This window comes from Amycolatopsis sp. CA-161197, assembly GCF_050942255.1.
Classification (GTDB): domain Bacteria; phylum Actinomycetota; class Actinomycetes; order Mycobacteriales; family Pseudonocardiaceae; genus Amycolatopsis.
Genome location: NZ_CP192059.1, coordinates 1,520,378 through 1,632,635, shown reverse-complemented (window position 1 = coordinate 1,632,635; position 112,258 = coordinate 1,520,378). Strand labels below are relative to the sequence as shown.

Annotated in this window: 108 protein-coding genes and 2 pseudogenes (2 of these 110 cut by a window edge); 47 read left to right on the top strand and 63 right to left on the bottom strand. The window is 70.6% G+C overall.

Annotated features, from left to right (window positions below; translation table 11 throughout):
- The 8 genes from ACQPXB_RS08030 to ACQPXB_RS07995 form a co-directional block, all read right to left on the bottom strand.
- Positions 1–456: the beginning of an alpha/beta hydrolase gene (locus ACQPXB_RS08030; protein ID WP_432850483.1), read on the bottom strand. It extends 459 nt beyond the left edge of the window; 456 of the gene's 915 nt are visible here — the first part of the coding sequence; the start codon lies at positions 454–456; its stop codon lies beyond the left edge, outside the window.
- Between the two features lie 37 nt (positions 457–493).
- Positions 494–904 carry a cupin domain-containing protein gene (locus ACQPXB_RS08025; RefSeq protein ID WP_386948901.1) on the bottom strand — a complete coding sequence of 137 codons (411 nt, stop codon included), beginning with the start codon at positions 902–904 and terminating at the stop codon, positions 494–496.
- Positions 905–954: 50 nt separating this feature from the next.
- Positions 955–1,674 (bottom strand): MoaF C-terminal domain-containing protein, encoded by a 720-nt coding sequence (locus ACQPXB_RS08020; RefSeq protein WP_432850481.1) that lies wholly within the window; start codon positions 1,672–1,674, stop codon positions 955–957.
- Between the two features lie 45 nt (positions 1,675–1,719).
- Positions 1,720–3,006, bottom strand: coding sequence for a cytochrome P450 (locus ACQPXB_RS08015; RefSeq protein ID WP_432850479.1), 1,287 nt, complete (start codon positions 3,004–3,006; stop codon positions 1,720–1,722).
- A 28-nt stretch (positions 3,007–3,034) separates the two neighbouring features.
- Positions 3,035–4,051 carry a PDR/VanB family oxidoreductase gene (locus ACQPXB_RS08010; protein ID WP_432850477.1) on the bottom strand — a complete coding sequence of 339 codons (1,017 nt, stop codon included), beginning with the start codon at positions 4,049–4,051 and terminating at the stop codon, positions 3,035–3,037.
- A 253-nt stretch (positions 4,052–4,304) separates the two neighbouring features.
- Positions 4,305–6,605, bottom strand: a complete 2,301-nt coding sequence (locus ACQPXB_RS08005; RefSeq protein ID WP_432850475.1) for an ATP-binding protein — start codon at positions 6,603–6,605, stop codon at positions 4,305–4,307.
- A 114-nt stretch (positions 6,606–6,719) separates the two neighbouring features.
- Positions 6,720–7,352, bottom strand: a complete 633-nt coding sequence (locus ACQPXB_RS08000) for an MBL fold metallo-hydrolase (protein ID WP_366578972.1) — start codon at positions 7,350–7,352, stop codon at positions 6,720–6,722.
- Positions 7,349–8,434, bottom strand: a complete 1,086-nt coding sequence (locus ACQPXB_RS07995) for an S-(hydroxymethyl)mycothiol dehydrogenase (protein ID WP_366578971.1) — start codon at positions 8,432–8,434, stop codon at positions 7,349–7,351. Before ACQPXB_RS07995 ends, ACQPXB_RS08000 begins: the two co-directional genes overlap by 4 nt.
- Positions 8,435–8,588: 154 nt before the next feature.
- On the opposite strand from ACQPXB_RS07995, the gene ACQPXB_RS07990 reads away from it, so the two are divergent.
- Positions 8,589–9,842, top strand: coding sequence for a helix-turn-helix transcriptional regulator (locus ACQPXB_RS07990; protein WP_366578969.1), 1,254 nt, complete (start codon positions 8,589–8,591; stop codon positions 9,840–9,842).
- Between the two features lie 27 nt (positions 9,843–9,869).
- Here ACQPXB_RS07990 and ACQPXB_RS07985 read toward each other — a convergent pair whose 3' ends face one another.
- Positions 9,870–10,814 (bottom strand): methylenetetrahydrofolate reductase, encoded by a 945-nt coding sequence (locus tag ACQPXB_RS07985; RefSeq protein WP_432850472.1) that lies wholly within the window; start codon positions 10,812–10,814, stop codon positions 9,870–9,872.
- 179 nt (positions 10,815–10,993) lie between these two features.
- Here ACQPXB_RS07985 and ACQPXB_RS07980 point away from each other — a divergent pair, with 179 nt between their 5' ends.
- Entirely contained in the window at positions 10,994–11,998 is a 1,005-nt protein-coding gene (locus tag ACQPXB_RS07980; protein ID WP_432850470.1) for a hypothetical protein, read from the top strand.
- Here the strand turns inward: ACQPXB_RS07980 and ligA are convergent.
- From ligA to ACQPXB_RS07965, 3 genes are all read right to left on the bottom strand, one after another.
- Positions 11,995–13,986, bottom strand: coding sequence for an NAD-dependent DNA ligase LigA (gene ligA, locus ACQPXB_RS07975; protein ID WP_366578964.1), 1,992 nt, complete (start codon positions 13,984–13,986; stop codon positions 11,995–11,997). The genes ACQPXB_RS07980 and ligA overlap by 4 nt on opposite strands.
- A gap of 262 nt (positions 13,987–14,248) precedes the next feature.
- Complete coding sequence (locus ACQPXB_RS07970) at positions 14,249–14,815, bottom strand: hypothetical protein (RefSeq protein WP_432850468.1); 567 nt, start codon at positions 14,813–14,815, stop codon at positions 14,249–14,251.
- Positions 14,812–15,018 (bottom strand): hypothetical protein, encoded by a 207-nt coding sequence (locus tag ACQPXB_RS07965; RefSeq protein WP_386948923.1) that lies wholly within the window; start codon positions 15,016–15,018, stop codon positions 14,812–14,814. The genes ACQPXB_RS07970 and ACQPXB_RS07965 overlap by 4 nt, the downstream gene beginning before the upstream one ends.
- A 227-nt stretch (positions 15,019–15,245) precedes the next feature.
- Between ACQPXB_RS07965 and ACQPXB_RS07960 the strand changes: the two genes are divergently transcribed.
- The gene (locus tag ACQPXB_RS07960; protein WP_432850466.1) at positions 15,246–15,581 is read left to right on the top strand and encodes a hypothetical protein; all 336 of its coding nucleotides are present in this window, start codon (positions 15,246–15,248) and stop codon (positions 15,579–15,581) included.
- A gap of 81 nt (positions 15,582–15,662) precedes the next feature.
- Entirely contained in the window at positions 15,663–16,070 is a 408-nt protein-coding gene (locus ACQPXB_RS07955) for a VOC family protein (RefSeq protein ID WP_432850464.1), read from the top strand.
- Positions 16,071–16,276: 206 nt separating this feature from the next.
- Here the strand turns inward: ACQPXB_RS07955 and ACQPXB_RS07950 are convergent, their stop codons facing one another.
- Positions 16,277–16,720 (bottom strand): nitroreductase family deazaflavin-dependent oxidoreductase, encoded by a 444-nt coding sequence (locus tag ACQPXB_RS07950; RefSeq protein WP_366578954.1) that lies wholly within the window; start codon positions 16,718–16,720, stop codon positions 16,277–16,279.
- 126 nt (positions 16,721–16,846) lie between these two features.
- On the opposite strand from ACQPXB_RS07950, the gene ACQPXB_RS07945 reads away from it, so the two are divergent.
- Complete coding sequence (locus ACQPXB_RS07945; RefSeq protein ID WP_366578952.1) at positions 16,847–17,329, top strand: MarR family transcriptional regulator; 483 nt, start codon at positions 16,847–16,849, stop codon at positions 17,327–17,329.
- A 178-nt stretch (positions 17,330–17,507) separates the two neighbouring features.
- Here ACQPXB_RS07945 and ACQPXB_RS07940 read toward each other — a convergent pair whose 3' ends face one another.
- Entirely contained in the window at positions 17,508–18,641 is a 1,134-nt protein-coding gene (locus tag ACQPXB_RS07940; RefSeq protein WP_432850461.1) for a permease, read from the bottom strand.
- Positions 18,642–18,827: 186 nt separating this feature from the next.
- Between ACQPXB_RS07940 and ACQPXB_RS07935 the strand changes: the two are divergent.
- Positions 18,828–19,199, top strand: a pseudogene (locus ACQPXB_RS07935) (response regulator); the annotation flags it as partial.
- 238 nt (positions 19,200–19,437) lie between these two features.
- The gene (rox, locus tag ACQPXB_RS07930) at positions 19,438–20,853 is read left to right on the top strand and encodes a rifampin monooxygenase (RefSeq protein ID WP_432850459.1); all 1,416 of its coding nucleotides are present in this window, start codon (positions 19,438–19,440) and stop codon (positions 20,851–20,853) included.
- Positions 20,854–20,907: 54 nt separating this feature from the next.
- Here rox and ACQPXB_RS07925 read toward each other — a convergent pair whose 3' ends face one another.
- A complete protein-coding gene (locus ACQPXB_RS07925; RefSeq protein WP_386948937.1) occupies positions 20,908–21,627 on the bottom strand; it encodes a hypothetical protein in 720 nt (239 codons plus the stop codon).
- Between the two features lie 285 nt (positions 21,628–21,912).
- On the opposite strand from ACQPXB_RS07925, the gene ACQPXB_RS07920 reads away from it, so the two are divergent.
- Positions 21,913–22,296 carry a YybH family protein gene (locus ACQPXB_RS07920; protein WP_432850457.1) on the top strand — a complete coding sequence of 128 codons (384 nt, stop codon included), beginning with the start codon at positions 21,913–21,915 and terminating at the stop codon, positions 22,294–22,296.
- Between the two features lie 51 nt (positions 22,297–22,347).
- On the opposite strand, the gene ACQPXB_RS07915 is transcribed toward ACQPXB_RS07920, so the two are convergent.
- Entirely contained in the window at positions 22,348–23,091 is a 744-nt protein-coding gene (locus ACQPXB_RS07915) for an SDR family oxidoreductase (RefSeq protein WP_432850456.1), read from the bottom strand.
- Between the two features lie 54 nt (positions 23,092–23,145).
- Positions 23,146–24,264: a polysaccharide deacetylase gene (locus ACQPXB_RS07910; RefSeq protein ID WP_432850455.1), complete on the bottom strand. Its 1,119-nt coding sequence runs from the start codon at positions 24,262–24,264 to the stop codon at positions 23,146–23,148.
- 148 nt (positions 24,265–24,412) lie between these two features.
- Between ACQPXB_RS07910 and ACQPXB_RS07905 the strand changes: the two genes are divergently transcribed.
- Complete coding sequence (locus ACQPXB_RS07905; protein ID WP_432850453.1) at positions 24,413–25,276, top strand: LysR family transcriptional regulator; 864 nt, start codon at positions 24,413–24,415, stop codon at positions 25,274–25,276.
- Between the two features lie 217 nt (positions 25,277–25,493).
- Here ACQPXB_RS07905 and ACQPXB_RS07900 read toward each other — a convergent pair whose 3' ends face one another.
- A complete protein-coding gene (locus ACQPXB_RS07900) occupies positions 25,494–25,901 on the bottom strand; it encodes a hypothetical protein (RefSeq protein WP_366578936.1) in 408 nt (135 codons plus the stop codon).
- A 113-nt stretch (positions 25,902–26,014) separates the two neighbouring features.
- On the opposite strand from ACQPXB_RS07900, the gene ACQPXB_RS07895 reads away from it, so the two are divergent.
- Positions 26,015–26,596, top strand: coding sequence for a dihydrofolate reductase family protein (locus tag ACQPXB_RS07895; protein WP_366578934.1), 582 nt, complete (start codon positions 26,015–26,017; stop codon positions 26,594–26,596).
- Positions 26,597–26,623: 27 nt separating this feature from the next.
- Here the strand turns inward: ACQPXB_RS07895 and ACQPXB_RS07890 are convergent, their stop codons facing one another.
- Complete coding sequence (locus tag ACQPXB_RS07890) at positions 26,624–27,772, bottom strand: hypothetical protein (protein WP_366578932.1); 1,149 nt, start codon at positions 27,770–27,772, stop codon at positions 26,624–26,626.
- A gap of 237 nt (positions 27,773–28,009) precedes the next feature.
- A complete protein-coding gene (locus tag ACQPXB_RS07885) occupies positions 28,010–28,804 on the bottom strand; it encodes an IclR family transcriptional regulator domain-containing protein (RefSeq protein WP_366578930.1) in 795 nt (264 codons plus the stop codon).
- A 98-nt stretch (positions 28,805–28,902) separates the two neighbouring features.
- Between ACQPXB_RS07885 and ACQPXB_RS07880 the strand changes: the two genes are divergently transcribed.
- The 3 genes from ACQPXB_RS07880 to ACQPXB_RS07870 are packed head-to-tail and all read left to right on the top strand — an operon-like array spanning position 28,903 to position 32,545.
- Positions 28,903–30,225 (top strand): MFS transporter, encoded by a 1,323-nt coding sequence (locus ACQPXB_RS07880; protein WP_432850449.1) that lies wholly within the window; start codon positions 28,903–28,905, stop codon positions 30,223–30,225.
- 13 nt (positions 30,226–30,238) lie between these two features.
- Positions 30,239–31,759 carry a class I adenylate-forming enzyme family protein gene (locus ACQPXB_RS07875; RefSeq protein ID WP_432850447.1) on the top strand — a complete coding sequence of 507 codons (1,521 nt, stop codon included), beginning with the start codon at positions 30,239–30,241 and terminating at the stop codon, positions 31,757–31,759.
- Positions 31,760–31,780: 21 nt separating this feature from the next.
- Positions 31,781–32,545, top strand: a complete 765-nt coding sequence (locus ACQPXB_RS07870; RefSeq protein ID WP_366578924.1) for a citryl-CoA lyase — start codon at positions 31,781–31,783, stop codon at positions 32,543–32,545.
- Positions 32,546–32,584: 39 nt separating this feature from the next.
- Here ACQPXB_RS07870 and ACQPXB_RS07865 read toward each other — a convergent pair whose 3' ends face one another.
- Both ACQPXB_RS07865 and ACQPXB_RS07860 read right to left on the bottom strand, forming a co-directional pair.
- A complete protein-coding gene (locus ACQPXB_RS07865) occupies positions 32,585–33,535 on the bottom strand; it encodes a ring-cleaving dioxygenase (RefSeq protein ID WP_366578922.1) in 951 nt (316 codons plus the stop codon).
- A complete protein-coding gene (locus ACQPXB_RS07860) occupies positions 33,516–34,868 on the bottom strand; it encodes an amidase (RefSeq protein ID WP_432850445.1) in 1,353 nt (450 codons plus the stop codon). Before ACQPXB_RS07860 ends, ACQPXB_RS07865 begins: the two co-directional genes overlap by 20 nt.
- Positions 34,869–34,991: 123 nt before the next feature.
- Here ACQPXB_RS07860 and ACQPXB_RS07855 point away from each other — a divergent pair, with 123 nt between their 5' ends.
- A complete protein-coding gene (locus ACQPXB_RS07855; protein ID WP_432850443.1) occupies positions 34,992–35,933 on the top strand; it encodes a D-2-hydroxyacid dehydrogenase family protein in 942 nt (313 codons plus the stop codon).
- A 152-nt stretch (positions 35,934–36,085) separates the two neighbouring features.
- On the top strand, positions 36,086–37,240 hold the full coding sequence (locus tag ACQPXB_RS07850; RefSeq protein WP_432850441.1) for a TetR/AcrR family transcriptional regulator: 1,155 nt from the start codon (positions 36,086–36,088) through the stop codon (positions 37,238–37,240).
- On the opposite strand, the pseudogene ACQPXB_RS07845 reads toward ACQPXB_RS07850, so the two are convergent.
- Positions 37,201–37,745, bottom strand: a pseudogene (locus tag ACQPXB_RS07845) (DUF6518 family protein). The gene ACQPXB_RS07850 and the pseudogene ACQPXB_RS07845 overlap by 40 nt on opposite strands.
- A 37-nt stretch (positions 37,746–37,782) precedes the next feature.
- Entirely contained in the window at positions 37,783–38,148 is a 366-nt protein-coding gene (locus ACQPXB_RS07840) for a glyoxalase (protein ID WP_366578913.1), read from the bottom strand.
- A 106-nt stretch (positions 38,149–38,254) separates the two neighbouring features.
- Between ACQPXB_RS07840 and ACQPXB_RS07835 the strand changes: the two genes are divergently transcribed.
- Positions 38,255–39,259: a YdcF family protein gene (locus ACQPXB_RS07835; protein WP_432850439.1), complete on the top strand. Its 1,005-nt coding sequence runs from the start codon at positions 38,255–38,257 to the stop codon at positions 39,257–39,259.
- A gap of 21 nt (positions 39,260–39,280) precedes the next feature.
- Here ACQPXB_RS07835 and ACQPXB_RS07830 read toward each other — a convergent pair whose 3' ends face one another.
- Complete coding sequence (locus ACQPXB_RS07830; protein ID WP_432850437.1) at positions 39,281–39,907, bottom strand: CoA transferase subunit B; 627 nt, start codon at positions 39,905–39,907, stop codon at positions 39,281–39,283.
- A complete protein-coding gene (locus ACQPXB_RS07825; protein ID WP_432856488.1) occupies positions 39,904–40,614 on the bottom strand; it encodes a CoA transferase subunit A in 711 nt (236 codons plus the stop codon). Before ACQPXB_RS07825 ends, ACQPXB_RS07830 begins: the two co-directional genes overlap by 4 nt.
- A 142-nt stretch (positions 40,615–40,756) precedes the next feature.
- Between ACQPXB_RS07825 and ACQPXB_RS07820 the strand changes: the two genes are divergently transcribed.
- The gene (locus ACQPXB_RS07820; protein WP_432850435.1) at positions 40,757–41,515 is read left to right on the top strand and encodes an IclR family transcriptional regulator; all 759 of its coding nucleotides are present in this window, start codon (positions 40,757–40,759) and stop codon (positions 41,513–41,515) included.
- A gap of 11 nt (positions 41,516–41,526) precedes the next feature.
- Here the strand turns inward: ACQPXB_RS07820 and ACQPXB_RS07815 are convergent, their stop codons facing one another.
- From ACQPXB_RS07815 to ACQPXB_RS07805, 3 genes are all read right to left on the bottom strand, one after another.
- Complete coding sequence (locus ACQPXB_RS07815) at positions 41,527–42,510, bottom strand: hypothetical protein (RefSeq protein ID WP_366578907.1); 984 nt, start codon at positions 42,508–42,510, stop codon at positions 41,527–41,529.
- Positions 42,511–43,137: 627 nt separating this feature from the next.
- Positions 43,138–43,626: a hypothetical protein gene (locus ACQPXB_RS07810; protein WP_366578905.1), complete on the bottom strand. Its 489-nt coding sequence runs from the start codon at positions 43,624–43,626 to the stop codon at positions 43,138–43,140.
- On the bottom strand, positions 43,623–45,074 hold the full coding sequence (locus ACQPXB_RS07805; RefSeq protein WP_432850432.1) for an aromatic amino acid ammonia-lyase: 1,452 nt from the start codon (positions 45,072–45,074) through the stop codon (positions 43,623–43,625). Before ACQPXB_RS07805 ends, ACQPXB_RS07810 begins: the two co-directional genes overlap by 4 nt.
- Before the next feature lie 86 nt (positions 45,075–45,160).
- Between ACQPXB_RS07805 and ACQPXB_RS07800 the strand changes: the two genes are divergently transcribed.
- Both ACQPXB_RS07800 and ACQPXB_RS07795 read left to right on the top strand, forming a co-directional pair.
- Positions 45,161–45,985: a MurR/RpiR family transcriptional regulator gene (locus ACQPXB_RS07800; RefSeq protein WP_432850430.1), complete on the top strand. Its 825-nt coding sequence runs from the start codon at positions 45,161–45,163 to the stop codon at positions 45,983–45,985.
- A complete protein-coding gene (locus ACQPXB_RS07795; protein WP_432850428.1) occupies positions 45,951–47,288 on the top strand; it encodes an MFS transporter in 1,338 nt (445 codons plus the stop codon). Before ACQPXB_RS07800 ends, ACQPXB_RS07795 begins: the two co-directional genes overlap by 35 nt.
- Before the next feature lies 1 nt (position 47,289).
- Here the strand turns inward: ACQPXB_RS07795 and wrbA are convergent, their stop codons facing one another.
- Complete coding sequence (wrbA, locus tag ACQPXB_RS07790; RefSeq protein WP_432850426.1) at positions 47,290–47,940, bottom strand: NAD(P)H:quinone oxidoreductase; 651 nt, start codon at positions 47,938–47,940, stop codon at positions 47,290–47,292.
- A 173-nt stretch (positions 47,941–48,113) separates the two neighbouring features.
- On the opposite strand from wrbA, the gene ACQPXB_RS07785 reads away from it, so the two are divergent.
- Entirely contained in the window at positions 48,114–48,569 is a 456-nt protein-coding gene (locus ACQPXB_RS07785; RefSeq protein WP_366578896.1) for a DUF7144 family membrane protein, read from the top strand.
- On the opposite strand, the gene ACQPXB_RS07780 is transcribed toward ACQPXB_RS07785, so the two are convergent.
- Positions 48,561–49,034: a nuclear transport factor 2 family protein gene (locus ACQPXB_RS07780; RefSeq protein WP_366578895.1), complete on the bottom strand. Its 474-nt coding sequence runs from the start codon at positions 49,032–49,034 to the stop codon at positions 48,561–48,563. The genes ACQPXB_RS07785 and ACQPXB_RS07780 overlap by 9 nt on opposite strands.
- A gap of 64 nt (positions 49,035–49,098) precedes the next feature.
- On the opposite strand from ACQPXB_RS07780, the gene ACQPXB_RS07775 reads away from it, so the two are divergent.
- Positions 49,099–49,956: a sigma-70 family RNA polymerase sigma factor gene (locus ACQPXB_RS07775; protein ID WP_366579350.1), complete on the top strand. Its 858-nt coding sequence runs from the start codon at positions 49,099–49,101 to the stop codon at positions 49,954–49,956.
- Between the two features lie 26 nt (positions 49,957–49,982).
- Here the strand turns inward: ACQPXB_RS07775 and ACQPXB_RS07770 are convergent, their stop codons facing one another.
- Positions 49,983–51,290 (bottom strand): Bcr/CflA family multidrug efflux MFS transporter, encoded by a 1,308-nt coding sequence (locus tag ACQPXB_RS07770; RefSeq protein ID WP_366578893.1) that lies wholly within the window; start codon positions 51,288–51,290, stop codon positions 49,983–49,985.
- Positions 51,291–51,865: 575 nt separating this feature from the next.
- Between ACQPXB_RS07770 and ACQPXB_RS07765 the strand changes: the two genes are divergently transcribed.
- The 4 genes from ACQPXB_RS07765 (at position 51,866) to ACQPXB_RS07750 (ending at position 54,796) form a co-directional block, all read left to right on the top strand.
- Positions 51,866–52,303 carry a VOC family protein gene (locus ACQPXB_RS07765; RefSeq protein ID WP_432850423.1) on the top strand — a complete coding sequence of 146 codons (438 nt, stop codon included), beginning with the start codon at positions 51,866–51,868 and terminating at the stop codon, positions 52,301–52,303.
- A 114-nt stretch (positions 52,304–52,417) separates the two neighbouring features.
- The gene (locus tag ACQPXB_RS07760) at positions 52,418–53,470 is read left to right on the top strand and encodes a zinc-binding dehydrogenase (RefSeq protein ID WP_432850421.1); all 1,053 of its coding nucleotides are present in this window, start codon (positions 52,418–52,420) and stop codon (positions 53,468–53,470) included.
- A 34-nt stretch (positions 53,471–53,504) separates the two neighbouring features.
- A complete protein-coding gene (locus ACQPXB_RS07755) occupies positions 53,505–53,993 on the top strand; it encodes a VOC family protein (RefSeq protein WP_432850419.1) in 489 nt (162 codons plus the stop codon).
- A gap of 14 nt (positions 53,994–54,007) precedes the next feature.
- Positions 54,008–54,796, top strand: coding sequence for a MerR family transcriptional regulator (locus tag ACQPXB_RS07750; protein ID WP_432850417.1), 789 nt, complete (start codon positions 54,008–54,010; stop codon positions 54,794–54,796).
- A gap of 163 nt (positions 54,797–54,959) precedes the next feature.
- On the opposite strand, the gene ACQPXB_RS07745 is transcribed toward ACQPXB_RS07750, so the two are convergent.
- The 6 genes from ACQPXB_RS07745 to ACQPXB_RS07720 all read right to left on the bottom strand — a co-directional run bounded on the left by ACQPXB_RS07745 (position 54,960) and on the right by ACQPXB_RS07720 (position 61,725).
- Entirely contained in the window at positions 54,960–55,934 is a 975-nt protein-coding gene (locus tag ACQPXB_RS07745; protein ID WP_432850415.1) for an NmrA/HSCARG family protein, read from the bottom strand.
- A 115-nt stretch (positions 55,935–56,049) separates the two neighbouring features.
- The gene (locus ACQPXB_RS07740; RefSeq protein ID WP_354881654.1) at positions 56,050–56,658 is read right to left on the bottom strand and encodes a response regulator transcription factor; all 609 of its coding nucleotides are present in this window, start codon (positions 56,656–56,658) and stop codon (positions 56,050–56,052) included.
- Positions 56,655–57,761 carry a sensor histidine kinase gene (locus ACQPXB_RS07735; protein WP_432850412.1) on the bottom strand — a complete coding sequence of 369 codons (1,107 nt, stop codon included), beginning with the start codon at positions 57,759–57,761 and terminating at the stop codon, positions 56,655–56,657. Before ACQPXB_RS07735 ends, ACQPXB_RS07740 begins: the two co-directional genes overlap by 4 nt.
- Before the next feature lie 25 nt (positions 57,762–57,786).
- A complete protein-coding gene (locus ACQPXB_RS07730; RefSeq protein WP_366578880.1) occupies positions 57,787–58,221 on the bottom strand; it encodes a hypothetical protein in 435 nt (144 codons plus the stop codon).
- Between the two features lie 109 nt (positions 58,222–58,330).
- Positions 58,331–59,950 carry an ABC-F family ATP-binding cassette domain-containing protein gene (locus tag ACQPXB_RS07725; RefSeq protein ID WP_432850410.1) on the bottom strand — a complete coding sequence of 540 codons (1,620 nt, stop codon included), beginning with the start codon at positions 59,948–59,950 and terminating at the stop codon, positions 58,331–58,333.
- Between the two features lie 287 nt (positions 59,951–60,237).
- The gene (locus ACQPXB_RS07720) at positions 60,238–61,725 is read right to left on the bottom strand and encodes an alkaline phosphatase family protein (protein WP_432850408.1); all 1,488 of its coding nucleotides are present in this window, start codon (positions 61,723–61,725) and stop codon (positions 60,238–60,240) included.
- Between the two features lie 227 nt (positions 61,726–61,952).
- Here ACQPXB_RS07720 and ACQPXB_RS07715 point away from each other — a divergent pair, with 227 nt between their 5' ends.
- The gene (locus ACQPXB_RS07715; RefSeq protein WP_432850406.1) at positions 61,953–62,309 is read left to right on the top strand and encodes a hypothetical protein; all 357 of its coding nucleotides are present in this window, start codon (positions 61,953–61,955) and stop codon (positions 62,307–62,309) included.
- Positions 62,310–62,811: 502 nt separating this feature from the next.
- On the opposite strand, the gene ACQPXB_RS07710 is transcribed toward ACQPXB_RS07715, so the two are convergent.
- Genes ACQPXB_RS07710 through ACQPXB_RS07690 form a run of 5 tightly spaced genes read right to left on the bottom strand, consistent with a single transcriptional unit; the run spans position 62,812 to position 68,363 of the window.
- Positions 62,812–63,810: a hypothetical protein gene (locus ACQPXB_RS07710; protein ID WP_432850404.1), complete on the bottom strand. Its 999-nt coding sequence runs from the start codon at positions 63,808–63,810 to the stop codon at positions 62,812–62,814.
- 42 nt (positions 63,811–63,852) lie between these two features.
- Positions 63,853–65,151 carry an aldehyde dehydrogenase family protein gene (locus ACQPXB_RS07705; RefSeq protein ID WP_366578870.1) on the bottom strand — a complete coding sequence of 433 codons (1,299 nt, stop codon included), beginning with the start codon at positions 65,149–65,151 and terminating at the stop codon, positions 63,853–63,855.
- A gap of 21 nt (positions 65,152–65,172) precedes the next feature.
- Positions 65,173–66,702, bottom strand: a complete 1,530-nt coding sequence (locus ACQPXB_RS07700) for a CoA transferase (RefSeq protein WP_432850402.1) — start codon at positions 66,700–66,702, stop codon at positions 65,173–65,175.
- Positions 66,699–67,619, bottom strand: coding sequence for a 3-hydroxyacyl-CoA dehydrogenase NAD-binding domain-containing protein (locus ACQPXB_RS07695; RefSeq protein ID WP_432850400.1), 921 nt, complete (start codon positions 67,617–67,619; stop codon positions 66,699–66,701). Before ACQPXB_RS07695 ends, ACQPXB_RS07700 begins: the two co-directional genes overlap by 4 nt.
- A 9-nt stretch (positions 67,620–67,628) precedes the next feature.
- Positions 67,629–68,363 (bottom strand): acetoacetate decarboxylase, encoded by a 735-nt coding sequence (locus ACQPXB_RS07690; protein WP_432850398.1) that lies wholly within the window; start codon positions 68,361–68,363, stop codon positions 67,629–67,631.
- Positions 68,364–68,446: 83 nt separating this feature from the next.
- Here ACQPXB_RS07690 and ACQPXB_RS07685 point away from each other — a divergent pair, with 83 nt between their 5' ends.
- Positions 68,447–69,214, top strand: a complete 768-nt coding sequence (locus tag ACQPXB_RS07685) for a class I SAM-dependent methyltransferase (RefSeq protein ID WP_432850396.1) — start codon at positions 68,447–68,449, stop codon at positions 69,212–69,214.
- On the opposite strand, the gene ACQPXB_RS07680 is transcribed toward ACQPXB_RS07685, so the two are convergent.
- From ACQPXB_RS07680 to ACQPXB_RS07660, 5 genes are all read right to left on the bottom strand, one after another.
- Positions 69,211–70,377 carry a S53 family peptidase gene (locus tag ACQPXB_RS07680; protein ID WP_432850394.1) on the bottom strand — a complete coding sequence of 389 codons (1,167 nt, stop codon included), beginning with the start codon at positions 70,375–70,377 and terminating at the stop codon, positions 69,211–69,213. The two genes, ACQPXB_RS07685 and ACQPXB_RS07680, sit on opposite strands and share 4 nt — an antisense overlap.
- A gap of 14 nt (positions 70,378–70,391) precedes the next feature.
- Positions 70,392–72,425 (bottom strand): hypothetical protein, encoded by a 2,034-nt coding sequence (locus tag ACQPXB_RS07675; protein WP_432850392.1) that lies wholly within the window; start codon positions 72,423–72,425, stop codon positions 70,392–70,394.
- 216 nt (positions 72,426–72,641) lie between these two features.
- A complete protein-coding gene (locus tag ACQPXB_RS07670; RefSeq protein WP_432850391.1) occupies positions 72,642–74,096 on the bottom strand; it encodes a flavin-containing monooxygenase in 1,455 nt (484 codons plus the stop codon).
- Complete coding sequence (locus ACQPXB_RS07665) at positions 74,086–75,552, bottom strand: class I adenylate-forming enzyme family protein (protein WP_432850390.1); 1,467 nt, start codon at positions 75,550–75,552, stop codon at positions 74,086–74,088. The genes ACQPXB_RS07670 and ACQPXB_RS07665 overlap by 11 nt, the downstream gene beginning before the upstream one ends.
- A gap of 70 nt (positions 75,553–75,622) precedes the next feature.
- Complete coding sequence (locus tag ACQPXB_RS07660) at positions 75,623–76,375, bottom strand: SDR family NAD(P)-dependent oxidoreductase (protein WP_366578853.1); 753 nt, start codon at positions 76,373–76,375, stop codon at positions 75,623–75,625.
- A 127-nt stretch (positions 76,376–76,502) separates the two neighbouring features.
- Between ACQPXB_RS07660 and ACQPXB_RS07655 the strand changes: the two genes are divergently transcribed.
- Positions 76,503–77,099, top strand: coding sequence for a TetR/AcrR family transcriptional regulator (locus tag ACQPXB_RS07655; protein ID WP_366578852.1), 597 nt, complete (start codon positions 76,503–76,505; stop codon positions 77,097–77,099).
- Between the two features lie 45 nt (positions 77,100–77,144).
- On the opposite strand, the gene ACQPXB_RS07650 is transcribed toward ACQPXB_RS07655, so the two are convergent.
- Positions 77,145–77,975, bottom strand: a complete 831-nt coding sequence (locus tag ACQPXB_RS07650) for an alpha/beta fold hydrolase (RefSeq protein WP_366578850.1) — start codon at positions 77,973–77,975, stop codon at positions 77,145–77,147.
- A gap of 259 nt (positions 77,976–78,234) precedes the next feature.
- On the opposite strand from ACQPXB_RS07650, the gene ACQPXB_RS07645 reads away from it, so the two are divergent.
- Positions 78,235–79,809: a hypothetical protein gene (locus tag ACQPXB_RS07645; RefSeq protein WP_432850387.1), complete on the top strand. Its 1,575-nt coding sequence runs from the start codon at positions 78,235–78,237 to the stop codon at positions 79,807–79,809.
- Between the two features lie 13 nt (positions 79,810–79,822).
- Here the strand turns inward: ACQPXB_RS07645 and ACQPXB_RS07640 are convergent, their stop codons facing one another.
- The 4 genes from ACQPXB_RS07640 to ACQPXB_RS07625 all read right to left on the bottom strand — a co-directional run bounded on the left by ACQPXB_RS07640 (position 79,823) and on the right by ACQPXB_RS07625 (position 83,587).
- Entirely contained in the window at positions 79,823–80,491 is a 669-nt protein-coding gene (locus tag ACQPXB_RS07640; RefSeq protein WP_432850385.1) for a response regulator transcription factor, read from the bottom strand.
- Complete coding sequence (locus ACQPXB_RS07635) at positions 80,488–81,120, bottom strand: sensor histidine kinase (protein ID WP_432850383.1); 633 nt, start codon at positions 81,118–81,120, stop codon at positions 80,488–80,490. The genes ACQPXB_RS07640 and ACQPXB_RS07635 overlap by 4 nt, the downstream gene beginning before the upstream one ends.
- 102 nt (positions 81,121–81,222) lie before the next feature.
- On the bottom strand, positions 81,223–81,855 hold the full coding sequence (locus ACQPXB_RS07630) for a hypothetical protein (protein WP_432850381.1): 633 nt from the start codon (positions 81,853–81,855) through the stop codon (positions 81,223–81,225).
- A gap of 211 nt (positions 81,856–82,066) precedes the next feature.
- Positions 82,067–83,587, bottom strand: coding sequence for a polysaccharide deacetylase family protein (locus ACQPXB_RS07625; RefSeq protein WP_366578840.1), 1,521 nt, complete (start codon positions 83,585–83,587; stop codon positions 82,067–82,069).
- A gap of 180 nt (positions 83,588–83,767) precedes the next feature.
- Here ACQPXB_RS07625 and ACQPXB_RS07620 point away from each other — a divergent pair, with 180 nt between their 5' ends.
- From ACQPXB_RS07620 to ACQPXB_RS07600, 5 genes are read left to right on the top strand one after another with little or no spacing between them, the layout of a single operon-like run.
- On the top strand, positions 83,768–84,460 hold the full coding sequence (locus ACQPXB_RS07620; protein WP_366578838.1) for a response regulator transcription factor: 693 nt from the start codon (positions 83,768–83,770) through the stop codon (positions 84,458–84,460).
- A 5-nt stretch (positions 84,461–84,465) separates the two neighbouring features.
- A complete protein-coding gene (locus ACQPXB_RS07615) occupies positions 84,466–85,749 on the top strand; it encodes a nucleotide sugar dehydrogenase (protein ID WP_432850378.1) in 1,284 nt (427 codons plus the stop codon).
- A gap of 29 nt (positions 85,750–85,778) precedes the next feature.
- Entirely contained in the window at positions 85,779–86,762 is a 984-nt protein-coding gene (locus tag ACQPXB_RS07610) for an NAD-dependent epimerase/dehydratase family protein (protein WP_432850376.1), read from the top strand.
- A 44-nt stretch (positions 86,763–86,806) separates the two neighbouring features.
- Positions 86,807–87,835 (top strand): glycosyl hydrolase family 18 protein, encoded by a 1,029-nt coding sequence (locus ACQPXB_RS07605; protein WP_432850374.1) that lies wholly within the window; start codon positions 86,807–86,809, stop codon positions 87,833–87,835.
- Positions 87,832–89,577 carry a glycosyltransferase gene (locus ACQPXB_RS07600; RefSeq protein ID WP_432850372.1) on the top strand — a complete coding sequence of 582 codons (1,746 nt, stop codon included), beginning with the start codon at positions 87,832–87,834 and terminating at the stop codon, positions 89,575–89,577. Before ACQPXB_RS07605 ends, ACQPXB_RS07600 begins: the two co-directional genes overlap by 4 nt.
- Positions 89,578–90,064: 487 nt before the next feature.
- Here ACQPXB_RS07600 and ACQPXB_RS07595 read toward each other — a convergent pair whose 3' ends face one another.
- Positions 90,065–90,967: an aminoglycoside phosphotransferase family protein gene (locus ACQPXB_RS07595; protein ID WP_432850370.1), complete on the bottom strand. Its 903-nt coding sequence runs from the start codon at positions 90,965–90,967 to the stop codon at positions 90,065–90,067.
- Between the two features lie 95 nt (positions 90,968–91,062).
- Positions 91,063–92,205, bottom strand: a complete 1,143-nt coding sequence (locus ACQPXB_RS07590; protein ID WP_432850368.1) for an FAD-dependent monooxygenase — start codon at positions 92,203–92,205, stop codon at positions 91,063–91,065.
- A 98-nt stretch (positions 92,206–92,303) separates the two neighbouring features.
- On the opposite strand from ACQPXB_RS07590, the gene ACQPXB_RS07585 reads away from it, so the two are divergent.
- A complete protein-coding gene (locus ACQPXB_RS07585; RefSeq protein ID WP_432850366.1) occupies positions 92,304–93,005 on the top strand; it encodes a TetR family transcriptional regulator in 702 nt (233 codons plus the stop codon).
- 187 nt (positions 93,006–93,192) lie between these two features.
- Here ACQPXB_RS07585 and ACQPXB_RS07580 read toward each other — a convergent pair whose 3' ends face one another.
- Together ACQPXB_RS07580 and ACQPXB_RS07575 are read right to left on the bottom strand one after the other, a co-directional pair.
- Positions 93,193–93,549 carry an arsenate reductase family protein gene (locus ACQPXB_RS07580; RefSeq protein ID WP_432856484.1) on the bottom strand — a complete coding sequence of 119 codons (357 nt, stop codon included), beginning with the start codon at positions 93,547–93,549 and terminating at the stop codon, positions 93,193–93,195.
- Positions 93,550–93,568: 19 nt separating this feature from the next.
- A complete protein-coding gene (locus tag ACQPXB_RS07575; protein ID WP_432850364.1) occupies positions 93,569–94,168 on the bottom strand; it encodes a hypothetical protein in 600 nt (199 codons plus the stop codon).
- 151 nt (positions 94,169–94,319) lie between these two features.
- On the opposite strand from ACQPXB_RS07575, the gene ACQPXB_RS07570 reads away from it, so the two are divergent.
- Complete coding sequence (locus tag ACQPXB_RS07570; protein WP_366578823.1) at positions 94,320–94,850, top strand: GNAT family N-acetyltransferase; 531 nt, start codon at positions 94,320–94,322, stop codon at positions 94,848–94,850.
- Between the two features lie 884 nt (positions 94,851–95,734).
- Here the strand turns inward: ACQPXB_RS07570 and ACQPXB_RS07565 are convergent.
- The gene (locus ACQPXB_RS07565) at positions 95,735–96,193 is read right to left on the bottom strand and encodes an MEKHLA domain-containing protein (protein WP_366578821.1); all 459 of its coding nucleotides are present in this window, start codon (positions 96,191–96,193) and stop codon (positions 95,735–95,737) included.
- A gap of 148 nt (positions 96,194–96,341) precedes the next feature.
- Positions 96,342–96,983 carry an FMN-dependent NADH-azoreductase gene (locus tag ACQPXB_RS07560; RefSeq protein ID WP_366578819.1) on the bottom strand — a complete coding sequence of 214 codons (642 nt, stop codon included), beginning with the start codon at positions 96,981–96,983 and terminating at the stop codon, positions 96,342–96,344.
- Between the two features lie 84 nt (positions 96,984–97,067).
- On the opposite strand from ACQPXB_RS07560, the gene ACQPXB_RS07555 reads away from it, so the two are divergent.
- The 4 genes from ACQPXB_RS07555 to ACQPXB_RS07540 all read left to right on the top strand — a co-directional run bounded on the left by ACQPXB_RS07555 (position 97,068) and on the right by ACQPXB_RS07540 (position 102,086).
- Positions 97,068–97,583 carry a MarR family winged helix-turn-helix transcriptional regulator gene (locus ACQPXB_RS07555; RefSeq protein ID WP_386949048.1) on the top strand — a complete coding sequence of 172 codons (516 nt, stop codon included), beginning with the start codon at positions 97,068–97,070 and terminating at the stop codon, positions 97,581–97,583.
- 86 nt (positions 97,584–97,669) lie between these two features.
- Entirely contained in the window at positions 97,670–99,421 is a 1,752-nt protein-coding gene (gene ctaD / locus ACQPXB_RS07550; RefSeq protein WP_432850361.1) for an aa3-type cytochrome oxidase subunit I, read from the top strand.
- 37 nt (positions 99,422–99,458) lie between these two features.
- A complete protein-coding gene (gene ligD, locus ACQPXB_RS07545; protein WP_432850359.1) occupies positions 99,459–101,045 on the top strand; it encodes a non-homologous end-joining DNA ligase in 1,587 nt (528 codons plus the stop codon).
- 54 nt (positions 101,046–101,099) lie between these two features.
- On the top strand, positions 101,100–102,086 hold the full coding sequence (locus tag ACQPXB_RS07540; protein WP_432850357.1) for an LLM class F420-dependent oxidoreductase: 987 nt from the start codon (positions 101,100–101,102) through the stop codon (positions 102,084–102,086).
- Positions 102,087–102,793: 707 nt separating this feature from the next.
- Here the strand turns inward: ACQPXB_RS07540 and ACQPXB_RS07535 are convergent.
- Positions 102,794–103,348: a helix-turn-helix domain-containing protein gene (locus ACQPXB_RS07535; protein ID WP_366578810.1), complete on the bottom strand. Its 555-nt coding sequence runs from the start codon at positions 103,346–103,348 to the stop codon at positions 102,794–102,796.
- A gap of 43 nt (positions 103,349–103,391) precedes the next feature.
- Here ACQPXB_RS07535 and ACQPXB_RS07530 point away from each other — a divergent pair, with 43 nt between their 5' ends.
- The 3 genes from ACQPXB_RS07530 to ACQPXB_RS07520 are packed head-to-tail and all read left to right on the top strand — an operon-like array spanning position 103,392 to position 104,796.
- Entirely contained in the window at positions 103,392–103,913 is a 522-nt protein-coding gene (locus ACQPXB_RS07530) for a GNAT family N-acetyltransferase (RefSeq protein WP_366578808.1), read from the top strand.
- A gap of 19 nt (positions 103,914–103,932) precedes the next feature.
- Positions 103,933–104,382, top strand: coding sequence for a helix-turn-helix transcriptional regulator (locus ACQPXB_RS07525; protein ID WP_432850354.1), 450 nt, complete (start codon positions 103,933–103,935; stop codon positions 104,380–104,382).
- Between the two features lie 9 nt (positions 104,383–104,391).
- On the top strand, positions 104,392–104,796 hold the full coding sequence (locus ACQPXB_RS07520) for a VOC family protein (protein WP_364057973.1): 405 nt from the start codon (positions 104,392–104,394) through the stop codon (positions 104,794–104,796).
- A gap of 91 nt (positions 104,797–104,887) precedes the next feature.
- Here the strand turns inward: ACQPXB_RS07520 and ACQPXB_RS07515 are convergent, their stop codons facing one another.
- The 3 genes from ACQPXB_RS07515 to ACQPXB_RS07505 form a co-directional block, all read right to left on the bottom strand.
- A complete protein-coding gene (locus tag ACQPXB_RS07515; RefSeq protein ID WP_432850352.1) occupies positions 104,888–105,880 on the bottom strand; it encodes a hypothetical protein in 993 nt (330 codons plus the stop codon).
- Positions 105,877–106,434 carry a hypothetical protein gene (locus ACQPXB_RS07510; protein ID WP_366578802.1) on the bottom strand — a complete coding sequence of 186 codons (558 nt, stop codon included), beginning with the start codon at positions 106,432–106,434 and terminating at the stop codon, positions 105,877–105,879. The genes ACQPXB_RS07515 and ACQPXB_RS07510 overlap by 4 nt, the downstream gene beginning before the upstream one ends.
- 71 nt (positions 106,435–106,505) lie before the next feature.
- Positions 106,506–107,123: a hypothetical protein gene (locus ACQPXB_RS07505; RefSeq protein WP_432850350.1), complete on the bottom strand. Its 618-nt coding sequence runs from the start codon at positions 107,121–107,123 to the stop codon at positions 106,506–106,508.
- 313 nt (positions 107,124–107,436) lie between these two features.
- On the opposite strand from ACQPXB_RS07505, the gene ACQPXB_RS07500 reads away from it, so the two are divergent.
- From ACQPXB_RS07500 to ACQPXB_RS07485, 4 genes are all read left to right on the top strand, one after another.
- Entirely contained in the window at positions 107,437–110,499 is a 3,063-nt protein-coding gene (locus tag ACQPXB_RS07500; protein WP_432850348.1) for a BTAD domain-containing putative transcriptional regulator, read from the top strand.
- A gap of 156 nt (positions 110,500–110,655) precedes the next feature.
- A complete protein-coding gene (locus ACQPXB_RS07495; protein ID WP_432850346.1) occupies positions 110,656–111,105 on the top strand; it encodes an alpha/beta hydrolase in 450 nt (149 codons plus the stop codon).
- A gap of 34 nt (positions 111,106–111,139) precedes the next feature.
- A complete protein-coding gene (locus ACQPXB_RS07490) occupies positions 111,140–112,024 on the top strand; it encodes a LysR substrate-binding domain-containing protein (RefSeq protein ID WP_432850344.1) in 885 nt (294 codons plus the stop codon).
- 107 nt (positions 112,025–112,131) lie between these two features.
- On the top strand, positions 112,132–112,258 hold the beginning of the coding sequence (locus ACQPXB_RS07485; protein WP_366578793.1) for an SDR family NAD(P)-dependent oxidoreductase. Its footprint extends 620 nt past the window's final position; only the first 127 of its 747 coding nucleotides appear in the window; its start codon is at positions 112,132–112,134; the stop codon falls past the right edge of the window.

Sequence of the window (112,258 nt, the reverse complement as noted above, 5' to 3'; positions counted from 1 at the left end):
GGACAGGTTTCCGCCCGCGCTTTGGCCGCCGACGCACAGGCGGGTGCCGTCCCAGTCGCGCTCGGGTGCCGACGCCCAGCGGACCACGTCGTAGAACTGTTCGACAGGGGTGGGGAACCGCGTTTGAGGGGCCAGCGCGTAGTCGGTGTTCAGCACGACAACACCGGCGTGCGCGGCCAGAAAGCGGCACCAGGCGTCGTCCTGTTGCCGGTGCCCCACGACAAATCCGCCGCCATGGGCGTTGACGTAGACGCCGGGGACGCCGGCGTCCGACGACGGCGGGAAGTACAGCGTCGCGGCGACCGGACCGTGGCGAGTGTCGACGCTGATGTCGGTGGTGCGGACAGTGATTTCGGGGAACCGAGGTTCGCCGGCGGGGTGGATCGCCGAGTTGATCTTGGCGGCGAACCTGCGGGCGACGATGTCGGCCACCGGCCGTCGCGACAGTACTGACATGAATCCTCGTCTCGTTTAGATCCGGTCGCGGCGACGGTCAGCCCTGGTGCTGCCGGGCGCTCGGGTGGCGCAGGTGATCGCGAGCGACGATCTCCTCCGGCTCCAGCATCGTGATCATCTCCACGCCGGGAGCGCAGATGCACACGGCGACGAACCGCGCCCAGGACTCCGGGTCCGGGTTCGCGACCTGGTAGTGCACGACGTCACCACCGGGCTCCCAGAACGCCTCCCCCGCAACGATTTCCCGCGGCTCCTCGCCTTCCAGCTCGAAGAAGATCTTGCCTTCGGTCACGTAACCGAACACCGGTCCGGAGTGGCGGTGCGGCGCGAGGCCCGGGTCGGCCGGCGGGAGCTCGACGAGCTGCGTCATCGCGTGCGAACCCTCCGGGATCGCGGGCGGAGTGGCGTGGAGGAGATCGGTGACCTGAACGTTTCCCTTGGCCAGCATGGCTGTTTCCTTTCTTCGAGGACGAGCGCGAGGTGCGCCCGATCCGGTGTTCAGACAGTGGTTGCGGTGTGGCCCAGCAGTTCGCCGGCCGCGCCGAAGGTGTGCTGCGTCGGCTGTGCGCCGGTCCGGTCCAGCCCGAAGACCGCCCCGTACGCGCGCAGAGCCGCGAGGTCGCGGTGGTCGGCAATGGTGACGGAGGCGGAAGGGGCCGCCTTTTCCCGTGCGGCGAGGACGTAGATCTCGGGCCGGAGCTCATAAGTCGTGCACTCGTCAGTACCTGTGAGACCGGCCGAGGGGCCGGACACGCAGCGCCACGAGTTCGCGTTCGGTTCGACGTGGACGTGCTCGTAGCGGCTTCCGTCGCCGTAGGTCCACCGCACTCGCCGGCCCAGGAGCGCGGCCGTGGGTGCCGGTTCCGTCCCGCTCGTCGCCAGCCCTTCGATGAGGCCGGGCAGGAACGTGTGCCGCACCCTGGCCCGGTCCTCGATCGTGCTCACGACGGCCAGGCTGCGCCCGTGGTCGAAGTCGAGGACGAGGCTGACGGCCACGTCGGGCACGTCCACCTGGTGGTGGAACTGCGTGTACACCAGCCCATCCGCGATCTCGAAGGCCTCGTAATCGTCGCGCCCGGACAACGCCGGGTGCGGGTCGCCGGGTCCGGGTTCGTAGCTCCAGTCGAGAATCGTCGCGCCGAAGCGATGCACCACGCGGCTGCCGTACGAGTTCGTGAACACGATCTCGCGACCGGCCACAGTGGAGTGTCTGGTCATGGGTGCTTTCTCCGTTCTTCTTCGGACCGCGAACACCGGGTCAGGTCAGGACGGGTTCTTTTCGACGTCCCAGCTGACGTGCAGCGCTTCCGGGCCCCGGAACGAGGTGTTGGGCACGTAGTGGAACTCCTGGTGGTCCAGCGTCATGTGCGGCAGGCGCCGCGTGAGCTCCTCCAGGTAGATGACCATCTCGAGCCGCGCGAGGTGGTTGCCCAGGCACATGTGCGTGCCGGCGCCGAACGCGATGTGCGCCTTGGCGTCCCGGTCGATGTCGAACCGTTCGGGCTCCTCGAACACCGCGTCGTCCTGGTTCGCCGACGCGATCACCATGAGGATCTTCGCGCCGGCGGGAATCGTCACATCGCCGACCTGCACGTCTTCCTTCGCGAGCCGCCGCCACGCGGCCACGGAAGGGTTGAGCCGCAGGCATTCCTCGACCGCGCCGGGGATCAGCGAAGGCTGCGCGCACAGGCGATCCCACTGGTCGCGGTTGCGCAGCAGCGTCACGACAGCGTTCGCGGTGGCGTTCGTCGTGGTTTCGTGCGCCGCCATCGCGCCACCCATGACGTTCGTCTGCAGCCAGGTGTCGGAGATGACGTCCGGGTGTTCGCGCTGCATCTTGATCGCGTGACCCAGCCAGCCGGGCGGGTCGTCGAGCTCCTTCAGTTTCCCGATGACCCGCTCACCCATCGCCCAGAACTGGCCCAGGCCGTCGGCGGCGCGCACCTGCTCCTCGGGGCTCGGCCGTCCCCAGACGAACTCGGTCATCGACGTCGCCAGCCTGCGCACGGTGTCGACGTCCTCTTCGGGAATCCCCAGGAACTGCAACGCGACCAGGCACGGGATGTCCCAGAGCATGTCGGCGATGAGGTCGGCGTGGCCGCGCTCGATGAACCGGTCGATGTAGTCGTTCGTCGTCTGGCGGATGTAGGGGGCGAGGGGGTCGATCCGGTCGGGCATGAACGCCGGCGCGTTCAGCCGGCGGTACTGCCGGTGCATCGGCGGGTCGGAATCCGCGAGCACGGGGCAGGGCGCGAAGTCGTACTTCTCGAGTTGCGCGCCCGCCGCTCCGGACGGGGGCGTGACCGGCGTCAGCGTAATGGCCGCGGAGAATTTGTTGAACTGGCTGAAAACCGATTTGACGTCTTCGTGCCGCGTGACGACCCAGTAGTCCGAGTCGTCGTTGTAGAACACCGGCTGGCTCTCGCGGGCCCAGGCCAGCGACGCTCCCGGGTTCTCCTGGTATTCACGGTCGAAGAACGAAAAACCCGCGGCCGTGTGCGCGACCGGGCACCCGGTCACCGGTTCGTTGCTGCTGACAGCGCTGTCCATGGGCAGCCTTCCTCTCTTCGGTGTGCGGTCAGAGATCGAGCTGGATCTTCGGGCACGCAGCTCGGCTGATGCAGATCATCAACGTGCTGTTCTCTTCCTGCTCCTCAGGACTGAGAACCGAGTCGCGGTGGTCCGCCCGGCCCGACACGATGTTCGTTTCGCAGGTCCCGCACGTGCCTTCCGAGCAGGAGAACGGCGCGGGAATGCCGGCCGCCCGCGCGACGCCGAGAATCGACTCGTCCGGCCCGACGGAAACGGTGATCCCGCTTCGCACGAATTCGACTTCGAAATTGTCGAGGACGGCTTCGTCGAGCTGAGTCTTGGGAGTGAACCGCTCCAGGTGGATCTGGTCGGCGATTCCGAAGTCCGCGGCCATCTCCTCCACCGCGCACAGCAGACCCTCCGGGCCGCACACGTAGATCGCGGTGCCCGGGAAGACTCCGGCGAGGATGCCCGCGAGATCGATGCGGCCGTGCGTGTCCTCCGGAACCAGCGTCACGCCGTCGCGGTGAGCTTGTTTCAGGTCAGGGGCGAACGCCATGTTGCCCCGGCTGCGGCCGCCGTAGACCAGCGACCATTCGGCGCCCGCCCGATCGACCGACTCGATCATCGGCAGGATCGGGGTGATGCCGATTCCGCCGGCGATGAACAGGTACTCGGGCGCTTCGACGAGGCAGAAGTTGTTGCGTGGCCCCCGAACGGCGAGGTTGTCGCCTTCGCGCACGTCCTGGTGGACGCGCGCGGAGCCACCTCGGCCGTCGGGCTGGTGCAGCACGCTCACCTGCCACGAACGAAGGTCGCTCGGCTTGCCGCACAGGGAGTACTGCCGGACCAGGCCCGGTCCGAGGACGAGGTCGATGTGCGCCCCCGGCGTCCACGCGGGGAGGTCACGACCGTCGGCGCGGACGAGGGTCAGCTGCGTGATGGTGTCGGTGATCGGCGTCTTCGCCTTGACTTCCACCACGAGGTCGTCGTGCGCCTGTGTCTCGGGGTCCGCCCACCGGGGCTGTTGACCGGAGTGTCCGGCCTCGAACTGCGATGCCATGGGGACTCCTTCGGATTTCGCCGGGTGCCCCGACGTGTGCTTCGTTGCACCACCGCACGCCGGCGGCTCGGCCGGTTCGTGCGTCGCTGACTGGCAGCCCTTGTAATCTCCGTCACTGTGGGAGCACGCACATGGGGGAGATCACGGGAGGCGGTACGGAAGTTACGGACGTCCGTACCGAGCGCAGCCGTCGAAACGGCCCTGACCTGCGAGGTCTAGTACCGCAACGGAAGGTGGTGGATTCGCGGCCCGGTCAGAGCGACTGCGCGATGTACCAGGACGCGATCTGACTGCGCGAGCTGAACCCCAGGCGCGTCATGATGTTGTCGATGTGGCTCTCCACCGTGCGCGCGGAGATCACCAGTGCCGCCGCGATCTGCGGGCTGGTCAGCCCTTTCGAGATCAACGCGGCGATCTCCTGTTGCCGGCTGGTGAGCACGGGTAATTCACCCTCGGGAGCCCGCTCGGCGAGCTGCTCCGCCAAGGCGTAGGCGATGATCCCCGTCGGAGATCGCTTGGCCCCCGCCTGCATCGCCGTGGTCAGGGCCCGGGCCGGCATGGTCCGTTCGAGCTGAGCGAGACACGCGGAGTGGAAGCCGGTGAGCTTCGGCCCGAACGCCACCAGCTCCGTACCCGTGCGCTGCCACAGGCTTCGGGACGCGCCGAGCAGCTGTGCCGCGCGCTCGCACTGCCCGGTCGACGCCGCGATCCAGGCCAGCAGCTCGGTCATCAACGCGGTGCCCAAGGACGGATCGAAATCGCGGTGGTCGCGAAGCGCGTCAACCGCAGTGGTCTGCGCCGCCGCGCAGTCGCCGCGCAGCCACTGGTCGAGGCCTTGGCTCCACTTCAGGTAGGACCGCGCCCAGCGTTCGTCGCGCTGACGGCACACGGCCAGCGCCGACGTGCTGACGGCGATCGAGTCCGCACTGCGGCCGGCGAGGGAAAGCGTGACGGCGTACTCGAACGACGCCATCAGCCATTCCGGGGTCTCGCCGACGTCCGCCAGCTCGCGCAGCGCGACCTCGAAGTGCTTCTCGGCTTCGGCGAGGTCGCCACGAAGCTGCGCGGCGAGTCCCCGCAGACCGCGGCACTGAGCCGCCGCGACCGGCAGGTGCAGCCGCACCGCCAGCGCTTCACACTCGTCGAGACGCTGCACGGCCGCTTCCTGGTCGCCTTGCAGCAGGCCGACTCTGGCGGCGACCCACAACGCTTTCGCCCGAGCCGCACTGGGTGCGCGGTCGCCTTCGGACGCGTCGAGCGCTTCGTCGGCCCAGCTGCGGCCCTCGGCGATGTACCCGTCGGCGTACCAGCGGTAACGCAGTCCGGCGACCAGCTCGAGCTGATAATTTCCGCCCGGGGCGGCGGTTTCGAAGGCGGCGCGGAGGTTTTCCCGCTCGACGCGCATCCACCTGGCCGAGGCGGCTTGCTCGGGCCCACTCCACGACCGTTCCAGATCCTGCACCACGTCGAGGAAGTACTGCCGGTGACGGACGCGGAAGCGCGCCGAGTCGCCGGTGCGCTCGAGGACCTCCGCGCCGTACGCGCGGATGGTCTCCAGCATCCGGAAGCGCCTCGACGATTCCTGGTCCTCGACGTTCAGCACGGACTGGTTCACCAGCGAGCTCAGGAGATCGAGGGTGGCCTCGCCGTCGTCGCCGCACACGCCTTCGGCCGCCGTGAGGTCGAAACTGCCCGCGAAGACGGAGAGGCGCGCCCACAGCCGGCGTTCCGCTTCCGTGCAGAGGTCGAAACTCCAGTCCACGAGCGACCGGAGGGTCTGCTGGCGCGGCGCCGCCGATCGGCTGCCGACGGTGAGCAGCCCGAACCGGTCCGACAACCGGTCCAGGATCTGGTCGAGCGAAAGGATGCGCATCCGGGCGACCGCCAGCTCGATGGCCAGCGGAATTCCCTCCAGCTGAATGCACAACCGCGCCGCTGCGGCGGCGTTGTGCGCACCGAGGGCGAACCCGGGGGACGCGGCCACGGCCCGTTCCTGGAGCAGCCGGATCGACTCGAACTGCGCCAGGGCCTCGAGACTGACCGGCTCCGCGTCGTCGGGAACGGTGAGCGGGGGTACCGGGTAGAGCAGCTCCTCCGTCACGGTCAGCGACGTTCGAGTGGTGACCAGGATGCGGGCCGCGGGCGCGTGTCGCAGCACTTCGTGGACGACGTGGGCCGCCCCGGCGAGAACGTGTTCGCAGTTGTCGAGGATGAGCAGGATCTCGCGATCGCGAAGGTGGTCGACCAGCTTCGCGGTGGCGTCGCGGTTCGACTGGTCCGCGATCCCCAGCGCGTGGATGACCGCTGTCGGCACGTCGCCGCCGTCCGCGACGGACGCGAGCTCGACGAAGTACACCCCGTTTTCGAAGAGGTGGTTCATCTCGTCGGCGAACTGCAACGCCAACCGGGTCTTGCCCACTCCCCCCGGGCCGATCAAGCTCACGAGCCGGCCGGCCGCCAGCCGGTCGCGGATTTCCTTGCGCTGCTGACGCCGGCCGACGAAGCTCGTCGCGGTGAAGGGAACGTTGCCGCTGCGGGCTCTCGCCTTGGCCACGGCACCTCCACGGGTCGGCTGGACGATCAGGCAAGCGCTGCCCGGTCGACGGTTCTGCCCATGATGAGTTCGAACCCGATGGGGGTCAACCTGCGCCCGTGGTGCCCGGCCCGCTCAGTGGCCGCGGGCGATCCACTCGTCCAGGTGCGGTGATTCGTCGCCGACCGACGTGCCGTCGCCGTGTCCGGTGTGGACGCGGGTGTCCGCCGGCAGGACCAGCAACCGGTCGCGGATGGACGAGATGATCGTCGGGAAGTCCGAGAACGAGCGGCCGGTCGCGCCGGGGCCGCCGGCGAACAGCGTGTCGCCGGTGAACAGGGCGCCGGCCTCGGGCAGGTGCAGGCAGATCGAGCCGGGTGAGTGCCCGGGCGTGTGGATGAACTCCAGCGCCGTGCCGGCGACCGCGATCCGTTCGCCGTCTTCCGCGCGCCAGAACCGCTGCCCGCGATGGGTCAGCTCCCACAGCTCCTGGTCCGCCGGGTGCAGCAGCACCGGCGCGTGGAGGTGCTCGCCCAGCTGCGGGGCGACGGTCACGTGGTCGTTGTGGCCGTGGGTGCACACGATGCCGACGACGTTGCGGCCGCCGACGGCCTCGGTGATCGCCTTCTCGTCGTGCGCGGCGTCCACGACCACGACCTCGTCGTCGTCGCCGACGAGCCAGACGTTGTTGTCGACGTCCCACGTACCGCCGTCGAGCTCGAAGACGCCCGACGTGACGACGCGGTCGATCCGGAACGCGCCGCTCACAGGATCACCACCGACCGCAGCACCTCGCCCGCGTGCATGGTGTGGAAGGCCTTTTCGACGTCGTCGAGGGAGATCCGCTCGGTGACGAACTTGTCCAGCGGCAGCCGGCCCTGGCGGTGCAGGTCGATCAGCATCGGGAAGTCACGCTCCGGCAGGCAATCGCCGTACCAGGACGACTTCAGGGAGCCACCGCGGGCGAAGAAGTCCAGCAGCGGCATCTCCAGCCGCATGTCCGGCGTCGGCACGCCGACGAGCACCACGGTGCCGGCCAGGTCGCGGGCGTAGAACGCCTGCTGCCACGTCTCGGGGCGCCCGACCGCGTCGATCACGACGTCGGCGCCGAAGCCGCCGGTGAGCTCCTGGACGGCGGTGACCGCGTCGGTCTCGGCCGCGTTGACCGTGTGCGTCGCGCCGAGGTCGCGGGCCCAGGCGAGCTTCCGGTCGTCGCGGTCGACGGCGATGATCGTCGTCGCGCCGGCGAGGCGAGCGCCCGCGATCGCGGCGTCGCCCACTCCCCCGCAGCCGATGACCGCCACCGAGTCCCCGCGGCCCACGCCGCCGGTGTTGACCGCTGCGCCGAGCCCGGCCATCACGCCGCAGCCGAGCAGGCCGGCGACCGCCGGGTCCACGGTCGGGTCCACCTTCGTGCACTGCCCGGCGTGCACGAGGGTCTTGTCCGCGAACGCGCCGATGCCCAGCGCCGGGGTCAGCTCGGTGCCGTCGGTCAGCGTCATGCGCTGCGTCGCGTTGAACGTGTTGAAGCAGTACTGCGGACGGCCGCGCTTGCACGCCCGGCACTGCCCGCACACCGCGCGCCAGTTGAGGACGACGAAGTCGCCCGGCTTCACGGACTCCACGCCGGCACCGACGCTTTCGACCGTGCCGGCGGCTTCGTGGCCGAGCAGGAACGGGAACTCGTCGTTGATGCCACCTTCGCGGTAGGTCAGGTCGGTGTGGCAGACGCCGCACGCCGCGATGGCGACGACCACTTCACCGGGGCCGGGGTCCGGGACCACGATGTCCGTCAGCTCGACCGCCGCGCCCTTCGACCGGGCGATCACCCCGCGCACCTGCTGTGGCATTTCCCTGAAACCTCCGTTGGTCACCGGCCCGAGGCATGCGCGGCAACGCATGCCTCACGCGACCCTAAAACGGGTGATCGCGACTGCGACCTGGTCGTTGGTCGAGGGAAACCTGGTCTTCCGGCCAGGGCCGGTGGTCGTTATCGTGGTTCCGGTGTCCGATCCCACCGAGCTGACCGACCTGCGGGAGGTCGTCGAGGGCCCGCTGCGCGAGATCGCCGCGCGGTTCTCGAAGTTCCTCGCCGAGCGCTGGCCGCACCAGGCGCTCGTCATCTTCACCCTCGAGTGCACCGGGCGTCCGCGCAAGGTCGCCGGCGCCACGGCGATCACCGAGAAGATCACCATCGCCGAGCTCGAGCAGCTCAAAGCCACCGTGCCGCCCGACAGCCAGACGACCACCCACGCCGAGCTGGGCGGCGCCGACCGGACCGTCTGGGCCGCCCTCGACGCCGGCGGCACCCTGCTCGCCCTCGTCCCGCGTTCGCCGCGGGCGCGGTGCCCACAGCCGGCGCTGCTGGGTGCGCTGTTCGGGATCGTCGCGACCTCCATCCGCCAGCAGGTCGCCCAGGCCAGCCCCGACTACCTGGCCGAGTCCCGCGCGGCCTCGACCGAACGGGCCCGCACGATCGCCGAAATGGCCGCGGCCCACGAAACCGCGCTCGTCACGATCCTCACCGCGCTGCGCTCCACCCGCCTGGACGACCACCACGCCCGCCTCGCCGCGACCGACGCCGCGTCGGCCGCGCTGGTGGCCCTGCGCTCGGCGCAGACGTCCGACCTGGCCCTGTCCGAAGAGCCGGCTCACAGCGCGTTCACCAGGCTCCGCCGCGAAGTCCGCCAGATGCTCCGCCACCACGACGCCGAGCTGGAGTTCGTCACCCCGCCGAAGGACGCGCACCCGCTGCCCGGCGAAATCGCCCACGCCGCCCGCGCCATGACCTGCACGGCGGTGCTGGCCTTCACCACCCAGCCCGAGCTGACGCGCCTGCGGATCGCCTGGTCGACCGACTCCACCACGCTGTACCTCGACATCCGCGACCGCGAATCCGGCCACCTCGACGCCCCCGCCCTCCGCCGCCAGCTCGACGGCCGCGCGAAAACCCTCGGCGCGACCGTCGACGTCGACGCGGTCCCCGGCTGGGGCAGCCGCGTCGCCATCGCTGTGCCGTTCGAGCCCGCTTCGGATCAGCCGGATGACGCGCTGCTGTCTGCGCTCAACCGGCGTGAGCTGGAAGTGCTGCGCCTGGTGTCGAGGGGGCGGCGGAACAAGTCCATTGCCGAGGACCTCGGGATCACGGAGAGCACGGTGAAGTTCCACGTGGCGGGGGTGCTGAAGAAGCTGGAGGTCAGCTCGCGCGGCGAGGCCGCGGCGCTGGCGTTGGCAGCGGGGATCACTACGGCTGACTGACTGGGGTGCGAAGGAGCCCGCTCTGGCTCAGCCCCTGTTCCCGCCCCGCTGCAGCAATCCACTCAGCTCGCCGGCGAGCGCGACCGACGCCTCGATCTCGGCCTTGCGGATCGACACGCTTTCCACCAGGAAGCCGAAAGGCAGACCGAGTTTGCGGCAGAAGGCGATCAGGTCGCGGGCGGTCGCGAGGCAGTGTGCGTAGGACTCGGCCAGCGTGTCGTCGGCGTGGCGCAAAGAATTTTCCAGCCACCGTGGGACATGGACACCCAGCCACTCGAGGAAAGCCAGTGTCTTCACCGAGCCGCAGACCGACAGGGTGAACAGGACCGGCTTCGGTTCGAGGTGCCGCTCACGGCAGGCGTAGTAGTAGTCGGAGACCATGCTCTTCGCCGCGTCGGAGCTGTAGACCACCTGCGAGATGAAGTACGTGCAGCCCGCCTGCTGCTTGCTGATCAGCCGCAGGTGTTCGTCGGTGCGTTCGGTGATGGCGACGCCGCCGAGCGGCACGTCCGGGCGGGCGTCCCGGCGCAGCGCCTGAGCCTGGGACAGGCGCGTCCGCACCTCCTTGTCCTTCGAGGACGCGCCGACGAAAACGGTGAGCACGCGGTCGGTGTCGGCCGCCTGCAGCCAGGTTCGCAGCTGCGCCTCGGTGTACTTGCCGACACAGCGGTAAATGACCGCCGCGCGGTTCCACTCGCCGAGGTACTCCTCGTGGTACACGGCGGGATCGAGGGTCGGCAGGTACGGAAACGGCCGCTCCGCCGGGTTGCGGTCGCTCTCGTCGTCGATGTCGTACAGCGCGAGGCCGTCCACGTCGAGGGAGTCCAGCCGCGCCAACGTCGCCGCGGTGATCTCCCGGATGCGCTCGGGGGCGGCGCTCAGGCGGGGCGGCGTGATGCCGAACAGCAGGATCTCGCTTCGGGCGTCGGTCATCAGCGTCCGGAGAGAGGCGTTGTCGCCGTGGTCCACCATGTCGCGGAAGTTAGCAGCTCGGCCATCGGACGGTGGGCCATGGCCTCGACGGCTCTTCGGACGGGACCGCGAGCCGTCCGCCGCAGTGTCCACAGTGGCCGAGGCCACGCTTCGCGAGGTGTGTCCGAAACGTTGCCGTCTCGTGCCGCTCGGGCCGTAACGACCGGAGGTGGTCGCCGATGTTTTGCGGCGAGGCCGACGAGGTTGGGTGGTACACAGTGGACGAGTACGACATCGAGAACCATCCGGACCTGATGGACCCGGACTGGCAACGGCACGCCGAGAAGGAGGCGTGGGTCAATCTGCGGCGCAGACGCGGCCGCGCGAAGTGGCGCAAGCGGTTGACGACCTCGGCGCTCGTGGTGGTTGTCGTGGCAGGGGCGGGCGTCGGGCTGTACGTGTGGGGGCAGTCGACGTCCGAGAAGAGCACCGATGCGGATCTCGGCGCGCCGGAGTCGGTCGTGACGACCGAGGCGGCGCCGACCGACCTGCCGCAGGAGGGGCACGTCGATCTCACGCGGCCGTTCGACGGCACGCCGGCACAGAACTGGGCCGAGGGGATCGCGGGGCTGACCGTCCCGGCGGCGGTGAAGGTGGGCGCGTTCTCGGCCAAGCAGGTCGGGCAGGCCGAGGACCAGGTGAAACAGGCGATCGCCGTCGCGCAGTTCGACCCGGACACGCTGGATCGCCACAACCCGGCCAAGTACGCCGCGCTGGTCGCGCTGGACGCGAGGCCGGACGTCAAGGCCCACCCCGACGGTTACGTGATCTTCCTGGCGGACGGCTATCACCTGCTGCCCGTCTCGCCACGCATGACCGGGGCGATGACCGTGAAGCCGGGCAAGGCCGGTGAACTGCTGATCCACGCGTCCTACGTCGTGGCCTACGCGTTCGACCCCGGCGACCACCCGGTCGACGGCCCGGGCGACCTGGACCCCTTCGTCCGCGTCGGCGCCGACTACACGGTGCGCAGCGGGTCGCACTGGCTGGCGTCGAGCCGCGGGCTGTGGGTGGACAAGTTCAGCTCGTACTTCGACAGCGTCGCGTGCACGAATGACGACAAGCTCACGCCCGCGTTCAGCGACCACGACTACTTCGCCACGTCCGTGTCCCCCGAGCCCGGCCGGTTCGACCCGAGCAAGCCGATGCCCACTCAGGACAACTGCCACGGCACCCCCGGCTAGACCACGCCGGCCTCGATCAGCTGTTGCCAGATCACGCTTTGGTCCACGACTTCGACACCGAGTTTCTCGGCCTTCGTGAGCTTGCTCGCTCCGACGTCGGCCCCGGTGATGAGCAGGTCGGTGCTCGCCGAGACCGACGACGCGGTGGTCGCGCCGGCCTGTTCGCACAGGCGCTGGAAGGTCGGGCGGGGCACTTTCTCGCCCGACCGCGGGTCGCTGATGCCGCCGGTGATCACCACCGTCTTGCCGGCCAGCGGCGCGCCGGCGGCCACGACCGGCGGGAGGTCTTCTTCCAGGACGTCGAGCGAAACGCCGCGCTCGCGCAGCCGTTCGAGCTCGGGCCGCAGCCGCGTGAGGTGCTCGATCAGCGACGCGGCGACCTTCGGCCCGATGTCCTCGACCGCCACGAGACCGTCTTCCCCGGCCTCGGCGACGGCTTCCAGCGAGCCGAAGCCCGCGCGGCACAGCCGGGCCGCGGTGCCTTCCGACGCCATCGGGATCGCGAGCCCGATCAGGGCGCGGCGCAGACCGACGCGGCGGCTGGCGTCGATCGACTCGATCATGCGCGTGGCCGAGACCTCGCCGATGCGGTCGAACTCCAGGAGCCGTTCCTTGGTCAGCCGGTAGAAGTCGGACGGGTGCTCCAGGATGCCCATCTCGGCCAGCCGTTCGATCCACACCCCGCCGATGGCGTCGATGTCCGCGGCGGCGCGTGAGGCCCAGTGGATCAGCCGGCGCACGGTCTGGGCGGGGCAGGCGACGTTGGTGCAGAACAGTTCCCGGCTGTTGCCCTGCTCGGTCAGCGGCTGCTCGCACGACGGGCACTGCGTCGGCGGAACGATCTCCCGCTCCGCGCCCGTGCGCTTCGACGCGTCGAGCACGCCGGCGACGAACGGGATCACGTCGCCCGCGCGGCGTACCAGCACCGTGTCGCCGATCTTGATGCCGCGGGCGCGGATCACCTCCTGGTTGGCCAGGGTCGCGCGGGTGACGGTGGTGCCGCCCACGAACACCGGCTCCAGCCACGCGACCGGGGCGATCTTGCCCGTCTTGCCGACGTCCCAGACCACATCGGACAGCACCGTGGTCTTCTCCTCGGCGGCGAACTTGAACGCCAGCGCACCCCGCGGTGAGCTGGACCGTGTGCCGGCGGCGGCGTAGGCGTCGCGGTCGGCCAGGCGCAGGACGGCACCGTCGAGGTCGTAGTCGAGATCGTTGCGCTGCTGCTCGATCTTGGTGATGACCGCCTGCGCGGCCTCGGCGTCGGCGCAGCGGCGCATGTCGGCGGCGGTGAAGCCGAGTGTCTGGAGGGCGCGCGCGAGGTCGGTGTCGGCGCTGTCGGGGTCGGTGTCCAGGTCGAAGGCGAAGAACCGCAGGCGCCGCTCGGCGACCGTCGCCGGGTCTTTCGCGCGGAGGGTGCCGGCGGCGGCGTTGCGCGGGTTGATCAGCGGTTTGTCGGGGTGGGCGGTGTTGTAGGCCGCGAACGTGGAGCGCAGCATCACCGCCTCGCCGCGCACCTCGACGCGGCCGGGCGCCTCGACCTTGTCGGGCACGCCGTCGGTCAGGGCCCGGACGAGGACGGTCACGTCGTCGCCGGTCGTCCCGTCGCCACGGGTGACGGCACGCGCCAGGCGGCCCTGCTCGTAGACGAGGGCCAGCGACAGGCCGTCCAGCTTCGGCATCACCACGACGGGCTGCCCGGGGAAACGGTCGAAGAACGCCGCCACCTGCTCGGGCTTCGTCGCCTTCTCCAACGACAGCATCGGCCGCGAATGCCGGATCGGCGCGTGCAGCACCGCCGGCGCACCCACCTGTTCCAGCGGGTTCGGGTCGGGCGCCAACGCCGGGTTGGCCTCGATCAACCCCCGCAACTCGTCCTCGACCACGTCGTACTCCGCGTCCGCCACCACCGGCGAGCCCCGGTAGTACGCGTCGCGCAGCACCACGATCTGATCGGCGAGTTCCTGAATCCGCTTCCGAGCATCCACGGCTGAGGACGCTACCGGGGCGCACCGACAGAAGTGAGGCTGTGGTTCTTCACGAGCCGGGTGATTTTTCGCCGGTGAAGGGTTCGTGCGCGTCAGTACCCGGCCGGATCGTGTTCGGTCCACACAGTGTGGCCGGCAGGCGGCAGCGCGCGATCGCCGTCGAGCTTCTCGACGTGCGGGGCCTTTCGCCCGGCGGAGGGCATCGTGGTCGCCGCCCGGGTCGGGCGCGATCCGAGCCCGACCCCAAGTCCATTATGGACGGTCAGCCGATCTTGATTCGTTTCGCGGAGACACCGCGCCGGTACGGCAGAAGCCAGTGCAGCAGCAGTCCCGACAGCGCCGAGACCGTCACGGCGCCCGCCGAGCCGAAGATCGTGAACTGCTCGTCCACCTTGATGCCCGCCGAGGCGGTGATGACCCAGCCCAGGCACCACAGCACGGGCGTCACCACGGCCCACGCCCAGCGGTGGCGCGCGGCGCGGGGCAGGGCGGCCACCTGCGCGCCGCCCAGGACCACGCCGGTGAAGGCGCCCATGATCGCCAGGTCGGCCGTCGAAGTCCCGTAGTCGACGGCGGCCGCGCCGACGAACAGGCCCGCGCCCATGCCGAGGGTGGTGGCGGGGATCCAGCGCACCGGGTCGAGCCGCCGGTGGCTGACGAGGACCTGGCCGGTGCCGACGACCAACCCGGTGACCGCACCGCCGAACAGCGCGGCCAGCGGGCTGTCGACCCGGCCGACGACGGCGCCGCCCGCCACGCCGCCGAGCGGGAAGGCGAGGAACCCGACCGTCCAGAGCACCCAGGTGGCCAGGAACGAGTTGCGTGTCATGGTCGCCGCCTCCCCACCATCGTCACGCCGAACTGCCGCCGCGCCCTCCACACGGCGGTCAGGGCGGCCCGCGTGGTCGCATCACCGGTGACATAAGAGGCGGCGAGCGGCGGGACCACCGCGAAGGCGATCGCGCCCGCGAGGAAGAGGCCGCCGGTTGTCTGACTGACGCGGGTGGACGTGCCCGCGGTGGTGACTGCCATGCCGGCCCCCTCTGGGCGCGCTGTGGACGCCGTCGGATCACGGTACGTTGCCGGGTCCCGGGTCGTGGTCACCCAGGGAGACGGCCGGAGGGTGCGACAACGGCGGTGTGGATCCACGGGGCCGCAACGAATCCGCAGGACGGCGGTGGCATCCGGGCGCGGGCGCCGGGTACCGGTCACCGCCACAAAGCCGGAGTTTTCACGGCGGTCGCCGTAGGGTTCCGGGCGTGCGCGAAGACGATGGCCGGACCGAGCGAGTCGCGGGGATCGTGATCACGGCGCTGGGCGGATTCCTGATCGCGCTCGGAGTGGCCGCTGCGATGGGTCTTGCGTTCCTGATGAGCCTGGCGCACAGCAATCGTGACTTCGCCGGCTCCGGTGGAACGTTCACGGCGTTCGGTCTCGCGGCAGCCTGGACGATCCTCGCGGGTGCGGCGGCGATCCGCGTGTCCCGGCGGGCCCGCGCCCGGACGGTCTGGCTGGCCGGCCTCCCCTGCATCGCACTCGGCGCGGTGCCCGCCGCGGTCGTCGCGGTCGACGTGGTGTTCCTCATTCCCGGCTGAGGTTCACGAACGAGGACCGCTGCTGTCCGCGATCGGAGCTAGCGTCAGGCAGGTCGGAAAGCAGCAGCGGGAAGGAAACCAGTGAACTTCGCGTCCATTCGGATCATCACGGGCGACGTCGGGCGGCTCGTCGCGTTCTACGAGCGGGTCAGCGGGAAGGCGGCGAGGTGGAGCACGCCCGATTTCGCCGAGGTGGCGTTCGAGTCGGGGACGTTGGCGATCGGGAGCACGCGCACGGTGGGGCTGTTCGGGGCCGGCTCGGCGGAGGCCGGGGTGAACCGGTCGGTGATCGTCGAGTTCATCGTGGACGATGTGGACGCGCGGTACGCCGAGCTGAGCGAGTGGCTCGAGGAAGTGGTGACCCCGCCGACGACGATGCCGTGGGGGAACCGCGCCTTGCTGTTCCGGGATCCCGACGGGAATCTCGTCAACATTTTCACACCGGTCACCGAGGAGGCCGTGGCGAAGTTCGTTGCGGTGTCGCGGTAGGCGCCGGTCACCTACCCGGGCGAAGCCCGCCACGCGACCTGCATCGCCCTGGAGCCGGGGTTACCGTCGAAAGCGATGGACCACAGCGAGCAGGAAGCGGTTCAGCGCGCGGCTTCCGGCGCGGTAGTCGTCGACGCGTGAGCGAGCCGGCTGCTCGGTCCTTTTCGGACAGACCACCCGGCTCGCTCAACCCCCGGCACGAAAGATCACGCGGGCTCGACGCGGAACACCGCGATCCGGTCGGCCGATTCGGCGACGGCGTCCGGTGACGCCGCCCCGGCCAGCCCGGTGGTCACGAAGCGTTTGCCGACGCTCGCGGGACTCGTGGCGACCAGTTGGCGCAGCAGTGGACGCCGGTCCTCCACCGGGACCTCGACCAGCCGCGCGGTCCGGGATTTCCGGCCTCTCGTGAGCGTGACGGTGTCCGCGGCGCGCGCGTTGGCGACCCACGCCGCTTTCGGGAAGGCCTGGAAGATGTAGCGGCCGCCGCCGAGTTCGTTGACGGCGATGGGAAACGTGCGCGGCTGCCCGGTGCGCCGGCCCTTCACGGTGAGCAGCTGCATCGGCCCGAACGCGATCCCCCCGCGCTGCAGTCCGACGATGATCTTGTTGATGGTGTTGGTCATCCGGCGGTAGCTGTCTGTGCTCATGCCGTCGAGCGTACCTCAAGTTCTACGAGAACGATATAATATCTAACGCATATATCGTCGAGGCGCCGATGGCACGTCGGCCGCGATACCCTACGGATTCCATACGAACCACGAGGGGACAGCGGCATGAGCCCAGACCGGGCCACGGCGCGGCGGCGACGGCAGCTGACGACGTCGGTCAAGGACGCCGTCCGCGACCTGAACATCCAGCTGTCGCTGCTCAACCGCCGCTTCGGCAGCCGCGTGGAGCTGCGCGACGTCGACTGGACCTGCCTCGACTTCATCAACCGCCACGGCCCGCTGTCGCCGAGCGAGCTGGCGCGCCGCGCCGGGCTGCACCCCGCGACGCTCACCGGCATCCTGGACCGCCTGCAGAAGGGCGGCTGGATCGTCCGCGAGCGCGACCCCGAGTCGGCCGACCGCCGCGCCGTGACGCTGCGCGGCGTGCGCGAGCGCAACGCCGAGCTGTTCCAGGTCTTCTCCGGCATGAACACCCGCATGGACGACGTCTGCGACCGCTACTCCGACGCCGAGCTCGAGGTGATCGCCGACTTCCTCCGCCGGACGTCCACAGCCGGGCAGGACTCAGCCGACGAGCTGGCGCCCTAGCGCTTCGTCCTTGCGCGGCACCAGGTTCGCCTGACCCCGCAAACGAAAGTGCCGGCGGAATCGCGTTCCGCCGGCACTCCCTCCTTGCACGTGGTCTTCCGGTCCCCCCGGCACCGAGAGATCAGCTACCCGGGTGCCGGAAGATCGAAACGGCACCGTGTCCTGCGCCACACCCGGCTCAGGCCGGGGCGCCACCCATCATCCGCAGCATGGCGCGGCCGCCGGTCCGGACGAACCGGACGACGAGCAGGCCCGCGAGCAGCAGGAAGACGATGTTGAGCCACGTCGTGTAGTTCCACGAGATGCCGCTCTCCCCGACGGTGGCGGTGCGCTGCGTGGGGGTGAGGCCGGTGACGCCGAAGAGGAGCTCGACGGCGTAGCCGGCCGCGACCATGGCCGCGTAGAAGGTGCCGAGCAGGACCAGGGTCATGCGCAGGCCGTAGTACTTCCGGTAGATGTTGAGGATCGGGAGGATCAGCAGGTCGGCGAAGATGAACGACAGCACGCCGCCGAAGCTGATGCCGCCGTTCCAGAGCACGGCGGCCAAGGGGACGTTGCCGATCGAGCACACGAACGACAGGATCGCCACCAGCGGTCCGACCAACGGGCCCCAGAGCGCCGAGACGAGCGGGTCGTCGACGAAGAAGAACGCGCGCCAGAAGGAGTCGGGGACCCAGGCGCCGATGGCACCCGCGATGAGCAGGCCGACGACCAGGTCACGCAGGATCGCGGCCCACTCCATCACGAACACGTGCGCCACCGCGGTGAACCCGGCGCCGGAAGCCAGGCGGTGCCGGAACGATCCCTCGCCCGCCACGGACATGTCCATCGCGGCGTGGCCTTCCATGGACCCGGCCACGCCCTTGTCGGCTTGCGCCCGCGCCGCACGGATCAGCCGTTGCCGCACGAACAGCCGGAACAGCACCGCCACCAGCACGATCATGATCGGCCCGCCGACGAACTCCGTGACGGTGAACTGCCAGCCGAGCAGCAACGCCATGATGATGCCGAGCTCCACCACCAGGTTCGTCGACCCGATCTCGAACGCCATCGCCGCCGTGAAGCCCGCGCCCTTGCGGAACAGGGACCGCGCCAGCGCCACGGCCGCGTAGGAGCACGACGACGAAGCCGCGCCCAGCAGCGAAGACACCGCCAGCGTGCGCGGCCGGTCGTCGCCCATCAACCGCACGATCGTGGACTTGCGCACCACCGCCTGCACCACGGCGCTCAGCACGAACCCGAGGATCAGCGCCCAGAGGATCTCCCAGGCCATCGACCCCGCCAACGCCAACGCGTGCCCGATCGCTGCCACCTGACCTCCGGATACGGTGTGGGGGTATTCTACCGGCGACTCTAACCCTCGGGACAGATCCGGGCCAGGCGAACACCCTTGGGCGGACGACCGCGTCGCCGAAGACGGCGGCGAGCTGCGCGTGGAACAGGAAGCCGGCCGGTTCCTCACGGCCGCGCGGTTCCCGGTGAAGCTGCGGGAGGCCCGATGACCACCGTGGTCCTCGCCGACGACGAAGCCCTGCTGCGCAAGGCGCTCGCCGCGTTGCGGCCGCTGGAAGGCGAGATCGCCGTGCTCGCCGAGGCCGAGGACGGCGAGGGGGCGGTGCGGGCGACGCTGGAGCACCGGCCCGACGTGCTCGTGATCGACCTCGAAATGCCCACTGTGGACGGCCTGGTCGCCGTCGCCGAGATCCGCCGCACGCGGCCGGACCAGGTGATCCTGATGCTGACGCGCCACGCGCGGCCGGGCGTGCTGCGCAAGGCGCTGAAGCTTGGCGTGCAGGGATTCGTGAGCAAGTCGGCCGAGCCGGCGCACATCACGTCGGTGATCAGGACGTTGCACGAAGCGGCCCGATACGCCCGCGAACACGACTGGCTCTGGCGTCCGTCCACTGCGGACATCAAGGCGCGGACATCCAAGCGCGGACAACCAGGCCCGGACACAAAGAAAGGCAGGAAATACTCCTCCTGCCACTTCCAACGTATACCGCACCCCGGGGCTTGCGGCAAGACCCTGGTGGCGGCGCACAATCGTCCACCGTGGCCGGAACCGGGGTGTCCGGCCCGGAGCCGAAACCGAAGCGGGGGAAGTTTTCGTGATCGATGTGCTCATCGCCGGTGGCGGGCCGACCGGCGTGATGCTGGCAGCCGAGCTGCGGCTGCAGGGCGTGGACGTGGTCGTGCTGGAACGCGATGCCGAGCCGAGCAAGATCGTGCGCGGGCTGGGCCTGCACACGCGCAGCCTGGAGGTGCTGGACCAGCGCGGGCTGCTGGAGCGGTTCCTGGAGGTCGGCACGACCTACCCGATCGGGGGATTCGCGGGGATCGCCAAACCGATCCCGCCGGACCTGGACACCGCGTTCCCGCACACGCTCGGCGTGCCGCAGACCGTCGTCGAGGGGCTGCTGAGGGAGCACGCGATCGAGGTCGGCGCCGATCTGCGGTACGGCCACGAGGTCGTCGGACTGAGCCAGGACGACGAAGGCGTGACGGCGGAGCTGGCCGACGGCTCGCAGCTGCGTGCGCGCTACCTCGTCGGCTGCGACGGCGGCCGCAGCACCGTGCGCAAGCTGCTCGGGATCGAGTTCGCCGGCGACCCGTCGCGGCAGGAGTGGCTGCTGGGCGAGGTCGAGCTGCAAGCGCCCGCCGACGAGGTGCTCGCCGTGATGACGGAGGTCCGCAAGACCCAGCTCGGGTTCGGCGCCGGCCCGCTGGAGACCGGGGGCTACCGGCTCGTCACGCCGGCCCTGGAGGTGGCCGAGGACCGCACGCGCCCGCCGACGCTGGAGGAGCTTCGGGAAGCCACGCGCGCGACCGCCGGAACCGATTTCGGCATGCACTCGCCGCACTGGCTGTCGCGTTTCGGCGACGCCACCCGCCTGGCCGAGCGCTACCGGTCCGGCCGCGTGCTGCTGGCGGGCGACGCGGCGCACATCCACCCGCCGATGGGCGGGCAGGGGCTCAACCTCGGCATCCAGGACGCGTTCAACCTCGGCTGGAAGCTCGCGGCCGCGGTTCACGGCTGGGCGCCGGCAGACCTGCTGGACACCTACGAGACCGAGCGGCACCCGGTCGCCGCGTCCGTGCTGAACAACACGCGGGCGCAGGCCGAGCTGATGTCGCTGGACCCGGGTCCGCAGGCCGTGCGCCGGCTGGTGTCGGAGCTGATGGACTTCGAAGAGGTGAGGCGGTTCCTGATCGAGAAGGTCACCGCGATCGGCATCCGCTACGACTTCGGCGCCGGCCCCGACCTGCTCGGCCGGCGGCTGCGCAACGTGACCCTGAAGCGCGGTCCGCTCTACACGCAGATGCACGCCGGGCGCGGGCTGTTGCTCGACCAGACCGGCGCGCTTTCCGTGGCGGGCTGGGCGGATCGCGTGGACCACGTCGTGGACGTCAGCGAGGAGCTGGACGCGCCCGCCGTGCTGCTGCGCCCCGACGGGCACGTGGTGTGGCTCGGCGACGACCAGCAGGAGCTGGCGGACCGGCTGTCGCGGTGGTTCGGCGCCTGATCCCGGAGTTCGACGCGGCCGGCGTTCTTCGAGCTGCCGGCCGCGTCGCGACGGTCAGGCCTCGCTGCCCCAGCCGCGCTGGAACCCGTCCGGGGTGAGGCCCTCGCGCTCGCCCGCGGCGTGGAAGATCGGCAGGTAGCGCTGCGCCTCGAACTCGCCGAGCTCCTTGAGCGCGGCGACCCCGGGGGACGCGAGCCACGCGTCGAGCTCCGCGGGTGAGTCCCAGTGCGTGAGCAGGAGGTAGCGCACGGGCGCGAGCTCGGGGAACTCCTGCAGCGGCCCGACGAACTGGAACGGCTGCGCCTCGAACTCGCCGACCACGGTCTCGAACGGCCGCACCCCGAACCCGGGCAGGCTTTCCGTCAGGTCCGACAGCACCTGCGCGGCTTCGGTTTCCGACAGCGGGGTCTGGCGCGCGAGCGCGATCTCGGAGAACACGCGGCCCCGGATCTCCTCGCCTTCCGCGGGAAGGCGCCACTTGCGCAGGTACACCGACTTGAACCACGTCCGGTGCGCCTTGTTCTGCACGGCCGTGTGCGCGCGGTCGTGGTACCAGTCGTCCATCGCCGCGGGCGTCGACCACTTTCCGCAGAAGTACAGCCACGGCGAGTTGGCGATGGGCCCGCCGATCACCGCGCGGAACCCCGGCGACGCCGCCGCCACGGGACCGAACTTGTCCTGCGCCGCCCAGAACTGCTCGTCGACACCGGGATTGAGGGTGAAGCACGCCTCCATCACGGTGAGGGTTTGCGGGATCGTCGTCGAAGAGGTCATGCGTCGCCCCTGTCGGTGTGTGGTGGTCGCCGCTGACAACAGCACGGAAGTCCGTGCCACCGCGGGCTTTCAGTGCCGAACACCATATGCCTCGCTCGCGACGGTCGTCAACGACAAGCGATACAAGAGCGGCCGACCGGGTGAACCGTCCACAATGGCGGCAAGTTTGAGAACACAACCTTGTGCAGTGATATTGACCAGAGAGTACGCGGAGGGCTACCGTCTGATTCCATCGAACACTCGTGTGCCATCAAAATCGGCGTCGCCCCGAACGGAGCTCTCCCCGTGGCCTCCTCGTTTCCCCTGCCCACGTCAGCCGAAGGCATTCCCGATGCGCTGCTCGCCCGTTTCAACTCCGGCGACGTCGACGCGATGGAAGACCTCTACGCGCCCGAAGCCGTGTTCGTGACCAACCCGGGAACCACGGTGAGCGGTTGGCCGGCGATCCGCGAACAGCTCGCCGTGTTCCTCGAGCGGAAGCTGCCCATGAACTGCGAAGTGCGCCACGCGTTCGTAGCCGGCGAGGTCGCGATGTTCGCGCTCGACTGGCGCCTCGAAGGCTCGGACGTTTCCGGGGTGTCCACCGACATCGTGCGCCGAGGCGCCGACGGCCGCTGGCGGTTCGTGATCGACAATCCGTTCGGCACCGCGGCTCGCGAACCCGCGTAGAGAATTCGCCCGCCCGGTCGGTGCCGGACGGGCGAGTTTCCCGGGAAAAGCTCAGGCGCTCAGGCCACCGTCGACGCGGAGGGTGGCGCCGGAGACGTGGTTCGCTTCGGCGCTCGCGAGGAAGGCCACCGCGGCGGCGGCGTCCTCCGGCTTGCCGATGCGGCGCAAGGGGACCGTCTGGGCGAGGGCGGTGTGGTCGAGCGGCAGCATGTCGGTGCCGGTGGGGCCGAGCTGGACGACGTTGACCGTGATGCCGCGCGGGCCGAACTCGTGCGTCCAGGAGCGGGCGTAAGCCTCGATGGCCGCCTTCGTGGCGGTGTAGTCGCCGTAGCCCGGGTTGCCGCCGGTCTGGATCGCGCCGATCGAGCTGATCAGGATGATCCGCCCGCCCTCGCCGAGGTGGGCGGCGGCCGCACGGGTGGCTGCGGCCACGGCGTGCGTGTTGACCGCGAACTGGCGGTGGTGGGCCGAGTCGTCACGGTCGGGGTCGTCGAGGCGGCCGGTGACGAGGATCGCGGCGTTGTGCACCAGGACGTCCAGCCGGCCGAACTCGGCGACGGTGTCCTCCACCAGCCCGACCGCCTCGCTCGCGCTGGCCGCGTCGGCGCGGAACGCCTTGGCGCGCACGCCCAGCGCGGTCAGCTCATCCACCAGGGATTCGGCTTGGTCCTTAGAGTTGACGTAGCTGAACGCGATGTCGGCGCCGTCTCGCGCGAGCCGCAGCGCGATGCCCCGGCCGACACCGCGGGATCCCCCGGTGACCAGAGCGACCTTGTCCTGCAGTGAGATCGTCATGGCTCCACCGTGACGACGCGCCGGTGGGCCGGCCACACCCCGACGTGGGTACCTTCACGGTTGCGCGGGCGGCGCCTCCTGCAGCCGGCCGAGCACGGCCGGGTCCTGAAGTTCCAGCCACCGGATCACTTCGCTGTAGGTGGCGCAGACGGTTTCCGGCTTGGTGCAGACCTCCCCCATGAAGTCTTCGGTCGCCTTCGCGAACGCGCCGCCGGCCCAGTCGTTGAAGTGGTTGGCCACGACCAGCGGTGCGCGGTTCCCGGCGAACGCCGCCTGGTACGCGCCGCGGTAGGTGGCCAGCGTGTCCGCGCGGAACTCGGCGGTGCGCGTGGCGTCGTCGCGAGCGTGGTTGAACTGGAACCACAGGTTGTAGTCCATCATGATCACTTTTTTGTTCAGCGCGGGCACTTTCACGTACGGCATCCAGAACTCCCAGATGCCGTCGAGCTGCTCGGGCCAGCGCACGCCCTCGGACGACTGGCTGGAGTCGTAGCGCAGGCCCGCTTCACGCATCGCGGGCAAGGCCTGTTTCCAGTCGCCTTCGAGACACGGTGTGCGGCCGCCGCGGATCGTGGCCGGGTCGACGTTCAGGCCGCGCTGAGCGCGCGCCTGGTCGACGAACTGGAAGAACTGCGCCAGCTCGTCGCTCCACGCGGCGGTCGTCCAATGGCCGACGCTGGGTTCGGCGCCGGTGCAGAAGTGACCGTTGTAGTGCGTGCCGATTTCCTGCGCCTGGGCCACAGCGGTGTTGAGGTCGGCGACGAGCGTGCGCACGTCCGCGTCCGACCCGCCGAACCCGATGGACGCCTTGCCGGGGCGGTGGCCGGGACCTTGGTACTGGTCACGTTGGTCGTTGGTCAGCAGGTAGATGCCGGAGAGGAAACCGCTCAAATGGGCGTTCACGGACTTGGCCAGCGGGAGGACCCGCTGCCAGTGCTCGTGGGATCCGGCGCCGTCGAAGGAAAACAGGACGAACTGCGGGGGTTTCTCCCCCGGTCTCAGCTTGTGCAGCCATTGCGCCGGCAGCGCGGCCGCCGGCGCGCTCGCGCCGCCGCCTTCCTGGGCGGGGGCGTCGTCGAAGACCAGCAGCGCCACCAACGTCAAGGCCAGCGCCACGCTCAGCGCGAGCACCGTTCTTCGCCGTCTGATCACTGCCTTGCTGGGCCGAGCCATCCCGCCTCCCTGTCCCCGGCGAAGGACACTACCTGCGCCGATGCCCGAAACCCGGGATTGACGGCGCGGCGAACAGCGCGGAAGTTATTCCTCTGCCGCACGGACATATGGTGATCATTACTCGCTGATTCAGCACTAGGATCGCTGAATGGAGCTGAGGCAGGTCGAGCACTTCCTCGCGGTGGTGCGGTGCGGGAGTTTCACCGCGGCCGCGCAGGAGGTGCACGTGGTGCAGTCGGCGCTGAGCGCGTCGATCCGCAAGCTCGAGGGCGAGCTGGGCACGTCGCTGTTCGAGCGGACCACGCGGCGGGTCGAGCTGACCGAGGCCGGGCGCGCGCTGGTGCCGGCGGCGCACCGGATCGTCGCCGACGTGGTGGCCGCGCGCGGCGAGGTGGCGGCCGTCGCGGGGCTGGCGAGCGGGCGCGTGTCGATCGGGACCATCCAGACGCTCACGGTGATCGACCTGCCGGCCAAGCTCGGGGTGTTCCGCACGCGGTACCCGGGCGTGCGCATCCACGTGCGCGAGGGACTGGTGCCCGATCTGGTGGCCGCGGTCGCCAGCGGTGAGCTGGACCTGTCGTTCCTCGCGGGCGAGGAGCCGTTGACCGACGAGCTGAGCAGCTTCGCGCAGTGGAGCCAGCAGCTGGTGCTGCTCTGCCACCCCGGTCACCGCCTCGGCCGGCGCCGCCGCGTCCGCCTCGCCGAGCTCGACGACGAGCCGTTCCTGGACTTCAGCGGCAGCGGGATCCAGGCCATGGTCGCGCGCCGCTTCGCCGACGCGGGCCTGCGGCAGAACCGCGTCTGCGAAGCCACGCACATGCCGTTGCTGGTGGAACTCATCGCCGCCGGGCTCGGTGTCAGCATCGTGCCGGAGCCGGTGGCCGAGCGCTCCGGCCTGCCGTTCGCCCGGATCGAACAGCCCACCTTCAGCCGCGCGATCCACCTGGCGGGCCGGGGTCCGGCTCCGACGAACCCGGCCGCGCGGGCCCTTCTGGCGCACCTGCTCTCGTGACCCTGACCCTGGGCCTGGCGAACAGCAGCGCGCACCCGACGAGCCCGAGCGCCATGGCCACCGTCGGGTAACCCACGAGCCCCGCGACTGCCGCCAACGCCAGCGCGCGCACGCCGAACCGCCGCAGCAGACGGACGAGGTCCGTGGTCTCGGTGTCCATGCGCTTGAGTATTCGCCGGGCCGGGTCAGCGAGTCCAACGCAGAATTTTGCTGGGATTCAGCTGTGTGGGAGCTGAATCAGGACCCCGTCCCACTCGGCCAGGTACCGCACGGTCCTCACCTTGAGCCAGGTGTGAAACTCGTTTTCGCCGTTGCCCTGCATCACGAAGACCCAGTCGCCGGCTCGCCAGATCAGCACCTGCCAGCTCTGGTCGGCGTCGTGGAACGGCCTTCTCGGAGTGCCCATCGGCGCGCGCGTCCACGTGCTCAGGTCCTGCTCGATCGGGCTCCACCACGGGAAGTCGATCTGCGTCTCGAGACCCCGGTCCACGAACCGGATTCCCGACCCGCCCGCGCTCGGATCGTCGAACACCTCGATCACGAACTCGTGGGCGACCGGGAAGTCCACCTCGAGCTCGCCCACCGTGCGGTGGTCCTCGATCCGCAGAACGGGTTCGTCGCGCATGCGGCCTCTTTCGACGTCGGGGCTCACCTCATTCTCGCAGGGCGCGGGTGTCGATTCCGGGAAACGCCGTTCGACGTACTCGTGACCACACCGGCAACGCGAGGAGAAAGCACATGGCCCACGACGCGAACGGTCCCATCCGGCTGTACATGTCGATGTCGCTCGACGGGTTCATCACCGGGCCCGACGACCGGCCCGGGCAGGAGCTCGGGGAAGGCGGCGGGCGGCTGTTCAACTGGCTCGACGACCGCCACGGCGACGGTCCCAGCGGCCGGATCTTCCAGGAGGCCATGGCGACCGGCGCGGTGATCTCGGGGCGGCGGACGTTCGAGCTGGCCGGGCGGTGGCAAGGCGATCACCACGACGGCGTGGCGATCAACGTCCTGACCCACCACGTCGATCCGGACGACCGGCCGCCCGGCAGCGCGCGGTTCTTCACCGACGTCGGCGCGTGCGTGGCCGAGGCGCGGGCCGCTGCGGGTGGGCGCGCGGTGCTGGTGCACGGCGCGGGCGCGGCGCAGGCGTTGCTGCGCGCGGGTTTGCTGGACGAGCTGGAGATCCACCTCGTCCCGGTGGTGCTGGGCGGTGGGCGGCGGCTGTTCGACGACACGCGCGTCGAGCTGCGGCAGGTTCGGCAGCTGACCGATCGGGACGTCACGCACCTGCGCTACGCCGTGGCGGGCCACCCCCGGTGAACGGAGGCGGCCCGCTGCGTCAAGAGATCAGCTGTGCGCCGCGGCCAGCTGGGACTGGTCGGTGGCCGGCGGGACGAGCTTCGGGTATTCCTTCTGGAACTTGGTGATCATCGTCGCGGAGGGGACGATCTTGTTCGGGTTGGCCTGGCTCGTGGCCTGCTTCTCGCCCCACGCGCCGGCGGCCTTGCGCTGGTCCGGGGTGCCGTGGCTGTGCTGGCAGTCGCCGATGGAAGCGTTGAGGTAGGTCACTTCCTGCTGGGTGCGGGCGTCCCACGCCTCACCCTTGGCGTGCGCGACGAAGTAGCCGCCGTACGCGTCGGGGCCCATCTCGCCGGACTCGTTGCGCGGGAAGTTGTCGTGGGCGAAGTCGACCTGGTGGCCGTATTCGTGGCCGAGCACGGCTTCCACCGCGACGTCGTCGAAGCCGAGCAGGTTGGTGGTGTCGAGGATGCCGTCGCCGAGCATCACGCGCTTGCCGCCGAAACTGTCGGCGGGCGCGGAAAACGCGTTGAGCGTCAGCAGCGGGTTGCGGCCGCCCTGCAGCACCGGAAGCTCGAAAAGCACCTTGTTCGCGAGCGCGGCCGCGTCCTTCACGCGCGCCGGCGCGAGGCCGAGGCCGAAGGTCTGCGCCATCTTGGTGGGGCTGCCGAGGTCGGTGCCCTTCCAGGCGACGAGCTGCACGTTCCAGCTCTCGATGTCCCAGAACCCGCGCAGCTTCGAAATGGCCGAGGTGGCGCGCGACGTGTACTGCCCGTCGGTGCCGAACACCTGCGGCTGCTTGTCGGTGGCGACGCCCTGCGCGTAGAGCTGACCGAGCGCGGAAAGCGCGTCGAAGGCCTGCCCCTCGACCGGCGTGAGCTGCGAGGCGAGCTGGTTCGCATACGTGAGCAGCGCACCCTCGGTGCAGTCCGCGGCCGGCTTCTGCTTCGCGTTGGTCTGCTTCCGGCCGATGTGGTCGATCGGCGAGTCGATCAACGAGTCGACGCCGGCCCGCGCACTCGCGGGAATGCCGTTGTACAGGTCCACGACGTTCTGGTACAGCTGCGTCACGTCCTGCTCGACCGTCGACGGCGCCGGCTCGGCCGCGAACGCCGGCACGGCCGTGGCCACCGTGAGCGCGCACAGCGTGCCCGCCGCGGCCAGAGTTCTGCTGAGCGTGCGTGGAAGTTTGGGCACAGGTGTTCCCCTCCTGAGAAAAGACCCGGGATCAAGATCGAGAATCAAGATCACCTTAGGACGGACTCAGGCCCCGAAACGGGCATCACCCGAAGACCCCCGGGATGGCCTACACCATTCGGCGGGGTCCCCCTGGCCGAAAGTACTAGGCCCGGGCCGGCCGTGGACAAAGACCGACGAAAGTGCTGGGCCAGGCAGGGGAAATCGGCGTTCCGGCTCAACCTTTCAACGCGCCGCTCACTGCATTTCGAATGAGTGCAGCAACGCCGGAAAGCGCTCGAACGCCTCCCCCAGCCGCGCGGCGAGCTCTTTCAGCAACGGCAGCCGCGTGGCCACGAACTCCGGCACCGGAAGATAGCCGGAAACCGTGGAACAACTGACGCCCGCGACCACCGAGCCGCCGAAGACCGGGCAGCCCAGTGCGGTGATGCCGACGTCGAGCTCGTCGACGACGACCGCGTAACCGTCCTGGCGGGCCTGGGCCAGCGAATCGCGCAAAGCCTCGGCGGAGGTGATCGTGGAGGCCGTTCGCGGGGCGAGCGTGGCGGCGGCGAAAAAAGCGTCGACGACGGCCGGGCGTTCGTTCGCCAGGATCGCGCGGCCCGACGCGCTGACGTAAGCCGGCACCCGAGCTCCCGGAGTGATGGCGAAGCGCATCAAGCGATCGGTCTGCGCGTGGCAGACGTGGAGGATGTCCGTGCCTGCCAAGGCCGTCAGGGAAACGCTGTCGCCGGTCTCGTCGCGGACGCGTTGCAGCAGCGGCTGCGCGAGGCTGCTCAGGTTCATCGCGCGCGTGTAGCCCGCCGAGAGCTCCAGCACGCGGGGTGTGAGGACGAACCGCTTGTCCACCTGAGCGAGGTAGCCGAGCTCCACGAGGGTGAGCAGGAAGCGGCGCGCGGCGGCCGGACTGAGGCCCGTGGCCGCGGCGACCTGGCTCAGGGACATTTCGGGCTGATCGGGCCCGAACGCCCGCAGCACCGTCAATCCCCTGGCCAGCGAGGTGACGAACTGTTCCTTGTCCGCGCTTGACATCGTCGCGATGCCCTTCCTAATCTCCGTTTACCGCCTAGCGGAAAAATATTCGCTAGGCGAAATTCTAGCACTGCTCCGGCTCAACGAGGAGGCTCGGCGTGCGCACCAACGAACAGTCGGCACACCTGACCAGACGAGCGACCATCGCGGCGACGTTCGGCACCGTGGTCGAGTGGTACGACTTCTTCCTCTACGGCACGGCGTCCGCGTTGATCTTCCCGAGCCTGTTCTTCCCGTCGGCCAGCTCGCTCAACGGCTCGCTGCTGTCGTTCGCCACGTTCGCCACCGGGTTCGTCGCCCGGCCGCTCGGCGGAGCGATCTTCGGGCACGTCGGGGACCGCATCGGACGCAAGAACGCGCTGGTCATCACGCTGCTGGCCATGGGACTGGCGACGCTGGCCGTCGGCCTGCTGCCCACGTACGGGCAGATCGGCGCACTGGCCCCGATCCTGCTGGTGGTGCTGCGGATCGTGCAGGGCATCGGCACCGGCGGCGAGTGGGGCGGCGCCGCGCTGCTGACCAAGGAGAACGGCAGCAGCCGGCCCGGGTTCTGGGGCGGGTTCCTGTCCAGCGCGGTGTTCGCGGGCCTGATCCTCGCGTCGGTCGTCTACGTCGTGATCGGCGCGCTGGTGGACAACCACCAGCTGCTGTCCTGGGCCTGGCGCATCCCGTTCCTGCTCAGCGTCATCCTCGTCGGCGTGGGCCTGTGGGTCCGCAAGGGCCTGCCGGAGACGCGCGAGTTCGCCCGCATCAAGCAGGCCGGCGAGCAGGAACGCGCGCCGCTGATCAAGGCGTTCAAGCAGCCGCGCAACATGCTCGCGATCTTCCTGATGCGCGTCGGCCAGAACGCGACGTTCAACATCGTCTCCGTCTTCATCCTCACCTACGCGACCACGCAGCTCGGGCTCGGCAAGTCGCAGATCCTGTGGGCGACGGTCATCGGCGCCGCGGTCGCGTGCGTGCTCTGCCCGGTCTACGGCCACCTCGGCGACCGCTTCGGCTTCGGCCGCGTGATGATCGTGGCCCTGCTCTTCCAGGCGGTGTTCGCGTTCCCGTTCTTCCTGCTGGTGGACAGCAAGGGCGTCGCACCGGTGATCATCGCCGTGACGGTCGGGATCGCGGGGGCGGGCGCGGCGACCGACGCCATCCAGGCCGGGTACTTCGCCGGGCTGTTCAGCACGCGCAGCCGCTACAGCGCCATCTCCGTCGGCCGGGAAGGCGGCACCGTGGTGGGTGGTGGCCTCGCGCCGCTGATCGCCACGGCGCTGCTGGGCTGGCTGCACGGCAGCCCGTGGGCGATCGCCGGCTGGATGGCGCTGACGAGCTTGATCGGCATCGTCGGAGTGCTGCTGGTGCGCCCGCACCACGAAGCCGAAGACGTCGTCACCGAGTCCGGCCGCACCGGTTCGGCCCTGATCTGAACGGGAACCGCGCATGACAACGGGAAACCTCGTGCTCGACGCCGCAGCCAGCACGGTGGGCACGCTCTTCGAAGACCGCGCCCGGACGCACCCCGGCCGCGTCGCGCTGCAATCCGGCGAGCGGCAGGTGACCTACGGCGAGCTGGCCGAGCGCAGCCGCCGGATCGCCGCGCTGCTGGCGAGCCGGGGGGTGCGGCGCGGCGACCGGGTGGCGCTGGTTTCGGAGAACCGCACCGAGTACCTGGAGATCACGCTCGCCGTGGCGCTGCTGGGCGCGATCGTCGCGTGCCCCGGCCTGCGGGCGGGCGCCGACGAGCTCGTGGCCTGCCTCGACCTCGTCGAACCCACGGTGCTGGTGACCTCACCGCGAGCCGACGAGAAGTTCGCCGCGCCACTGGGTTCCCGCCGGCGGCTGCTGCTGGGCGAGGCTTTCGAAGCTGAAGTCGCGGCGACAACCCCGTGGGCCGAGCCGTCGGCGGCGCAGCCGGAAGACGTCCTGATCATCATCTACACCAGCGGCACCACGGGCGTGCCGAAAGGCGCGGCCATCAGCCACCGCGCCGAGATCGCGCGCAGCTCCGCCACGCGCGCGGAGTACGGCCTCGCGGGTGACGACGCGTTCGTCGCCTGGTCGCCGCTGAGCCACATGGGCGCGTTCGACAACTCGGTGAGCACGCTCATCAGCGGCGGCAAGGTCGTGGTCGTCGACGGGTTCGACGCGGCCGAGCTCGCCCACGTCGTGGCCACCGAACGGCTCGGCTGGCTGCTGCTCATGCCCGGCACCGTCCGGCGCTTCGCGGACGTCCTGCGGGACAAGCAGATCACGCCGGCCGGGGTGCGCCTGTGCGGGGTGATGCCGGACCTCATCGGGCCGGACGAGATCGCCGAGATCACCGCGCTGCTCGACGCGCCGTTCGCGAACACCTTCGGCACCACCGAAACCGGGTGCCCGCCGGCTTCGGGCGACGCGCTCGCGGTCGGCGTGGAACCGGCGTCACTGTCCAAAGTGCAGAGTGGCTACTGCGAAATCCGGCTGGTCGACCCCGACGACCACGACGTCGCCGACGGCGAACCGGGCGAGATCTGCATGCGCGGGCCCACAGTGTTCAGCGGCTACTGGAACGACCCGGCCACCACCGCGCACGACTTCCGCGGCGGCTGGTTCCACCTCGGCGACGTGTTCGTGCGCAACCCCGACGGCACGCTGGACTTCGTCGACCGCGCGAAGTACCTGATCAAGAGCGGTGGCGAGAACATCTACCCCGCCGAGATCGAGCGCGCCCTGCTGCGCCACCCCGAGGTGCTCGAAGCCGTGGTCGTCCGCCGCGCCGACCCGACGTGGGGTGAGGTGCCGGTCGCGTTCGTGGCCCGGTCCGGCGACACGGCCGTGTCGGCGGAAGAGCTGATCGAGCTCTGCGGCGAACGGCTGGCGAAGTACAAGCGGCCGCGTGAGATCCGGTTCGTGGCGCCGGAGACGTTGCCGCGCAACGCGTCCGGGAAGGTCGTCCGCGGCGAGCTCGAGAAGCGAGCCTGAGCGTCGAAGGGAGGAACACGCATGTTGGGTGATTCACCGGAGTTCCGCTCCGACATCAGCTGGAGCACGGCGAAGAGCATCACGGTGTTCGGCCACGACCTGGTCGACGACCTCGTCGGCAAGGTCAACCTGGGCGACATGGGCTTCCTGGAGCTCACGGGCCGTCTGCCGACCCCGGGTGAGTCCACTGTGTTCAACGCACTCACCGTCAGCCTGGTCGAACACGGCATGACCCCGAGCGCCATCGCCTCGCGGCTGACGCACTACGGCGCACCGGATTCCCTGCAGAGCGCGGTCGCGGCCGGCCTGCTGGGGCTCGGGACGACGTTCGTGGGCTCCATCGAAGGGGCCGCGCGGTACGTGCAGGAGGCCGACCTCGACGGCGATCTCGCGGCGGAGGCGGGCGCGATCGTGGACCGGTTCGTCGCCGCGAAGACGCTCATCCCCGGCATCGGCCACCCGATCCACAAGCCGCTCGACCCGCGGGCGGAACGCCTGTTCACGCTGCTCGACGAGGCCGGCCTCACCGGGCCGGAGGTCGCGTTGATCCGGGAAGTCGCGCGCCAGGCGGGAATCGCGCTGGGCAAGGAGCTCCCGGTCAACGTCACCGGCGCGATCGGCGCCATCGCATCGCGGCTGGGCATCGACTGGCGCGCCGCGCGGGGCATCGGCGTGATGGCGCGGGCCGTCGGCCTCGTCGGCCACGTGCTGGAGGAGATCCGCAGGCCGACGGCACCGGCCATCTGGCGTGAGGTCGACGAGGCCGCGACCCGCCACCACGAGTGAGCGGCCCGGGGCCGGGCGCGGGCCCGGCCCCGGCGTCCGTCAGATGTCGATCGGTTCGAGCCGGCCGAGGATCTCGTCGCGGCGGGACTCGAACTGCTCGGGCAGCTGGAAGCGCTTACCCAGCTCCTGCGGTGACTCATCGCAGTCCCAGCCGCCCTCGTTGTGCGTCACGGCGAGCTCGAACAGCGCGCCGCCCGGGGACCGGACGTAGATGGACTTGAAGTACTTGCGGTCCCGCAGCTCCGACAGGTCGGTGTAGCCGGCGCCCTCGATCTCGAACTTCAGCTCGTCCTGGTTCTTGAGGTTGTCGGCGTTCCACGCGAAGTGGTGGATGGTGCCGGCGCCGTAGATCCACGTGCCCGGGCCGTCGGTGCGGTTGACCACGAGCTCGACCGCGCCGCCGAGGCCGGATCGGCCCGCCTCCAGCGCGAACCGGTCGCCTTCGCTGAGGCCTTCGCGCGCGCCGAGGTGGTTGGCGGCGAACTCGACGGCGGTGTCCGGCCCGGTCACGTGCACGCCGACGCCGTAAATGCCGTGGATCGCGTACTCCTGCGGCACCCCGCCGCCGGTGAAGCCGCGCCGTGGGTCGTTTTCGACCTCCACGAGCTGATACTCGATGCCGCACGGGTGGCGGAACAACACGCGTCGACGGTCGAACACGGTGGCGTCGTGCACGTCGGCCGCGCGGTCCTTGAGCCGGTCGGCCCAGTAGTTCAGCGAGCCAGACGGGACGGCGAGCAGCACCTCACGCGCCTGGTTCGTGCCGCGGCGGCCGTTGATCCCGGCCTGGCCGAACGGGAACGTGGTGAGCACCGCGCTCGGGTCGCCGTCGGCGTTGCTGTAGTAGAGGTGGTAGATCGGAATCTTGCCGTCGAACAGCACGGTCCGCTTGATCAGGCGGAGGCCGAGGACGTTCACGTGGAAATCGACGTCCTCCTGCGCTCCGGCCACCGACATCGTGATGTGGTGGCTACCGTTGAGGTACGACATTCGGGCTCTCCTTTTCTGTGGTGTTCACGAGTTCCGGCCACCGGTCCTGCACGGGCCCGGTCAGCCGTTGCACGAGTTCGCCCGTGTCCAGCAGCAGTTCTTCCCGCCACGGCGCGGCGGTGAGCTGGACGCCGACGGGCAGTCCGGCGGGGTCGAAACCGCCGCGGACGACGAGGGAGGGCAGTCCGGCGAGGCTCTGCGCGGCGATGCCCGGGAGGATGATCGCGCGGAGGTCGGCCGGAATGGCGTCGATCGGCGGCGGCGCGATCGGGACGGCGGGCGAGAGGACGACGTCGACGCGGGAGAGCAGCTCGGCCCACGTCGAGCGGACGTACGCGCGGCCTTCCTGCGCATCGAGGTAGTCGGCGGGGTCGGCGGCGTCGGCCAGTTCGAGTCTCTCGCGGACGTCGGCGCCGTACTCGCTCGCCCGGTCCGGCCAGAGGCCGTCACACCGGTGGCCGCGGCGGCCTTCGGCGAGGATCGTCGTGCCCAGCAACGGGTTCGCGGCGGGGAGCGCACCGGCGTCGAGCTCGACGACGGGCAAGCCGGCGTTCGCCAGCAGATCCGCGATGGTCGTGCAGACGCGCGCGGATTGGGTAGTGGGGTCGTCCAGCAGCAGTCCGACGCGCACCGTCGTGGTGTTCGGCGGCGACGCCGGGCCCAGGACCGTCCACAGCAGACGGAGGTCCTCGACCGTCCGCGCCATCGGGCCCACCACGTCGGCCGAGGGCGCGAGCGGCCGGACGCCGGTGACGGGAACCGCGCCGAACGTCGGCCGCAGACCCGTCAGCCCGCAGAACGCCGAGGGCAGCCGGACGGACCCCGCGGTGTCGGTGCCGAGGGCGAGCGGCGCGTACCCGGCCGCGAGCGCCGCCGCCGAACCGCCGCTCGAACCACCCGGCGTGCGCGAGGGGTCCCACGGGTTCCGGGTCGGGCCGAAGTGCGGGTTGTCGGTCGTGACGCCCCACGCGAACTCGTGCGTGGCCGTCTTGCCGAGCACGATGGCACCGGCGCGGCGAAGGACGGCCACCGCCTCGGCGTCGGCCGCCGGCACGTGGTCGGCGAACATCGCTGATCCGTACGTGGTGCGCAGGCCTTCGGTGTCGATCAGGTCCTTGACGAGCACGGGGACGCCTTCGAGCGGCCGCGCGGTGCCGCTCGACCACCGCCGCTGCGCTTCCCCGGCTTGGTGTGCTGCGGCGTCGAAGTTCGCCGTGGTCAGGGCGTTCAGGGTCGGTTCCTGCTCGGCCGTGCGGCGGGCGAGGGTTTCGACCACCTCGACCGGCGACAGGTGACCGGCGCGGAAGGCGGCCAGCAGAGCGGTCGCGGACAAGGGCGGAGGAGGCGCTCCACCCGGTGTGAGGGGACTCATCCCGTCGGGCATGTACTGCACCGTACAGTCGATCTAGGCTCAGCGCTACGCCCCAGTGCACCGAACTCGATGAAGGAGAGCCCGATGAAGATCGCGATCCTCGACGACTACCAGCAGGTCGCGTTGACCTTCGCGGACTGGGACTCCCTCGGCGCCGAGGTGCGGGTCTTCACCCGGCCGTTCACCGGACCGGAGGACGTGGTGCAGAGCCTGGCCGGCTTCGACGTCGTGGTCGCGATGCGCGAGCGGACGCGGTTCCCCGCCGAGGTACTGGACGGCCTGCCGGACCTGAAACTGCTGGTCAGCACCGGTCAGCGCAACGCCGCCATCGACCTCGCGGCAGCCCGGCGGAGCGGCGTGGTCGTGTCCGGCACCGGCTACGACGGGCGCTCGACGGTGGAGCTGACCTGGGCGTTGATCCTCGCCGCCGCACGCAACCTCCCCGCCGAGTTCCGCTCGGCGCGCGAGGGCGGCTGGCAGGTCAGCGTCGGCACCACGCTGCAGGGAAAGACGCTCGGCGTGCTCGGGCTCGGCGACGTCGGGTCGGCCGTGGCGCGCATCGGCCAGGCGTTCGGCATGAAGATCCTCGCGTGGAGCCGCAGCCTCACGCCGGAGCGCGCCACGGCCCACGGCGCCACCGCCGTGAGCAGGGAAGAGCTGCTCGAACAGGCCGACGTGCTGTCGATCCACGTGGTGCTCTCGAAGCAGACGCGCGGCCTGATCGGCGCCGGAGAACTGGCCCGGATGAAGCCGTCCGCACTGCTGGTGAACACCTCGCGCGGCCCGATCGTCGACGAGGCGGCGCTGCTCGACGCGCTGCGCCGCAAGGTGATCGCGGCCGCCGCGCTCGACGTGTTCGACCTCGAGCCGCTGCCCGCCGACCACGCGCTGCGGGGCCTCGACAACGCGATCCTCACGCCGCACATCGGGTACGTCGCGAAGGAGCTGTACACGACGTTCTACCGCGACGCCGTGGAGGACATCGCCGCGTTCCAGGCGGGTTCGCCGATCCGCGTGATGGACTGATCCGACGGCCGTCCGGGCCCGGCTCGTCGAGCATCGCGGGTTCCGGTCGGACGACCTGCTCCTCGTGCCGGATTTCGCGGATCACCTGCGTATAGTGAATGCGGAACCCAGCCAGGACCGGCGGGTATAGTCAACGATTTGGACTAACAGCGATGTCTCAGGTAGTGCGGTCGCGCAACTACGACCTCGGCAAGCGCGCCGACGACGTGCTGGCGACCCGCACGCGCATCATCGAGGCCGCGATGCAGCTGCACGGCACCGTGGGCCCGGCCCGCACCACGATCTCCGCCGTGGCCGAGCTCGCCGGCGTCCGGCGCAACACGCTGTACCGCCACTTCCCCACCGAAGACGAGCTCTTCGCCGCGTTCTCGGAGCACTTCTGGTCGCTGCACCCGCTGCCCGACCCCGCGCGGTGGCGGCAGGTCGAAGAACCGCAGTGCCGGTTCGAAGAAGCCCTCAGCGCCGTGTACGCGTACTACGGCGAGAGCTCCGACCTCCTCGCGAACCTGACCCGCGACGCCGAGTTCATGCCGGTCGTCGAGCGTTCGCTGGAGGAGTACCGGGCGCTGCTCGAGAGCATCGCGCACATCGCGGGCGAAGATCAGCCGGCCCGCGCGACGGCGCGGCACGCGCTGGAGTTCGGCACCTGGCGCTCGCTCGTGGAACGCGGCGGGCTGAGTGACGACGTCGCGGTGGAGCTGATGTCCGCCCTCGCGTTCGGCACCGCCGGGCGCCGCGTCACCGTGGTCGAACCGGCGCCGCAGCAGGGCAAGCGCGACGCCGTGGTGCGCGCGGCCTTCGCCGCCTTCGCCGAGCACGGCTTCCGAGTGAGCCTCGACGAGATCGCCGAGCGCGCCGGCGTGTCGAAAGTGACCATCTACAGCCATTTCACGAGCAAGGAAGCCCTCTTCCGCACGGTCATCACCGAGCAGCTCGACGAGGCCGTCGCGGCGGCCCGCAAGCTCTCATCGGGCGACTTCGACCTGCGCGAGCTGTGCGAAGCGTGCGTCGACGTGCTCACCTCACCCGCGATGGCCAACCTGCACTCCGTGCTGGAAGCCGAGGCCAAGCGCTTCCCCGACGACACCGCCGCCTGGCTCGGCCGCGTGCCCGCCGAGCTGCGCCGCGTCCTCGACACCGCGGTGCGCGCGCTGCCGGGGATCCACATCCCCGATCCGGCCGCAGCGGTGAGTCAGCTGTACGCGCTGTGCGTCCAGCCCGGCTCGCCGGACGCGATCGAGTCGGGGGTGGCGATGTTCCTGAAGTTCTACGAAACGCCACCGAGCGCCGCACCCAGCAAGGCATAACCACCGGCGCCGATTGCCACGAGCGGCAGGGTCGCCGCCGCGGGCCGCCAGGACCGGCGGCTCAGGACGGCAAGCAGGACCGCCGCCACGACCAGCATCGTCACGCCGTCGCCGGGCGAGCCGAGAACCACAAGCCGGTAAAGCCCGTCGACCGCGAAGAGCGCGACCAGCAGCGCGAGGCCGACGGCGCCGGGCACGCTGTCCGGCCGGTGCCGCCACCACGCCGCGCCGAGGCCGAACACGATCCCGCGAGCACCGCGCCGACGGCCCACACACCGGCGGTGACCAGCGCGCCGGCGGAGTAGAGGCCGTTCACGGCTTGGGCCACGCCGTACCAGACCACCAGCGCCAGCAGCAGCGAGCCGACCGCCGCCGCGACGACACGCCACGACGGCCGCCCGCCGGCGCAGCCGACGAGAAACGCGAGCGCGGACCAGGTGGCGATCGAGTTGGTCGTCCAGCCGAACGGCGTCAGCTGCGTCAAGTACGTGCCGGCGCCCAGCACCACGCCGCCGCCCACGGCAACGGTTTTCTGCACCGCGTCAGCCTTCCAGGAACTCCAGGCGGTTGCCCACCGCGTCGAACGTGTAGAAGCGGCGCTGCCCGGGAATCTCCGTCGGGTCCGCCCAGGCCACTCGGTGGCCGGCGGCGGTCAGTGCCCGCGCGGTGGCGTCCACGTCGGTCACGAAGGCCGGGTGGGCCTTGACCGCGGGGCGGAAGTCCCGCTCGACGCCGACGTGGAGCTCGCCGGCCGGGCCGCCCACGCCGGGCACGCGGAACCAGCACCCGCCGCGCTGGGCGAGCAGCGGGGGTTTCGGCAGCTCGGGCCAGCCGAGCACCCCGGTGTAGAAGGCGCGCTGCGCGTCCTCCGCTCCGGCCGGGCAGGCCACTTGGACATGGTGGATCACGATTTGAGGTTACCCTCGCCGGAGGTGAGCCAGGGCCGGCGCGGTTCACTCGAACGGGAACCCGCACAGCCCGCCCACCCGGCCATGATCGCCTTATCTTCTGAGCGTGGCCTACCTGCTCACGTCGATCCCGTTCTTCGCCGGCTTCGCGATCAGCTTCCGCTTCGAGCGGCGGCGGTTGCTGAACGGCGTGCTGTTGCTGGCGGGACTGCTGTTCGTCGCGGTCGGCGTGGTCTTCGCGTTGCTGGACATCCCCGCGGTGCACGACGTGGTCGACGGTGACGTGCTGGCGATCGCGTTCTTCCTCGTGATCGCGGTGCTGCTACCCGCGTTCCTGGTGCTCAACGGCCTGCAGATGGTGCGCCGCGAGGGGCGGCGGCTGGGGAACCTGCTGTCGCTGCTCGCGGGGCTGGCGATGTTCGCCTTCGCGCCGGCGTTGCTGGTGCTGGGGAAGAACGCGGTGCCGCGCGCGGTGGAGGTGGTGATCATCAGTGTGTCCATTGTGCTCGGTTACCTCAGCCTGGCGTTCGCCGCGTTCGTGGTGTGTTCCGTGGGCTACGGCCTGCTGCGGCCGCCGAAGGGCGCGGACTTCATCGTGGTGCACGGGTCGCGGTTGATCCGGGGCAAGGTGCCGCCGCTGCTGGCCAGCCGGCTCGACCGCGGGCGGGCGTTGTACGACGCGGGTGTCGCGCAAGGGGCGGCGCCCACGCTCGTCACGTCCGGCGGTCAGGGTCCCGACGAGCCGCGGCCGGAAGCCGAGGCGATGGCCGATTACCTGGTGGCCCAAGGCATTCCGCGCGAGGAGATCGTGCTGGAGGACCGCTCCACGACCACGCGCGAGAACCTGCTCTACAGCCGCGAGCTGATGACCGAGCGCAACCCCGGCTACCGCTGCCTGCTCATCACCAACAACTTCCACGCCTTCCGCACCGCGATGCTGGCGCGCCGCCTCGACGTCAACGGCCAGGTCGTCGGCTCCCACACCGCCTGGTACTACGTGCCCAGCGCGACGATCCGCGAGTTCATCGGCATCCTGCGCGACTACCGGATCCTCAACGGCGTGGCGATCGTGCTCCTCGCGGCGGCGTACCCGGTGTCGCTGGCCTTCTGAGCCGCCGCCGGCCCCGGACCCTCACGTCACCGGGGCACCGGTCCGGGCCCGGACGCCGGCCGCGTCCTCCCCCGGCGCCACTTCCACCAGGCGCAGGCCGTCCGGGGTGACGTCGAGGACGGCGAGGTCGGTGATGATGCGGTCGACCACGCCGGCACCGGTCAGCGGGAGGGTGCAGCGCGACACCAGCTTCGGCTCGCCGTCCTTCGTGACGTGGTCGGTCAGCACCACCACGCGTTTCGTGCCGGCGACCAGGTCCATCGCGCCGCCCATGCCCTTCACCAGCGTGCCGGGCACGCTCCAGTTGGCGAGGTCCCCGTTGGCGGCGACCTGCAACGCGCCCAGCAGCGCCAGGTCGATGTGGCCGCCGCGGATCATGGCGAACGAGGTGGCCGAGTCGAAGAAGCTCGCGCCCCGGGCGACGGTGACGGTCTGTTTGCCGGCGTTGATGAGGTCGGCGTCCTCCTCGCCCTCGACGGGGAACGGGCCCAGGCCGAGGATGCCGTTTTCGCTCTGCAGCGTGACGTGGACGCCGTCGGGCACGTGGTTGGCGACCAGTGTCGGAATGCCGATGCCGAGGTTCACGTAGTCGCCGTCGCGCAGTTCGCGGGCGGCGATGGCGGCCATTTCGTCGCGGGTCCAGCTCATGCGTGCGCCACCTCCTGGGGGCGGACGGTGCGTTTCTCGATGGCTTTTTCCCGTTTCCTTGCGAGGACGAGCCGTTGGACGAACACACCCGGGGTCATCACGTGTTCCGGCTCGACGAAGCCGTCCAGCAGGATCTCGGCTTCGGTGAGGCAGACGCGTCCGCAGGCCGCGACGAGCGGGTTGAAGTTGCGCGCGGCCAGGCGGTAGGTGAGGTTGCCGGCGCGATCGGCCGTGTGGGCGTGGACCAGCGACACGTCGGCGACGATGCCGCGTTCGAGCACGTAGGTGCGGCCGTCGAACTCGGCGTGGGGCTTGCCTTCGGCCACCGGGGTGCCGACGCCGGTCGGCGTGTAGAACGCGGGGATGCCCGAACCGCCGGCACGCAGGCGTTCGGCGAGAGTGCCCTGCGGGACGAGCTCCACGTCGAGCTCGCCGTCGAGGAACTGGCGGGCGAAGAGCTTGTTCTCGCCGACGTAGGAAGCGACCACTTTGGACACCTGGTGGTTCTCGAGCAGGAGCCCGAGGCCCTGGCCGTCGACGCCCATGTTGTTCGACACCACGGTCAGGTCGCGCACGCCGGAGTCGCGCACGGCCTCGATGAGGTCCGTGGGGTTGCCGCTCAGGCCGAACCCGCCCACGGCGAGGGTGGCGCCGTCGGTGAGCAGGCCCGCGAGTGCTTCGGCGGCGCTGGGGTGGATCGTCGGCAAGGTGTTCCTCCCGTCCACTGAATGATCGGACGGGGTCACTCAAGGGCACGCCAACGGGCCTGGTCAACGGTGTCGCTGCGGTCGCTCGGTCGGCGGTCACCAGTCGATGGCGGCGTTCACTCAGTGAACGTAAGCTGCGGGCATGACCAGCGCCCCGGACCACCTCGTCGGCCGCGCGGCCGCCGTGCTGCGTGCGCTGTCCCACGGCCAGGGCGCCACGACCACCGAGGTCGCCCGCGCCGCCGGACTGGCTCGCCCGACCGCGCACCGCCTGCTCACCGCGTTGGGCGACGAAGGGTTCGTGGACCGTGACCAGCGCACCGGCCAGTGGCACCTGGGCCCGGAGCTGTACCTGCTCGGTGAGGTCGCCGCCCAGCGCTACGACGTGACCGAACACGCCCGCGCGAGCGTCCACCGGCTGGCCGAGGCCACCGGCGAGAGCGCGTTCTTCTCCGCTCGCCGCGGCGACGAAACCGTGTGCCTGCTGCGCGAGGACGGCAGCTTCCCGATCCGCTCCTTCGTCCTGTACGAGGGCGCGCGCTTCCCGCTCGGCGTGGTCTCGGCGGGGCTCGTCGTGCTGTCCTTCCTGCCCGACCGTGACATCGACGAGTACCTCGGCCGCGTCGACCTGACGCAGATGTGGGGCGCGGCGCACAGTGCCGGTGAGCTCCGCGCCCGCATCGCGCGCACCCGTGAGACGGGCTACTCGCTCAACCCGGGCCTGGTCGTCGAAGGCAGCTGGGGCCTGGCGGCCGCGGTGTTCGGCCGCTCGGGCGCCCCGGCGTGGGCGCTTTCGCTGACGGGTGTCGAGTTCCGCTTCCCGCCGGACCGGCTCACCGAGCTGGGCGCGCTGCTGCTGCGCGAAGCCCATGCGCTGACGCGGAAACTCGCTTCGACGTAGGCGGGCGGCACTCAGTTCTTGCGCGCGAGGGGCCAGCGGCGGCCGATCGCGACGTGCAGGATCACGGACACGCCGAGGGCGTTGAGGGTGACGTGGCCGACCCAGCCGATCGGCGTGCCGCGGTTCCAGTGCAGTCCTTCGGCCAGCGCCAGCAGGGCCACGTGCAGCACCGCAGCCAGGGCCAGCGTCAGCAGGAGGGACACGGTTCGTTCGAGCCACGCGGGCCAGCGCGCGGGCAGGGCGTCTTCGAAGAGCATGCCGACCACGAGCCCCGCGGCCACGAAGTCGCCGGCGAGCGCGGACAGCGTCGGAACGGGCAGCTCCCGCAGCACCACGTAGGTGAGGATGCCGGCGCCGATCGTCGCGACGTTCGCGCAGACGAACCGCACCCACTGCTTGCGCAGGTAGTGGAACGGCCAGCCGCGCCACATCACGAACAGCAGCACCTGCCACACGCCGATGAACGTGAGCACCGCGCCGAACACACCGGGATCGATCAGGCCGGGGCCGCCGCCGCGGAACGGGGTTCCGCCGAGCAGCAGCACGTACAGCAGGATCGCAACCGCCCACGACAGCACCACCGCGCAGATCCCGCCGGGGATCGGCTTGAGCCACAGCCGCAGCGGCCAGTGCTCGCTCACCAGCGTCAGCTCCAGCATCACCACGAACGCCGCGCCCGCCAGCGGCAACGTCACGGGGAACGTGCTCAGCTCGAGCCTTTCGGGCGTCGGATCGAAGATCGCCGCGAACGACAGGTGCCCCACCACGGCCTCACCGAAGAACGTGAGCACGATCCCGCCCACCGCGATGAGCGCCAGGTCCGCCCAGCCCGCCCAGTCCGGCCCGAGCCGCGTGCCCGGCCAGTCCTCCCACCAGAACGCGATCATCGACACCACCGGCAACGCGAACGTCACGATCGGCGCCAGCACCAGCAACGACGACTCCGCGCCCCCGGCCCCCACGGCGATCAGCACCGCCACCACGACCACCGGCACGAGGCCCGCCAGACCGAGCCCGGGCTGCCGCGCCCAGCGCGACGTGCCGGGCCCGGTCGGGTCGTCCCGGCGGTGACGTTCGCGCCGGCTGATCGCGGGGTGAGGTGTGGGTGCAGCGGCGCCCGTGGTCTGCTCGGCTTGCTCTGTCCGACGGGTGCTGTCGGTGCTGTCGGCTCGACCGGATCGGCCGGGTTGGCCGGGTTGGACTTGGCCCGGTTGGCCGGGTTGCCCTTGGTCGGGCTGACCGGGCTGACCGGATTGGCCTCGGGCGGCGCCTTCCGCTCTGCCACTCACCGCGAGCCGCACTCTCCGCCGGTCACGAGCGCGCCCGCCTGACGCCTGCGCCGCAGTCCCATGCTCGTCCTCCGCCGTACCGCTCTTGTCGCCGACGTTCCGGTCCCCCGGAACACCGCACCGCGCACCCGACGAGGCCGTCCACGTGACTCGGGTGCGGCCAGGCTAATCAGCGCCCGAGGTCATCTCAAGAACGCCACCACCCGTGATGACGTTCGGGCACCCCACCATCCCCACCCGACGGTCGGAAAATCCTTTTCGGACACTGGCCCTGCCGGATCCCCGAGAACGATCAGGTTTTTCACGTCACGCTTGGCCGGGCCGCCCGCGGACTCAGGAACCGGCTCGGCGGACAACGCGCAGTCGCCGCGCCGCCGCACTCCGGATGCGCCGGGTGGCGCCGCTCGTACTCAGGGCTTCGAGGGTCTGCTCGGCGTTGATCGTGGTGGCCGCCCGCAGTTGCAGCCAATTCGTCCAGCGTCGTACGTCGAACTCCGGGCCGTCGCCCGCGGCCATCGTCTCAAGGACAACGAGCTCGCGCGCCCGAGTGGCCGCGTACTCGCGGCTGCGCCCCTCGGGGAGAGCCGCCACGAAATCCGCACGTCGAGCGTCCGGCAGAACCTCCAGCGCCCGCACGACCACTGCGGCGGCGATCGGCAGGTCCGGCTCGTCTGCGATCAGGTCCAGGACCGCCGGCCACTCCTCGGCCCGCCCGATCGCCTCGGCGTACACGGCCCACCGGGCGTGCCCGTCGTCGAGGTCACGGGGGTCGGCGCCGAGCCTCCCTGCGAGCGCCGCCAGCCGTACGTCGAAAGTCGTCACAGCACCGCGAGCCGATCCAGCAACCGTTCCGCCAAGCTGATCTCCGCGCTCAGCGGGTGGTCCTCCGCGAGGTACGGCAGGGTGCCCTCCGCGAGGCGGAAGGCTTCGCGCAGCGGGGTGTCCGGCAGGGCGACCCCGGAGAGGCGCAGGGCGCGCACGGCGGCGAGGAGTTCGCAGGCCAGCACGGTGCGGTAGGCGGCGGTCGCGGCGACCGTGCTGCGGACGGCGTGCGTGGAGAAGCTCGCGTGGTCCTCCAGGCCGCGGGAGATGACCGCGGTGCCGAGCGTCACGGGGGACGAGGCGTGGCGCAGGGTGCCCAGGGCGTCGTGGGCGACGTATTCCAAGATCATGATTCCGGAGCTGCCGGCGGGGCCCTGGGCGAGAAAAGGGGGCAGGCCGCTCAGATCGGGCTCCACCAGGTCGCCGAGGCGGGCCGTGGAGAGTTCGGCGACGTGGTGCAGCGCGGCGCGCAGGTGGTCGAAGGCCAGGGCGACGTGGGCCGTCGAGAACTGGCCGTGGTGGTAGGCCTGCTGGGTCTCCACGTCGATCAGCGGGTTCTCGGCCGCGGCGTTGATGTCGATGTCCAGGACCCGCTCCACGGAGGCCGCCGCGTCGAGGGCGGGGCCCTGGACCTGGGGGAAGGCGCGCAGGCCGAACGGGTCCTGCAGGCGGCGGCCCTCCACGACCTCGTCGCCTTCGAGGAGCAGCCGGCGGAGTTCGGCGGCGCAGAACACGGCGCCGGGGTGGGGGCGGGCGGCGTGGACGCGCGCCGAGTAGGCCTCGGCGGAGCCGCCGAGCGCGCAGAAGGTCAACGCCGTCACCACGTGGGACGCGGACAGCAGCCGGCGCAGGTCGTGCCAGGCCAGGACGGCTTCGGCGAGGGTGGCGGCGTTGCTGGAGATGAACGCGAGCGCGTCGCCGGGGCTGATCGGCAGCGGGTCGAGGTCGCCGGCGGCCCAGGGCAGTTCGCCGGCCAGTGTCAACGCGACCTCGGCCAACGCGGTCAGGTCGCCGGTGCCGATGGCGCCGCGCGAGTGCACCAACGGCAGCGCCCCGACCCGTAGCGCGGTCTCCAGCGCCCGCAGCAGCCGCGGGTGCACGCCGCTGCCGCCGGCCGCCAGCTGGTTGAGCCGGATCGCCATCACGGCGCGCACGACCTCGTCCGCCAGCGGCTCGCCGGTGCCGCCGGCGTGGCTGCGCAGCAGGCGCAATCCGTGGTGGTCGGCGAACTCCGGGTCGACGACCGTGTGCCGGTTCGCGCCGACGCCGGTCGTGCGGCCGTACACCGCGCGTTTGGCCCCCAGCTCCACCGCCAGCTCGTAGCTCGCCGCGGCGCCGGTCACGGCGTCGGGTGCCAGCTCCGTCCACGCGCTGCGACGAGCCACACGGACCACGTCGGCACAGCGGAGGCCGGATCCGCTGATCTCGATGCGGCTGGAGTCGGTCATCGCCACCCCTCTTGACAAGTTTTCATTCATTCCTAGGGTGACATGAAACTATTCATTCTCGAACAACGCAAGGACGGGAGGCCCGGTTGTCCCGGTCGCTGCACGAGCTGCTCACCGCCCACCGGCTGACCCCGGCGCAGCGGCGCATCGCCAGCTACCTCACCGACCACGCGGCCGAGGCGGCGGCGCTGACCAGCGGCGAGCTCGCCGAGTACGCGCAGGTCAGCCAGCCGTCGGTCACGCGATTCGTCGCGCTGCTCGGCTTCGACGGCTACGCCGGGTTCCGCCGCTACCTGCGTGAAGCGGCGGCCGAACCCGAGCCGGAGTGCGGTGGCAACAAGTTCCAGGCCGCCATCGACGCCGACCTGCGCAACCTCACCGCCCTGCGCGCGCAGCTGGCCGACGACACCCGCCTCAGAACGATCGCCGCGGAGCTCATGGACTCCGTCCCGCTCGTCGTCGCCGGCTACCGCGTCTCGGCCGCGCAAGCCGCGTCGTTCGCCTACCTCGCCACCAAGATCCACCCGGACGTCCGCCTGCTCACGGACCCCGGCAGCGTCTTCGGCGACGCCCTGCGCCACGCCCACCGGTGCGGCGCCCGGACGCTCGTCCTCGTCGCGCTCCCCCGCTACCCCCGGGAGAGCGCCGCGGCCCTCGATCAGGCTCGTGCACTCGGCCTGCGCACCCTCCTGATCACGGACCGGCCCGTCTCGGCGCTCACCCCGCTCGCCGACGACGTGCTGCACGCCGGCGTCGCCTCCGAGTTCGTGTTCGACTCCCACGCCGCGGTCGCCTCCCTGACCGTGGCGCTGGTCGAGGCGATGGCCGACGCGGCCGGCGCCCTGGCCCGGCAACGACTGGAAGGTTTCGAAGACTATGCCGCAGAGCAAGACCTCTTCCTCCCCGAGTGAGGCAGGGGCAACGGCGTTCGACGACGTCCCGCTCAACCGCTTCCACCTCCGCATCACCGCGCTGACCTTCTGCGCCAACTACTCCGACGGCTACGAGCTCGGCATCATCAGCATCGCCCTGCCGTTGATCGCGTCGCAGCTCGGGTTCGGAACGGTGTGGGAGGGCCTGCTCGGCGCGTCGGCGCTGATCGGGATCTTCCTCGGCAGCATCGTCGTCGGCTGGGCGGCGGACAAGATCGGCCGCCAGCGTCTGTACACAGTGGACTTCCTGCTGATCGCCGTCGCGTCGGCCGCCGAGTTCTTCGTGACCAGCCCGACGCAGCTGTTCGTCCTGAGACTGCTGATCGGCATCGGGATCGGCGCCGACTACGCACTCGGGCCGACCCTCGTGGCGGAGTTCGTGCCCCGCAAGTACCGCGGTGGGCTGCTGGCTTCGCTCACCGTGTTGTGGACCGTCGGTTACGTCGCCGCGTTCTTCCTCGGCAACTACGTCGTGAGCCTCGGCGGCGAGTCGTGGCGCTGGCTGCTCGCGTCGAGCTCCATCCCCGCGATCGCCGTGGTGCTGCTGCGCATCGGCGTTCCGGAGTCGCCACGGTGGCTGCTGTCGCAGGGCCGCGTCGACCAGGCCCGGGCGGTCGTGCGGCGGCTGCGCGGCGACGTCGAGGCGTTCGAGGACCTCGTGCGCAACCACGTCTCGGCGCGGCGCGTGCGCTACCGCGAGCTGTTCGGCAAGAAGTACTGGCGCAACACGGCGTTCGGCACGATCTTCTACAACGCCCAGGTGGTGCCGTACTTCGCCATCTACACGTTCCTGCCGCTGGTGCTGCTGAAGATGGGCGTCGGCGAGGAGGACACGACCAGCGACGGCCTGCTGAACCTGTTCCTGCTCGCCGGCAGCCTCGGCGGCCTCTGGCTGGTGGCGAAGATGTCGCGGCGCGGCCTCACGATCTGGTCGTTCGTGGTCCTCATCGCCACCATGGCGCCGATGGCGATCTGGCCCGACGCGCCGACCGCGTTGCTCTTCCCGCTGTTCCTGGTGTTCACATTCACCATGTCGGCCGCCGTGAACCTCGACCAGGTCTACCCGCCGGAGCTGTTCCCCACCGACCTGCGCAGCTCCGGCGTCGGCCTGCTCAACGGCCTCAGCCGCGTCGGCTCGGCCATCGGCACCTTCCTGCTGCCCCTGGCCCTCGACGGCATCGGCTTCTCCCCCACCATGCTGATCCTCACGCTGGTGCTGGTCGGTGGCCTGGTCGTCTCCCTGCTGTGGGCGCCGGAGACGAAGAACTCGACGATGGACTGATTCAACGCGCAGCCCCGGCCGCGAGCCGGGGCTGCGCGAGGCCGGTTTTCAGGGCCGCGGCCATGGTCGCCACGCGGTGGCCCTGCGCGCGGGCCGCGGCCAGCGCCGGCTCGTCGACGGCGATCGAGCCGTCCTCACCCGTGATGTGGCTTGCGCCGTAAGGGTTTCCACCCGAGTCGTCGACGTGGCCCTTGAAGCCGGGCGGCACCAGCACGCCGCCGAAGTGGTAAACGGAGTTATACAGCGCAAGCAGCGTCGTCTCCTGCCCGCCGTGCGCGGAGGCGCTCGAGGTGAACCCGCTGTAGACCTTGTCCACGAGCAGGTCGCGCGCCCACAGCCCGGTCATCGTGTCGAAGAACTGCTTGAGCTGGCTCGCGATGTTGCCGAACCGCGCGGGCGTGCCGAACACGATCCCGTCGGCCCAGAGCAGATCTTCGTGCGTGGCAACGGGAACGTGGCCGGTCGCGGCCAGGTGCTCGCGCCAGCCCCGGTTGCGGGCGATCGCGCTCGCCGGCGCGATCTCCGCGACGCGCCGCAGCCGCACCTGGGCCCCGGCCGCCACCGCGCCTTCGCGCACGGCCTCGGCCAGTGTGAACACGGTTCCGGTCGCGGAGTAGTAGACGACGGCGATCCGGCAGCACCCTTCGGACATGACCCGCTCCCCTCGCTCTTCCGGCTCACAAGACAGTATCATTCAATACGGTCTCACTTGAAACATTGACCGAAACTCACCAACGTGACGCCCACCTCATCCCGCACGGGCGAGGACTCCCGCACGCGCCCGGTCCACCGTGGGGCGACGGGAAACCGACGAGAGGCACGGCTATGTCTGACTACATCCGGATGCAGGGAGCGGACCCGCGGGCGATGGACTCGACGAGGCCGGGCTTCGCCGAACCGACTGCGGCGAACGGCTGGACCGTGTTCGCGGCGACGATCGCGATGCTCGCCGGTTTCTTCAACATCATCATCGGGCTCGTGGCGCTGTTCAAGAACAACTACTACGTCACCGCGCCCGGTGGCTACCTCGTGCTGAACCTCACCGGCTGGGGCTGGCTGCACCTCATCGTCGGCGTGCTCGCGGCCGCCGCCGGCGCCGCGCTGTTCAGCGGCGCCGGCTGGGCCAAGGTCGTCGTGGTGATCCTGGCCGGGTTCAACGCGCTGGCGATGCTCGCGTTCATCTCGGCCGCCCCGGCGTGGGGGCTGATCGTGATCACGCTCGACGTGCTGGTGATCTGGGCCGTGATCGCCCACTCCGTGCAGACCGAAAGTTCACTCTGAGAGCTTGACGGACAAGACCTCACCCAGCGCGGGTGAGGCCTTGCCCGTGAGCGGGGTGCTGTCGACGTAGTGCATCTCGTACACGCGCTCGGTGAACTTCCAGCCGTCGGCCGTGCGCCGGTAGCGGTCGTGGTACACGGACTGGTTGAGGTGCGAGCTGCCGTCGCGCAGCCGCCCGAACTCCACGATGTAGGCGCGTCCGGTGGCGGTGTCGCCGTCGAGGCGGATCGAGCCCGGGTGCACGGTCTGCAGGAAGTACTCCCACAGGTCCCGGGCCCGTTCGATGCCCCGGCGGATCTCGGCGCGGCTCGCCAGCTCGATGCCGCCTTCGGGGATGCGCAGCACGCCGTCTTCGGTGAACAGCGAGGCGAGGCGGTCGTAGTCGTGCGTCATCCCGGCGTCGGTGAACTCCGCGCACAGCGCGCCGAGCTCGACGCGGTCGGCGATGGCCTGGAAGTCGGTCATGGTTCTCCTGTCACATCCTTCGTCCGTGGTCCGTCAACGTTCTGACGGACCACGACGGAGGAACCTGACAGTGGACGCGATTCTGGTGGACCAGTTCGAAGCGCACCGCGACCACCTGCGCGGGGTCGCCTACCGGATGCTCGGCTCGGTGACCGAGGCCGAGGACGCCGTGCAGGAGGCCTGGCTGCGCCTTTCGCGCGCCGACCCGGACGGCGTGGTGAACCTCGGCGGGTGGCTGACCACAGTCGTCAGCCGCGTGTGCCTCGACGTGCTGCGCTCGCGCAAGTCCCGCCGCGAGGAGCCGCTGGAGACGCACGTGCCGGACACGATCGTCGCGGCGGCGGACCCAGATCCCGCGGAACAGGCCGTGCTCGCCGATTCCGTCGGGCTCGCGCTGCTCGTGGTGCTGGAGACACTGTCGCCGGCCGAGCGGCTGGCGTTCGTGCTGCACGACCTGTTCGGCGTGCCCTTCGCGGAGATCGCGCCGATCGTCGGCCGCACTCCCGCCACCGCGGCGCAGCTGGCCAGCCGCGCGCGCCGCCGTGTCCGCGGTGCGGCACTGCCGGACGCCGACGTCGCCGCCCAGCGCGAGGTGATCGACGCTTTCCTCGCCGCCTCGCGCTCGGGCGACTTCGACGCCCTGCTGGCGGTGCTCGACCCGGACGTCGTGCTCCGCGCCGACGCCGGCGTGGCCGGTGGTTCGCGGCTCGTTCGCGGCGCCGCCGCGGTGGCCGGCCAGGCCGTGCTGTTCGAACAGCTCGGCGCCGAAAGCCGGCCCGTGCTCGTCAACGGCGCGGCCGGCATCGTGGCCCTCCTGGACGGCAAGCCGATGTCGGTGTTCTGCCCGACGGTGCGCGCCGGCCGGATCGTCGAGATCAACATCCTCGCCGACCCGGAACGGCTCGCCCAGCTGAACCTGTGACGCTGAACCTGTGCCGCAGCGGCCGGTCAGACCGCGTCGGCGCAGGCCACCGCCTTGGGCGCGGGCTCCGGCTCGGCCACCGGCTCGTCGCCGGCCGGCTCGCCCGGCACCGCGAGCTGCCACGGGCGGGCGACAACCCACAGCACCACGCCCGCCAGCAGGATGCCGCTGAACATCACGATCGCCATGGCGGCCGCGTTGTTGCCGATCAGGCCCACGACCGGCGACACGGCCGCGCCGATGCCGAACTGCACGGCACCCAGGAGCGAAGCCGCGGTGCCGGCGTTGTCACCGTGGGAGTTGAGGGCGACCGCGGGCGCGTTGGGCAGGATCAGGCCGGCGAAGAACAGCACCGCCCACACCGGCACCGCGACGCCGAACATCCCGCCGAAGCCGGTGAGCGCCGTGAGCAGCAGGACCGCCGCGGCCACGACGGCCGCCACGCTCGCGACGAGCAGCACCTGGGCCGGCTCGTAGCGGTTCATCAGCCGCGCGTTGACCTGCGTCGCCGCGATCAGCCAGATCGCGCTGGCGCCGAAGAGCAGGCCGAACTGCTGCTGGTTGAGACCGAACTCCTGCTGGAACACGAACGAGCCGCCGCTGATGAACGCGAACAGCCCGGCCATCGCGAGGCCGGCCACGATCACCAGGCCGATGAACGAGCGGTCGGTGAGCAGCCCACGGTAGGAGCGGACCGTCGCCTTGAACTCCCACGGCTGGCGGCGCGCCTTCGGCAGCGTCTCCGGCAGGGCCAGCGCCGCGGCGATCGCGCTCGCGAGCCCGATCACGGCGAGCACCACGAACACGCCGCGCCACTCGGTCCAGCTCAGCAGGGCGCTGCCGAGCGTCGGGGCGAGCACCGGGGACACGCCCATCACGAGGATCAGGCGCGACAGCAGCTTCGCGGCGTTGCGGTCGGTGTAGAGGTCGCGCACCACAGCCAGCGCCAGCACCGCGCCCGCGGAGGCGCCGAGGCCCTGCAGGATGCGCGCGCCGGTCAGCAGCTCGACGTTCGGCGCCACCAGGCACAGCAGCGAGGCGGCGACGTGGATCAGACTGCCGGTGATGAGCGGGATCCGCCGGCCGAACGCGTCGGACAGCGGCCCGACCAGCAGCTGCCCGAGCGCCAGCCCGAGGACGGTGCCGGTCAGCGTCAGCTGGATGGTGGACTCGGACGTGAGCAGGTCCTGCGCGATGGTGGGCAGCGCAGGCAGGTACATGTCGATGGACAGCGGGCCGAGTGCCACGAGGACACCCAGGATCAGCACCAGCTTGAGCTGTCCGCCCCCAGCGGACACTCGCGCGCCGGGTGCGGCTTCCAGCCTGTTCGTCACAGCATCTCCCTCAGTCGGTAGCCACCTCACTCCTACGACGAACGGGGCTCGCCTATTCCGACATCCTGCCCACATCACACCGCGCCTTTTTGCGCGTGACACCTCGTGGTTGTGCCGCTACGACAAGGCAATCCGGAATTCACGTGCCGGAAACGTCCACAGTAGACAGTTCGTATACGACAGATCGCTCACGAGGGGAGCCTCTGTCATGGTCGTGGCGTACGGCTGCGGCCGCCCCGCGCAGCTCGTGCTCAACCGGGCGCTCGGGCGCGACCTGGTCCACTCGGCCCAGACGGTTTTCACCGGTTCCGCGGGGATCGGGCAGCCCAGCGAGCGGACCGCATCGTCGGCGAACACGCAGCGAACGCGCCGGATGCAGCAGGTCAGCGGCGCGTCCGCGGCACTTCCAGGACCGGCGGCGAGGCCGAAACAGACGACGAACGACGCGGCCTCCAGGCCGGGAACGGTACCGAACGCGTCGGAACGGACACTTCCGGCACGACCGAGGTGGACCTAGCGTGCGAAGCAGGCACCGTCGCCGAGGGGGCGGCGGGCCGATCCGGAAGGCGGCCACCATGCCGATCCTCAGCGCCCTGGGCGGCGTCCACCACCTGCGGCTCACCGTGACCGACCTCGACCGCTCGCGCGCCTTCTACACCGAGGTGCTCGGCTTCGGCGTGGCGGCCGAGTCGCCGGGCAGCCCGGACGACCCGGCCATCCGGGCGGACCGCGAGGCGCTCTACGGCGGAGTCGTGCTCGCCAACGAGAACCTCGTCCTCGGCCTGCGTCCCGTGGCCGACAAGGCCGACCGGTTCGAGTCCGAACGCGTCGGGCTCGACCACCTGAGCTTCCAGCTCGGCTCCATGGCCCGGCTGCGGGAAGCGCAGGAGCGCCTCGACGCCACGGAGGTCGTGCACGGCACGATCCGCGACCTGCCGGCGTTCGGCATCGCGATCCTGTCGGTCGACGACCCCCACGGCATCCACCTGGAGCTCACCGCCGCGCTCGAATAGTCCACTCAGGACGGTCCGGTGCACGGATGCCGGTACGGACGGTCAGCAGTCGTTGCTCCCGGCGACCCTTGATCATTAGGGTCGGCGCATAAGCCGACCCGAAGAGGAGTCCCCATGAGCGGCCTGCCGGCCACGATGCGAGCGGCGCGGTTCGACGCGGCGTCGAAGAAGCTGAGCGTGGAGACGGTGCCCGTGCCGGCCCCGGGACGCGGTGAGGTCGTGGTCAAGGTCGCGGCGTGCGGGATCTGCCACTCGGACCTCTCCCAGCTCGACGGGGCCTTCACCCCGCGGCAGCCGGTGATCACGCCCGGGCACGAAACGGCCGGCACGGTCGCGGCCGTCGGCGAAGGGGTGAGCTTCTGGTCGCCGGGTGACCGCGTGGTCGTGGCCGCGGGCCGGCCGTGCGGCACGTGCCGCGAATGCCGCCACGGCGGCGGGATCGACTCGTGCGAGAAGCTCCGGATCATGGCCTTCGACTACGACGGCGCCTGGGCCGAGTACCTGCTCACGCCCGCGACGACGCTGGTCGACGTGCCGGACCACGTGCCGCTGGAGCAGGCCGCGGTGCTGGCCGACGCGGTGTCGACCCCGTACGGCGCCGTCGACACGGCCGGGCTGCGCCCCGCGGAAGCCGTGGGCATCTGGGGGCTCGGCGGGCTGGGCACGCACCTGGTGCAGCTCGCGCGCATCTGCGGCGCGTCGCCGATCGTCGCGCTCGACCCGCTGCCGGCGGCCCGCGAACGCGCGCTCGGCCTCGGCGCCGACTTCGCGCTCGACCCGCTCGACGAGGCCACGCCGGACAAGCTCGCGGAGATCACCGCCGGCCACGGCCTCGACGTCGCGTTCGACTGCGTCGGCCGCGGCGCCAGCCTCACGCAGGCCGACCGCGCCCTCGGCCACCGCGGCCGGCTGGTGCTCGTGGGCATGTCCTCCGATCAGCTGGATCTGGGCGCCGAGCTGAACTTCGTGCGACGGCGCCACACCGTCGTCGGGCACCTCGGTTACCGCATGAAGCACCTGGCCGATCTCGTGGAACTTGTCGCCCGCGGGCGGCTGGACGTGTCGGGCTCCGTGAGCGCGATCCTGCCGCTGGAGGAAGCCGCCGAGGGCGTGCGGCGCCTGCGCGAGCACGAAGGCGACCCGATCCGGATCCTGCTTCGGCCTTGACCCTGACGTCGCAGGAGGGTCCAGCATCGAGGGCGTGACCGAATTCACCAGCCCCGTCCCGATGCCGGCCCTCGACGCGATCGTGCCGGAGCCCTACCGCGGCATCTACGGCATGCCCATGTTCCCGATGATCCCGACGGCCGACCTCGAGGAGTCGAAGGACTTCTGGTTGCGCGGCCTCGGGTTCATCGACCTGTTCTCCATTCCCGGCCGGATCACCCACCTGCGGCGGTGGGCGTTCCAGGACGTGCTGCTCGTGCCGGGTGAAGTCGGGCCCGCCTCCGCGTTGGCCATCAGCTTCTCGTGCGTCCTCTCCCAGATCGACGAGGTCGCCACGCGGTGCGAACAGCTGCGGCCGGGCTGCACGAGCGGTCCGGAGGAGAAGCCGTGGAACTCCGTCGAGCTGACGGTGCAGACACCCGAACGGGTGCGGATCGTGATGACCGCCGCCCGGCCGATCGACCCGGACAGCGTCCAGGCCGCCGAGCTGCGCGCCGTCGGAATCGACGTTCCTCGGGGATGAGCCACACTGGCCTGATGAGCGAAGGCCTCACCGTCGGCCGGACGGCGGCGCTCGTGGGGGTCAGCGTGAAGACGCTGCACCACTGGGACGCCATCGGCCTCGTGCGTCCGAGCGAGCGCACTCACGCGGGGTACCGGGTGTACTCGGGCGACGACATCGCCCGAGTGCACCGGGTCCTCGTGTACCGCGAGCTGGGGTTCCCGCTCGCCGAGATCGGCCGGCTCCTCGACGACCCGGCCGTCGACGCCCGCGAGCACCTGTGGCGCCAGCGCACCGAGCTCGTCGACCGGATTTCCCGCCTGGAGACGATGGTGTCGGCCGTCGACCGCATGCTGGCCGCCGCGAAGACCGGCATCCAGCTCACCCCGGAACAGCAGGTGGAGATCTTCGGCTCCGACTGGCGCCCGGAATGGGTCGGCGAAGCCGAAACCCGCTGGGGCGACAGTCCTCAATGGACCCAGTACGCCGAACGCGCCGCCGCGCTGAGCCCTGCCGACTGGCGGGAAGTCACGGCTCGCGTGGAAAAGCTGAACGCCGACCTGGCGACCGCGCACCGGTCCGGCGTCATCCCGGGCTCCGCCGAGGCCAACGCCTTGGCCGAACGCCACCGTGCGGCCATGACCACGTACTTCGACTGCCCCCACGCCCGCCACGTCTGCCTCGGCCGGCTGCTGGCGGAGGACGAGGGGTTCGCGGGCTATTACAGCGGGTTCTCACCGAACCTGGCGCAGTGGCTGCGCGAGGTGATCAACGCGAACGCCGCGGCCCACGGCGTCGACCCGGAAACCGCCACCTGGGACTGACGCGCTCGCCCGGCCAACCAGGAAGTGCCCGCCGGCGGCGCAGTGCGACCAGCCCCGCCGGCGAGCGTTCCCCCCGTGCGGCGGCGCCTCACCGCCGCCGCACGCGACCCGGACTGCCGCGGGCCGTCCCCCGACGACGTCTCACGGCGGTCCGGAACCCGGATCAGTCGGTGACGAGCTCCGACTTGTGCTCCCGCAGCCACTCCTCCAGCGGCTTCAGCCGCGGGTTGATGCGGCGCGCACGCTCGAGGTCGCGGGACTCGACGAACGAGTCGGCGGCGTCGGCGTAGAACTGGTACATGTTGCCGACCTCGACGGCGCCCGGGTAACCGGCGGCGCGCGCCTCGTCGTGGGTCTGCGGCCGGTAGACGACGTCTTCGCCGAGCACCTTCGCGAACAGCTCGGCCAGCTGGACACCGGTGTAGTGAGCGCCCGCCAGGCCGACCGTGCGGCCGATGTAGGTCGGGCCCGCGAGGAAGATGCCGTAGGCGGTGCGGCCGATGTCCTCCGACGCGACGAGCGCCATCACGGCGTCGCCCATCGGGTTGGTCAGCTCGAGCTTGCCGTCGGCGCCGCGGTGCACGCCCTGGCCCTGCAGGAACGCCTCGTAGTAGAAGGTGGTCTCCAGGAACGTGGTCGGCACGCCGTGGGCGGTGAAGAACCGGTTGGCCTCACCCTTGGCGTCGAAGTGCGGCACCGTGTACTTCTCGAGCAGCGTCGGCAGCTGCGTGCCCTGGTGCGCGAAGTGGGGACGCGTGTCCTCCAGCGTGGACCAGACCACGTGCTTCAGGCCGGCCTTCTTCGCCGCGCGGGCGGCGGTCTCCGCCTGGTCGAGCTCCATCTGCGCCCGCGTGCGCGCCGCTTCCTCCTCGGGCGTGCGCTGGACCCAGAAGTTCGTGACCACGTAGGCGCCATACGCGCCTTCGAACGCGCGCAGCACGCTGGCCTCGTCGTCGAGATCGGCCACCACGACCTCCGCACCGCGCGCCGCCAGCTCCTTCGCCGCCGGGGACTCGACGTCGCGGGTCAGCGCACGAAGGCTGAACGGTCCCTGCGGGTCGTCGAGGATCGCACGGGCCAGACCACCGCCCTGCGAACCGGTCGCTCCCACCACGGCAATGATCTTCTTGTCGGTCATCGGGTTTCCTGCCTCTCTCGTCGGATGTTCGCCGAACGAGTTCCAGGTTGTCCCTCTTTTCCATGCGGCACCTCGCCACACCGTGGGTACCCACGGCGGGGGACGGCACGGGCTGTCACAGCCAGCCGCGCTCGTCGGCGACCCGCAGCGCTTCCATCCGGTTGCGCGTCCCCGTCTTGGCGATCGCCGCCGACAGGTAGTTGCGCACCGTGCCCTCCGACAGGTACAGCGTGGCCGCGATCTCGGCCACCGAGACCCCCGACCGGGCGGCAATCAGCACGTCGCGCTCGCGCGCGGTGAGCGGCGACTCCCCCGCCGCCAGCGTCGCGACGGCCAGCGCCGGATCCACCACGCGCTCACCGGCGACCACGCGGCGGATCGCGTCGGCCAGCGTCTCGGCCGGGGCGTCCTTCACCACGAACCCGACGGCGCCCGCCTCCATCGCGCGCCGCAGGTAGCCCGCGCGCCCGAACGTGGTCAGCATGACCACGCGACAGCCCGGCGCTTTCTTGGCGAGCACGGCCGCCGCGGCCAGCCCGTCGAGGCCCGGCATCTCGATGTCCAGCAGCGCGACGTCCGGCTGCTCCGCCAGCGCCGCGTCCACCACCTGGTCACCGCGGCCGACCGACGCGACGACCGCGAAGTCGTCCTCCAGCTCCAGCAGGGCGCACAACGCCTGGCGCACCAGGGCCTGGTCGTCGGCGAGCAGCAGGCGGATCGTCATGCCGGCGCTCCGTTCTTCGAACGCGGCGCGGGCATCGACACGCACAGCCGCCACCCCCGCGGCTGCACCGGCCCGGCCTCCATCCGCCCACCGGCCTCGGCGACGCGTGAGCGCAACCCGTCCAGACCGTTGCCGGCAGCAGCCACCGCGCCCACTCCGTCGTCGCGCACTTCCACCTCCGAAGCCGAAATCCTGACGGTGCAGCTCGTCGCGCGGGCGTGGCGCGCGACGTTGGTCAGCCCCTCCCGCACGACCCAGCCGAACAGCTCCTGGTGCGCGCCGTCGACCACGTCCGTCGCCGTGGGCAGGTCGGCCGTGACGCCCGACGCGCGCAGGAGCTCGCGGCCGCGCGCCAGCTCACCGGCCAGAGTCACGTCGGGACTGCCCGACACGGCCGCGCGCACGTCGGCGAGCGCTTGGCGCGAAAGGCGTTCCACCTCGCCGATCTCCTCGAACGCGCGTTCCGCGTCCGTCTTCCCGAGCCGGCGGGCGAGATTGCTCTTCACGGTGATCGCGGTGAGCGAGTGGCCGAGCAGGTCGTGCAGGTCGCGCGAGATCCGGGCCCGCTCGGCCTCGGCCGCGAGCCGCTGTACCTCCGCGCGCGCCTCGACCAGCGCCCGGTTCGCCCGGACCGCCTCGGAGAAGGCGTAGACCATCAGTGCGGTGAACACGAGCGCGATGGCCTGCGACCACGCCGGCCCGGAGTGCCACGGCCGCACGGCCGGCGGCACCACGATCGCCGCCAGTCCGGCCCCCAGGAGCACCGCCACCGCCGCCCGGCCACGCAGCAACCGCATCAGAAACGCCACGACGACCGCGGCCAGGAAAAACGCGTCGGCCTGCGCGAAGGGCAACGCGGCGAGGAACAGCACCGCCTGCGCGCCCAGCGACCACCAGAACACCCGCGGGGCCACGCGGTCCGCGGCGATCGCGGCCACCACGTAACAGCAGCTGAACAACCCCACGAGCACGCAGCCCACCACCGCGGTGGTGCCGCCGCGCGGCACCAGGCCGGCCACGGTCACCGCCGGGTACACGAGCATGCCGGCGTCGAGGACGAACCTGCGCCGCCCGAGCACCCAGCGATCGACGTTGTCGTCCACGTCGGGCACGCTACCGGGATCGTGGTCAGGACCGCGCGAACAACGAGCGGACGTGCCGCCCGTTGACGATCAGCACCACACCCAGCAGGAGCAGCGCGCACACGCCCTGCTCGGCTCGCAGCCACACCGGGAACGCGCCGGGCAGTGCCGCGATGACGACCAGCGCCACCAGCATGATCGCGGTGACCAACCGCAGCCGCAGGTAGGCGCGGCGCGAGCCCTTGCTCGTCCGGAGGGTGAAGGACAACGTGAGCAGGGCACTGGCCACGACGATCACCGTCCGCACCCACACGGCGTCGGTGACCATCGCGGAGTTGTTCCGCAGCAGGACCACCGCTCCGACGGTGAGCACGCTGAGCGTGAGGTAGGCGATGACGAGCAGTCTCGTGGTGCGGAAGGCCGAGAGGCTGCGCGGGTGGTTGAGGTTTTCGTGGGACACGGCGGCGGATCCGGCGTTCATGACTGTCCTTTCCGGACGGTGTGGAGTGCTCCCCTTGTGCTCCACTCATCCTGGGCGCACGCGCCGGCTCGCAGCAGTGAGCCGGCGCATGAAGCGCCCATGACATTTGTCAGGAATCCGACGGCGGCCCCGTTTCCGTCAGCTTGCCGTCGGCGAGCGTGAGCCAGCGGCCGAGGCCCAGGTCGGCGAGGAAGCGGTCGTCGTGGCTCACGACCACGAACGCACCCTGGTACGCGTTGAGCGCGCCGGTGAGCTGCTCCACGCTGGCGAGGTCGAGGTTGTTCGTGGGCTCGTCGAGCAGGAGCAGCTGCGGCGCCGGCTCCGCGCACAGCACGCACACCAGCGTCGCCCGCAGCCGCTCGCCACCCGAGAGCACGCCGACCGGCAGGTGCGCCCGCGGCCCGCGGAACAGGAAGCGGGCGAGCAGGTTCATCAGGTCGGCCTCGGGCAGCTGCGGCGCGGCCGCGCGCAGGTTCTCCGCCACGGTGCGGTCGTCGTCCAGCAGGTCGAGGCGCTGCGAGAGGTACGCGACGCGGCCGTCGGCCCTGGTCAGCAGCCCGCTGTCGGGTTCGAGCAAGCCCGCGATGAGCCGCAGCAATGTCGACTTGCCGACTCCGTTGGCTCCGATCAACGCGATCCGCTCCGGCCCGCGGATCGCCAGCGTCGCGCCTTCACCGGCGAACAGCTCCCGCACGCGCAGGCGCTCGCCGTGGAACACCGTGCGCCCGGCGGGCACCGCGGTGTCGGGCAGCTCCAGCACGATCGTGTCGTCCTCGCGCGCGGCGCGGTCGGCTTCGTCGAGCCGGGCCTTGGCGGCGCCGAGCCGCTGGGAGTGCATGTCGTTGGCCTTGCCGGCCGACGACTCCGCGCGCCGCTTGATGTTGCCGAGCGCGATGCGCGGGATGTCGGAGCCGGTGCGGGCGCCGGTGGACGCCCGCCGTGCCGCGCGTTCGCGGGCCTGCTGCAGCTCGCGTTTCTCGCGCTTGACCTCCTGCTCGGCCGAGCGCACGTTCTTCTCCGCGACCTCGCGCGCGGCCTTCTTCGCGCCCTCGTACTCGGTGAAGCTGCCTCCGAACAGCCGCAGCGAACCGTGGTCGAGCTCGGCGATCCGGTCCATGCGGTCGAGCAGGTCGCGGTCGTGGCTGACCAGCAGCAACGTGCCCTTCCAGTCGCCGAGCACGGCGTGCAGGCGGCGCCGGGAGCCGCGATCGAGGTTGTTGGTGGGCTCGTCGAGCAGCAGCACGTCGGGCTGTTTCAGCAGCTGCGCGGCCAGGCCGAGCGACACGATCTGGCCACCGCTGAGGGTGTCGAGCCGGCGGTCGAGCCCGACGTCGCCGAGCCCGAGCCGGTCGAGCTCCGCGCGGGCGCGCTCCTCGATGTCCCAGTCGCTGCCGACTTTCGCGAAGTGCTCTTCGCTCGCGTCACCGCCTTCGATGGCTGCGAGCGCGCGCACGATCGGCGCGATCTCCAGCACCTCGGCCACGGTCGGCTCGCCGGCCAGCGGCAGCGTCTGCGGCAGGTAGCCGAGCACGCCGTCGGCGGTCACCGAACCGGCGAGCGGGTGGAGCTCGCCGGCGATGAGCTTGAGCAGGGTGCTCTTGCCGGCGCCGTTGGGCGCGACGAGACCGGTGCGACCCGGCCCGAGCGTGAAGGACAGGTCTTCGAAGACGGGGGTGCCGTCGGTCCAGGAAAAGGACAGGCCGGTGGCGACGACGGAGATCTTGGACATGACAGGACTCTCAAGCTGCGATGCGGGCGTGCGTGAGCCGCCCGGAGAACGACAGGGCAGGGTTTGAAGGAGGAGACGAAAAAGTGCGGTGTCGCGGCGGTCGAAAACCGACCGTGCGCACCGCTGTCGTCGCCGGATTCACCCGGAGATGTCGTCCTCAGCCACCATCGCGGTGGTCAGCTCCCTGGAAACTCGTCCTGCAAGTTCCCCGCGATCGTATCAGCCGAGAGCCGCGCGCGCCGTCACCCGTCCGTCGCGAATGGACGGACGGGTGACGAACGCCGAGGTCAGGAGGTCTTCGGCCGGTGGCCGGGCTCCTGGTGGGGGAAGCTCTGCTGCGTGGTCGGGATGGGCGGCAGCTTGAACTGGCTGACCTCGTACTGGGCGAGGTTGTACTGGCCCGTGGTGTCGGGCAGCGTCGGCGCGTGCTTGGTCGCGTCGTGGAACCGGAACGCCGAGGTGAGGTCACCCACGGTGCGGCGGCGCCAGTCGGTGATGTTGGTTTCGCGCACGCCGGTCACGTGCTCCAGCAGCCGCAGCTGCGAGGTGTGGTCGGACAGCTCCGAGCACACCCAGCCGCCGACGGTCCACGGCGACACGATGATGCACGGCACGCGGAAGCCGAGGCCGGTGGGCAGGCCGGCGCCGTCGACACCGGTCACCGACGTCTTGAACACGAACTCACCCGGGGTGCCGGGCTTCGGCGTAGGCGGCACGACGTGGTCGAACAGGCCGTCGTTCTCGTCGTAGGACAGGATGAACGCCGTCTTGGCCCACACGTCGGGGTTGGCCGCGATGGCGTCGATCTTGCCGGCGACGAAGGTCGCACCGGCGGCGGGCAGGCCGGCCGGGTGCTCGTCGAAGCCCGCCGGCGGCAGGATCCAGCTCACGGTGGGCAGCTGGTCGTGGGCCGCGTCGTACTCGAACTGGCCGAGCGGCTGCGGGTTCATGCACTTCTCGAACAGGTCGTCGCCCGGCTTCGCGTTGAAGTACTGGGCGATGTGCTGGATCGCGGCGAGCCCGGTGACCGACCCCGGCTGGTGGTAGACCTTCCAGCTCACGCCGGCCTCGGTGAGGCGCTCGGGGTAGGTCTTGAACGAGTACTGGCCGTTGGGCGCGCTCGTGGTGAGCGACGGGCCACCGAAGTCGCCCGCGGCGTCGATCGTCCCGGCCATCCACATGTGCCGGTTCGGGCCCGTGGGGCCGAGCACCGAGCAGTGGTAGGAGTCGAGGATCGTGAACGCGTCGGCCAGCGCGTACTGGAACGGGATGTCCTCACGGGTGAAGTAACCCATGGTGTACTGGCCGTTGGTCTCGCCGTCGGCGGCGCGGTGGGCGGGCAGCCACTGGTCGTTCTTGCCGCCGTTCCAGGCCTGGTGCTGCACGGCCCACTCGTGGCTCGTCGACGGGATCGCCTGCGCGGCGGTCGACTTCGTGTCCAGGTGGTAGGGCAGCAGGTAACCCTTGGGGTTCTTCGCGTCCTTCTGGTAGAAGACCGAACTGCCGTCCGCCTGGCGCGCGACGTGGGGGTCGCCGAAGCCGCGGACGCCGGACAGCGTGCCGTAGTAGTGGTCGAAGCTGCGGTTCTCCTGCATCAGCATCACGACGTGCTTGATGTCGGAGATCCGGCCGTTCTTCGGGGCGGGGGAAGCGATCGCCTTGCGAACGTTGGCCGGCAGCGCCATCGCGGCGGCGGCGAGACCGCCCGCGGCGGCCGCGGAACCCAGGAGGCGTCTGCGCGTGAAACCGTTGCCCTGGTCGGTGTTCTCGGTCATCGAGGTCCTTTCGGGGTGGGAGCCACGAGGAACACTCGTCCGCCGCGGTGAGCCGTTCGCCCAGGAGTGGATGAGCAGTGGCTGAACTTCGGCCGAACTCGCCATGGCGCAGTGACGTGCGTAACTCGATTTCCGGACGAAGCGGTGGAACCAGACGTAGGATGTGTCCACTGTGGAGTGTCATTTTTCCCGTCAGCGGAACGGCCGGCGGTTGCTAGGGTGCCGGTGTGAATCGCACGATCGCGGTGAACTACCCCGCGCCGATCCCGGTCGGCCACGTCGTCGAGGTGACGGAGTTCGCGGACACGCGCCCCGAGAAGAAGCGCCGCGGGTTCGACATGAGCGAGGCCTTCCGGCACCCGGTGCTGTTCGACCGGACCACCGGGATCCGCTACCTGAACCACGTCCACGCGGCCACGGGCGGCAATGGCGGGAACACGTTCACCCCGGTGCTCTACCCGGTGGTCCCCCGACCGGACCTCGCGTTGTCGGCCGTCTGGCTGGGCACCGTGGTGGCGTGCGCGCTCGTGATGAACGAGGGGCTGAACGGGCAGCACACCACGTTGGTGCTGGCGCCGGCCTGACAGGTCAGCCGGCCGGGCCGGCGGCCCGCGCCGAGCTCGGGGGAGATCGTGCGCGCGGTTTCAGGCGGAGCGCAGGTTGGTGGCGAAGTCGCCGGTGCGGCGGTCAAGGTCGGTGAGCTCGCTCCTCGGCCTTGACCACGCCTTCGTTGGCGACTTCGGCTTCGGCCGGCCTCGCCGTCGTCCGACGCCTCGGCAAGGCCCAGGTCGGCCACAAGACCATGGTCGACGCGATGGCCCGGCCGCCACGGCCCTGTCCGAAGACGCCACCCGCGCCGACCCCCTGCCCACCGCGCGGCGCTCCGCCGCTGACGCCGCGGACGCGGGCGCCGCCTCGACCGCCCAGCTGCTGGCCAAACGCGGCCGGGCGAGCTACGTCGGCGAAACGCCCGCGGCGTCACCGATCCGGGGGCGCTGGCGGTCGCGTTGTTCTTCGAAGCGGCCGCCTAGGGTCCTTTGTGGAGATCCGTGTGCGCTGGTCTTCTTGACGTTCCCTTGTGGAAGATCAGGGCATGGCCGGGGCCTGGCGGGGGCCCATGGCCGCGCCGGCGATGACCAGGACGGCGCCGACCAGGAGGAGGATCGGGCCGAGGCCCAGGGAGGGGAAGTTGCCCCAGTAGAGGGTGGCGATGCCGGCGACGTGGAGGATCAGCATGACGGCCGCGCGGCCGCTGAAGACCGTGCGGTACCACCAGAAGCTCGCCCGCGTGAGTTCGCGGCTGCGGATGCCGCTCAGCAGGAACGCCGAGCGTTTGGCCCGGAGCGCGCCGAGCGTCCACGGCAGCACCGACGCGGCGGTCGCGGCGGTGATCAGGAAGGCGAGGAACTGCACGTACGTCGCCGCGAAGCCGGAGGCGGCCGCGTTGTCGCTGGCGGCCTTCACGAGGTCGAGGAAGGTCATCGTCACCGACTGGGTGCCGTTGGTGAAGGTGATCCACGAGACGCCGAACAGCGCGACCAGCTCCAGCACCACGCCGAGCACGGCCGGGATCGCGCCGAGGCCGGGCTGGGTCAGTGGACCGGCCGCCTGGCCCGGCTGCTGGGAAAAGCCCTGTGGCGGCTGCGAGAACGGCTGCTGCGGAGCGCCCCACTGCTGCGGCTGCCCGTGCTGCGGGAGGGGTTGCTGGTAGCCCGGCGGTAGGTCGCCGGCCTGCTGCGGGTACCCGGCCGGGCCCGCCTGCGGGTAGCCCGGCTGAGCGGGCTGCCCTTGCGGCGGGGTGCCCCACTGCTGCGGCTGACCGTGCTGGGGCAGGGGTTGCTGGTAACCGGGCTGCGGGTACCCGGCCTGGTTCGGCTGCGGGTAACCCGGCTGGCCCTGTTCCCCTTGCGGCTGCGCGTAACCCGGCTGCGACCCGGCGGCCTGGCCGAACCCCTGCTGCGCCTGGCCGGTCTCGGGATGCCACTGCGGCGGCTGACCCGGCTGTCCCGGCGCCGGATACCCCGCCGGGCCCCCCTGCTGACCTTGCGGATAACCCTGCGGTTGCTGACCCCCTGGGTGGCTCATGATCCAGGATCGTAGCCGCCCCCGGGGGATTCCACCGAGTCGTCAGGACAATGGCTTGTCGAGCACCGCTTTGAGGTTGCTGAACGTGTCGATGGAGTACCTGCCGTGGTAGCGGCCCATGCCGCTTTCGCCGACGCCGCCGAACGGGAGTTCCGGCGCGACGAGGTGCAGCACCGGCATGCCGAACGTCACCGCACCGGAGGAGGTTTCGGTGAGGATGCGCTGTTTGACCTCTTCGGACCCCGTGAAGGCGTACAGCGCCAACGGTTTGTCGCGGCCCGTGATGAACGTGATGGCGTCGTCCAAAGACGACACGGCCAGCACGGGCAGGATCGGCCCGAAGATCTCCTCGCCCATCACGGGTGCGTCGGGCGCCACCTCGGCGAGCACGGTCGGTGCGATGAACTTGGCGTCGCGGTCCGTCTGACCGCCGGTGACCACGCGGCCGCTGGCCAGGAGCTGCGACAGCCGGTCGAAGTGCCGGGTGTTCACGATGCGCCCGTAGTCGGGGCTCGCCGCCGGGTCGTCGCCGAACTTCGCCCGCAGCGCCTCCGTCAGCAGCGGTTCGAGGCGCGCCGCCGTGTCGCCGATGGCCAGCACGTAGTCGGGCGCGACGCAGGTCTGGCCGGCGTTCATGAACTTCGTGTCCACGATCCGCTGCGCGACCACCTTGAGGTCGACGTCGGTGTCCACGATCACCGGGCTCTTGCCGCCCAGCTCCAGCGCCACCGGCGTGAGGTGCTTCGCGGCGGCGGTCATCACGATCCGCCCGACGACGCCGTTGCCCGTGTAGAAGATGTGGTCGAAGTGCTGCTCCAGCAGCTCCGTCGTCTCCGGGATCGCGCCCTCCACCACGGCCACGGCCTCGGGGTCGAGGTACGCCGGCACGTGGCGCGCGATGGCGGCCGACACCGTCGGTGAAAGCTCGCTCGGCTTCACGACGGCGGCATTGCCCGCGGCGAGCACCCCCACCAGCGGCGCCAGCGCGAGGTGCAGCGGGTAGTTCCACGGCCCGATGATCAACGCCACACCCAGCGGCTCCCGCACCACGCGCCCTTCGGCGGGCAGCAACCGCTCCGGCAGCCCGGCGGGCTGCGGCGCCAGCCACTCGTCGAGGTGCTCCAGGGTGTCGTCGACCTCGTTGACGATGAACATCAGCTCGGTGCGCCGGGCCTCGGTGGCGTTCTTCGCGAGGTCGGCTTGCAAGGCGGCGAGGAAGTCGTCCTCCTGCTCCAGCAGCATGCGCTTCAACGCGCCGAGCTGCTCGCGCCGCCACGACAGCGGCTTGGTGCGGCCGGAGGCGAACGACTTGCGCAGGCGGGAAACCACGTCCGGGATCATGATCACGACCCTACTGTGTTGTCAGTTGCCAATCCGACCACAGTTGCGGCGGGGCGACCGCGGCAGCCACTCGGCGCGCCCGGACCCGCGTGGCACGAGGATCGTCGAGAACTCACCCGGCGTCTCCGACATCCGCACCTGGTCGGTCACGCCCTGGTAGAGCCCCAGCGGCGTCTCGGCCGTGAACGTCTCCGGGTCGACATACGCGTGCAGCTCACCGGTGCCGGCTACCGTGCGCGCGTACTCCTTGTCGAACACACCCAGGCTGATGATCCACAACGCGATCCGCGTCAGCGAGATGTGCACGCGGTAGCTGCCGCCTTCTCTCGCCCGGCGCATCAACGCGGCGCAAATCCCGGTGGTGGCCAGCCACGGCACGAGGTAGTCGTTGACCACGCCGATGTGCGGCAGCACGGGCTGGTCCGGCGAGCCTTCCAGCGTCATCATCCCGGCGACGCACCCCGCCGTCTGGTCGAAGCCCACTCGCTGCGCCCACGGCCCACGCTCGCCGTGCAGCGACACGGTCGTGTGGATGATCCCCGGCCGGAGCTCCGCCGCGCCCTGGGCGGACAACCCGAGCCCGGCAACGAGGCCCGGCCGCCGGTTGGCGTAGAAGACATCCGCGCTGCGCACCAGCTCGTGCACCTTCGCCAGCGCCGTCTTGTCCCGCAGATAGTCCACTGTGGCCGATCGGACGCCGACGTTCGCCGTCGAGTACGTCACCGGGTTCTCCCACTCGGTGGGGCGCCACAGGTTCAGCGCGTCGGCACCGTGCTGCGCCAGCGCGCGCCCGATGGCGGCGCCGGCGATCACGTGTCCCATACCCAGCGCGCGCACGCCGTCGAGCGGCTGACGAGCGCCCTCCGACAGCGGTTCGGGGTCGGAGTCGCCGATCTTCTCGATCTCGATCAACGGCAGGTCCGCGAGCACGTCGCGGTATTGGCGCGTCTGGAGGAACTCCTCCGTGCTGCGCACCATCGGCATCACGAGCCCCGCGTCGGCGCCGGCCTCCTCCAGGTCGAGGGCGTTCCAGCGGGCGACGGCGTTGGCCACGGCGGGTTCGTCGTCGTAGGTGCGCAGGAGCTTGAGCGTGGCGGACTTGAGCTTGGGGTAGATGTCGAGCGGCATCACCCAGCGGCCGTCGCCGGCACGGTAGAACTTGAGCGTGAACGGGCTGCCCGGGTCGGCCGTGTTGGTGGGCGGCAGGCCGTTGATCAGCTCCCACTTCTTGTCGTAGAACGGGCACAGCCGGTGCGGCGCCGTGCGCACGTCCATGCTGATGTCCTGGCCCGGCCCACCGCGGTGGCGCCACAACGCGGCCAATGCCACGGACTTCGCGACGAGCCCGATCGCCGGCGCCGCGCCCAGCCGTACGGCGCTCGGCACGATCGGGTCCGCGCCGAGGAACTCGACGCTGCCGCCGCAGTCCTTTTCGGACAGTCCGGCGTCGGCCAGCACTTCGGCCAGCGCGGCGTGGATGTCGAACCGGTCGTCGGCCTCGGAACGGATGGGGTTGGCGAGCGCTTCGCGGATGCGGTCGGTGACGGTCATCGCTGCTCCTGTCCCGGCGTGGTCGCCAACGCCCTCATCACGGCGATCTGCTTCTCGTCCCGGGCCTTCGCCAGCTCGTCGATCGCGCCGCCGAAGTCCTCCGACTGGGCACTCAGTAGCGCGACGGTCGGTTCGTCCAGGTCCGGCGTGCCCAGCTGACCCCAGCGTTCCTGCAGGCCAGGGCCCAGGTGTTCGAGGAAGTGCGGCAGCCCGCCGGCCCCGCCGCCCAGGTGGAAGCTCAGGAACGGCCCGCTCACCGCCCACCGCTGCCCGAGCGAGGACGTGACCACCTCGTCGAGCTGCTGCTCGGTGACCACCCCTTCGGCGACCAGGTGCACGCACTCGCGGAAGATCGCGGCCTGCAGCCGGTTCGCGACGAACCCGGGCACCTCCTTCGCCAGCACGATCGGCTTCTTGCCCAGGCTTTCGTAGAACTCGACGGCCCGCGCCACGTTCTCCGCCGACGTCTTCTCCCCCGGCACGACCTCCACCAGCGGAATCAGGTGCGGCGGGTTGAACGGGTGCCCCACCACGAGCCGTTCCGGCTGCTTCAGCGCCGTGGCGATGTCCGTGGCGGGGATGCCCGACGTGGACGTCAACAGCAGGGCGTGCGCCGGAGCGTGCGCTTCGATCGTGCTGAAGATCTGGTGCTTCAGATCGAGCCGTTCAGGCCCGTTCTCCTGCACGACGTCGGCCTGCGCAACCGCCGTCGCGAGGTCCGGTTCGAAGCGCACCGCCAAGTCGTCTGCCGGCAAGCCGAGTTCCCGCAACGCCGGCTTCAGCTCCTCCAGCCCGGCGCGCACGGTGTCCTCGATGCCGGGCGCCGGGTCGCTGACCGTCACGTCCAGGCCGCGCGAGGCCATCAGCCCCGCCCAGGACACGCCGATGACCCCGCCACCGACGATGGTCGCCTTCATGCTTTCCCCTCAAGCCAGGTAGTCGTGCACGACCGCGAGCCGGCCGAGCGTGAGGTCGGTCAGGAGGTGGCCGGCCGACACGATCTCCAGCACCGGCAGGTCGGCCAGCGGCGCCAGCGCGTGGGCCACGAGGTGCAGCCGCGCGGGCCCGGTCCAGGCGCCCTTGATCGTCACGTCGGTGATCTGGCTGCGCGCGAGCTCGCAGATGCGCGGGCGCCCGTCGTAGCCGGGCACGATCTTGAGCATGAACGTCGGCGCGGTCAGCTCCGCACGCGCCTGGGCTTCGTCGAGCGTGCGGTGCTTGTACCCCATCGTGGCGAGCGCGACCTGGATCGAGCCGTAGTCGAGCGAGCCGACGAGGGTGTCGGAATCGGTGTACAGCCTGGGTTTGCCGAGCTTCTTCGGGTACGCGGCGACCTCGCGGCCGCTCGCGATGGCGGGCAGGCTGTCCACGTACATGCCGAGGGTGAACTCACCGGCCTCGTCGCCGTGGCGCACCATCGCGACCTGGCCCGACTCGGTGTAGTCGCCGAGGCCGGTCACGTCGGGCATGCGCATCACCTCGAACCGCACCAGCGGCTCGTCGACGACCAGCGGTTCCGGCACGAGCGCCCGCAGCGCCGCCGGATCCGTCCGGTAGGTGATGTTCAGGTATTCGCGGTCGGTGAAGCGGTAGGGCCCGCGCGGGAAAGCCGGCGCGGCCAGGGGCGTGGTGAGCTGGGCGAGGACCTCGTCCTCACGCATGAGCGACTTCCCGCAAGATCACGAACCGCAATCTACCTGCGACTTTCCGCCGCCGCATCTCGATGGCGGGCATGATGGGCGCCATGGCCGCACCGACCTTCGACTTCGACGCCGAGCTCCAGCGCTACCAACCGCTGCTGCGTGAGGCCGCCGCCGTGGGACCCGGCGACACCGTGCTCGACCTCGGCTGCGGCAGCGGGGCGACCACCCGCGAAGCCGCCCGCCTCGCCGTGCGGGGCTCCGCGCTCGGTGTGGACGTCTCCGCGCCCCGCGTGGAGGCCGCGCGCCGGCTCGCGGTGGCCGAAAACGTCACCAACGTGCGGTTCGAGCTGGCCGACGCGCAGACGCATCCGTTCCCCGACGCGCACTTCAGTCTTGCCTTCAGCCGGCTCGGCACCATGTTCTTCGCGAACCCGGTCGCCGCGTTCGCCAACGTCGCCCGCGCGCTGAGGCCGGGCGGGCGGCTGGTGCAGCTCGTGTGGCAGGCGCGCGACCGGCAGGAGTGGGTGTCGGAGATCAGCCGGGCGGTCGGCAACCCGCCGGTGCCGCACACCAGCCCGTTCACCCTCGGCGACCCCGCTGTGGTCCGCGAAGTGCTGACCACAGCGGGGTTCTCCGACGTGCAGCTCGCCGGCTTGTCCGAACCCCTTTACTACGGCCCGGATCCCGCGACCGCCGCCGATGTCGTGCGGCCGTTGCAACTGGTCAGCACCGCGCTCGACCCGCTCGACGAAAGCGAGACTTCGCGGGCGCTCGACCGGCTTCGCGAAGTCATGGCCGAACACCACACCGCCGACGGCGTGTGGCTCGGCTCCCGCGCGTGGCTCATCACCGCGCGCCGAGGCGCCTAGAAGCCCGCCGACCCGTCCGGAGTGCCGACACCCGTCGGGGCGTCGTAACCGGCGGCGGCGACGCACAGGTAGTCGCCGCCGCACTTGTGCCCGCCGGAGAGCCGGTCGTTGGAGCCCTCGGTGACGTCGAAGAAGTGCGCCGCCGCGGCGTAGACCGTGGCCGCGGACGTGGTGCCCGCGTGGCCGGCCCGGGCGATCAAGCCGGCGACGAACGGCGCCGACGCGCTCGTGCCGTCCGCGGTGAACCAACCACCGGCCGGCCCGAAGTAGAGCGACAGCTGCTCGGCGACGGCGGAAACGTCCGCGACCGTGCGGTTGCGGCAGTGCGTGTCCTTCTGCCACGCGGGTTTCGCGACGTAGGCGGAGCAGCCGCTGCCGCCCGAGACCCACGCCGTTTCCGAGAAGCCACGCGGCGACGAGTCGTGCGCGAGCACCGTGCCGCCGACAGCCACCACGTTCGGCAGCACCGCCGGATAGCTCGCGGCGGTGTACCCCGCGTCACCCGAGGAGACGACGGTGGTGACGCCCGGGTGCTGGTAGCTGGCCGCGTAGGCGAGCGAAACAGCGCTCTCGCGTCCGCCGTAGCTGTTGCTCACGATCTTCGCGCCGAGCCGCACGGCCGTGTCCTCCGTGGCGGCCAGGTCCGGGAACTGCGGGCTGTCGCCCTCCACCACCAGGATCCGGCACGACGGACACGCCGCCGACACCATCGATACGTCCAGTGTGGACTCCAGGTTCCAGCCGAACTCCGTCCCGGGCAACGGCGCGGCCTCACCACGTTGGTTCACCTTGCGGAAGCAGCCGGTGGCCGAAGTGCACGGTGGCAGCCCGTACTGCGCGCGGTAGGTGTTGAGGTCCTGCTCCAGCGTCGGCGAGTCGTAGGCGATGGAGATCGCCACGAGGTCACCCGGACCGGCCTCGGCGGGAAGCCGGTACGCGGCCGCGAGGTCCGTGGCGCCCCAGCCGTCCGGAACGTCGGCCGCCGCGGCGGAGGTGGGTGGGACGTAGCTGCTCAGACACCGTGCCAAGGTCGGGCCGACGGCGCCGCAGGCCGTGCGGGGTCCGGTGACGGCGTCCGCCGAAGCGGTGGTGGCTGTGGTGGAGGCGAGCGCCGCCCCCAGGATCGCCGTGACGGCGAGGATTCTGCTGAACCGATCGAGCACAGTGGACACTCCCCTCAGAAGTTCACGTGGTAGGCGGCAGTGAGCGTCTCGGCGACGGTGCTGCCACCCGCGTCGGCAGCCGACACTCGGAGCGCGACGTCCGTCCCGTCAGGACCCTCCGGCGCCACCGAGTAGGCCGCGTGGAAGGTTCCTCCCGGGCCGGGCGTGACGGTGGCGTCCTGCCAGGTCGTGCCGCCGTCGGTGGAGAACTGCACGATCGCCGTCGAGACGGCACTGCTCGCCGCGCCTTGCATGCGGGCAAAGGTGATGTCGAGCGCCTGCGCGCCATGCGGGGTGGAGCCGTCGACGCCGAGGCCGCCGACCGCGTACGTCGGCATGAGCAGCGGTTCCACGCCACACGCGGTGTCGGGCGCCTCGCCCTTGCTGACGCGGCAGATGAACGGCGCCGGCAGCACCGGGCCGTCGACGTGCTGCGAACGCCACGACCATTCCGTGTGTGTCGCGGTCGAAAGCGCGAAGAACGGTCCGCTGTGCGTCGCGTCCACGGTCAACCCGAGCGTGCTCGGTGTGGCGCCCACGGTCTGCGTGAACTGCACTTGCTCGCCCGGTGCGCCTTCCGCGACGACCGCGCCGTCCTGGGTGAACCGGTAGTAGCCGGAGAAGGTGTCGCCGGGCTCCCCGTAGAGGCCGGTGCCCGTGTGGCCGGGTTCGTTGTCGGTGAAGGGCACGAGGTCGAACGACACGTCGTCGCCGTCGCGCACGGCGCCGGGGACGAGCATCGAGCTCTGCGGAACGGGCGTGCCTGCCACGGTCGCCCCGGCCGGGTGCAGCGGGAATTCGTTGTAGCCCTCGGTTTTGCGCTGCCCGCCGGTGTAGACCTCGGTGGTCGCGCGCTGGGCGCCGTACCAAGCCTCCAACCCGCCTTCGGTGCGGTAGTACTTGGCCGTGCCGCCGAACCACATCAGGTCGGGTGCCGCCTGCACGTACTCGATCTGGTGCCGGGGCAGCGCGATCGGCACGGACGGGCGGCTGCTCACGGTCTCGAACGTGAACATCCCGCTGCGCTGGTGGCGTCCGAGCGAGGAAACCTCGGAGTAGTAGCTCGCGTCCACTGTGGCCACGTCGGCGTCGGTCACCGGGTAGCGCTGCTTCGGAATGGTGCCACCGCTGGCCTTCTGCAGCCAGTACTCGTACGGCGTGCCGGTGCCGGGCGCCGAGACGAGGTGCGCGTACGGGTAGGTCTGCAGCTCACCGATCCGCACGGCCTTCGCGACCGGCGAGATCCACATCGGCACACCGGGGCCGGCGTCGTAGTCGAAGGTGACCGCCGGTCCGGTTTTCGCGGCGCGGCGGACGAAGAACCCGTTGTCGTCCAGCAGCGCCGGACGCGGGGTGACCCAGGTGACCTTGCTGGTCGCCTTCGCGGCGTCCATCCGCACGGTCGCGTCGGCCTTCACCGTGAACTCGGGGTTCACGACCTCCCGCACCCCGCTGACGCTGCCGTCGGCCGCGGTGGTGAAGAAAACGCTGACGGCGCTGTAGTTCCCGGCGGGCACGCTGTACTTCGCCGTGCCGTCGTAGAAGAAGTTCACGGCCTCGTTCTCGTCGAGCAGGGTCGAGTCGTCGAGGTTGGTGAGCAGCGAGATGCCGGTGTCGGACGGGGTGCCGTCGGCTTCGTTCGCGGCGAGGGTGAGCGTGTTCAGCACGCTGCGGGGCTGCGCCTTCGCCGGCGCCCCGTACGTCACACCGTTCGCGAACAGGCCGCGGCCGCCGAAGGTGCCACGGGCGCGATCCTCCGTGTACTGCTTCGCCAGCTGCGCACCGAAGTTCCGCGCGGCCGCGCGGTCGAACGTGCGCGTCGGCGTGGTCACGTGGTCGGTCGTGGCTTTGTCGACGTCGAACAGGCCGAGGTCCAGGCCCTTCCCCAGATAGGGCACCGCGGTCGCGGGGATCTCGTAGTTCCGGCCGCCGAGGCCGAGGTGCACCAACGACCTCGCGGGGCCCTTGGCGGCGGCCGGGACCACGTCGTCGCTTTCCCGGCCGCCGCCGAGGTCGTGGACCGTGACGACGTCGCCCGTGATGAGCAACGCCGTTCTGTCGTGTCGTTGTTCTGCTTGCGGTTGTGTCACTTGCGGCGCTGCTGCTGCGACCCCTGCCCCTGTCGCGACGAGCGCCACGACCCCCAGCACGGTCAAAGGTTTACGCACACATACCTCCAGTAGGGAACGGATCACCCGCTACCTACGTGAAGGGCCTGGCTGAGGTTCCACCGCCGGTTCGAATTGCTCCGTTCGGCCCAGCGATCAGGTCACCGAGTAGTCCGACGCGCGGAAGCGCCGGGTCCTCCGCCAGAACTCCACGGTGCCCGCCGGCCACAGCACGGTGTTGCGGCCGGACTTCGGGTCCTGGTACCAGCTGCGGCACCCGCCCGTCTGCCAGACGGTGGCGGCCATCCGCGAGTCGAGCCAGTCGTTGAACGCGTCCTGCACCTCGGCGCGCACCTCGAACGCCTTGGCGCGGCGCAGGCGGCGCAGCGCGGCGACCACATAGGACGCTTGCGCCTCGATCATGAACACCTGGGAGTTGTGACCCAGCCCCGTGTTCGGGCCGACCATGAGGAACAGGTTGGGGAACCCGGCGACGGTCGTGCCGAGGTAGGCCTCGTTGCCCTTGCTCCACGCGTCGGCGAGCGTGCGGCCGCCGCGGCCTTCGACCTCGAACCGGATGGTCTGCTGCGTGTCGAAGCCGGTGCCGTAGATGATCACGTCAGCGGGCACCTCAACGCCGTCGGCGCCGACCACCGCGTCCGGCGTCACGGACGCGACCCCGCCCGAGCGCACGTCGACGTGCGGCTTCGTCAGCGCCGGGTACCACGTGCTGGAGATGAGCAGGCGTTTGCAGCCGATGGTGTAGTCGGGCGTGAGCCGCGCGCGCAGGTCCTCGTCGGGGACCTGCTTGCGCAGCAACCGCTTTGCGAGGCCGGCGGTCTGCTCCATCGCGGCCGGATCGGCGACGAAGCCGACCGCGCGGCGTTCGTGGATCCAGTACAGCCGATCGCGCACGTACCAGCGGAACGGCGGGAACCAGCGCGCCCAGAACCGGTGCCGGGCGTCGAACGCGCGGTCGGCCTTCGGCACGATCCACGGCGGCGTCCGCTGGAACACCGTCAGCGCGGCGACCTGGTCGACGATCGCCGGCACGAACTGGATCGCGCTCGCCCCCGTGCCGATCACGGCCACGCGTTTGCCGGTCAGGTCCACGTCGTGGCGCCACTGCGCGGAGTGGAACACCTCGCCGCGGAACGACTCCACGCCGGGCAGTTCCGGGTACGCCGGGTGGTGCAGCGGACCGACGGCCGACACGACGAACCGCGCGCGGTAGGTCTCCCCCGTCGCCGTGGTCACGTCCCAGCGCCCGGCGTCCTCGTCCCACGCAGCGCGCGTTACGCGTTGCCCGAAGCGCAGCCGGTCGAGCAGCCCGCGCCGGCGCGCGACGTCGTGCAGGTACTCCAGGATCTCCGGCTGACCGGCGAACAGCCGGCTCCAGTCAGGCTTCTGCGCGAAGGAATACGAGTACAGCGGCGAAGGGATGTCGCAGCCGCAGCCGGGATAGGTGTTGTCGCGCCAGGTGCCACCGAGGTCGTCGGCCGCTTCGAGGACCCGGAACGACCGGAAACCGGCCTTGTCCAGCCGCGCCGCGATGCCCAGGCCGCTGAAGCCCGCGCCGATCACGACGACGTCGACGTGCTCAGCCGGCATCCGAGAGCTCCCGTTTGAGGACCTTGCCCGACGGGTTGCGCGGCAGCTCCGTCACGAACCGCCACTCCACGGGCACCTTGAAGTCGGCGAGCAGCTTCACCGCGTGCTCGCGCAGGCTTTCCTCGCTCGGCGTCCGGCCGGGCCGCGGCACGATCACCGCGCGCACGCGCTCGTCGAAGATCGGATCGGGCACGCCCACCACGGCGACCTCGGCCACGTCGGGGTGCTGCGCGAGCGCGCTCTCCACCTCGAGGCTGTAGATGTTCTCACCACCGCGGATGATCATGTCCTTGAGCCGGTCGAGCACGCGGACGAACCCGTCGCCGTCGATCGAACCGACGTCACCCGTGTGCAGCCAACCGTCCACAAAGGTCGATGCGGTGGCCTCCGGGTTGCCCCAGTAGCCTGCGGCCACCACGGGTCCGCGCACGCACAGCTCGCCGACGGTGTCGCGCAGGTCGCGCGGCGGCTCGCCGGGCAGGGCGATCGCGACCTCGACGCCGTCGACGACCGGGCCGACGCTCCACGGGTGGCTCAGGTACTCCGCGCCGGCGGTGAAGGTGACGATCGACGTGCCTTCGGTGAGGCCCCAGACGTTGCCCAGCACCAGATCCGGCAGCTGCTCCTTCACCTGCGCGGGGAACGGCTCCGGCACCGGCGAGCCGCCCATCACGAACAGCCTCAGCGACGACAGGTCCGCACCCGCGTCTTCCGCCTTCAGCAGGATCAGCCGCAGCATCGCCGCGACGCCGGCGAAGAACGTGATGCGCTCGGCCGCCATGAGCGCCACCGTGGTCTCCGCCTTGAACGCGGGCGTGAACACGCAGCACGCGCCGTTGGCGAGGAAGCCGATGAACTGCGACACGATCGCGGTGGCGTGGAACATCGGCGCGGCCACGAGCGTGCGTTCGCCGGGGCCGGCGCCGAGGCGTTCGCGGACGGTGCCGGCGTTGAACATCAGATTGGCGTGCGTCTGCATCGCGCCCTTGGGGCGGCCGGTGGTGCCGGAGGTGTAGAGCAGGTGCGCGACGTCACCCGGCTCAACTCGCTGACCCGGCAGCGAGCCGGGGTCGGCGGTTTCCCCGGCGTCGGCCGTGAGCGCGGCGGCGTCGACGGCACCGGCCAGGTCGCGGTCGGTGATCACGAGCTTCGCGCCGGAATCGGCGAGGACGTGGTCGATCTCGGGCCGGGCGAACCGCGTGTTCACGAGCACGCCGATGGCGCCGGCGAGCTGCACACCGAAGTAGCTCACGGCGTACTGCCAGCCGTTGGGCAGCAGGATCGCGACGCGGTCCCCCGGCTCCACGCCGAGCTCGCGCAGCCGCGTGGCCACCACGGCGGAGCGGCGCACCATGTCGGCGTGGGAGATGCGGGTCTCGCCGTCGACGAGGGCTTCGCCAGGGCCGTGTCTTTCGACGACGTCGAGCAGCATGGCGGGCAGGGTTCTCGGGGACACGCGGATCTCCTGGGTGCTCAGCGGTACTGGGTGCTCAGCAGTGAACGGGTGCTCGGCGGTGGACGGGTGCTCAGCGGTAGAAGCCGCCGCGGGTGAGCCCGGAGCCGCCGTCGAGGCGCAGCGCCTGGCCCGTGGTGTACCCCGCGGCCGGGGACAGCAGGTAGAGGACCGAGCCGACGACCTCGCCGAGCGTCGCGACGCGGCCCATCGGCACGCCGGCGAGCAGCCGCTCGCGGGCCGAATCGGGCATCGCGAGCACCTTCGGCGTCGCGAAGAGTCCGGGCTCGACGGCGTTCACGCGCACACCGTCGCCGCCCCACTCCGCGGCGAGCGAGCGCGTCAGGCCGAGCACGCCGGCCTTTGCCGCCGCGTACGCCGCCTGGCCAGGCAGGCCGTCCTCCGCCGCGACGGAGGAGAGGAACACGATCGAACCGCCGGATTCCTTCAACGCCGGGTAAGCCGCACGGGCGAGCACGAACTGCGCGACGAGGTTGGCGTCCACATCGGACCGGAACGCGTCGAGCGGGAATGTGCTCGCGCGGTGGACGGTGTCGACGATCCCGGCGGCGCCGATCACGGCGTCGAGCCCGCCGAGCCGTTCGACGGCTTCGGTGACGGCTCGCGCGGCGGCCGCTTCGTCGGTGAGGTCGGCGACGAGGTGTTCAGGTCCGGCTGGGTCTGCAGCAACGCGGTCGATCCCGACCACCCGGGCGTCGACCTGCGTCAACGCGGCGACGAGCGCCCGGCCGAGCCCACCGCCGGCACCCGTGACCACCACCCGGCTGCCCGGGCGCGGCAGCGGCGACCAGTCGTGTTCGGTCATGAGATCCTTGTCCCGTGTCGATCGATTGATCGACACCCAGATCTACCAGGCTAGGTTCGCCTCGTCAACGTGCCGATCGTACGATCAGCCCACGTTCACACCCCGCCTCGTCGCCGGAAGGAGGGCCGTGGCCAGGAAGAAGTCGCTTGACGAGGGGCCCGATCTCCGGGTCCTGATCCTCGAACGCGCGAGTGAGCTGTTTCACGAGCGCGGCTACAGCGCCACGTCGATCCGCGACCTGGCCGACGCGGTGGGCATCTCGTCCTCGACGATGTACCACCACTTCACGAACAAGCAGGAAGTGCTGCACGCGATCGTCTCGCGGTTCATGACCGACTTCGTCGACGCGACTGTGCCCGTGCTGCGCGACGAGTCCCTTTCGCCCGGCGAACGCGTTCGGCGGGTCGTGCGCCTGCACCTCGAGCTGAGCGACGACCGGCGCCCGGAGCTGCTGGTCGGCAACCCCATCCGGTACGCGCTCGACCCCGCCCAGCAGGCCGAGGGGATCAAGCTGCAGACCGCGTACCACGACGCGTTCCGCGATGTCCTCGCCGAAGGCGTCGCGGCCGGCGAGTTCCGGATCGCGGACGTCACCGTGACCACGATGGCCGTGCTCGACATGCTCAACGGCGTGCGCGAGTGGTTCGTCCCGTCCGGCCGCCTGACGCGCGACGCGATCGTGGCGCAGTACACCGCGCTGGTGGAGCGGCTGATCGGACAGTGAAAAAGCCCCGGCCGAAGTTCGGCCGGGGCTGTTCGAGTCGTGGAGTTACTTCGTGGTCGCTTCGGCGGCGCTCAGGATGATGTCGGTGACCTTGTCGGGCCGCGAAACCAGCACGGCGTGCGAAGCACCCGGCACGACGACGGTGTGGGCGTGGGCGCGCTCGGCCATCCACTTCTGCGCGGCCGGCGGGATGTTCTTGTCACCGGTCGGGATCAGGTCCCACACCGGGATGTTCTTCCACGAGGGCGCACCCGAGGGCTCGCTCAGCGCGGACGCGGCGACCGGGCGCTGACCGGCGGCCATCTGGCGGGCCTGCGACAGCGGGACGTCGGCCGCGAACTGCTTCGGGAAGAGGTCCTGCTTCACGTAGAGGTCGGTCTCACCGCCGGGGAGGGTGACCTGCTGCAGGGTGTCGCCGAGCGTGCTGCCCGGGAACTTGTTGGTCAGGTCGAGCGCGGACTCGCCCTGGTCCGGGATGAAGCCCGCGATGTAGACGAGCGCCTGCACCTTGGGGTCGTTCAGCGCGGCGCTGGTGATCACCGAGCCGCCGTAGGAGTGGCCGACCAGCACGACCGGTCCGTCGACGCTGTCGACCAGGGCCTTGATGTAGGCACCGTCGGACGCGACCCCGCGCAGCGGGTTGGCGGCGGCGATCACCTTGTAGCCGCGCTGCTCGAGCCGCGTGACCTCGCCGTTCCAGCTCGACGTGTCCGCGAACGCCCCGTGCACCAGCACGATGGTCGGCTTCGCCTTCGCCGGCGCATGGTGGTCGGCCTGCTGCGGCGCCGCCGACGACGGCACCGCCACGAACACGGCGGCGGCAGCCAACGCGGCGGTCGCGGCGGCGATCCGGGCCAGGCGAGTACGTGTGCGCATCTCTTGCTCCTCGTGAAGTTCGGGCTTCGCTTGAGATGAACAGTACAACTAAATTGCGTGCAATCAAGTTGTGCATAGTGCGTGAAAGATCATCGTAAGATCTGGAATACCGAAGCCCCAGGCCGACGACGGGCTCCGCCCACAGATCTGGACGGGCGAGACGAGCCCGACACGTGGTCTGATCGTGGGAGCATCGGGACACTTCGACTAAAGTGCCGCTCCGTCGAGGTCACAGGCTCGTCCAACCACGGGGTGCGTCATGACCACCACGTCCACGTCCGCAGCAGCCGGACGCGTCGAAGCCGCCAGACCACGCCGCCGTGCTCTGGTCCTCACCGGACTCGGCCTGCTCGTGCTGTTCCTCGCCGGCGCCTGGTCGGCGTGGTTCTTCACCATCGACGACGCGTTCATCAGCTTCCGCTACGCCGCCAACCTCGCCGCCGGCCACGGGCCGGTGTGGAACGTGACCGGCCCGCGCGTCGAGGGCTTCACCGACTTCTCCTGGGTGCTGTGGTCGGGGCTCGGCTCGTGGCTGGGGCTCGCGCTGCCGCTGTTCGCGAAGGTGACGTCGCTGGTCTTCGGCGTGCTCACACTGCTGATGCTGGTGACGACCGGCCACCGCCGGGGCGGCCTCGCCGGCGCTCTGGTGGCAGGCGGCGCGTACGTGGTCTTCCTGCCGACCTACTTCCACATCACGAGCGGCCTTGAGACCGCCGTGTTCGCAGCTGTACTCCTGCGCGCGGTGGTGCTGGGACTGCGGGTCCTCGACGGCGAGCGGGTGCACCCGTGGGAACCGCCGTTGCTGTTGCTGGTGCTCGGGACACTGCGGCCGGACGGTGTGCTCGCCGTCCTGCCGACCGTGGCCGTCTGGCTGTGGACGACGCGGCGCAGCCGGGCGACGTGGTGGTGGACGGCGGGCGCGGCCGTGGCCGGCGCCGGGTATTTCGTGTGGCGCTGGCAGTACTACGGGCAGCTGCTGCCCAACACGTTCTACGTCAAGTTCGGCGACCTCTCGTCCGGCCGGCTGTGGACGGAGCACACGTTCTGGCTCCTGCTGCCCCTGCTCGTGCTGACGCTGTCACTGCTGCTGCGCCGCGACACCCGCGCAGCCGGCGGACTGCTGGTGGCCACCGTGGTGCTGACCTACGTGACCTACGCCGTGTCCGGGCCGACGATGGACTACCTCGACCGCTTCGCCGACCACGGCGTGCCCGTGCTCTGCCTCGGCGCAGGCCTCGGCGCGGCCGCGCTCGGCGGGCGGTGGCTGACGGCGCTGACCGGGGTCGTCGCGGTCGGCTGGTCGGCCGTGGCCGGCGCGACCGCACCCGACCTGGGCATGATCGCGAACTACGGGCCTGACCTGCAGCGCGCACACGTCGCGATCGGCAAGGGCCTCGGCGCGGCCGACGTGCCGGCCGGGGCGCGCACGCTGGCCGTGGCCGACGCCGGCGCCATCCCCTACTACAGCGGCTGGCAGGCCATCGACTACCTCGGCCTCAACGACGCGCAGATCTCCCGCGGCGCCGATCCGACCGAGGTCATCCTGAAGGCGCACCCGACCGTCTTGATCATCACGTCGGGCTCACCGCAGATCGCCGAGTCCCGCTACGGGGTGCGCAACCGCGAGGTCACTGCCGGATACCAGGAAGTCGCCGTCGTGCGGATGCGGGCCGACTACTTCCAGACCGTGTGGGTGCTGCCCGAGTGGGCGGGCACGGTGCGCGACCACGTGAACGCGGCGGTCGCCGAGGCCGCGCCGGCGAACGACCCCGGGCGGTACGAGCTCACCGTCGACCGGTGGCTTGACCGGCTCCGGAGCCAGTTGCCCGGCTAGGTCCACAAAGGACTCAGCCGAGCCGGGCCTCGAACCCCGAGGCCGCCGACACCGACGGCACCAGCGCGTGGCGCACGGCCAGCGCGGCGGCCTCCAGGCGCGAGTGCACGCCGAGCTTCACCAGCACGCCCTGCACGTGGCTGCGCACCGTCGCCGTGGACACGCCGAGGCGGCGGGCCATGGTCTCGGTCGTGTCGCCGTCGATGAGCATCGCGAGGCACTGGCGTTCGCGGCTGGTGAGGAAGCGTTCGCGCAGGTCGATCTCGCGGGAGCGGTCCGCAGCGGGCGCCGAGGTGCGCACGGGGACGTCGACGAGGGTTTCGCCGGCGATCACGCGGTCGATGGCGTTGATGAGGTGCTCCACGCCGCACGTCTTGTGCACGTAGCCGGCCGCGCCGGAGCGCAGGGCGTCGGCGACCGCGCCGTTGCCGGGGCTGGCCGTGAGCATGATGACCCTGGTGCCCGGGCTCGCCGCGAGCGTCGCCGCGACGCCGTCTTCCACGGGGCCGGCGCCGAAGTTGCGGTCGAGCAGGCAGACGTCCGGGCGCGTCTCGCGTACGGTTTCCACCACTTCCGCGAGCGTGCGGGCGGTGCCCACCACCCGCAATCCGTGCCGCTCCAGCAGCCCGGCCAGCGCTTCGAGAAAAACCTTGTGGTCGTCACCCAGGACGATGCTCGTCATTCGTGCTCCCCTTCACTCAGGCGGCTGGGGAAGACGATCCGCACGCACGTGCCCTCCGGTTCACCCGGTCCGACCAGGGCCTGCGCACCCGTCGCCTCGGCGAGGTGCGCGACCGTGACCAGGCCGAGCGACGCCGTTCCCGGCGGAATGCGCCCGAACCCGGGTCCGTCGTCCGTGATCGACACGGTGACCGGCGAGTTCGCCGTGAGCTCCACGCGTACGTGACCGTCGGGCCCCGCGGCACGCACCGCGTTGCCCAGCACGTTGGCGAGGATCCGCCACAGCACCGTGCCGTCCGCATGGACGGCAGCGGCCGCTCCGTCCACGAGCACCACCGAAGGCTCGCTGACCCGATCGGCCAGCTTCACCAGCTGCGCCAGCATCGGCCGCAGCGGCACGATCTCCTCGTGCGTCTCGGCTGCCAGCGCGTGGGAGACCATCGTGCGCAACCGCGAAACCTGCTCACCGATCAGCTCCACGCCGGCCACGTCCTTCAGCTCCGACTCGACCAGGAAGGCCAACGTCGTGATCTCGTGGCCGAGATCGTGCAACACTCCCCACAGAGCCTGAACGGTGCGATCCTCGCTGCGGCGCCCGGTGGCCGCCCGGCGTTCCGGCACGGTTTCCATGGCTTTTTCCCTCGCCTTTACCTTTCCCCGACCGAAGGGAGTCGTCCGCGATCTTGGGGACGTTACTCACGCATAACCCGGGCGTCGGCGAATAGGCGGGAATCAGCTGTCGTGCGTGACACCGCTCGTGGTGACGATGATCTTCCAGGGACCCGGCGGCACAGCCGAGTCGTCGACGAACTGCCAGTCGATCCGATCGTTGTCCCCGTTGAGCTCCTCGAATCCGAGGCATCCGTTCAACGCAGGTGAGACGTCCATCCCGGCGCCGTTGAAACGATCATTCGCCGGCCTGGCGTCGTCCGTACCGAACACGTACTCGGCGTCGTCGTACTGGCCCGGACCAGCGTCCTGGATCTGGCCGTAGCAGATCTTGCCGTCGCGGCGGATGCGTACCCAGCGATTTTTCAAGAGGCTGAAGCTGCGGTCGGAAACCTGCGCGGAATAGCGTTCGTCAGATGCCCACGGAACCACGGCTGCGCGTTGGCGATTTGCCACCTCGTCTCCCACATCGTCATAAGGGACGTCGAGGTAGAACGGGTTTTCCCGCGGCGTCATGCGCGTGGGAAAGAATCCGTTCGCCGCCGTTCGTGGTTCGGTGTCGCAGTTCCCGGCGGTGACCACGCCGTCGCAGCCGCCGTAGTGGTCGAGCCACCGGTCGTCGTACGCGGACTCGACCTGGCTGCCGTCCGCGGCGTTCGGGTCGAAGATCTCGCCGACCCAGAACGTCGTCGCCACGATGTTGGTGTGCCAGGGGTAGGACGAGGGTGCCGACGGCGGGACGACGGGCGCGGCCGAGGGCGGGTCCGCCGGCGCGCCCGCCCCAGGGGAGTGGACGGGCGCGCCGGTGCAGGACGCGGTGGTCAGTACGGCCGCCAGACCCCACACCGCGTATCTGACCCGGGTCGCTGCCCGGCGGCGAGCGCCGGGCAGCGACGGGGAACGGGCGTCAGTCACCGGGCTCCACGGGAGCGATGACCTGCCCAGGACGCGTTGCCGGGATGAGCGGCTTCGCGTTGCGGCCGAACGAGCCGGCCTTGGAGGAGTTGCGGCTCGTCACGCTGAACCGCTGCGGACCCGTGGTGGACGCCTTGATGGCAGCCGCCGCGGCAGCACCGGCACCCGCGGCGAACGAGTAGTCGTCCGTCGTCACCGAGCCGTTGGCGATGAGCCCGAGGCCGAAGCTTAGCCCGGTCGCACCCGCGGGTGCCGCCGGAGTCGTGAACGTGGCCTGGGTCCAGTTCGGCGCCGCCGCGAGCCACGGGCCGGACGTCCAGTACGCCCAGAAGCCCTGCGTGTTGCGGTAGTACAGCGAGAACTGCGTGATCGCTGTCGACTTGTACCAGACGCCGATCGTGTAGGTCTTGCCCGCGGCGATCGTCGGGGTACAGGCCCCGAGGTCGAACGTCGGCAGGAGCTTCGCGTCACCGTCGGTGTAACTGGCGACGTCGAGCTTCTGCGCGTACGTGCCCGTGTGCTTGTCCGTGGTTCTCGTCCACGTCGGCGTGTTGCCGCCGTAGCCGCCCGGCATGTAGCAGTCGGGGAACCCGGTGCCGCTGGTCGAGGTTTCGAGCGAGGTGTTCACCAGGCCGGTGTTCGCCGACGCCGGCGCTGTCACGACCGCCTTCGTCGCGCCGCCGATGGCCTGCTGCATCGTCTTCACCGTCGTGCCCACGCTCTTGCGCCCGTTCAGCCAGGAGAGGAACTGGTCGAGCCGCGAAGTGGAGATCGACAGCTCGTCGCACCCGGTGCCGTCACAGACGTGGTGGAAGGTGAACGTGAGCAGACCGCCGTTGCGCTCGGCCGCGGTCACCGCGCTCTGCATCTGGGCCAGCGTCCAAGTGTTGTCGTCCTCGTCGAGCGCCTTGATCTCGTACGCGTCGGCGGGCTTGGTCGTCTCGGCCGCCGGACAGCCGGCGCACCCGTGTGCCGAAGCCAGGTCACCGAGACCGCGGGCGCTGTTGAAGCCGCACGCCTTCACGTTGTTCTTGACGGAGGTGTTCAACGCGGCGTACGGGTACGCGAAGCTCGTGACGGCGAAGCCCATCGCGGCCAGTGAAGCCCGGCCGTTGCAGATCTGGCGCTTCGCCTCGTCAGCGGGCACCGTGGTGAGGTCGGGGTGCGTCACCGTGTGACCACCGATCTCATGGCCGGCGTTCTTGATCGTCTGCAGGTTCGCCTGCGTCAGGTAGTTGGGCGCGCCGACCGAACCGCTGATGATGTAGAACGTGCCCTTCATGTTGTACTTCTGCAGGATCGGCAGCGCGCTCATCTGATCCGCGTTGCCGTCGTCGAAGGTGAGGACGACGCCGAGCGGCCGCGCCAACGACGCACCCGCTGTGGAACCGCCCACCACCAACGCGGGCAGCACGCACAGCAGCGCGGCCGCGCAGACCGCGAGCCGCGCGCGTGCCCGCCGGAAATCGAATCCCTTGCGGGCCTTGCGGTGTTTCCGCGTTCTTCTTTCCATGGGTGGCCACCAAAATGATCGGGGATACCTCCGCTGACCGTATTGTCAACCCCCGGCACCCGGATCCCCATAAGGGACGAGGCGGCCTACCGCAGATGCCGGATCTCCGTCATCTGTATGAGCCGTCTTTCGCACAGCTGACTGAGGACAACCGGTTTCGGTGCCTGTTTGCTTTGCGGCGTGGACATCACCCGCCTGTTCCTGATCGAGGACCACCGCATGGTGGCCGACGTGCTGACGTCGAGCCTCGCCGCGGTGCCCTGGATCAGGGTGGTCGGCACGCGCGCCACCTCCGATCCGACGCTGCGCTCCGCGCTCACCGCACAGCAGCCGGACGTGGTGACCGTGGAGCTGGAGTCACTCACCGACGTACGTGAGCGGATCCGAACCTGGCACGACGCGGCGCCGAGGGCCCGCTTCGTCGCCCTCACCGCGAGCCGGGACCGAGATCTCGCGGTGTGCGCTGCCCACGCGGGGATCGACACCTGGATCCCCAAGGAAAGCTCGCTCGACGACCTGCTGGACCGCGTCCGCGGCGCTCGCGCCGGGCACGCGTGGTACCCGCCGGAGCTGCTGGCCGTGCTGTTCGACCGGCTGCGCCGCGACGGCGCCACTCCGCACCGGCCGGCTTCGAGCCCTCTCGACGTGCTGAGCGAGCGTGAACGCGAAGTGCTGGTGGCGATGGTCGACGGCGACCGCAGCGACCAGATCGCGGCTCGGCTGCAGCTTTCCCGCAACACCGTGCGCACCCACACCCGCAACCTGTTCCGCAAACTGAAAGTCCACAGCGGACTGGAAGTCGTCAAGATCGCCCGAGCTGCCGGCATCGAGCCCCACGGCGAGGCGCCGTTATGGAAAGGGGAAACCCCTTGACACTCATGGCCGAATCTCCCCTCAGCGAGACCGAAGGCCTCATCTCCGTCGCCATCGTCGGCATGGGCTACGTGGGTCTGCCGACCGCGCTGGGCCTGCACGCCGACGGCGCGCGGGTGCTGGGTCTCGACACGAGCGCCGAGCGGCGCGAGTCGATCCTGGCCGGTGAGCCCGACCTGGTCGAGGCCGACCTCGCGCGCCTCGACGTGGCCCGGCGCGACAACCGGTTCGACCTCACCGGCGACCCTGCGCGGCTCGCCGAGGCCGACGCGGTGATCATCTGCGTCCCGACGCCGCTGGACCGTTACCTGACACCGGATCTGGGCCCGCTACGGTCGGCGTGCCGGTCGGTGGTCGAGCACGCGCGCCCGGGCCAGACGCTCATCCTCACCTCCACCAGCTACGTCGGGACCACGCGCGAGATGCTCGCGGAACCGCTGCGGAACCGGGGTCTCGTGATCGGCAAGGACGTGTTCGTGGCGTTCAGCCCCGAGCGCATCGACCCCGGTGTCGCCGAGCACACGCAGCAGAGCACGCCGCGCGTCGTCGGGGGCTGCACGCCGGCGTGCACCGACCACGCCCGGCGCGTGCTGGAAAAGCTCACTCCGCTCCTGCACGAGGTCTCCTCGGCCGAAGCGGCGGAGCTGACGAAGCTGTACGAGAACTCGTTCCGCGCGGTGAACATCGCACTGGCCAACGAGTTCGCCGGCATCTGCTCGACGCTGGAGCTCGACCCGATCGAGGTGACGCGCGCGGCCGCCACGAAACCGTACGGGTTCATGAGCTTCTACCCCGGCCCCGGCGTCGGCGGGCACTGCATCCCCTGCGACCCGCACTACCTGCTGTGGCAGCTGCGCGAGGCCCACGGGTCGGCGCCGTTGATCAGCCAGGCCATGACGTCGATCGCGCACCGGCCCGGCCAGGTCGCCGACCGCGTCACGGCCACGTTGTCGGCCGCCGGACGCGGCGTCGCGGGCGCTCGGATCGTGGTGGTGGGCGTGACGTACAAGCCGGGTGTGCGCGACCTGCGCGAGTCGTCGGCGCTGGAGATCATCGAGCGGCTCGCGGCCGGCGGGGCGAAGGTCGAGTACCACGACCCGCTCGTGCCGGAGCTGAAGCTGGGCGGGCGCTCGTTCCAGAGCAACCCCGACCCGCACGGCACGGACTTCGACCTCGTGCTGATCCACACCGTCCACCCCGGACAGTCCTACGACTGGATCGAACACTGCCCCTTGGTGCTCGACGCCACGTACACGTTCGACGCGGCCACCCACCGCGAACTGGTCTGAATCTCTTGTCTACCGAAAGGGCGTACCCCATGCGGTGCTTGGTGACCGGCGGGGCCGGCTTCATCGGTTCCCACCTGACCGAGCGGCTGCTCGGCGAGAACCGCGAGGTGGTGGTGCTGGACGACTTCAGCACCGGCACCGAGCAGAACCTCGCGGCCGTCGCCGGCGACCCGAGGCTGCGGATCGTCCGGGGGTCCGTGTGCGATCCGGCCGCCGTCGAGTCGTGCATGGAGGGGGTCGAGCAGATCTACCACCTGGCCGCGGCCGTCGGCGTGTTCACGATCATGCAGAAGACCCTGGACAGCCTGCGCACCAACCTCCTGGGCACCGAGGTCGTGCTCGACGCGGCGCTGCGCCACGACGCGCGCATCCTCGTCACGTCGACCAGTGAGGTGTACGGCAAGAACACCTCGATCGGGCTCAAGGAGGACGACGACCGCGTGGTGGGGTCGCCGTTGAAGAACCGGTGGTCCTACGCCGAGGCGAAGGCGCTCGACGAGACGTTCACCTCCCTGTACGGCAGCGAGCTCGGCGTGCGGACGGTGCTGGTGCGGCTGTTCAACACCGTCGGCCCCCGGCAGCGCGGCCGCTACGGCATGGTGGTGCCGCGGTTCGTGGACCAGGCGCTGACCGGGCAGCCGTTGACGGTGTTCGGCACGGGCCGGCAGACGCGGTGCTTCTGCCACGTGCTCGACGTGGTGCCCGCGCTCGTGGCGCTGCTCGACGACGAGTCGGCGCACGGCACCGTCTACAACCTCGGCAGCCCCGAGCAGGTGAGCATCGAGGAGCTGGCGGAGCTGGTGATCGCGGCGACCGGGTCCGACAGCTCGATCGTGCGGGTTCCGTACCAGGAGGCGTACGGCGAGGGGTACGAGGACATGCAGCGGCGGGTGCCGAACTGCGCGCGGGCGGCGCAGCAGGTCGGGTTCCGCGCCGTGCACAGCCTGCGGGAGACCATCGACGCCGTCATCGAGGACCGGCGGACGCAGCTGCGGACCGCCGTCGCCGGTTGATGAGGCACCGACCCGGCCGGTCGCGGCACCGCGTCCGGATCGCCGTGCTTCTCGTCTGTGAGCTGCTGGTGCTGACGTTGCTGCGGGACGGAGGAGCGCGCGCGGCCGTGCAGCCGCTCACGATCGCGTCGGTCCCCTACTGGAACCTGGCCGGGGGGACCTCGACGGTGCAGGCGCACGAGTCGCAGGTCTCCGAGGCGTCGCCGTGGCTCTACGGCCTCGACGCGCAGGGCCGGCTGGTCGAGCAGTCGCGGCGCACGGAGGATCTCGCGCGGCTGCGGGCCACGGGCGTGGAGATCACGCCGACGATCGCGAACGTCACCGAGGGGCGCTGGCACCCGCAGATCGTGCAGGCGATCATCCACGACCCCGCGGCGACCGCGCGGCACATCTCGGACATCGTGGGGCTCGTCGTGCAGGGTGATTTCTCGGGCGTGGACATCGACTACGAGGAGCTGCGCGCGACCGACCGCGCCGCGTTCACGGCGTTCGTCGCGCGGCTGGCGGATGCGTTGCACGCCAACGGGAAACGCCTGTCGGTGGACGTGTTCGCGAAGACGACCGACGCCGGCTACGACGAGCGCAATCGGGCGCAGGACTACGCCGCGCTGGGCCGCGCGGCCGACCAGGTGCGGTTGATGGCGTACGACTACCACTGGCAGACGTCCGCGCCGGGCCCGATCGCGCCCGAGGGCTGGGTCCGTGACGTGCTGACGTATGCGACGTCGCAGATCCCGCGCTCGAAGATCGTGCTGGGCGTGCCGATGTACGGCTACGACTGGGTGGGCCACAACGCCGTGCCGGTCACGTGGGTGCAGGCCTACGGGCGGTCGAGGGAGTTCGGCGTGCCTGTCGAGTGGGACGGGTTCAGCGAATCGCCTCACTTCTCCTACACCGACGCGACTGGGCAGCGCCACGAAGTGTGGTTCGAGAACGCGTACAGCGCGTCGATCAAGTTCACGCAGGCCCGGCAATTCGGGATCGGCGGGGTGTACCTCTGGCTCTTCGGCACGGAGGACGACCTCGTCTGGTCGAAACTCGACACCTACTGGACTCCGGCGGAGGCACGATGATCCCCCTGTGGCTGCTGGCAATTTTCGTCTTCGGGGTGAACTTCACCCTATGGGGCACCGCCGGTCTGGCGCGCGCGCTCGAAAACCGCGTGCGGCCACCACAGCCGCCCCGGCCGTCGCCGATGCCGCGCTCGCGGCCCGCTCGCGTGCACCGCTCGCGCGTCGCCGTGCTCATGGCCGCGCACAACGAGGAGGTGGTGATCGGCGAGTCGCTGGCCGCCATCACCCGCCTCGTGCCGGCGTCGAACGTCCACGTCGTGTCCGACGGCTCCACCGACCGCACTGTTGAGCTCGCCCTCGCGTGCGGCGTGAACGTCACCGAGACGCCCAGCAACGTCGGCAAGGCCGGCGCTCTGGAGGAAGGCGTACGCCACTTCTCCCTCGCCACCCGCTACGACGCCGTCCTCCTGCTCGACGCCGACACCCGCCTCGACCCGGACTACTTCGACGCCGCCCTCCCGCAGTTCGACGACCCCGACGTGGTCGCCGTCGCCGGCTGCGCCGCCACCGACTGGTCCGCTTCTCGCCGCGGTTTTCTGGCGTTCCTGTTCACCGCACACCGCGCCCGCATCTACGCGCTGCTGCAACGCCTCCTCAAGTTCGGCCAGACCTGGCACCGCACCAACGCGACCCTCATCGTCCCCGGCTTCGCCAGCCTGTACCGCGCGGAAGCGTTGCCGCACATCGACATCAACCCCCCGGGCCTGGTGATCGAGGACTTCAACATGACGTTCGAGGTCTACCGCAAACGCCTCGGCAAGGTCGGCTTCTCGCTCAAGGCCATCGCCGTCACCCAGGACCCGGACGCCTTCCGCGACTACGTCCGCCAGACGCGCCGCTGGGCCCTCGGCTTCTGGCAAAGCGTCCGCCGCTTCCGCCCGCACGCCGACCTGTTCAGCTTCATGCTGGGGCTATACGTGCTGGAACTGGTGCTGGCCAGCCTCTTCATGGCCTTGCTGCCACTGGCGGTCGTCCTCCTGCTCCTGGCCCTCATCCCCGGCTTCCTGTCCGTCCCCATCGCCGGCGACGTCACCCTGGCGATCGGCCACTACGTCAACCTCCCGACCATCGCCTTCGGCATCCTCGTCCCGGACCTCCTCCTCACCCTCGCCGTCGTGCTCACCGAACGCCGCGCCCGCTACCTCCTCATGGCGCCCCTCTACCTCCCCCTCCGCTGCCTCGACGCCTGCGTCGCCCTCTGGACCCTCCCCCAAGCCTGGCGCGACGGCTCCGGCCGCTGGCAAAGCCCCACCCGCCGCAGCACGGACATCACCGCCACTCCAGACCTGGCGACAATCGGCGCCAGCTCTGGTATTGGTTCCGGCGCTGGTGTCGGTTCCGGCGCTGGTGCGGGTTCAGGCTTGGCTGCTGCCAGTGCCGGCATGCCAGCGGGCACGAGTTTGGCCGCGGGGCCAGGCCAGGGCACGGGTACCGGCTCGGCCGCAAACCCCGGTCCGTCTGCGGGCACCAGCCATGGTTCGAGTGGCAGCACTCGCCTTCTCCCATCGCCGTTCCCCCGCGACCTCCCTACCCACAACGGCTCCAGTCCGACACTCCCCTCCCACACGAACGGCTCCAGCCCCACAATTCCCTCCCACACCAACGGCTCCAGCCGAACCCTCCCGTCACTACCTCCAACCACCCCCAGCCCATCCCCCACGTCCGACACCGAACCGGACTGGCCACCCGAGTGGCCCCCGGACTGGCCGCCCGACCCCTACACACGCGAAAAGGTCGGCTGACCCCTCCACCACCGGAGCGCCCCTCTGCCGGCCCACTCTCCGCGTACCGATCACGGATCTCCCACCTCACGCCGGCGCCGCCTGGCCACCCACCGAGCGGCGCCGGCACGGCAGCCGGACCTGCGCATCCGCTTGCGACCAAGCAGCGCCTCATGCGACGCGGCACCAGACCGACCCACCGCACCGCATGCGATCGCGGGTCTGTCGGTGGGCCGTCCAGCCACTTTCGCCCGGCGGCCAAGCGGTTCCCCCGCCGAACCACGCCCGTGTCCGCAGCGGGGCAGCGCCGCTACTCCACGTCGGCGAACAGCTCGTTGGTCAAGTCCGCCCGACCGCGCAGCAACGCCACCGCCGAACCAGGCCTGCGGTCGCGGTGGCCCGGTGCCGCTACTCCGCTTCGGCAAGCAGCTCGTCCAGCCAAGGCTGCCCGGCCACCACGCGATCCACCACCGAACCAATCCCGCTACCGGAGCGCGGTGTGGCGCCGCTACTCCACGTCCGCGAGCAGCTCCTCCAGCCGCGCGGTGTCCGTGGCGCCGGCGGGGCGGTTCGGGTCGGGCAGCAACGCCGTCAGGGCCCATGCGCGGCCGCGGGCCCACGTCGCGTCGTCCACGGCGAGCTTGGTGCGGAAGACCGCGCGGGACGGGCCGTCGAGCAGGGTCCACGCCACGATGAGGTCGGCCGCCGGGTCGCCGATGGCGAGGGTGCCGAAGTCGATGACCGCGGTGAGGCGGCCGTCTCGGGCGAGGAGGTTGGCGGGCGCGGGATCGCCGTGCACCCACACCGGCGGACGGTCCCAGGCGGGCACCGCGAGCGCGGCTTCGAACAGTGCCGTGGCGGCCGTGTCGATGCGGCCCTCCAGCGCGGCGAGCCACGGACGCACCCGCGACTCCACCACGGCCGAGTCGCGCTCGTCGTCCATGCCGACCCCGCGGAAGCCATTGCTCCACTCCGGCGGCGGACCGCCGGCGGTGTCGATCGCCTGCAACGCAAGGAAGAACTCCGCGAGGTCCGCAGCCGCCGTACCGAGGTCGGCGAGCTGCCCCGGGTCGGGACGGCGCCCGTCGAGCCACCGGTAGACCGACCACGGAAACGGATACTCCGCAGTCGCCTCCCCCTGCGCCAACGGCACCGGAACCGTCAACGGCAGGCGCGGCCCGAGTCGCGGCAGCCACCGCTGCTCACGCTCCACCTGTCCCTCCCACCGCGCGAACCGCGGCAGCCGCACGGACATCGTGTCGCCCAGCCGGTAGGTGGCGTTGTCCACTCCCGGCGACGGCACCGGCACGACCGGAAGCTCCGCCCACTGCGGAAATTGCCCGGCGACCAGCCGCCGCACCACTTCCACCGTGATCGTCACTTCATCGGACGACATGTCCCCTGCGGTCAACAGGCCTCCCCGGGTCGATGGCTCAGATCCAAACCACCGGCCCACCCGCTGTCCACCGAATTCCGATCACCCCCTTTCCACCAGGAACCACCCCGTCACGCGCTCTTCGCCAGGGCCAGCTTCTGCGCGGCATTGACCAACGGCACCAACCGCGTCCCGAAGTTCCGCACCGCCATCCCCGCCCGCGTGGCGGGAATCAGCATCGCGGCCGCGACAGGAACGTTGCGCTGCCTCGGATTCACCAACTTCCGGTGCGTCGCCTCATAACGCCGGAACGCCGCCACCGGATCATCCGGACTCGCCGCCAGCTCGGTGGCCAGCTTGTGCGCGCCGGCCATCGCCAGCGTCGACCCGTCACCGAACAGCGAGACACACGACGCTGCATCACCCGCCAGCACGACCCGGCCCGCGGCCCAGGTCGGCAACCGCACGCGCGAAACCGAATCGAGGTACAGGTCGCCGGCAGCGGGCACCTGGTCGAGCAGCTCCGGCACCCGCCACCCCGCTTCGGCGTACGCGGTCTCCAGCAACCGCTTGTGCTGCTCCGTGTCCCGGTAGTCGAAGCCCGGCACCGCCGCGTGGCGGAACATGAACGCCACGATCCCGCGCTCCCGAGACGGGTGCACCGCCACCGCACGGCCCGGCGAGTTGTACATGACGATCTCGCTCCGGTGGGGCACCGGCTCGTCGAGCGGCATGGTCGCGACGTACACCCCCATGTGCTCGACGAACTCCGACTCGGGGCCGAAGGCCAGCCGGCGCACGCCGGAATGCAGGCCGTCGGTGCCCACCACGAGGTCGAACCGCCGCGACGAGCCGTGTTCGAAGGTGACGTCGACCCCGCCCTCGTCCTGCTCGAGTCCGGTCACGGAGTCGTGGAACACGTATTCCGCGTCACCGATGCTTGCCTCGTACAGGATGCGCGCGAGGTCCGTGCGCGTCAGCTCGACGTCGGTGCCTCCACCGTCGCCCATCGCCACGCGCCCGACGGTCTTCCCCCGATCGTTCACGAACCTCATGCCGCGCACCGAGGTGGCCGCCTTCCGCAGCTGATCGGTGAGCCCCATCTTCCGCGCGACCTCGGCGGCCGGCCCGCGGACGTCCACCGGGCTCCCGCTCGAACGCAGCCCCGCCGCGCGCTCCACCACGGTCGGCCGGTACCCCGCACGCGCCAGCCAGTAGGCAAGCGTGGGTCCGGCGACTCCCGCGCCGGAGATCAGCGCCGTCTTCGTGGTCATGATCCGTCATCCCCTCTCGCCGCGGTCCTCCTGACCGTCGGTCAGGATCGACGGTACACGCCTGTCCACCGGTCAGGCAAGGAGGTAGATTCGACACCATGAACGAAGTCGTGCCGCCCGACACCCGCGCGCGCATCCTGCAGGTCGCGATGGACCTGTTCGCCTCGAACGGCTACCACGCGACCTCCGTGCGGGAGATCGCCGAACGGGTCGGCGTCACCAAAACCGCGGTCCTGTACCACTTCCCGGGCAAGGCCGAGATCATGGCCGCGATGGCCGAGCCGATGCTGGTCGACCTTGAAGCCACCGTCAACGCGGCGGAGGCGCTCGGCGCGAACCGGCAAGCGGCCCGCGAGGCGATCTTCGAAGGTCTGCTCGACGTCTGGCTACGGCACCGCGATCTGCTGCGGCTCAACCTGCGTGACCTGGGGCTGACCGCGTCCCAGTCGGTGTTCGACCGCTTCCGCGACAGCATGCTGCGCGCGAACAAGATCGTGGCCGGCCCGGACTCCGACCTCAACCTGGACATCCGCGCCTCGCAAGCCATCGCCATGCTGAGCGACCCGGTGGTCCTGTATGCCGACCGCCCGGCCGAGCAACTGCGCGCCGCCGTGCTCGACGGCGTCCACCGCCTGTTCGACGAACCCAGCCCCCACACCGGGCGCGGCAGGCCGACCGTGATGACCGGCAACCTGCTCGTGATGTGCCGCAAGCTGCACGACCAGGGGTTCTCGGCCGCCAAGATCGCCGATGAGCTGGGCGTTTCCCGGGCGACGGTGTACCGCCATCTCAAGGACTAGCTTTATTGAGACGCTTTATGATACTTTTGAGACACCAGCGACGCAGCGAAACTCAATGAACACGTCAACGAGTACAAGGCAGCACGGCACACGACAGCTCCGAGACACGAGCACTGAAGTCATAGCGCGGAGAGAACCGCATCAGGAGGCGAATGACCGAAGCAGACCACCCACGCGGAGCGAGGCGTCAGCCCAGGACGGACCGGACCGTCTCCTCGTCGCGGGCGACGACTGTGGTGCCGTCGTCGGCCGTGATGATCGGGCGCTGGATGAGCGCCGGGTTCGCCGCCAGCGCCTCGATCCAGCGAGCACGGTCGGCGGGCGTGCGCGGCCACGACTTCAGGCCGAGCTCGGTCGCGACCTTCTCGCCAGTGCGCGTGATGTCCCACGGGTCGAGCCCGAGCCGGTCCAGCACGGCCTCGAGCTCGGCCGTGGTCGGCGGGTCCTCGAGGTACCGGCGCACGGTGTAGGTGGCGCCGGCCTCGTCGAGCAGCGACACGGCGGAGCGGCACTTCGAGCAACGCGGGTTGACCCAGATTTCCACGAGGGTCACCGTACGCGACCTACTTCGCGAACGCCTGCTGCTGGCACTGGTCGGCGAGCTTGTCGAGGTTGTCGTAGGTGTCGGACGAGCCGTCGTCGATCTGCCAGGTGAGACCGTCCGGGTCGACGCTGGTGTCGGGGGCCACGTGCACGTGGGCGCCCTTGGCGGTCATGCACTTGACCATGGCGTGGAACTCGTCGTTGAACTTCGGGTTGGTCCGCGGGGAAAGCTCCGGCGGCTGCAGCGGCAGCTTGCTCTTGCAGGCCGCCTCGGCCTTCTTCGACTGGGGGCTGTCGTCGTTCATGTCGAGGGCGGGCGGGCTGTTCGGGTCGCCGACCGGGCCGGCGTGCCGTCCGTCGAGGACGGCGTGGCCGTTGGTGCGGAGGCAGGAGTCGTAGGCGTCCCAGTAGGACTGTTTCTCGTCGGGCGAGCTGTCGAGGCGCAGCTGCGGGCGACCGGCGTCGGAGTCGGCCGTGGTGGCCGGCGACGCGGCGGGGGCACCCGCGGAGGCGCTGCCCGTGTCGAGCGTGGCGACCTGCGGCGCGGCGGGCGAGCCGGAGCAGGCGCTGAGCAGGACGAACGCGGCGCCGGCGACGAAGAAGGAGATGGATGAACGCACGTTGTGAGCGTGGCAGGAGGTTGTGAGGAAGCTATGACGATGGAGTCAGGAGGCCACTAGGACGAAGCCGCGAGGGTCAGCGCCCCACGGGTCGCGGCGGGTGCCACGGATCACCCGCCGGTGGAGGGGTGTTTCGGCGTACCGTTCAGCCATGGACATGCCTCTGGCCACCGACCGCCTCGTGATCCGGGATTGGTCGATCGACGACGCCGAAGCCGCGTTCCGCATCTACGGCACGGACGAGGTCACCCACTGGCTGACGCCCGCGATGGACCGCGTCACCGACGTCGCCGCGATGCGCTCGGTGCTGCAAGCGTGGCAGGAAGCCCAGCCGAACCTGGCCCCGCCGCGCGGCCGCTGGGCCGTGGAGCGCACGTCGGACGGCGCCGTCGTGGGCGGCCTCGGGATCCGGCTGCTGCCGCCCTTCCAGGAGGACCTGGAGCTGAGCTGGCAGCTGCACCCGGACGCCTGGGGCCAGGGCTACGCGACGGAGTCGGCACGCGCGCTGATCGAGTGGGCGTTCACCCAGGACACCGAGGAACTCTTCGCCGTGGCACGCCCCTCCAACACACGCGCCATCGCAACCGCCAAACGCCTCGGCATGCAGTGGGTCGGCGAAACCACGAAGTACTACGACCTGCGGCTGCAGGTGTACCGCATCCGCCACAGCGACATCATCTAACGGCGCGGCGCGGGCGCGCACGGCAGAGTGGCCACGCACCGGTGCGCCCGCACCCGCACCGAAGGAACGGCAGCGATCCCGCGCCAGCCCAGCGGCGCGGCAGCGCGCCCACCCGAAAGAGTGTGAACGCGCCGGTGCACCCACACCCGCGCCGAAGGGCGGCGGCGCTCGAGTCAGCGCAAACGGCGCGGCGCGCCTATCCGACAAAGCGGCAACGCGCTCGTGCGCCCACGCCGAAGGGACAGCAGCGCTCGCGTGCGCCTGCTCGACGGCGCACGCCTGCTCAACGGTGCGGCTGCGCGCCCATCCGACAGCGCAGAGGCGCTACCGCGCCCAGCCAAGGGACGGCGGCAGTCCCACCCGCCAACCCGCCAGGGCAGCAGCGCACCCGAACTCCAGGGTGGAGACGCGCCCGTGCCGTGCCAAGAGGCGGCCGGGCTTCTGCGCGCCGGTCCAGTGGCGCAACGGCGTGCCGATCTGACAGCCATGGGGGGTCCCGCGTCACGTCCAAGGGACAGCGGCGCTCGCGCGCGCTAGACCGAGGACGCGGCGGCCGGCTCGTTCGACGGTGCGGCGACGCTCCCGCGCCAAATCATGAGGCGGCAGCACTCCTGCACGCCAGCCGAGCGGCGCAATCTCACGCTCGTCTGGCAGCGCGCCGACGTTCCCGGGCCAAGCCCAACGGCGTGGCAGCGATCCCGCGCGCCAGCGCAACGGCGCAGACGAGCGCCGTCCGAGAGCGCGGCGGCGGTCCCAACCGACAGCGCGGCCGCGTTCCCGTCCCAACCGACGAACCACCCACCCGCACCCTCGCAGGTGAATTCCGCGCGAACAGCAAGGAAAACCGTCCACACCCGGCCAACAGCGCGCACCCAGAAGCAGCCTCAGGCAGCCGTATAGCGACCGAAAACCGCCGCCTGCCCCCGTTTCACACCGGTGTCGTCGATGAGGTTCCACATCGTCACGTCTTCGATCCAGAAGCGGCGGCCCGACTTGGCGATGCGGCGGCCGCGGTAGCCGGTGACGAAGCCGTGGGTGGTGACGGCTTCGACGAGGGCGTCGCGGTCTTCCTGGCGGTCCGGTTCGGCGGAGAGGCGGGAGGGCATGCCGCGGAATTCGGTCCAGTCGAGTTCGAACGCGTGCTGGGCGACGAGGTTGGCGTAGGTGAAGCGGGGGTCGTCGGAGGTGTCGTGGGCGAGGAGGCCGAAGGGGGCGTCCGCGTAGAGGTGGTGGGCGGCGTCCGCCGTGGCGTCGATCAGTGGTGTGCCGACCACGCGGCGGTAGCTGTCCACGAGCAGCTGGGCGAAAGCGGCGTCCAGTGGTGACGACCCGGCGTCCGACATAACGCCAAGCTACGCCCGTCGCGGATCACGGCAAGCACAGGTGATCGACTTCACGTCGGGGTCCACTATGGACCCCACCGCCGGAGAAAAAGAACTCGCCACGGCCTCCCCCTCGAGGACCGTGGCGAGGCGTTCGTCCCTGGAGCGACTACGCGTTGACCGGGGTCCAGAGCGCGTCGATCTCCCGCTCCGCCGCGGCCAGGCTCTCGGCCGCCAGGTCGCGCAGGTCGGCCATCGCCGGGTTGGTGTCCGCGAGGGTCAGTTCCGCGGAGATGAACCGCGGCTCGATGCCGGTCATGGCGAGGCCGTGTGGAAGCCAGGACTCGGCGTGGTCCCAGCCGAAGCGCGGGGTGCCCTCGCCGTAGCCGCCGCCGCGGGAGGCCAGGACGAGGAACTCGCGGCCGTCGAGCAGGCCGGTGCCCGTGGCGGGGTCGAAGGCGAGGCCGGGCGCGATCAGGTGGTCGACCCAGGCCTTCACGACGCTCGGGGCGCCGTAGTTGTACAGGGGCAGGCCGAGCAGCACGGTCGAGGCGTCGCGGACCTCGCCGACGAGCTCCTCGGTGAGCTTCCACGACTCGTTCTGCTCCGCCGTGCGCTGCTCGGCAGGCACGACGCGGGCGAGGCCGGACGCGGCGTCGAAGTGCGGAACCGGGTTGGCGCCCAGGTCGCGGTAGGTGACGGTGCCGTCGGGATGGGCGGCTCGCCACGCGGCGGCGGCGCGGGCGGTGAGCGCTCGGCTGACCGAGCGGTCGCCGCTGATGCTGGAGTCGATGTGGAGAAGGTGAGGCATCTCGTTCGCCATCCATAGATCGTTTGTGTAGGGCAAACCATTTATAGCACATGGACGACTAGCGAGTTCTCGTATACTGGACGCATGGCCTCGCTCCCGGTCGTCAACCAGCCGCCCCACCGGTGCGGCGCCCTGCTCGACCACCTCTCGCGCCGCGTGCGCACGCGGGCGGAATCGGTGCTGACGCCCATGAACCTGCGCCCCCGCCACCTGCTCACGCTCACCGTGCTGCGCGACCACGGCAGCAGCACCCAGCAGGCGCTGGCCGCCACGCTCGGCATCGACAGCACGAACCTCGTCGGCCTGCTCAACGACCTCGAGGCCGACAACCTCATCGAGCGCCGCCGCTCCCCCGAGGACCGGCGCCGGCACGTGGTGGAGCTCACCGACGTCGGCGCGAAGAAGCTGGCCAAGGCCGAGTTCGCCATGGCCGCCGTCGAGGACGAGGTGCTCTGCGCGCTGAGCGTCGAGCAGCGCGAACAGCTCTACAGCCTCCTCCAGCAGGCCACCGCCACCACGGACGTCGAGGCCTGCGCCGCCGCCGACGACTCCGGGCGCACCCACGTGCAGGCCTGCGTCGCGGACGACGTGCAGAGGTAGCCGGCGCACCGAAGTGCGTTGAAAAAACGGCCCCACCCCCTCCTCGTGATCGCGCCCACAATGGGTACGCCCTGATGGGAGGACCGATGGCCGACACCGTGACCAGGCCCGTTCCGGTTCCGCTGCGCCCGGCGTGGCGGGGACCGAAGGGCGGGCAGATCCTGAAGATCGCCCGCACGACGGACCACAAGACGATCGGCGTCCTCTACCTCTCGACGTCGTTCGCGTTCTTCCTCATCGGCGGCCTCACCGCACTGCTGATGCGCACGGAGCTCGCCCAGCCCGGCATGCAGTTCCTGTCACCCGAGCAGTACAACCAGCTGTTCACCATGCACGGCACGATCATGCTGCTGCTGTACGCGACCCCGAACCTCTTCGGCTTCGCCAACTTCGTCGTGCCGCTGCAGATCGGGTCGCCCGACGTGGCGTTCCCACGCCTGAACGCGTTCTCCTACTGGCTGTACCTGTTCGGCGGGCTGATCGTGATCAGCAGCTACCTCACGCCCGGCGGCCCGCCCGACTTCGGCTGGACCGCGTACACGCCGCTGTCCAACGCCATCCACTCGCCGGGCATCGGCGGCGACCTGTGGATCACCGGGTTGATCATCTCTGGCCTCGGCACGATCCTGGGCGCGGTCAACATGGTGACGACGATCGTCACGTTGCGCTGCCCCGGCATGACGATGTGGCGGATGCCCATCTTCACCTGGAATATCCTGCTCACCGGCGTGCTGATCCTGCTCGCGTTCCCGATCCTCACGGCCGCGCTGTTCGGGCTGCTCGCCGACAGACACATCGGCGCGCACGTGTTCGACCCGGCCAACGGCGGCGCGATCCTGTGGCAGCACCTGTTCTGGTTCTTCGGGCACCCGGAGGTCTACATCGTCGCGCTGCCGTACTTCGGCATCGTCACGGAGATCATCCCGGTGTTCAGCCGGAAACCGCTGTTCGGCTACCGGACCATGGTGTTCGCGACGATCGCCATCACCGGTCTGAGCGCCACCGTCTGGGCGCACCACATGTTCGCGACCGGCGCCGTGCTGCTGCCGTTCTTCTCGTTCATGACGTTCCTCATCGCCGTGCCCACGGGGATCAAGTTCTTCAACTGGATCGGCACGATGTGGAAAGGACAGCTGAGTTTCGAATCGCCGATGCTGTGGTCGATCGGTTTCCTCGTCACGTTCCTGCTCGGCGGGCTCACCGGCGTGATCCTGGCCGCGCCCGCGCTCGACTTCCACGTGCACGACAGCTACTTCGTCGTCGCCCACTTCCACTACGTGCTGTTCGGCACCATCGTGTTCGCCACGTTCGCCGGCATCTACTTCTGGTTCCCCAAGATCACCGGCCGCATGCTCGACGAACCGCTGGCCAAGTGGCACTTCTGGACGACGTTCATCGGCTTCCACACCACGTTCCTGATCCAGCACTGGCTCGGCGACGCCGGCATGCCGCGCCGCTACGCCGACTACCTGCCCACCGACGGGTTCACCCTCATGCAGACCATCTCCACGATCGGGGCGTTCATCCTGGGTGCCTCGGTGCTGCCGTTCATCTGGAACGTGGTGAAGAGCTACCGCTTCGGCGCCCACGTGGAGACCGACGACCCGTGGGGCTACGGCAACTCGCTGGAATGGGCGACAACGTGCCCGCCGCCGCGGCACAACTTCCTCGAGCTGCCGCGCATCCGCTCCGAACGGCCCGCGTTCGAGCTGCACTACCCGCACATGGTGGAACGCCTGCGCGAGGAGGGCCACGTGCGCCGCAGCGGCCGCCACCGCGCGACGCCGAGCCAGGCTGCGTCCGACGCGCTGACCCCGCCCGAAGACCAAGCTCGCTGATCGAAAGTGTCCTACGCTGCCTTGAGGAGGGCGGACCATGGACTCTGCGGCGGAGCGGCTCAAGAAGTACCGCGAGATGCGCGACTTCCAGCGCACCGCCGAGCCCGCGGGCGGCGACGCGGCCACCACGCAGGGAAACCGATTCGTCGTGCAACGTCACCGCGCCCGCCGCCGGCACTACGACCTGCGCCTGGAGTTCGGCGGCGTCCTCATCAGCTGGGCCGTGCCGAAGGGCCCGACGCTCGACCCGAAGGTGCGGCGCATGGCCGTGCACGTCGAGGACCACCCGCTCGAATACGCCGACTTCGAGGGCGTGATCCCGCACGGCGAGTACGGCGGCGGCGACGTGATCGTGTGGGACCGCGGCACGTGGGAGGCCGTCGACACCGACGACCCCGAGCAGGCGCTCGCCGACGGCAACCTGCACTTCGACCTGTTCGGCGAGAAGCTCGCCGGTCGCTTCGTGCTCATCCACCCCAGCCGCGACGGCGACGGGAAGCAGTGGCTGCTGCTGCACAAGCAGGACGACCACGCGTCCGCCGGCTGGGACGCCGAGGACCACCCGAAGTCGGTGAAGAGCGGGCTGACCAACGACGAGATCAAAGCCGCTCCCCCGGCCCTTTGGCGCGCCGACCTGCCCGCGGCCGAGGCGGAGGTGCGGCTCACGCCGGAGTTCACCCCCGCGTCTCCCGCGGAGCTGAACGCCCTCGACGAGCTGGACGGGCGCGGCAGCTGGGCCGTCGCGGGCCGGAAGCTGGCGCTGACCAACCTCGACAAGGTGCTCGTCCCCGGCCGCGAGGGTGAAGACCCGATCACCAAACGCGACCTCATCCGGTACTACACGCGCATCGGCCCGACGATGCTGCCGTACCTCGCCAACCGCGCGCTCAACACCAACCGGTTCCCCGGCGGTATCGAGAAACCCGGCTTCTGGCACAAGGAAGTGCCCGACCACGCGCCGAAGTGGCTGCACCGCTGGCACTACGACAAGGCCGACGCCGATGACGTGCAGCAGTACCTCGTGCCCGAGGGCGTCGCAGACCTGGCGTGGCTGGCGAACTTCGGCGCGCTCGAGCTGCACGCGTGGACGTCGCGCATCGAGGACGTCGAGCACCCCACGTGGACGTTGTTCGACATCGACCCCGGCCCGGAGACGTCGTTCGACGACGTGCTCGCGCTGGCCCGCCTCCACCGCACGGCGTTGGAGCACCTCGGGCTCATCGGGCTGCCGAAAGTCACGGGACAGCGCGGGATCCAGGTGTGGGTGCCGGTGGAACCGCGCTACACGTATGCGGAAACGCGCAAGTGGGCCGAGACCGTGTCGAAGACGATCGGGCGGACGCTGCCCGATCTGGTGAGCTGGGCGTGGCACAAGGACCGCCGCGGGGGCAAGGCACGGCTGGACTACACGCAGAACGTGCTGAACAAAACACTCGTCGCGCCCTACAGCGTCCGCCCGCGGCCGGGGGCGCCGGTTTCCGTGCCGTTGCAGTGGGACGAGCTCGACGACCCGGAACTCACCCCCGACCACTGGACGATTCGGACAGTCCTCGAACGAGTCGAGACCGTCGGTGATCCGTTCGCGGCGTTGCTGGGTGTGGAGCAGGAGCTGCCGAAACTGTGAATTATCACCGGTTCGGCCGCACCTGGAGCGCACTCCAGGCCTAGGGTCGGGGCCATGCGATTCGGAATGTTCGTTCCCCAGGGCTGGCGTCACGACCTCGTCGGTATCGACCCGGCCGACCACTGGACCACCATGCTCGACCTCGCCCGCTTCGCCGACGCGGGACCGTTCGAGTCGATCTGGGTCTACGACCACTTCCACACCGTGCCCGTGCCGAGCGACGAAGCCACCCACGAGGCGTGGAGCCTGATGGCCGCCTACGGCGCCGCGACTTCGCGCGTGCGGCTGGGGCAGATGTGCACCTGCATGGCGTACCGCAACCCCGCGTACCTGGCGAAGGTCGCGAGCACCATCGACGTGATCTCCGGCGGCCGCGTGGAGATGGGCATCGGCGGCGGCTGGTACGAGCACGAGTGGCGCGCGTACGGCTACGGCTTCCCCAGCGCCGGCGAGCGCCTCGGCATGCTCGACGAGGGCGTCGAGATCATGCGCCAGCTGTGGACCGAGGGCAAAGCCACCCTCGACGGCAAGCACTACCAGGTCGACGGCGCCATCTCCCGCCCGCTTCCCTTGCAGGACGGCGGAATCCCCCTGTGGATCGCCGGCGGCGGCGAGAAGAAGACCCTGCGCACGGCCGCGAAGTACGCCCAGTACACCAACTTCGTCGGCGACGTCGAGGGCTTCAAGCACAAGTCCTCCGTGCTGGAGGGCCACTGCAAGGACCTCGGCACGGACTTCGGCTCGATCGTCCGCTCGGCCAACTACAACGTCGTCATCGGCGAAACCGAGAAGGACGTGCAGGACCGGCTGGCGTGGATCCGTTCCCACTACGAGCCTTATCTGCCGGCGGACGTGCTCGAGTCCACTCACGAGAGCTTCGCGAAGGGGCCGCTGGTGGGCACGCCGGAGCAGATCGTGGAGCGGCTGAAGGAAATGGAAGGCCTCGGCATGACCTACGCGATCTCCTACTTCGTGGAGGCGGCGTATGACCGGTCGGGGATTGAGCTCTTTGCGTCGAAGGTGATTCCTGAGTTGGTCTGAGGGTTTATGTGGTTTGCCGGCCGGTGCCTGTTGGGGGTGCCGGCCGGTTTTTTGTGATCGGTCTTGGGGATCATGCTTGTGGGGTACGTCGTGGGCAGGTTTGAGTGCGGGCCGACGGCGATGGTGCGGGCTTTGAATTGTGGCCGCTGACGCTCGGATTACTTGTATGGCCGTGAAACCGTTGGCTGCGAACGGACTGCTACCCGCTGCCTGGCGCGGTCCATCCACAGCCTGTCCCGAGTTGTGGACAACTATCCTGCTTTGCTGCGGCTCTCCCAAAATTGTCGGTGCCGGCCGGTAGACTGGACGTGGGGACGCCCCCCTTGGGAGGGCGGGGGCTGTGTGTCCCCCGGCTGCGGCAGAGGTTAGCAGTCGGCAGGACGTGAGGTGTTGCCGAAAGGTCAGACTAACGACTCCAGAAAGTCCGGAGTCGCAGGAACGCTGTGGCAGCCAAGGCGCACGGCGCCACACGCAAAGTCACAAACCCCAGCTGACGCAGCGAACGCACCCCCAGACCCAGCACCGCACCGCACCGCACCGAGAGCAAGCAGAGTCGCCACATCGACGGCACCGAACAGCGGTGGGCCATTCGCGCGGCGGCCGCGACCAGGCTGCCGGAACGGGTGGAAGCGCCGACGAAGCTGCAGGCCGGGCCAAGGGTGCCGTGAGTGTGGTGCTCGATTAGCGCATGCCCGAACTGGCGGAGATCATCGTTTCGTCAGCACCACCAGATATCGGCAAGCGTCCGCGGTCGGGTTCACATAAGTGCACGGCGCCGGGCGGCCGAGGTGCAGGCAGTCGCCCGCGTCGAGTTCGTGGACGGTGGGGCCCTCGACGAAGCGGAGGTGGCCCGACAGGACCCAGATCTGGTGGTCCGCGAACGCGTACGAATCCGCGGGAAAGCCGACCGAAGCGCCGGCCGGCAGGGAGACCTCGACGAGTTCCGTGGGGCCGGGCGGTGAGACAGCGCGGCGCACGTAGCCCGTGACCGGGTCGGTCCACGTCGGTTGAGCCGAAAAGCGCGAGAGGCGACGGTCGGAGCCGGCCTCGGCGCGGGCGATGAGTTCCGACAGGGTCAGGCCCAGTGCGGACGCGAGCCGGCTCAGCAACACCGCCGTGGGCTGGGCCTCGCCGCGTTCGATTTTGCCGATCATGGCGCGTGAGACGCCCGAGCGTTCGGCCAGGGTGCCGGCGGAGAGGTCGTGGGCCAGGCGGGCGTCGCGCAAGGTCGCGGCCAGCGAGGCCGACAGGGGGTCCGTCACAAGGTGACACTATAACAGTCAATACCCGCTACTATAGTGAACCATGCTGATCCGAGACGCCGACGAGCGCGACGCCGAGGCGTGCGCCGAGATCTACGCGCCGTACGTGCGCGACACGACGATCACGTTCGAGACGGAGCCGCCGACCGGCGCGGAGATGGCGGAGCGCATCAAGCGCGCCGCGAAGACGCACGCGTGGCTGGTGCTGGAGATCGACGGGCGCGTGGCCGGGTACGCGTACGGCGGGCCCTTCAAGGAGCGCGCCGCGTACCGCTGGTCGTGCGAGGTGAGCGTGTACCTGGAGCTGGGGCGGCGACGCACGGGTGGCGGCCGCGCGCTGTACGAAGCGCTCTTCGCCCGTCTCGCCGAGCGCGGGTTCCGGACGGCCGTCGCCGGGATGACGCTGCCGAACGAGCCCAGCGAAGGCCTGCACCGGGCGTTGGGGTTCGAGCCCGTCGGCACGTACCGGCGCATCGGGTGGAAACACGGAGCGTGGCGGGACGTGGCGTGGGCGCAGCGCTCGCTCGTGCCCGATTCGAACGAAACGCCGGAGGAACCACGCTGAGCAGTGCAGAATGGAGCCCATGAGCGCCGACCTCGACGAGCTGCGCAGACTGCGCCGGGCCCGTGACCGGATGGACCGCGAGTACGCCGAACCCCTCGACGTGCCCGCGCTCGCCCGCACGGCGCTGATGTCGACGGCGCACTTCAGCCGCCGGTTCCGCGAGGCGTACTCCGAGACGCCGTACTCCTACCTCATGACCCGCCGCATCGAACGCGCCAAGACACTGCTGCGCAACGGTCTCACCGTCACCGAAGCCTGCTTCGCCGTCGGGTGTACGAGCCTCGGTTCGTTTTCGGCACGGTTCACCGAGCTCGTCGGCGACACGCCCTCGGCGTACCGGGCACGCAACCACGAGCACGTCGCCGCGGTGCCGCCGTGCCAGACGATGGTGGCGTCGCGCCCGCGCAAGACCGGCGGCGCGCCGCGGCAGAGCAGTTTTGGAGAAGCGTCCGTCGGCGCGCCCGCATAACCTCACGGCATGACTGTTTCCATCGCCGCCGTGCACGTGACCGTCGACGATCCCGACGCGGCCGTCGCGTTCTACAGGGACACGCTGGGTTTCAAGGTGCGCAACGAGGTCGCCAACGACGGCTTCCGCTGGGTCACCCTCACCACCGAGACCCAGCCCGACATCGAGATCGTGCTGTCACAGCCGCACGCCGGCCGCTCGAAGGCCGACGGCGACACCGTGGCCGAGCTGCTCGCGAAGGGTGAGCTCGGCACGATCAACCTGCGCACCGACAACCTCGACGAGACGTTCGCCAAGGTCGCCGCCGCGCCCGGGGCCGAGGTGCTGCAGGAGCCGACCGACCAGTTCTGGGGCGTGCGCGACGCCGCCGTGCGCGACCCGGCGGGGAACCTGGTGCGGATCGCGCAGGCCTAGTTGCCACTCCGCCCAAAAGCAGGGCGGCACCTGGGCGCGCGACCCTCTCAAACGCCAGTTTCCGGCGTGGCTGTGGCCGGATTCGCACCAATCAGGACAGCCAGTCCCCGCTGATGTCGAGGTCCTCGATGTCCTGCTCGAGCCGGGCGCGCCAGGACCACTGCGGCTGGGTCCAGTCGGTGTCGTCGGCCGGGGGCTCGCCCAGCGGCAGCGCCTGGTCGGTCACGCCGTGGGTGACGCGGTAGGCCAGCGCCGACGTCGCCGCGCGGATCCACCGGTCCCCCGCCGCACCGGACGGCGGGGCGACGCCGAACGCGTGCGTGAACCACACGGGCAGCAGCGCGCTGGAGCCGATCGCGTCCGTGATGCGTTCGCGCAGCTTGGAGTGCAGCTCTTCCCAGTCGCGTTCGGACTTCTCGATCTGGGGCAGCACGCGGGTGCGCGTGACGTCGTCGGCGGTCAGCATCTGCTGCGCGGCCTCGGCGTCCTTGATCGCGGCGGGCAGATGCCGGTCGAGGACACCGCGGCGGCGGGCGACCACTTCGGACAGTCGGGCCTGCGCGCTGCCGCGGTTTTCGTCGCCGTGCTGGGTGGACGCGAGGATGGCGAGCACGTTGATGAGCGCGTTTTCGCTCTCTGCCAACGCTTCGCGCGCCTGCGGCAGCCGCGCGATGTCCTCTTCGTACGGACGGCGCTGGTTGGCCGTCATGAGCTGCGCGGCCAGCGCGTGGCGACGTTCGGCGTCCGCGGCGAGCTTCCGCAAGGCAGGCCCGACGTCGTCGAGGTCCACCACCGGCACCTTCTCCGACACGCGCACGGCGCGTTCGAGCAGCTGCAGGCGCTGGCGTAGACGTTCGAGCTGGCGCGTGGCCACGTCGAGGCGGGATTCGTGGCGGACCTGGGCGTCGGAGAAGGACTCGAACGTCTCGCGCAGCTCCGTCAGCTCGCGCCCGGTGCGCGACTCGAGGTCGACGACGGTTTCCTGCATGCCGTCGACGGTTTCGGACAGCGCGTCGAACTCGCTGTCGGACTCCTCGGTTTCCTCGTAGTACTCGGTGTCGGGGTAGTACTCGGAGTAGGTCATCGGACCTCCTGTACCAGGAACACGACGGTGGCCACGGTCGCGAGCGCGGCCAGCACGACCAGGATCGCCTGGACGGCGCCCGGGACCAGCAGCGACGCGCCCGTGAGCCCCGCCGCGGCCGCCCCCACGTACGCGGCGCGCAGCCGCCGGTCGACCATCAGCGGCGTCGGCCCGAGCGCCCCGAGCGCGATCCGCAGCCCGGCGCCGAGCAGCGGCAGCGCGAACAGGACCCACACCGCGCCGATCCCGCCGAACAGCATCAGCGCCCCGACGACCATCCCCACCGCGACCGGCGCCGCCGCCAGGTACAGCGACAGCCGCTGCGCGCCGGCCCGCCGCGCCTCGAGCTTCGCCGCGCGCACCTGCTCAGTCGCGATCTCGACCTCACGCTCCGTGCGCAACAGGTCCTCGGCGGCGTCGACCAGGCTGTCGAGGGCGCGCGTCCGCTCGTCCCCGGCCTCCGGCAGGGCGCCCAGCCCCGCCCGCATGGCCTCCTGCACCCGGGCGACGCGCGCCGTCGCCTGCTCGCGCTTGTGCTGCGCTGGCGTAGTCACCCGGCCACTGTAGGTACGAACCGCGCCAACCTACGGGAACGACGCGGCTTGCGGTGGGGTGTCGCCGCCGGTCAGATGACCCCGAAGAGGCAGAAACCGCCGTCGGGACCCTGCCGCAGCATGAACGTGGCGCTGTAGGGCATCGGGTTTCCGGGATAGTCCGAGTCGACGTGCACGAACTGCGTGATCTCGTGCAGCGGCTCGACCTCCCGGACGCGATAGTGCCCCACGTTCGGGTCCGCGAAATGCCCGTGCACCAGCGACGCCGGGCTCTCGTCCGCCGACGCGCACACATACGCGGCGGCCCCGGCGAGGTCGTGGACGTTGAGCTTGCCGAGCAGCTCGTTCATGAACTGCGGCTCAGCCAGAGTGCGAGCGGCGCCGACCGGGTGGTTCTTGTTGAGGAAAAACCCGGGCGCGACGAAGCCTGTGATGCCGACGCCGCCGGCCAGGACGACGACTACGCCCAGGGAGATCCAGAGCCAGAGGAGCCTGCGCTTCTTGGGCTGCGGCGGGTAGCCGGGTTGGACCCACTGTTGTTGCGGGTACGGCTGCCGCTGGGGCGGGTACGGCGGTTGTTGCGGGTACGGCGGTTGTTCGGCCGGGTAGGGCGGTGGTTGCTGCGCGTACGGCTGTTGGGGGTAGGGCTGCTGCGGATACTGCCCGCCCTGCTGCGGTGGGTAAGTCATGGTCGTCCTCGCGTGCTCACCGAACGTAACTTACCCATACCGCACGCGTAATTCTCGACGGAGGCTCGTCCCGCACCAAGCCGCCGAACATTGCGCCCCGGCCCCATCCCCCGCCGGACAGGCCCCCGCCCTCTTTAGGGGGCGTGCCCTTGTCCAGTCCATCGGCCACCCCCGACAAAGCCCGAGCGCTGCCGGGGCGGCTCCGAGCAGATTTCCGGGCACCCAACCCCAGACCGGCCCGAGGCCGACAGAGCCCGACAGAATCCGGGATATCCCCGACGCGCCCAGCCCCGAGACCGGGCAGAATCGAGCGGTGCGGATCAGCTTGCTCGGCCCCCTGGAGGTCCGGACGGACGACGGCGCGCCCGTCGAGGTCGCGGGTGCACGGCTGCGGGCGTTGCTGAGTGCGTTGGCCGCGGATGGCGGGCGGGTGGTGCCGGCAGGGCGGCTGGTGGACGCGGTGTGGGGAGAACAGCCGCCGTCGACGGGGAATGCGTTGCAGGCGCTCGTGTCGCGGTTGCGGAGGGCCGGGGTGGTCGTGGAGGCCGCGGCGGTCGGGTATCGGGTGGTGGCCGACATCGACGTGGTGCGGTTCGAGGAGCTCGTCCGGCGGCGCGACACCAGCGCGCTGGCCGAGGCGCTCGGGCTGTGGCGGGGGCCGGCGCTGGCCGACGTGGCGGACAACGCCTACTTCCAGGGCACGATCGCGCGGCTCACGGAGCTGCGCCTGGCCGCGGTGGAGGAGCACGCCGAGGCGGAGCTGCGGCGCGGCGGCGGCGAGGAGCTGACGGCGGAGCTCACCGCCCTCCTGGCGGAACACCCGTTGCGCGAACGCCTCGCCGCCGCGCTCATGCGCGCGTTGTGTGCCACGGGGAGGCCGGCTGACGCGTTGACCGTCTACGAGCGCCTCCGCAAAGCGCTCGCCGAAGAGCTGGGCACCGACCCGTCGGCTCGGCTTTCCGCCTTGCACACCGAGATCCTGCGTGAGTCCTCTGTGGACACCCAGTCCGAGGCGCGCACCAACTTGCGTGCCGGGCTCACGAGTTTCGTCGGTCGTGACGCCGACGTCGCCCAAGTCGTCAAGCTCGTCGCCGAGTACCGGCTCACCACACTCACGGGGCCGGGCGGCGCGGGGAAAACGCGCCTGGCCACCGAGACCGCGCGCACGCTGCTCGACCGCACGCCGGGTGACGTCTGGTTCGTCGCGCTGGCGCCGGTCGCCGACGCCGACGTCGCGCAGGCCGTGCTCAGCGCCCTCGGCCTGCGTGAACAGGGGCAGCTCGGGCTCGTCGCCGGCGGGACGGCCGCCGACCGGGCCGTGAGCGTGCTGCGTGACCGCGAGGTCCTGCTGGTGCTGGACAACTGCGAGCACGTGGTCGACGCCGCCGCGGAGCTGGCCGACCGGCTCCTCGGCGAGTGCCCGCGCCTGCGGATCCTGGCGACGAGCCGTGAGCCGCTGGCCGTGACGGGTGAGGCCCTGTGGCCCGTGGCGCCGTTGGCGTTGCCGCCGGAGGGCGCGAGCGTGACGGAAGCGATGTCGTGCGCGTCGGTGCGGTTGCTGGCCGACCGCGCCGCGGCGGTGCGGCCCGGGTTCGAGGTCGCGGAAGCCACGGTCGAGGCCGTTACGCGCATATGCCGCGCGCTCGACGGGATGCCGCTGGCCGTGGAGCTGGCGGCGGCACGCCTGCGTTCACTCACCATCGCGCAGCTGGCCGCGCGCCTCGACGACCGGTTCCGCCTGCTCAACGCCGGCAGCCGCACGGCGATGCCGCAGCACCGCACGCTGCGCGCGGTCGTCGACTGGAGCTGGGAGCTGCTCTCGGAAGCCGAACGCACCCTGCTGCGCCGGCTCGCCGTGTTCTCCGGCGGCGCCACGGCCGACGCGGCCGCCGCCGTCGCGAAGACCGACGACACCGCAGACCTGCTGGCCGCCCTGGTCGACAAATCGCTTCTCGTCGTGTCGCAGGCGAGCGAGCCGCGGTACGGGATGCTGGAGACGATCAAGGCCTACGCCGCCGAACGGCTCGACGAGGCCGGCGAGCGCGAGTCCGTCCGGCGCGCCCACGCCGAGTGGTTCGCGCGGTTCGCCGAGACGGCCGACCCGCACCTGCGCGGCGCCGAACAGCTCGGCTGGCTCGCCCGGCTCGCCGCCGACCACGGCAACCTGGCCTCGGCGGTGCGCGGCAGCATCGCCGCCGGCGACGCGGCGATGGCCGTGCGGCTCGTGATCGCCGCCGCGTGGTTCTGGCTGCTGGCCGGGCACAAGGGCGAGGGCCAGGAGCTGATCACGGCGGCGCTGGCCGCGCCGGGTGAGGTCGACGCCGAGGACCGGGCCGCGGCCAACGCGCTCGCCGCCGTGTTCGTCACCGCCGGCCTCGCGGACTTCGGCTCGGCCGACGACTACCTCCGCAACGCGATGGAGCTGAGCGACCGGACCACGCGCCACCCCGTGCTGCGGTTCATGGTTTCGCTGCAGGAACTGTTGTCCGGCCTCGAAACCGGGGTCGCGCCACGACTGGACACTTTGGACGATCTCCTCACGGACGAAGACCTCTGGCTTCGGGCGCAGGCGCGGATGAACCGGGCCCAGCTGCTGCTGGCCGGCGGTGGCGGGCAGGAGGCCGCCGAGGCGGACGCCGCCGAGTCCGTGCGGCTGTTCCGGCTCATCGGCGAACGCTGGGGCACGTCGCTGGCGCTCGGCAACCTCGCCGACCTCGTGGCCCGCCGCGGTGAGCTGCGGCTCGCGATCGAGTACTACGGCGAGGCCGCCACGGTCGTGTCCGAGATCGGCACCCTCGAAGACGTGCTGTGGTTGCGCGCGCGGCAGGCGCAGCTGCACTGGCTGCTGGGCGACGTCGAGGCCGTGGACGCGGCCCTGGCCCAGGCCGACCGCGACGCCGCGGTGGTCGTGTACCCGGACGCGCTCGCCGGGCTGGCGCAGGCCAAAGCCGACATCGCCCGGTGGCGTGGCGACGCCGACGGGGCACGGGCGGAGTTCGACCGGGCCGAAGGGATGTTGCGCCACTTGTCGGTGCACCCGTCCTTCCAGGCGACGGTGCTGCTGTCGCGGGCTTATCTCGACGCCGAGGCCGGTGACCTGGCCACGGCCGCGCAACGACGACGCGACGCCGTGCGGATGACCTCGGGCGACGCGATGTACCTGGCGCAGGCCATGGTGAGCATCGCCGATCACGCCACGCGGATCGGGCGGACCGAGGACGCCGCGCGGTTGCTGAAGACAGCCGAGACGCTGCGCGGCGGGCCCGACTGGTCGCTGCCGGACCTGGTGCGGTTGCTGGAGATCGTCGACATCGAGGCCGCGGAAGCCTTCGGCGAAACCGAACTGAAGGCCGTCATGGAGTCCGTCCTGGGCTGAGGACCCAGGCCCGGCACCGAACCTGTCGGCGAACGATCTTGCGGCTGAACACGTCGTCGAGGTGCTGACGCGGCGCTGACCTGGCCTCCGACCAGCGCTTTTCGACGGAGCTCAACGCCGTGGACCTCTCCGGGGACCGCCTTTAGCGTGGTCGCCGTGACGACCTACGTGCTCGTGCCCGGCGCCTGCCACGGCGGCTGGTGCTTCGACCGGCTCACCGGGCAGCTGCGCGACCTCGTCGGCGCGCTGGAGGCCGAGCGGGTGGAGAACGCCGTGCTCGTGGGCCACAGCTACGGCGGCATGGTGATCACCGGCGCCGCCGATCGCGTGCCGGACCTGGTCGACGCGCTGGTGTACGTGGACGCGTTCGTGCCGCGCGACGGTGAATCCTGCTGGCAGCTCACCGACGACCGGCAGCGCGAGTGGTACCTGAGCGTGGCCGAAACCGGGTACGCGAAGGAGTGGGACGGCGGCTCGCCGTTCCAGCCGACGTACGAGCGGCTCCTCGACGATCCACTGTGGAACGTCCACGCCCTCGACGGCAAGCACGACCTCATGCGCGACGGCCCCGACGAGCTCCTGCGCATCGTGCTCGACGCGGGCTGAGCCGCGTCCCGGGGTTCGTGGTGCGATGGACGGCATGGAGATCCGGGAGATGCGGGCCTTCGTCGCCGTGGTCGACGAAGGTGGGCTGTCGGCGGCGGCGCGGCGGCTGCACGTGAGCCAGCCGGCGGTGTCGCAGACGGTGCAGGCGCTGGAGCGGCAGCTGGGGGTGCAGCTGCTGGTCCGCAGCAACGCGGGCGTGCAGCCCACCGAAGCCGGGATGACCTTGGCCGGCGAGGCACGCGCCGTGCTCGCGCGGCACGATCAAGCCGTGGCGACGGTGACGCGGCACGCGTCGGGCAGCCCGCTGCGAGTGGGGATGCCGCTGGAACTGCCGCCGGATCTCATGGCCCGCGCCCTCGCCGACCTGGCCGGCGCGTTCCCGGACACCCGGGTGCAGGTGGTGCACGCCTCGACGACCGGACAGTTCGCGTTGCTGCGCAAGGGCGAGCTCGAGCTCGGCCTGGTCCGTGAACACCCCGTCGGCCCCGAACTCGACGCGATGCCGGTGCTGGCGGAGAACCTCGGCGTCCTGCTGTCGAAAGCCCAAGCCGACCAGCTCGCCGGCCCCGACGGTGTGCGCCTCGACGCACTGGCCGGGCTGGAGTGGATCGGGTTTCCGCGCGAGGGCAGCCCGGCGTGGTACGACGAGGTGACCGCGATCTTCCGTTCGCACGGTCTCGAAATCGGCCCCGACCCGACGGCCGGGCACTCGCTGATCTCCGAGCTCAAGTTCGCCGCCGTGAGCGCGGGCGGCGCGTTCACGCTCGCGCCGCCGAACTGGACGCAGCCCATCCCCGAGCACCTGGCGTGGTGCCCGCTGGTCGGATCCCCGCTCGTGCGCCGCACGTGGGCGGTGTGGCCGGCCTCCTCGCACCGCCGCGACCTCGGACATCTCGTGGCGGCCTTGGACGTCTTATAGGCGCCATAAGCGAGCCGTATCGCCGGGTCGGAAGGCTGACCGGGCCGTTTCGCTTGAACGAGGCGACCGCGCACGAAAGCGCGGCGGACTCGGGAGAAGTGAACGAAATGACGGCAGAACTGTCGGGAACCACCGCTCTGGTCACCGGCGCCACGAGCGGCATCGGGCGCGCCACGGCGGTCGCGCTGGGCAAGCTCGGTGCGCACGTGCTGGTGAGCGGTCGCGACGCCGGCC

Bases quoted from the DNA above. Each gene is read 5' to 3' on its own strand.
- ACQPXB_RS08025 (WP_386948901.1), bottom strand. From the start codon at position 904: ATGCTGGCCAAGGGAAACGTTCAGGTCACCGATCTCCTCCACGCCACT.
- ACQPXB_RS08020 (WP_432850481.1), bottom strand. From the start codon at position 1,674: ATGACCAGACACTCCACTGTGGCCGGTCGCGAGATCGTGTTCACGAAC.
- ACQPXB_RS08015 (WP_432850479.1), bottom strand. From the start codon at position 3,006: ATGGACAGCGCTGTCAGCAGCAACGAACCGGTGACCGGGTGCCCGGTC.
- ACQPXB_RS08010 (WP_432850477.1), bottom strand. From the start codon at position 4,051: ATGGCATCGCAGTTCGAGGCCGGACACTCCGGTCAACAGCCCCGGTGG.
- ACQPXB_RS07995 (WP_366578971.1), bottom strand. From the start codon at position 8,434: ATGCCACAGCAGGTGCGCGGGGTGATCGCCCGGTCGAAGGGCGCGGCG.
- ACQPXB_RS07985 (WP_432850472.1), bottom strand. From the start codon at position 10,814: ATGGTGGACCACGGCGACAACGCCTCTCTCCGGACGCTGATGACCGAC.
- ACQPXB_RS07980 (WP_432850470.1), top strand. From the start codon at position 10,994: ATGTTTTGCGGCGAGGCCGACGAGGTTGGGTGGTACACAGTGGACGAG.
- ACQPXB_RS07970 (WP_432850468.1), bottom strand. From the start codon at position 14,815: ATGACACGCAACTCGTTCCTGGCCACCTGGGTGCTCTGGACGGTCGGG.
- ACQPXB_RS07965 (WP_386948923.1), bottom strand. From the start codon at position 15,018: ATGGCAGTCACCACCGCGGGCACGTCCACCCGCGTCAGTCAGACAACC.
- ACQPXB_RS07950 (WP_366578954.1), bottom strand. From the start codon at position 16,720: ATGAGCACAGACAGCTACCGCCGGATGACCAACACCATCAACAAGATC.
- ACQPXB_RS07945 (WP_366578952.1), top strand. From the start codon at position 16,847: ATGAGCCCAGACCGGGCCACGGCGCGGCGGCGACGGCAGCTGACGACG.
- ACQPXB_RS07925 (WP_386948937.1), bottom strand. From the start codon at position 21,627: ATGACCTCTTCGACGACGATCCCGCAAACCCTCACCGTGATGGAGGCG.
- ACQPXB_RS07915 (WP_432850456.1), bottom strand. From the start codon at position 23,091: ATGACGATCTCACTGCAGGACAAGGTCGCTCTGGTCACCGGGGGATCC.
- ACQPXB_RS07910 (WP_432850455.1), bottom strand. From the start codon at position 24,264: ATGGCTCGGCCCAGCAAGGCAGTGATCAGACGGCGAAGAACGGTGCTC.
- ACQPXB_RS07905 (WP_432850453.1), top strand. From the start codon at position 24,413: ATGGAGCTGAGGCAGGTCGAGCACTTCCTCGCGGTGGTGCGGTGCGGG.
- ACQPXB_RS07900 (WP_366578936.1), bottom strand. From the start codon at position 25,901: ATGCGCGACGAACCCGTTCTGCGGATCGAGGACCACCGCACGGTGGGC.
- ACQPXB_RS07895 (WP_366578934.1), top strand. From the start codon at position 26,015: ATGGCCCACGACGCGAACGGTCCCATCCGGCTGTACATGTCGATGTCG.
- ACQPXB_RS07885 (WP_366578930.1), bottom strand. From the start codon at position 28,804: ATGTCAAGCGCGGACAAGGAACAGTTCGTCACCTCGCTGGCCAGGGGA.
- ACQPXB_RS07875 (WP_432850447.1), top strand. From the start codon at position 30,239: ATGACAACGGGAAACCTCGTGCTCGACGCCGCAGCCAGCACGGTGGGC.
- ACQPXB_RS07870 (WP_366578924.1), top strand. From the start codon at position 31,781: ATGTTGGGTGATTCACCGGAGTTCCGCTCCGACATCAGCTGGAGCACG.
- ACQPXB_RS07865 (WP_366578922.1), bottom strand. From the start codon at position 33,535: ATGTCGTACCTCAACGGTAGCCACCACATCACGATGTCGGTGGCCGGA.
- ACQPXB_RS07855 (WP_432850443.1), top strand. From the start codon at position 34,992: ATGAAGATCGCGATCCTCGACGACTACCAGCAGGTCGCGTTGACCTTC.
- ACQPXB_RS07850 (WP_432850441.1), top strand. From the start codon at position 36,086: ATGTCTCAGGTAGTGCGGTCGCGCAACTACGACCTCGGCAAGCGCGCC.
- ACQPXB_RS07830 (WP_432850437.1), bottom strand. From the start codon at position 39,907: ATGAGCTGGACCCGCGACGAAATGGCCGCCATCGCCGCCCGCGAACTG.
- ACQPXB_RS07820 (WP_432850435.1), top strand. From the start codon at position 40,757: ATGACCAGCGCCCCGGACCACCTCGTCGGCCGCGCGGCCGCCGTGCTG.
- ACQPXB_RS07805 (WP_432850432.1), bottom strand. From the start codon at position 45,074: ATGACCGACTCCAGCCGCATCGAGATCAGCGGATCCGGCCTCCGCTGT.
- ACQPXB_RS07795 (WP_432850428.1), top strand. From the start codon at position 45,951: ATGCCGCAGAGCAAGACCTCTTCCTCCCCGAGTGAGGCAGGGGCAACG.
- wrbA (WP_432850426.1), bottom strand. From the start codon at position 47,940: ATGTCCGAAGGGTGCTGCCGGATCGCCGTCGTCTACTACTCCGCGACC.
- ACQPXB_RS07785 (WP_366578896.1), top strand. From the start codon at position 48,114: ATGTCTGACTACATCCGGATGCAGGGAGCGGACCCGCGGGCGATGGAC.
- ACQPXB_RS07780 (WP_366578895.1), bottom strand. From the start codon at position 49,034: ATGACCGACTTCCAGGCCATCGCCGACCGCGTCGAGCTCGGCGCGCTG.
- ACQPXB_RS07765 (WP_432850423.1), top strand. From the start codon at position 51,866: ATGCCGATCCTCAGCGCCCTGGGCGGCGTCCACCACCTGCGGCTCACC.
- ACQPXB_RS07760 (WP_432850421.1), top strand. From the start codon at position 52,418: ATGAGCGGCCTGCCGGCCACGATGCGAGCGGCGCGGTTCGACGCGGCG.
- ACQPXB_RS07750 (WP_432850417.1), top strand. From the start codon at position 54,008: ATGAGCGAAGGCCTCACCGTCGGCCGGACGGCGGCGCTCGTGGGGGTC.
- ACQPXB_RS07745 (WP_432850415.1), bottom strand. From the start codon at position 55,934: ATGACCGACAAGAAGATCATTGCCGTGGTGGGAGCGACCGGTTCGCAG.
- ACQPXB_RS07740 (WP_354881654.1), bottom strand. From the start codon at position 56,658: ATGACGATCCGCCTGCTGCTCGCCGACGACCAGGCCCTGGTGCGCCAG.
- ACQPXB_RS07730 (WP_366578880.1), bottom strand. From the start codon at position 58,221: ATGAACGCCGGATCCGCCGCCGTGTCCCACGAAAACCTCAACCACCCG.
- ACQPXB_RS07725 (WP_432850410.1), bottom strand. From the start codon at position 59,950: ATGTCCAAGATCTCCGTCGTCGCCACCGGCCTGTCCTTTTCCTGGACC.
- ACQPXB_RS07720 (WP_432850408.1), bottom strand. From the start codon at position 61,725: ATGACCGAGAACACCGACCAGGGCAACGGTTTCACGCGCAGACGCCTC.
- ACQPXB_RS07710 (WP_432850404.1), bottom strand. From the start codon at position 63,810: ATGAGCCACCCAGGGGGTCAGCAACCGCAGGGTTATCCGCAAGGTCAG.
- ACQPXB_RS07705 (WP_366578870.1), bottom strand. From the start codon at position 65,151: ATGATCCCGGACGTGGTTTCCCGCCTGCGCAAGTCGTTCGCCTCCGGC.
- ACQPXB_RS07700 (WP_432850402.1), bottom strand. From the start codon at position 66,702: ATGACCGTCACCGACCGCATCCGCGAAGCGCTCGCCAACCCCATCCGT.
- ACQPXB_RS07695 (WP_432850400.1), bottom strand. From the start codon at position 67,619: ATGAAGGCGACCATCGTCGGTGGCGGGGTCATCGGCGTGTCCTGGGCG.
- ACQPXB_RS07690 (WP_432850398.1), bottom strand. From the start codon at position 68,363: ATGCGTGAGGACGAGGTCCTCGCCCAGCTCACCACGCCCCTGGCCGCG.
- ACQPXB_RS07685 (WP_432850396.1), top strand. From the start codon at position 68,447: ATGGCCGCACCGACCTTCGACTTCGACGCCGAGCTCCAGCGCTACCAA.
- ACQPXB_RS07670 (WP_432850391.1), bottom strand. From the start codon at position 74,096: ATGCCGGCTGAGCACGTCGACGTCGTCGTGATCGGCGCGGGCTTCAGC.
- ACQPXB_RS07660 (WP_366578853.1), bottom strand. From the start codon at position 76,375: ATGACCGAACACGACTGGTCGCCGCTGCCGCGCCCGGGCAGCCGGGTG.
- ACQPXB_RS07650 (WP_366578850.1), bottom strand. From the start codon at position 77,975: ATGCGCACACGTACTCGCCTGGCCCGGATCGCCGCCGCGACCGCCGCG.
- ACQPXB_RS07645 (WP_432850387.1), top strand. From the start codon at position 78,235: ATGACCACCACGTCCACGTCCGCAGCAGCCGGACGCGTCGAAGCCGCC.
- ACQPXB_RS07640 (WP_432850385.1), bottom strand. From the start codon at position 80,491: ATGACGAGCATCGTCCTGGGTGACGACCACAAGGTTTTTCTCGAAGCG.
- ACQPXB_RS07635 (WP_432850383.1), bottom strand. From the start codon at position 81,120: ATGGAAACCGTGCCGGAACGCCGGGCGGCCACCGGGCGCCGCAGCGAG.
- ACQPXB_RS07625 (WP_366578840.1), bottom strand. From the start codon at position 83,587: ATGGAAAGAAGAACGCGGAAACACCGCAAGGCCCGCAAGGGATTCGAT.
- ACQPXB_RS07615 (WP_432850378.1), top strand. From the start codon at position 84,466: ATGGCCGAATCTCCCCTCAGCGAGACCGAAGGCCTCATCTCCGTCGCC.
- ACQPXB_RS07610 (WP_432850376.1), top strand. From the start codon at position 85,779: ATGCGGTGCTTGGTGACCGGCGGGGCCGGCTTCATCGGTTCCCACCTG.
- ACQPXB_RS07600 (WP_432850372.1), top strand. From the start codon at position 87,832: ATGATCCCCCTGTGGCTGCTGGCAATTTTCGTCTTCGGGGTGAACTTC.
- ACQPXB_RS07590 (WP_432850368.1), bottom strand. From the start codon at position 92,205: ATGACCACGAAGACGGCGCTGATCTCCGGCGCGGGAGTCGCCGGACCC.
- ACQPXB_RS07585 (WP_432850366.1), top strand. From the start codon at position 92,304: ATGAACGAAGTCGTGCCGCCCGACACCCGCGCGCGCATCCTGCAGGTC.
- ACQPXB_RS07570 (WP_366578823.1), top strand. From the start codon at position 94,320: ATGGACATGCCTCTGGCCACCGACCGCCTCGTGATCCGGGATTGGTCG.
- ACQPXB_RS07565 (WP_366578821.1), bottom strand. From the start codon at position 96,193: ATGTCGGACGCCGGGTCGTCACCACTGGACGCCGCTTTCGCCCAGCTG.
- ACQPXB_RS07560 (WP_366578819.1), bottom strand. From the start codon at position 96,983: ATGCCTCACCTTCTCCACATCGACTCCAGCATCAGCGGCGACCGCTCG.
- ACQPXB_RS07555 (WP_386949048.1), top strand. From the start codon at position 97,068: ATGGCCTCGCTCCCGGTCGTCAACCAGCCGCCCCACCGGTGCGGCGCC.
- ctaD (WP_432850361.1), top strand. From the start codon at position 97,670: ATGGCCGACACCGTGACCAGGCCCGTTCCGGTTCCGCTGCGCCCGGCG.
- ligD (WP_432850359.1), top strand. From the start codon at position 99,459: ATGGACTCTGCGGCGGAGCGGCTCAAGAAGTACCGCGAGATGCGCGAC.
- ACQPXB_RS07540 (WP_432850357.1), top strand. From the start codon at position 101,100: ATGCGATTCGGAATGTTCGTTCCCCAGGGCTGGCGTCACGACCTCGTC.
- ACQPXB_RS07530 (WP_366578808.1), top strand. From the start codon at position 103,392: ATGCTGATCCGAGACGCCGACGAGCGCGACGCCGAGGCGTGCGCCGAG.
- ACQPXB_RS07525 (WP_432850354.1), top strand. From the start codon at position 103,933: ATGAGCGCCGACCTCGACGAGCTGCGCAGACTGCGCCGGGCCCGTGAC.
- ACQPXB_RS07520 (WP_364057973.1), top strand. From the start codon at position 104,392: ATGACTGTTTCCATCGCCGCCGTGCACGTGACCGTCGACGATCCCGAC.
- ACQPXB_RS07515 (WP_432850352.1), bottom strand. From the start codon at position 105,880: ATGACCTACTCCGAGTACTACCCCGACACCGAGTACTACGAGGAAACC.
- ACQPXB_RS07505 (WP_432850350.1), bottom strand. From the start codon at position 107,123: ATGACTTACCCACCGCAGCAGGGCGGGCAGTATCCGCAGCAGCCCTAC.
- ACQPXB_RS07490 (WP_432850344.1), top strand. From the start codon at position 111,140: ATGGAGATCCGGGAGATGCGGGCCTTCGTCGCCGTGGTCGACGAAGGT.